At 60.5% G+C, this 111,519-nt stretch carries 106 protein-coding genes, 3 pseudogenes and 1 riboswitch (2 of these 110 running past the window's edge); of the genes and pseudogenes, 55 read left to right on the forward strand and 54 right to left on the reverse strand.

The genetic code is table 11. The features are described 5' to 3' along the window. On the reverse strand, positions 1-1,058 hold the 5' portion of the coding sequence (locus ACM6I5_RS01395; RefSeq protein ID WP_414880148.1) for an L-cystine transporter. Its footprint begins 334 nt before the window's first position; the window shows 1,058 of its 1,392 coding nt (coding positions 1-1,058); its start codon is at positions 1,056-1,058; its stop codon lies off the left edge, out of view. A gap of 240 nt (positions 1,059-1,298) precedes the next feature. On the opposite strand from ACM6I5_RS01395, the gene ACM6I5_RS01400 reads away from it, so the two are divergent. Continuing rightward, a complete protein-coding gene (locus ACM6I5_RS01400) occupies positions 1,299-2,354 on the forward strand; it encodes a phosphorylcholine phosphatase (protein WP_017341309.1) in 1,056 nt (351 codons plus the stop codon). A 135-nt stretch (positions 2,355-2,489) separates the two neighbouring features. On the opposite strand, the gene ilvD is transcribed toward ACM6I5_RS01400, so the two are convergent. The 3 genes from ilvD to ACM6I5_RS01415 all read right to left on the reverse strand — a co-directional run bounded on the left by ilvD (position 2,490) and on the right by ACM6I5_RS01415 (position 7,119). Continuing rightward, entirely contained in the window at positions 2,490-4,331 is a 1,842-nt protein-coding gene (gene ilvD / locus ACM6I5_RS01405; RefSeq protein WP_414883056.1) for a dihydroxy-acid dehydratase, read from the reverse strand. Between the two features lie 258 nt (positions 4,332-4,589). Further along, on the reverse strand, positions 4,590-5,789 hold the full coding sequence (locus tag ACM6I5_RS01410) for an MFS transporter (protein ID WP_414883057.1): 1,200 nt from the start codon (positions 5,787-5,789) through the stop codon (positions 4,590-4,592). Between the two features lie 133 nt (positions 5,790-5,922). Further along, positions 5,923-7,119 carry a class I SAM-dependent rRNA methyltransferase gene (locus ACM6I5_RS01415; RefSeq protein ID WP_017341306.1) on the reverse strand — a complete coding sequence of 399 codons (1,197 nt, stop codon included), beginning with the start codon at positions 7,117-7,119 and terminating at the stop codon, positions 5,923-5,925. A 378-nt stretch (positions 7,120-7,497) separates the two neighbouring features. Here ACM6I5_RS01415 and ACM6I5_RS01420 point away from each other — a divergent pair, with 378 nt between their 5' ends. The 3 genes from ACM6I5_RS01420 to ACM6I5_RS01430 are packed head-to-tail and all read left to right on the forward strand — an operon-like array spanning position 7,498 to position 9,528. Beyond that, on the forward strand, positions 7,498-8,313 hold the full coding sequence (locus tag ACM6I5_RS01420; protein ID WP_162491074.1) for an HDOD domain-containing protein: 816 nt from the start codon (positions 7,498-7,500) through the stop codon (positions 8,311-8,313). A gap of 29 nt (positions 8,314-8,342) precedes the next feature. After that, positions 8,343-9,155 (forward strand): bifunctional DNA-formamidopyrimidine glycosylase/DNA-(apurinic or apyrimidinic site) lyase, encoded by an 813-nt coding sequence (mutM, locus tag ACM6I5_RS01425; RefSeq protein ID WP_017341303.1) that lies wholly within the window; start codon positions 8,343-8,345, stop codon positions 9,153-9,155. Positions 9,156-9,204: 49 nt separating this feature from the next. Further along, positions 9,205-9,528, forward strand: a complete 324-nt coding sequence (locus ACM6I5_RS01430) for a hypothetical protein (RefSeq protein ID WP_017341302.1) — start codon at positions 9,205-9,207, stop codon at positions 9,526-9,528. 97 nt (positions 9,529-9,625) lie between these two features. Here ACM6I5_RS01430 and ACM6I5_RS01435 read toward each other — a convergent pair whose 3' ends face one another. The 5 genes from ACM6I5_RS01435 to ACM6I5_RS01455 all read right to left on the reverse strand — a co-directional run bounded on the left by ACM6I5_RS01435 (position 9,626) and on the right by ACM6I5_RS01455 (position 14,284). After that, entirely contained in the window at positions 9,626-9,877 is a 252-nt protein-coding gene (locus ACM6I5_RS01435; protein ID WP_003195146.1) for a YfhL family 4Fe-4S dicluster ferredoxin, read from the reverse strand. Positions 9,878-10,000: 123 nt separating this feature from the next. Further along, positions 10,001-10,480, reverse strand: coding sequence for a pantetheine-phosphate adenylyltransferase (gene coaD / locus ACM6I5_RS01440; protein ID WP_007945531.1), 480 nt, complete (start codon positions 10,478-10,480; stop codon positions 10,001-10,003). Positions 10,481-10,595: 115 nt separating this feature from the next. Beyond that, the gene (locus ACM6I5_RS01445) at positions 10,596-12,191 is read right to left on the reverse strand and encodes a GMC family oxidoreductase N-terminal domain-containing protein (RefSeq protein WP_414883058.1); all 1,596 of its coding nucleotides are present in this window, start codon (positions 12,189-12,191) and stop codon (positions 10,596-10,598) included. A 70-nt stretch (positions 12,192-12,261) separates the two neighbouring features. Beyond that, positions 12,262-12,807, reverse strand: coding sequence for a twin-arginine translocation pathway signal protein (locus ACM6I5_RS01450; protein ID WP_414883059.1), 546 nt, complete (start codon positions 12,805-12,807; stop codon positions 12,262-12,264). 28 nt (positions 12,808-12,835) lie between these two features. Beyond that, positions 12,836-14,284, reverse strand: coding sequence for a coniferyl aldehyde dehydrogenase (locus ACM6I5_RS01455; RefSeq protein ID WP_414880266.1), 1,449 nt, complete (start codon positions 14,282-14,284; stop codon positions 12,836-12,838). A gap of 128 nt (positions 14,285-14,412) precedes the next feature. Here ACM6I5_RS01455 and ACM6I5_RS01460 point away from each other — a divergent pair, with 128 nt between their 5' ends. Further along, a complete protein-coding gene (locus ACM6I5_RS01460; protein WP_017341298.1) occupies positions 14,413-15,084 on the forward strand; it encodes a TetR/AcrR family transcriptional regulator in 672 nt (223 codons plus the stop codon). Positions 15,085-15,116: 32 nt separating this feature from the next. Then, positions 15,117-15,971, forward strand: coding sequence for a sulfurtransferase (locus tag ACM6I5_RS01465; protein WP_414883060.1), 855 nt, complete (start codon positions 15,117-15,119; stop codon positions 15,969-15,971). 79 nt (positions 15,972-16,050) lie between these two features. Here the strand turns inward: ACM6I5_RS01465 and ACM6I5_RS01470 are convergent, their stop codons facing one another. Continuing rightward, complete coding sequence (locus tag ACM6I5_RS01470) at positions 16,051-16,878, reverse strand: AraC family ligand binding domain-containing protein (RefSeq protein WP_414883061.1); 828 nt, start codon at positions 16,876-16,878, stop codon at positions 16,051-16,053. Between the two features lie 4 nt (positions 16,879-16,882). Next, positions 16,883-17,881 (reverse strand): hydrolase, encoded by a 999-nt coding sequence (locus tag ACM6I5_RS01475; protein ID WP_414880153.1) that lies wholly within the window; start codon positions 17,879-17,881, stop codon positions 16,883-16,885. A gap of 1 nt (position 17,882) precedes the next feature. Here ACM6I5_RS01475 and ACM6I5_RS01480 point away from each other — a divergent pair, with 1 nt between their 5' ends. After that, positions 17,883-18,023 (forward strand): hypothetical protein, encoded by a 141-nt coding sequence (locus ACM6I5_RS01480; RefSeq protein WP_414880154.1) that lies wholly within the window; start codon positions 17,883-17,885, stop codon positions 18,021-18,023. Positions 18,024-18,035: 12 nt separating this feature from the next. Here the strand turns inward: ACM6I5_RS01480 and ACM6I5_RS01485 are convergent. From ACM6I5_RS01485 to ACM6I5_RS01505, 5 genes and pseudogenes are all read right to left on the reverse strand, one after another. Beyond that, positions 18,036-19,391 (reverse strand): annotated as a pseudogene (locus ACM6I5_RS01485) (M16 family metallopeptidase); the annotation flags it as partial. A gap of 24 nt (positions 19,392-19,415) precedes the next feature. Further along, positions 19,416-20,681: pseudogene (locus ACM6I5_RS01490) on the reverse strand (M16 family metallopeptidase); the annotation flags it as partial. Positions 20,682-20,863: 182 nt separating this feature from the next. Continuing rightward, on the reverse strand, positions 20,864-21,475 hold the full coding sequence (gene rsmD, locus ACM6I5_RS01495; RefSeq protein WP_017341294.1) for a 16S rRNA (guanine(966)-N(2))-methyltransferase RsmD: 612 nt from the start codon (positions 21,473-21,475) through the stop codon (positions 20,864-20,866). Beyond that, a complete protein-coding gene (locus ACM6I5_RS01500; RefSeq protein WP_017341293.1) occupies positions 21,475-22,965 on the reverse strand; it encodes a M16 family metallopeptidase in 1,491 nt (496 codons plus the stop codon). Before ACM6I5_RS01500 ends, rsmD begins: the two co-directional genes overlap by 1 nt. Further along, a complete protein-coding gene (locus ACM6I5_RS01505) occupies positions 22,958-24,313 on the reverse strand; it encodes a M16 family metallopeptidase (RefSeq protein WP_017341292.1) in 1,356 nt (451 codons plus the stop codon). Before ACM6I5_RS01505 ends, ACM6I5_RS01500 begins: the two co-directional genes overlap by 8 nt. A 344-nt stretch (positions 24,314-24,657) precedes the next feature. Here ACM6I5_RS01505 and ftsY point away from each other — a divergent pair, with 344 nt between their 5' ends. The 4 genes from ftsY (at position 24,658) to rpoH (ending at position 28,836) form a co-directional block, all read left to right on the forward strand. Continuing rightward, the gene (gene ftsY / locus ACM6I5_RS01510) at positions 24,658-26,175 is read left to right on the forward strand and encodes a signal recognition particle-docking protein FtsY (RefSeq protein ID WP_414880156.1); all 1,518 of its coding nucleotides are present in this window, start codon (positions 24,658-24,660) and stop codon (positions 26,173-26,175) included. Then, entirely contained in the window at positions 26,172-26,843 is a 672-nt protein-coding gene (gene ftsE / locus ACM6I5_RS01515; RefSeq protein WP_017341290.1) for a cell division ATP-binding protein FtsE, read from the forward strand. The genes ftsY and ftsE overlap by 4 nt, the downstream gene beginning before the upstream one ends. Further along, positions 26,840-27,862: a permease-like cell division protein FtsX gene (gene ftsX / locus ACM6I5_RS01520; RefSeq protein WP_017341289.1), complete on the forward strand. Its 1,023-nt coding sequence runs from the start codon at positions 26,840-26,842 to the stop codon at positions 27,860-27,862. The genes ftsE and ftsX overlap by 4 nt, the downstream gene beginning before the upstream one ends. Positions 27,863-27,981: 119 nt before the next feature. Further along, positions 27,982-28,836 (forward strand): RNA polymerase sigma factor RpoH, encoded by an 855-nt coding sequence (gene rpoH, locus ACM6I5_RS01525; RefSeq protein WP_007897890.1) that lies wholly within the window; start codon positions 27,982-27,984, stop codon positions 28,834-28,836. A gap of 186 nt (positions 28,837-29,022) precedes the next feature. Here rpoH and mtgA read toward each other — a convergent pair whose 3' ends face one another. Continuing rightward, positions 29,023-29,745: a monofunctional biosynthetic peptidoglycan transglycosylase gene (gene mtgA, locus ACM6I5_RS01530; protein ID WP_017341288.1), complete on the reverse strand. Its 723-nt coding sequence runs from the start codon at positions 29,743-29,745 to the stop codon at positions 29,023-29,025. 74 nt (positions 29,746-29,819) lie between these two features. Here mtgA and ACM6I5_RS01535 point away from each other — a divergent pair, with 74 nt between their 5' ends. From ACM6I5_RS01535 to trmB, 4 genes are all read left to right on the forward strand, one after another. After that, a complete protein-coding gene (locus tag ACM6I5_RS01535; protein WP_017341287.1) occupies positions 29,820-30,191 on the forward strand; it encodes a DUF423 domain-containing protein in 372 nt (123 codons plus the stop codon). A gap of 90 nt (positions 30,192-30,281) precedes the next feature. Then, complete coding sequence (gene thiS, locus ACM6I5_RS01540) at positions 30,282-30,482, forward strand: sulfur carrier protein ThiS (RefSeq protein ID WP_162491065.1); 201 nt, start codon at positions 30,282-30,284, stop codon at positions 30,480-30,482. A gap of 60 nt (positions 30,483-30,542) precedes the next feature. Continuing rightward, positions 30,543-31,337, forward strand: a complete 795-nt coding sequence (locus ACM6I5_RS01545) for a thiazole synthase (RefSeq protein WP_017341285.1) — start codon at positions 30,543-30,545, stop codon at positions 31,335-31,337. 9 nt (positions 31,338-31,346) lie between these two features. Beyond that, positions 31,347-32,072, forward strand: coding sequence for a tRNA (guanosine(46)-N7)-methyltransferase TrmB (gene trmB, locus ACM6I5_RS01550; RefSeq protein ID WP_017341284.1), 726 nt, complete (start codon positions 31,347-31,349; stop codon positions 32,070-32,072). A gap of 79 nt (positions 32,073-32,151) precedes the next feature. Here trmB and ACM6I5_RS01555 read toward each other — a convergent pair whose 3' ends face one another. The 10 genes from ACM6I5_RS01555 to ACM6I5_RS01600 form a co-directional block, all read right to left on the reverse strand. Continuing rightward, the gene (locus tag ACM6I5_RS01555; RefSeq protein WP_017341283.1) at positions 32,152-32,475 is read right to left on the reverse strand and encodes a DUF3392 domain-containing protein; all 324 of its coding nucleotides are present in this window, start codon (positions 32,473-32,475) and stop codon (positions 32,152-32,154) included. 22 nt (positions 32,476-32,497) lie between these two features. Next, complete coding sequence (gene hemW / locus ACM6I5_RS01560) at positions 32,498-33,703, reverse strand: radical SAM family heme chaperone HemW (RefSeq protein ID WP_414883062.1); 1,206 nt, start codon at positions 33,701-33,703, stop codon at positions 32,498-32,500. After that, positions 33,700-34,296 (reverse strand): RdgB/HAM1 family non-canonical purine NTP pyrophosphatase, encoded by a 597-nt coding sequence (gene rdgB, locus ACM6I5_RS01565; RefSeq protein WP_017341281.1) that lies wholly within the window; start codon positions 34,294-34,296, stop codon positions 33,700-33,702. The genes hemW and rdgB overlap by 4 nt, the downstream gene beginning before the upstream one ends. Continuing rightward, the gene (locus ACM6I5_RS01570) at positions 34,293-34,727 is read right to left on the reverse strand and encodes a DUF4426 domain-containing protein (RefSeq protein WP_017341280.1); all 435 of its coding nucleotides are present in this window, start codon (positions 34,725-34,727) and stop codon (positions 34,293-34,295) included. The genes rdgB and ACM6I5_RS01570 overlap by 4 nt, the downstream gene beginning before the upstream one ends. Before the next feature lie 26 nt (positions 34,728-34,753). Beyond that, on the reverse strand, positions 34,754-35,374 hold the full coding sequence (gene metW, locus ACM6I5_RS01575; RefSeq protein ID WP_017341279.1) for a methionine biosynthesis protein MetW: 621 nt from the start codon (positions 35,372-35,374) through the stop codon (positions 34,754-34,756). A 7-nt stretch (positions 35,375-35,381) separates the two neighbouring features. Beyond that, on the reverse strand, positions 35,382-36,521 hold the full coding sequence (gene metX / locus ACM6I5_RS01580; RefSeq protein WP_017341278.1) for a homoserine O-succinyltransferase MetX: 1,140 nt from the start codon (positions 36,519-36,521) through the stop codon (positions 35,382-35,384). Between the two features lie 127 nt (positions 36,522-36,648). Next, positions 36,649-36,945, reverse strand: coding sequence for a DUF167 domain-containing protein (locus tag ACM6I5_RS01585; protein WP_017341277.1), 297 nt, complete (start codon positions 36,943-36,945; stop codon positions 36,649-36,651). A gap of 4 nt (positions 36,946-36,949) precedes the next feature. Then, a complete protein-coding gene (locus ACM6I5_RS01590) occupies positions 36,950-37,540 on the reverse strand; it encodes a YggT family protein (RefSeq protein WP_017341276.1) in 591 nt (196 codons plus the stop codon). A gap of 10 nt (positions 37,541-37,550) precedes the next feature. After that, entirely contained in the window at positions 37,551-38,369 is an 819-nt protein-coding gene (proC, locus tag ACM6I5_RS01595) for a pyrroline-5-carboxylate reductase (protein WP_414883063.1), read from the reverse strand. Positions 38,370-38,404: 35 nt separating this feature from the next. Further along, on the reverse strand, positions 38,405-39,091 hold the full coding sequence (locus tag ACM6I5_RS01600) for a YggS family pyridoxal phosphate-dependent enzyme (protein ID WP_414883064.1): 687 nt from the start codon (positions 39,089-39,091) through the stop codon (positions 38,405-38,407). A 56-nt stretch (positions 39,092-39,147) separates the two neighbouring features. On the opposite strand from ACM6I5_RS01600, the gene ACM6I5_RS01605 reads away from it, so the two are divergent. Further along, positions 39,148-40,182 carry a type IV pilus twitching motility protein PilT gene (locus tag ACM6I5_RS01605; RefSeq protein WP_017341273.1) on the forward strand — a complete coding sequence of 345 codons (1,035 nt, stop codon included), beginning with the start codon at positions 39,148-39,150 and terminating at the stop codon, positions 40,180-40,182. A gap of 50 nt (positions 40,183-40,232) precedes the next feature. Here ACM6I5_RS01605 and ACM6I5_RS01610 read toward each other — a convergent pair whose 3' ends face one another. Continuing rightward, positions 40,233-40,850 carry a C40 family peptidase gene (locus ACM6I5_RS01610; protein ID WP_017341272.1) on the reverse strand — a complete coding sequence of 206 codons (618 nt, stop codon included), beginning with the start codon at positions 40,848-40,850 and terminating at the stop codon, positions 40,233-40,235. Between the two features lie 249 nt (positions 40,851-41,099). Between ACM6I5_RS01610 and ACM6I5_RS01615 the strand changes: the two genes are divergently transcribed. Beyond that, positions 41,100-41,531 (forward strand): NINE protein, encoded by a 432-nt coding sequence (locus tag ACM6I5_RS01615; protein WP_017341271.1) that lies wholly within the window; start codon positions 41,100-41,102, stop codon positions 41,529-41,531. 94 nt (positions 41,532-41,625) lie between these two features. Here ACM6I5_RS01615 and ACM6I5_RS01620 read toward each other — a convergent pair whose 3' ends face one another. The 7 genes from ACM6I5_RS01620 to gshB all read right to left on the reverse strand — a co-directional run bounded on the left by ACM6I5_RS01620 (position 41,626) and on the right by gshB (position 47,692). Next, positions 41,626-42,897 (reverse strand): dihydroorotase, encoded by a 1,272-nt coding sequence (locus ACM6I5_RS01620; protein ID WP_017341270.1) that lies wholly within the window; start codon positions 42,895-42,897, stop codon positions 41,626-41,628. Further along, positions 42,894-43,898, reverse strand: coding sequence for an aspartate carbamoyltransferase catalytic subunit (locus ACM6I5_RS01625; protein WP_017341269.1), 1,005 nt, complete (start codon positions 43,896-43,898; stop codon positions 42,894-42,896). The genes ACM6I5_RS01620 and ACM6I5_RS01625 overlap by 4 nt, the downstream gene beginning before the upstream one ends. A gap of 27 nt (positions 43,899-43,925) precedes the next feature. Beyond that, the gene (gene pyrR / locus ACM6I5_RS01630; RefSeq protein WP_008026190.1) at positions 43,926-44,429 is read right to left on the reverse strand and encodes a bifunctional pyr operon transcriptional regulator/uracil phosphoribosyltransferase PyrR; all 504 of its coding nucleotides are present in this window, start codon (positions 44,427-44,429) and stop codon (positions 43,926-43,928) included. 83 nt (positions 44,430-44,512) lie between these two features. Then, positions 44,513-44,950, reverse strand: a complete 438-nt coding sequence (gene ruvX / locus ACM6I5_RS01635) for a Holliday junction resolvase RuvX (RefSeq protein ID WP_003195067.1) — start codon at positions 44,948-44,950, stop codon at positions 44,513-44,515. After that, positions 44,950-45,522 (reverse strand): YqgE/AlgH family protein, encoded by a 573-nt coding sequence (locus ACM6I5_RS01640; RefSeq protein WP_017341268.1) that lies wholly within the window; start codon positions 45,520-45,522, stop codon positions 44,950-44,952. Before ACM6I5_RS01640 ends, ruvX begins: the two co-directional genes overlap by 1 nt. A gap of 242 nt (positions 45,523-45,764) precedes the next feature. Beyond that, positions 45,765-46,661, reverse strand: coding sequence for an energy transducer TonB (locus tag ACM6I5_RS01645; protein WP_017341267.1), 897 nt, complete (start codon positions 46,659-46,661; stop codon positions 45,765-45,767). A 77-nt stretch (positions 46,662-46,738) separates the two neighbouring features. Continuing rightward, positions 46,739-47,692 (reverse strand): glutathione synthase, encoded by a 954-nt coding sequence (gene gshB / locus ACM6I5_RS01650; RefSeq protein WP_017341266.1) that lies wholly within the window; start codon positions 47,690-47,692, stop codon positions 46,739-46,741. 235 nt (positions 47,693-47,927) lie between these two features. On the opposite strand from gshB, the gene pilG reads away from it, so the two are divergent. The 15 genes from pilG to madM all read left to right on the forward strand — a co-directional run bounded on the left by pilG (position 47,928) and on the right by madM (position 65,433). Further along, positions 47,928-48,332, forward strand: coding sequence for a twitching motility response regulator PilG (gene pilG / locus ACM6I5_RS01655; RefSeq protein WP_414880162.1), 405 nt, complete (start codon positions 47,928-47,930; stop codon positions 48,330-48,332). Positions 48,333-48,392: 60 nt separating this feature from the next. Further along, entirely contained in the window at positions 48,393-48,758 is a 366-nt protein-coding gene (pilH, locus tag ACM6I5_RS01660) for a twitching motility response regulator PilH (protein WP_008068134.1), read from the forward strand. Between the two features lie 10 nt (positions 48,759-48,768). Continuing rightward, a complete protein-coding gene (locus tag ACM6I5_RS01665; protein ID WP_017341264.1) occupies positions 48,769-49,317 on the forward strand; it encodes a chemotaxis protein CheW in 549 nt (182 codons plus the stop codon). A gap of 102 nt (positions 49,318-49,419) precedes the next feature. Further along, positions 49,420-51,477, forward strand: coding sequence for a methyl-accepting chemotaxis protein (locus tag ACM6I5_RS01670; protein WP_017341263.1), 2,058 nt, complete (start codon positions 49,420-49,422; stop codon positions 51,475-51,477). Positions 51,478-51,514: 37 nt separating this feature from the next. Beyond that, on the forward strand, positions 51,515-57,523 hold the full coding sequence (locus ACM6I5_RS01675) for an Hpt domain-containing protein (protein WP_414883065.1): 6,009 nt from the start codon (positions 51,515-51,517) through the stop codon (positions 57,521-57,523). Further along, positions 57,516-57,971 (forward strand): chemotaxis protein CheW, encoded by a 456-nt coding sequence (locus tag ACM6I5_RS01680; protein ID WP_017341261.1) that lies wholly within the window; start codon positions 57,516-57,518, stop codon positions 57,969-57,971. Before ACM6I5_RS01675 ends, ACM6I5_RS01680 begins: the two co-directional genes overlap by 8 nt. Before the next feature lie 250 nt (positions 57,972-58,221). Continuing rightward, entirely contained in the window at positions 58,222-59,892 is a 1,671-nt protein-coding gene (mdcA, locus tag ACM6I5_RS01685; RefSeq protein WP_017341260.1) for a malonate decarboxylase subunit alpha, read from the forward strand. Further along, positions 59,892-60,749 (forward strand): triphosphoribosyl-dephospho-CoA synthase, encoded by an 858-nt coding sequence (locus tag ACM6I5_RS01690; protein WP_414883067.1) that lies wholly within the window; start codon positions 59,892-59,894, stop codon positions 60,747-60,749. Before mdcA ends, ACM6I5_RS01690 begins: the two co-directional genes overlap by 1 nt. Next, a complete protein-coding gene (locus ACM6I5_RS01695; RefSeq protein ID WP_017341258.1) occupies positions 60,749-61,048 on the forward strand; it encodes a malonate decarboxylase subunit delta in 300 nt (99 codons plus the stop codon). The genes ACM6I5_RS01690 and ACM6I5_RS01695 overlap by 1 nt, the downstream gene beginning before the upstream one ends. Then, the gene (locus tag ACM6I5_RS01700) at positions 61,041-61,892 is read left to right on the forward strand and encodes a biotin-independent malonate decarboxylase subunit beta (RefSeq protein ID WP_017341257.1); all 852 of its coding nucleotides are present in this window, start codon (positions 61,041-61,043) and stop codon (positions 61,890-61,892) included. Before ACM6I5_RS01695 ends, ACM6I5_RS01700 begins: the two co-directional genes overlap by 8 nt. Further along, on the forward strand, positions 61,889-62,692 hold the full coding sequence (gene mdcE, locus ACM6I5_RS01705; protein ID WP_017341256.1) for a biotin-independent malonate decarboxylase subunit gamma: 804 nt from the start codon (positions 61,889-61,891) through the stop codon (positions 62,690-62,692). Before ACM6I5_RS01700 ends, mdcE begins: the two co-directional genes overlap by 4 nt. Further along, positions 62,686-63,297, forward strand: coding sequence for a malonate decarboxylase holo-ACP synthase (locus tag ACM6I5_RS01710; RefSeq protein ID WP_414880167.1), 612 nt, complete (start codon positions 62,686-62,688; stop codon positions 63,295-63,297). The genes mdcE and ACM6I5_RS01710 overlap by 7 nt, the downstream gene beginning before the upstream one ends. After that, entirely contained in the window at positions 63,294-64,205 is a 912-nt protein-coding gene (gene mdcH, locus ACM6I5_RS01715) for a malonate decarboxylase subunit epsilon (RefSeq protein WP_414883068.1), read from the forward strand. The genes ACM6I5_RS01710 and mdcH overlap by 4 nt, the downstream gene beginning before the upstream one ends. Positions 64,206-64,270: 65 nt before the next feature. Next, positions 64,271-64,663: a malonate transporter subunit MadL gene (gene madL, locus ACM6I5_RS01720; protein ID WP_010466888.1), complete on the forward strand. Its 393-nt coding sequence runs from the start codon at positions 64,271-64,273 to the stop codon at positions 64,661-64,663. A gap of 5 nt (positions 64,664-64,668) precedes the next feature. Beyond that, entirely contained in the window at positions 64,669-65,433 is a 765-nt protein-coding gene (gene madM / locus ACM6I5_RS01725) for a malonate transporter subunit MadM (RefSeq protein ID WP_084322497.1), read from the forward strand. Between the two features lie 93 nt (positions 65,434-65,526). On the opposite strand, the gene ACM6I5_RS01730 is transcribed toward madM, so the two are convergent. Next, complete coding sequence (locus ACM6I5_RS01730) at positions 65,527-66,441, reverse strand: LysR substrate-binding domain-containing protein (RefSeq protein ID WP_414883069.1); 915 nt, start codon at positions 66,439-66,441, stop codon at positions 65,527-65,529. Between the two features lie 138 nt (positions 66,442-66,579). On the opposite strand from ACM6I5_RS01730, the gene trhA reads away from it, so the two are divergent. Together trhA and ACM6I5_RS01740 are read left to right on the forward strand one after the other, a co-directional pair. Beyond that, entirely contained in the window at positions 66,580-67,197 is a 618-nt protein-coding gene (gene trhA / locus ACM6I5_RS01735; RefSeq protein WP_414883070.1) for a PAQR family membrane homeostasis protein TrhA, read from the forward strand. After that, a pseudogene (locus ACM6I5_RS01740) lies at positions 67,198-67,314 on the forward strand (metal ABC transporter ATP-binding protein); the annotation flags it as partial. Here ACM6I5_RS01740 and ACM6I5_RS01745 read toward each other — a convergent pair. Beyond that, a complete protein-coding gene (locus ACM6I5_RS01745) occupies positions 67,311-68,219 on the reverse strand; it encodes a LysR family transcriptional regulator (protein ID WP_414883071.1) in 909 nt (302 codons plus the stop codon). The pseudogene ACM6I5_RS01740 and the gene ACM6I5_RS01745 sit on opposite strands and share 4 nt — an antisense overlap. A gap of 107 nt (positions 68,220-68,326) precedes the next feature. Here ACM6I5_RS01745 and ACM6I5_RS01750 point away from each other — a divergent pair, with 107 nt between their 5' ends. The 3 genes from ACM6I5_RS01750 to ACM6I5_RS01760 are packed head-to-tail and all read left to right on the forward strand — an operon-like array spanning position 68,327 to position 70,867. Continuing rightward, positions 68,327-69,568: a D-amino acid dehydrogenase gene (locus ACM6I5_RS01750; RefSeq protein WP_414883072.1), complete on the forward strand. Its 1,242-nt coding sequence runs from the start codon at positions 68,327-68,329 to the stop codon at positions 69,566-69,568. An 18-nt stretch (positions 69,569-69,586) separates the two neighbouring features. Next, positions 69,587-69,937 (forward strand): RidA family protein, encoded by a 351-nt coding sequence (locus tag ACM6I5_RS01755; RefSeq protein ID WP_414883073.1) that lies wholly within the window; start codon positions 69,587-69,589, stop codon positions 69,935-69,937. Between the two features lie 27 nt (positions 69,938-69,964). Beyond that, complete coding sequence (locus ACM6I5_RS01760) at positions 69,965-70,867, forward strand: transporter substrate-binding domain-containing protein (RefSeq protein ID WP_414883074.1); 903 nt, start codon at positions 69,965-69,967, stop codon at positions 70,865-70,867. Positions 70,868-70,912: 45 nt separating this feature from the next. Here the strand turns inward: ACM6I5_RS01760 and ACM6I5_RS01765 are convergent, their stop codons facing one another. Then, positions 70,913-71,632, reverse strand: coding sequence for a 16S rRNA (uracil(1498)-N(3))-methyltransferase (locus ACM6I5_RS01765; protein WP_414883075.1), 720 nt, complete (start codon positions 71,630-71,632; stop codon positions 70,913-70,915). A 178-nt stretch (positions 71,633-71,810) separates the two neighbouring features. Continuing rightward, complete coding sequence (locus tag ACM6I5_RS01770; RefSeq protein ID WP_414883076.1) at positions 71,811-73,217, reverse strand: adenosylmethionine--8-amino-7-oxononanoate transaminase; 1,407 nt, start codon at positions 73,215-73,217, stop codon at positions 71,811-71,813. Between the two features lie 223 nt (positions 73,218-73,440). On the opposite strand from ACM6I5_RS01770, the gene ACM6I5_RS01775 reads away from it, so the two are divergent. From ACM6I5_RS01775 to ACM6I5_RS01785, 3 genes are all read left to right on the forward strand, one after another. After that, complete coding sequence (locus ACM6I5_RS01775; RefSeq protein ID WP_017341245.1) at positions 73,441-75,213, forward strand: flavin monoamine oxidase family protein; 1,773 nt, start codon at positions 73,441-73,443, stop codon at positions 75,211-75,213. A 251-nt stretch (positions 75,214-75,464) separates the two neighbouring features. Then, positions 75,465-76,016: a cytochrome b gene (locus ACM6I5_RS01780; protein ID WP_017341244.1), complete on the forward strand. Its 552-nt coding sequence runs from the start codon at positions 75,465-75,467 to the stop codon at positions 76,014-76,016. A gap of 32 nt (positions 76,017-76,048) precedes the next feature. Then, positions 76,049-76,633, forward strand: coding sequence for a YceI family protein (locus ACM6I5_RS01785; RefSeq protein WP_010466914.1), 585 nt, complete (start codon positions 76,049-76,051; stop codon positions 76,631-76,633). Positions 76,634-76,780: 147 nt separating this feature from the next. Here the strand turns inward: ACM6I5_RS01785 and ACM6I5_RS01790 are convergent, their stop codons facing one another. The 4 genes from ACM6I5_RS01790 to ahcY form a co-directional block, all read right to left on the reverse strand. Further along, the gene (locus ACM6I5_RS01790) at positions 76,781-78,655 is read right to left on the reverse strand and encodes a DEAD/DEAH box helicase (protein WP_017341243.1); all 1,875 of its coding nucleotides are present in this window, start codon (positions 78,653-78,655) and stop codon (positions 76,781-76,783) included. 223 nt (positions 78,656-78,878) lie between these two features. Beyond that, positions 78,879-79,694, reverse strand: a complete 816-nt coding sequence (locus tag ACM6I5_RS01795) for a substrate-binding periplasmic protein (protein ID WP_017341242.1) — start codon at positions 79,692-79,694, stop codon at positions 78,879-78,881. A gap of 208 nt (positions 79,695-79,902) precedes the next feature. After that, a complete protein-coding gene (metF, locus tag ACM6I5_RS01800) occupies positions 79,903-80,748 on the reverse strand; it encodes a methylenetetrahydrofolate reductase [NAD(P)H] (protein WP_017341240.1) in 846 nt (281 codons plus the stop codon). A gap of 128 nt (positions 80,749-80,876) precedes the next feature. Further along, positions 80,877-82,286 carry an adenosylhomocysteinase gene (gene ahcY, locus ACM6I5_RS01805; RefSeq protein ID WP_017341239.1) on the reverse strand — a complete coding sequence of 470 codons (1,410 nt, stop codon included), beginning with the start codon at positions 82,284-82,286 and terminating at the stop codon, positions 80,877-80,879. Between the two features lie 23 nt (positions 82,287-82,309). Continuing rightward, positions 82,310-82,408, reverse strand: a riboswitch (S-adenosyl-L-homocysteine riboswitch). A 198-nt stretch (positions 82,409-82,606) separates the two neighbouring features. On the opposite strand from ahcY, the gene ACM6I5_RS01810 reads away from it, so the two are divergent. Further along, complete coding sequence (locus ACM6I5_RS01810; RefSeq protein ID WP_017341238.1) at positions 82,607-83,008, forward strand: acyl-CoA thioesterase; 402 nt, start codon at positions 82,607-82,609, stop codon at positions 83,006-83,008. 209 nt (positions 83,009-83,217) lie between these two features. Next, a complete protein-coding gene (locus tag ACM6I5_RS01815) occupies positions 83,218-84,105 on the forward strand; it encodes a formate/nitrite transporter family protein (protein WP_017341237.1) in 888 nt (295 codons plus the stop codon). A gap of 45 nt (positions 84,106-84,150) precedes the next feature. Here the strand turns inward: ACM6I5_RS01815 and ACM6I5_RS01820 are convergent, their stop codons facing one another. After that, complete coding sequence (locus ACM6I5_RS01820) at positions 84,151-86,184, reverse strand: patatin-like phospholipase family protein (RefSeq protein ID WP_414883077.1); 2,034 nt, start codon at positions 86,182-86,184, stop codon at positions 84,151-84,153. A 558-nt stretch (positions 86,185-86,742) separates the two neighbouring features. Between ACM6I5_RS01820 and ACM6I5_RS01825 the strand changes: the two genes are divergently transcribed. Together ACM6I5_RS01825 and ACM6I5_RS01830 are read left to right on the forward strand one after the other, a co-directional pair. Further along, positions 86,743-87,576: a DMT family transporter gene (locus ACM6I5_RS01825; protein ID WP_017341235.1), complete on the forward strand. Its 834-nt coding sequence runs from the start codon at positions 86,743-86,745 to the stop codon at positions 87,574-87,576. Between the two features lie 55 nt (positions 87,577-87,631). Continuing rightward, positions 87,632-88,015, forward strand: coding sequence for an MAPEG family protein (locus tag ACM6I5_RS01830; RefSeq protein WP_017341234.1), 384 nt, complete (start codon positions 87,632-87,634; stop codon positions 88,013-88,015). 108 nt (positions 88,016-88,123) lie between these two features. Here ACM6I5_RS01830 and ACM6I5_RS01835 read toward each other — a convergent pair whose 3' ends face one another. Continuing rightward, positions 88,124-89,296, reverse strand: coding sequence for a murein transglycosylase A (locus ACM6I5_RS01835; RefSeq protein WP_017341233.1), 1,173 nt, complete (start codon positions 89,294-89,296; stop codon positions 88,124-88,126). A gap of 128 nt (positions 89,297-89,424) precedes the next feature. Here ACM6I5_RS01835 and ACM6I5_RS01840 point away from each other — a divergent pair, with 128 nt between their 5' ends. Further along, a complete protein-coding gene (locus tag ACM6I5_RS01840) occupies positions 89,425-89,874 on the forward strand; it encodes a c-type cytochrome (protein ID WP_414880177.1) in 450 nt (149 codons plus the stop codon). Between the two features lie 194 nt (positions 89,875-90,068). On the opposite strand, the gene ACM6I5_RS01845 is transcribed toward ACM6I5_RS01840, so the two are convergent. From ACM6I5_RS01845 to ACM6I5_RS01860, 4 genes are all read right to left on the reverse strand, one after another. Further along, the gene (locus ACM6I5_RS01845; RefSeq protein WP_017341231.1) at positions 90,069-90,464 is read right to left on the reverse strand and encodes a DUF1090 domain-containing protein; all 396 of its coding nucleotides are present in this window, start codon (positions 90,462-90,464) and stop codon (positions 90,069-90,071) included. A 100-nt stretch (positions 90,465-90,564) separates the two neighbouring features. Further along, positions 90,565-92,238, reverse strand: a complete 1,674-nt coding sequence (gene ligB, locus ACM6I5_RS01850; RefSeq protein ID WP_414883078.1) for an NAD-dependent DNA ligase LigB — start codon at positions 92,236-92,238, stop codon at positions 90,565-90,567. Between the two features lie 253 nt (positions 92,239-92,491). After that, on the reverse strand, positions 92,492-93,682 hold the full coding sequence (metK, locus tag ACM6I5_RS01855; RefSeq protein WP_008033298.1) for a methionine adenosyltransferase: 1,191 nt from the start codon (positions 93,680-93,682) through the stop codon (positions 92,492-92,494). An 18-nt stretch (positions 93,683-93,700) separates the two neighbouring features. Then, positions 93,701-94,696: an ArsR/SmtB family transcription factor gene (locus tag ACM6I5_RS01860; protein ID WP_017341229.1), complete on the reverse strand. Its 996-nt coding sequence runs from the start codon at positions 94,694-94,696 to the stop codon at positions 93,701-93,703. A 273-nt stretch (positions 94,697-94,969) separates the two neighbouring features. Here ACM6I5_RS01860 and tkt point away from each other — a divergent pair, with 273 nt between their 5' ends. The 6 genes from tkt to fba all read left to right on the forward strand — a co-directional run bounded on the left by tkt (position 94,970) and on the right by fba (position 101,326). Next, positions 94,970-96,967: a transketolase gene (gene tkt / locus ACM6I5_RS01865; protein ID WP_017341228.1), complete on the forward strand. Its 1,998-nt coding sequence runs from the start codon at positions 94,970-94,972 to the stop codon at positions 96,965-96,967. 150 nt (positions 96,968-97,117) lie between these two features. Next, complete coding sequence (gene epd, locus ACM6I5_RS01870) at positions 97,118-98,170, forward strand: erythrose-4-phosphate dehydrogenase (RefSeq protein ID WP_017341227.1); 1,053 nt, start codon at positions 97,118-97,120, stop codon at positions 98,168-98,170. Between the two features lie 12 nt (positions 98,171-98,182). Further along, the gene (locus ACM6I5_RS01875) at positions 98,183-99,346 is read left to right on the forward strand and encodes a phosphoglycerate kinase (protein WP_017341226.1); all 1,164 of its coding nucleotides are present in this window, start codon (positions 98,183-98,185) and stop codon (positions 99,344-99,346) included. Between the two features lie 34 nt (positions 99,347-99,380). Then, complete coding sequence (locus tag ACM6I5_RS01880; protein ID WP_414883079.1) at positions 99,381-99,602, forward strand: hypothetical protein; 222 nt, start codon at positions 99,381-99,383, stop codon at positions 99,600-99,602. A gap of 56 nt (positions 99,603-99,658) precedes the next feature. Next, positions 99,659-99,991 carry an MliC family protein gene (locus tag ACM6I5_RS01885; RefSeq protein ID WP_414883080.1) on the forward strand — a complete coding sequence of 111 codons (333 nt, stop codon included), beginning with the start codon at positions 99,659-99,661 and terminating at the stop codon, positions 99,989-99,991. A gap of 270 nt (positions 99,992-100,261) precedes the next feature. Next, positions 100,262-101,326, forward strand: a complete 1,065-nt coding sequence (gene fba / locus ACM6I5_RS01890; RefSeq protein ID WP_008081027.1) for a class II fructose-bisphosphate aldolase — start codon at positions 100,262-100,264, stop codon at positions 101,324-101,326. Positions 101,327-101,677: 351 nt separating this feature from the next. On the opposite strand, the gene ACM6I5_RS01895 is transcribed toward fba, so the two are convergent. Beyond that, positions 101,678-102,346, reverse strand: coding sequence for a polysaccharide lyase family 7 protein (locus ACM6I5_RS01895; protein ID WP_017341223.1), 669 nt, complete (start codon positions 102,344-102,346; stop codon positions 101,678-101,680). Between the two features lie 320 nt (positions 102,347-102,666). Here ACM6I5_RS01895 and ACM6I5_RS01900 point away from each other — a divergent pair, with 320 nt between their 5' ends. Genes ACM6I5_RS01900 through ACM6I5_RS01910 form a run of 3 tightly spaced genes read left to right on the forward strand, consistent with a single transcriptional unit; the run spans position 102,667 to position 105,639 of the window. Next, a complete protein-coding gene (locus ACM6I5_RS01900; protein ID WP_414883081.1) occupies positions 102,667-104,790 on the forward strand; it encodes a putative bifunctional diguanylate cyclase/phosphodiesterase in 2,124 nt (707 codons plus the stop codon). Positions 104,791-104,835: 45 nt separating this feature from the next. Beyond that, entirely contained in the window at positions 104,836-105,327 is a 492-nt protein-coding gene (locus ACM6I5_RS01905) for a M48 family metallopeptidase (RefSeq protein WP_414883082.1), read from the forward strand. A gap of 15 nt (positions 105,328-105,342) precedes the next feature. Then, complete coding sequence (locus ACM6I5_RS01910; RefSeq protein WP_007894945.1) at positions 105,343-105,639, forward strand: winged helix-turn-helix domain-containing protein; 297 nt, start codon at positions 105,343-105,345, stop codon at positions 105,637-105,639. A 52-nt stretch (positions 105,640-105,691) separates the two neighbouring features. On the opposite strand, the gene ACM6I5_RS01915 is transcribed toward ACM6I5_RS01910, so the two are convergent. Continuing rightward, positions 105,692-106,144: a GNAT family N-acetyltransferase gene (locus ACM6I5_RS01915; protein ID WP_017341220.1), complete on the reverse strand. Its 453-nt coding sequence runs from the start codon at positions 106,142-106,144 to the stop codon at positions 105,692-105,694. Between the two features lie 254 nt (positions 106,145-106,398). Here ACM6I5_RS01915 and ACM6I5_RS01920 point away from each other — a divergent pair, with 254 nt between their 5' ends. Further along, positions 106,399-107,136 carry a substrate-binding periplasmic protein gene (locus ACM6I5_RS01920; RefSeq protein WP_414880181.1) on the forward strand — a complete coding sequence of 246 codons (738 nt, stop codon included), beginning with the start codon at positions 106,399-106,401 and terminating at the stop codon, positions 107,134-107,136. 156 nt (positions 107,137-107,292) lie between these two features. Here the strand turns inward: ACM6I5_RS01920 and yccS are convergent, their stop codons facing one another. The 3 genes from yccS to dbpA all read right to left on the reverse strand — a co-directional run. Next, positions 107,293-109,476: a YccS family putative transporter gene (gene yccS / locus ACM6I5_RS01925; protein WP_414883083.1), complete on the reverse strand. Its 2,184-nt coding sequence runs from the start codon at positions 109,474-109,476 to the stop codon at positions 107,293-107,295. Between the two features lie 269 nt (positions 109,477-109,745). Beyond that, complete coding sequence (locus ACM6I5_RS01930) at positions 109,746-110,924, reverse strand: NAD(P)/FAD-dependent oxidoreductase (RefSeq protein ID WP_017341217.1); 1,179 nt, start codon at positions 110,922-110,924, stop codon at positions 109,746-109,748. An 86-nt stretch (positions 110,925-111,010) separates the two neighbouring features. Then, on the reverse strand, positions 111,011-111,519 hold the end of the coding sequence (gene dbpA, locus ACM6I5_RS01935; RefSeq protein WP_238588330.1) for an ATP-dependent RNA helicase DbpA. The gene runs 829 nt beyond the window's last position; only the last 509 of its 1,338 coding nucleotides appear in the window; the start codon falls outside the window, past its right edge; it ends in the stop codon at positions 111,011-111,013.

The following is a 111,519-nucleotide window of genomic DNA, read 5'->3' on the forward strand; positions in this document are numbered from 1 at the left end:
ATTGCCGGGTACAGACCGGCGCAGCCATTCTGGCCAATAGTCGCGCCGAACGAAGCGGCGAAACTGGCGATGGACTGCGGAATGCCCAGGCGGCTGGTCTGCGCCTCAATGCTCAACGGAATCGTCGCTGCACTCGAACGGCTGGTGAAGGCAAACGTCAGCACCGGCCAGATCTTGCGGAAGAAGCGCAGCGGGTTGATCCCGGCCGCCGACACCAGCACGCCGTGGACCACAAACATCAGGCCCAGGCCGATGTAGGACACCACCACAAAACTGCCGAGCTTGATGATGTCTTGCAAGTTGGAACCGGCGACCACTTTGGTCATCAGGGCCAATACGCCGTACGGAGTCAGCTTCATCACCAGGCGCACCAGGCGCATCACCCAGGCTTGCAGGGTGTCGATGGCGTTGATCACTTTCTGACCTTTCTCGACATCATCCTTCAGCAATTGCAAAGCGGCGACGCCGAGGAACGCGGCGAAAATCACCACGCTGATGATCGACGTCGGCTTGGCCCGCGCCAGGTCAGCGAACGGGTTTTGCGGGATGAACGACAACAGCAACTGCGGCACATTCAGGTCGGCGACCTTGCCCGCGTAGTCGCTCTGAATGGTTTGCAGACGGGCCATTTCCTGCGTGCCGGCCACCAGGCCTTCAGCCGTGAGCCCGAACAGGTTGGTCAGGCCGATACCGATCAGCGCCGCGATGGCAGTGGTGAACAGCAGCGTGCCGATGGTCAGGAAGCTGATCTTGCCCAGCGACGAAGCATTGTGCAGGCGCGCCACGGCGCTGAGGATCGAGGCGAACACCAGCGGGATCACGATCATTTGCAGCAACTGCACGTAACCGTTGCCCACCAGATCGAACCAGCCGATCGACGCTTTGAGCACCGGATTGCCGGCACCGTAAATCGTGTGCAGTGCGACACCGAACACAACGCCCAACACCAAAGCGAGCAGGACTTTTTTAGCCAGGCTCCACGTCGTGTGGCGGGTTTGCGCGAGACCGAAGAGCAGGGCGAGGAACACCAGCAGGTTGAGAATCAGCGGCAGGTTCATTGGAACTCCCATTAGACATGTGCCAACTGCCTTCCGGGGCAGTTGCGAACCGGCAAGCCTAACAGCTTGATTTACAATGATTTAATACCAAAAAAGTCTGATAACTGTCGTTTTTGGAATAAGCGGATGTCGCTGTCAGGGATGCAGCTGACGCGAAAGGGACGCGAGCGGTCGCTGACAGACGAGGACTGTCACACGTATTTGTTAGCGTCGATATCTTTGAATCAGGGAGAACTGTCGATGAAGCTCGCGCCGAAATTTCTGCTCGCTGCACTTTGCCTTGGCCTCGCCGGCCAGGCGTTCGCCACGGACTTGAAGCATTGGCCCGCCGATCAGGCGAAGGCGCTGGACGCCATGATCGCGGCCAACGCCAACAAGGGTAACTACGCGGTGTTCGACATGGACAACACCAGTTACCGCTACGACCTCGAAGAGTCGTTGCTGCCGTACATGGAAAACAAGGGCCTGATCACCCGCGAGAAACTCGACCCCTCCCTGAAACTGATGCCGTTCAAGGACACTGCCGACCACAAGGAAAGCCTGTTCAGCTACTACTACCGCCTCTGTGAAGTCGACGACATGGTTTGCTACCCATGGGTCGCCCAGGTGTTCTCCGGTTTCACACTTAAAGAACTCAAAGGCTATGTCGACGAGTTGATGGCGTCCGGCAAACCGGTGCCCGCGACTTATTACGAAGGCGACGTGGTCAAGAACCTCGACGTCAACCCGCCGAAAATCTTCACCGGCCAGCAAGAGCTCTACAACAAACTGATGGAGAACGGCATCGAGGTCTACGTGATGACCGCCGCCTCCGAAGAGCTGGTGCGCATGGTCGCTGCCGATCCGAAGTACGGCTACAACGTCAAACCGCAGAATGTGATCGGGGTGAGCCTGCTGCTCAAGGATCAAAAGTCCGGCGAGCTGACCACCGCGCGCAAACAGATCACCGCCGGCAAGTATGACGAGAAGGCCAACCTCGGCCTCGAACTGACCCCGTATCTGTGGACTCCAGCGACCTGGATGGCCGGCAAGCACGCGGCGATCCTGACCTACATCGATGAGTGGAAAAAACCGGTACTGGTGGGCGGTGATACCCCAACCAGCGACGGTTACATGCTGTTCCACAGCGTCGACGTGGCTAAGGGCGGCATCCACTTGTGGGTCAACCGCAAGGACAAATACATGACCCAGATTAACGGCATGATGGCCAAAAACGCTGCGGCCCAGGCCAAGGAAGGATTGCCGGTGACGGCGGACAAGAACTGGGTGATCGTGACGCCGGCTGAAATCCAGTAGGACCGAGTCGCTCCAATCGCGGGCAAGCCCGCGATGGCGGTATCACAGTCACTGGTGTGCCTGTTGCCAAACCGGTTTCGAGAGCAAAAAAATGCCCCGCACTTGGCGGGGCATTTTTATTTCTGCGATTGACGCTTACAGCCCGTCAAGCATCGCCTTGTTACGCACAGCACCCTTGTCGGCGCTGGTCGCCAACAGGGCGTAGGCCTTCAGCGCGGTGGTCACCTTGCGTGGACGTTTTTCCACAGGCTTCCAGCCTTTCTGATCCTGTTCGGCACGGCGCCCGGCCATTTCTTCGTCGCTGATCAACAGGTTGATCGAGCGGTTCGGAATGTCGATCAGCACTTTGTCGCCGTCCTGCACCAGGCCAATCGCGCCACCGGCAGCCGCTTCCGGCGAAGCGTGGCCGATGGACAGGCCCGAAGTACCGCCGGAGAAACGACCGTCAGTCAGCAGGGCGCAGGCTTTGCCCAGGCCTTTGGATTTCAGGTAGGACGTCGGGTACAGCATTTCCTGCATGCCCGGGCCGCCTTTCGGGCCTTCGTAACGGATGATCACGATGTCGCCGGCTTTCACTTCGTCCGCGAGGATGCCGCGTACGGCGCTGTCCTGGCTTTCGAAGATCTTCGCGTTGCCTTCGAACACGTGGATCGACTCGTCGACGCCGGCGGTTTTCACCACGCAGCCGTCCAGCGCGATGTTGCCGTAGAGAACGGCCAGGCCGCCTTCTTTCGAGTAAGCGTGTTCGACACTGCGGATGCAGCCGTTTTCACGGTCGTCGTCCAGGGTTTCCCAACGGGTCGACTGGCTGAATGCGGTTTGTGTCGGGATGCCCGCCGGGCCGGCCTTGAAGAAGTGATGCACCGTTTCGTCGTCGGTCTGGGTGATGTCCCACTTGGCGATGCCTTCGGCCAGGGTCTTGCTGTGCACGGTCGGCAGGTCGGTGTGCAGCAGGCCGCCACGGGCCAGCGAGCCGAGGATGCTGAAGATCCCGCCAGCGCGGTGCACGTCTTCCATGTGGTACTTCTGGATGTTCGGCGCGACTTTGCACAGTTGCGGCACGTTGCGCGAGAGACGGTCGATATCGCGCAGGTCGAAAGCGATCTCGGCTTCCTGGGCGGCGGCCAGCAAGTGCAGGATGGTGTTGGTGGAACCGCCCATGGCGATGTCCAGGGTCATGGCGTTTTCGAACGCCTTGAAGTTGGCGATGTTGCGCGGCAATACCGACTCGTCGTTCTCACCGTAGTAACGCTTGCACAGCTCGACGATGGTGCGGCCAGCCTGCAGGAACAGTTGCTCGCGGTCGCTGTGGGTCGCCAGGGTCGAACCGTTGCCCGGCAAGGCCAGGCCCAGGGCTTCAACCAGGCAGTTCATCGAGTTGGCGGTGAACATGCCGGAGCACGAACCGCAGGTCGGGCAGGCGCTACGCTCGTACTCGGCGACTTTCTCGTCAGAAGCGCTGGAGTCGGCGGCGATCACCATGGCGTCGACCAGGTCGAGACCGTGGCTGGCCAGTTTGGTCTTGCCGGCTTCCATCGGGCCGCCGGAGACGAAGATCACCGGGATGTTCAGGCGCAGGGCAGCCATCAGCATGCCAGGGGTGATCTTGTCGCAGTTGGAGATGCAGACGATGGCGTCGGCGCAGTGGGCGTTGACCATGTATTCGACGGAGTCGGCGATGATCTCGCGGCTCGGCAGCGAATACAGCATGCCGTCGTGGCCCATTGCGATGCCGTCATCGACAGCGATGGTGTTGAATTCTTTCGCTACACCGCCGGCGCGTTCGATTTCGCGGGCGACCAGTTGGCCCAGGTCCTTGAGGTGGACGTGGCCCGGTACGAATTGGGTGAACGAGTTGGCAATGGCGATGATCGGCTTTTTGAAGTCGTCATCTTTCATCCCCGTGGCGCGCCACAGTGCGCGGGCACCGGCCATGTTGCGGCCGTGGGTGGATGTTTTCGAGCGGTAATCAGGCATGAAGCACTCCGGGCGGCTAATCAGGTATCAAAAGGGAAGTGAGCTTCTATTGACGTCTGGAACACTCAGAAATGGCCGTGTGTCCGGAAGTTGCCGATAACTTTGCGGGATCGCCGCGCGCTTCAGCTTGAGCTCATAAACCCGCCGGGGGATGACTGGCGATGAATGTCGCGATTCTACACGGCTGGCGTCAGGAGGGAATGCCGGGAAGCATTGATCCGGCAACCGTGGCGTGTGCGGGATGACGACCGGCGTTTATCAACTCGCGTTCAGCGCCAGATTGCGCTGCATGATCAGCGCGTTCAAACCAAGGCCTGCCGCGCTCAGGACCAGGAAACACAAGGCGAGTGCCATGGTGAGATCTGCGGACGCGAGATTGATCACCACACTGATCACCCCGCCGCAGAGGAAGATCATGACGCCGCCGACCGATGAGGACGTACCGGCATCCTGTGGATAAAGGGTCATGGCTTTGGAATTGGCGATAGGCCGGGCAATGGTGGTGCCGGCCGTGCAAATGAGCATGGGGATCAGCACCGCAGCGGCAGTGAGCCCGAACTGATTCGCCAGCCACAGCATGACCAACCCCGACAGTGCGATAAGCCCCAGGCCGATCACGATCTGCGAATTGGCCGGCAGACGCCGATGCAGCGCACTGGCGACTATCCCGCCGAATACATAGGCCACGCCGTACAGCAACAATGTCCAGGCAAATTCGTAGGGCGAGAGTGCCAGGCGTTCCATGAAAATGATCGGTGACATGACAATGAATGAAAAATGGCAGGCGAAGGCCAGGCCGGAAATAAGCCAGTAACCCATGAAGCGCAGGTCGGAACACAGCCGCCAATAGGCACTGAAAAAACGACCGGGCGCCGCATTCCGACTGCGTGGGCTCTCCTTGAGCAAGACGCCAGCCTTTATCCAGACAATCGCTGCCAACGCGATAAAGACATAGAAGCTGCCCTCCCAGCCCAGATGCATTTGCAGCCAGGTTCCGAGCAGCGGCGAGATGGAAATGAACACCCCCGCGGCGGTGGTCATCCAGATCCTGATTCGTTCCTGTTCCTTGCCGACGAACAGATCCTGGATCAGCGCCTGCGACAGCACAAAGGAACCGCAACCCACGGCCTGAATGACTCGAAACACCAGGAACCCGCTGTATTCGCTGGAAAGCAGGCAACCGGTTGCACCGACCACCGAGATGGCGATACCGGTCAGCAACAGGGTCTTGCGCCCCCACAAATCCGACAACGGTCCGACCAGCACCACCGATAGCGCAAGACCGATGGCGAACAGACTGACCGAAAGGGCAATGTCGGAGGCTGAGGTCTGGAAGTAGTCAGAGAGCGCGGGAAAGGACGGGAGTACGACGTCCAGCGGGAATACACCCAGTAGCGTCATCGTCATCAAAAGCAGGATGAGCGACGATTTTTTCGCGGTATGCGTGGAAGGGTTCATCAACAACGCTCTCGATCCGTGAGGGGGGCCGAGAGTTGACCTGATGGATATGGAAGTCAATGCATGAGGGCGCAGGAAACTTCCGAATCAGTTGTAGGAGCGAGCAAGCTCGCTCCTACAGTGTTTCGTGTTGTTAGCTGTTTGGCAGCAACCGGCAAGTAATGCTCTTGATGTAACGGGTTTCAGCAATCGCCGGGTGCACCGGATGGTCCGGACCCTGGCCACCACGCTCCAGCATCTGAATGTTGCGGTCCAGGTGGCGGGCGCTGGTCAGCAGGATGTTCTGCAGGTCGTCTTCCGGCAGGTGCATCGAGCACGAAGCGCTGACCAGGATGCCGTCCTTGCTGAGCAGGCGCATGGCTTGCTCGTTCAGGCGACGGTAGGCGCCTTCGCCGTTTTTCATGTCTTTCTTGCGTTTGATGAACGCCGGAGGGTCGGCCACGATCACGTCGAAACGTTCTTCGCTGGCTTTCAGCTCTTTCAGGGCTTCGAAAACGTCGCCTTCGATGCAGGTCATTTTCTCGGCAAAACCGTTCAGCGCAGCGTTACGTTCCACGCCATCGAGGGCGAAGGCCGACGCGTCGACGCAGAACACTTCACTGGCGCCGAAGGCGGCCGCTTGCACGCCCCAGCCGCCGATGTAGCTGTAGAGGTCGAGGACGCGTTTGCCTTTGGCGTAAGGGGCCAGGCGTGCGCGGTTCATGCGGTGGTCGTAGAACCAGCCGGTTTTCTGGCCCTGGATGACCGGCGCTTCGAATTTCACGCCGTTCTCTTCCAGCGCCACCCACTCCGGCACCAGGCCGAACACGGTTTCGACGTAGCGGTTGAGGCCTTCGGCGTCACGGGCGGCGGAGTCGTTCTTGAACAGAATGCCGCTTGGCTTGAGCACTTGGGTCAGCGCCGCGATCACGTCATCTTTATGCGCTTCCATGGTCGCCGAAGCGATCTGCACCACCAGGATGTCGCCGAAACGGTCGACCACCAGGCCTGGCAACAGGTCGGAGTCGCCGTAGACCAGGCGATAGAACGGCTTGTCGAACAGGCGATCACGCAGGGACAGGGCAACGTTCAGACGATGCACCAGCAACGATTTGTCCAGCGGCAACTTGATGTCGCGCGACAGCAGGCGGGCGCAGATCAGGTTGTTCGGGCTCATGGCGACGATGCCCAGCGGTTTGCCGCCGGCCGCTTCGAGGATCGCCTGGTCGCCGGCCTTGAAACCGTGCAAAGGGGTGGCGGCCACATCGATTTCGTTGCTGTAGACCCACAAGTGACCGTTTCGCAGGCGACGGTCGGCGTTGGCTTTGAGGCGCAGGCTAGGCAGGGACATGACGTCGCTCCGGAAAAAAGAGCGGGAGTATAGCGTGTTGCAGCGCTGCCAGGTTTGGAGGTGGACATGTGGCAAGGGAGCTTGCTCCCGCTGGACGGCGGAGCCGTCCCGAAAACGGCTGTTGCAGTACATCAGGCGGCTGCATTCGCTGGATTTACGTCTGCTTCGCAGCCGAGCGGGAGCAAGCTCCCTCGCCACAGGGAAATGCATTGCGCTCAGGAGACGGATTGGGAATTTTATGAAACTTCAGATGATGAGCCGACCATGGTGTCGGATCCAACTTTATAAAGGTTAGAATCGCCACCTGTCCCAGAGTGTGTACTTATGTCCCAAGAGCTGACCACCGAACAGATCCAACAGTCCCTGCAAGGCATCAGCGTGCCGGCCCAGCCGCAGATCATGGTGGATCTGCAGATGGAGCAGTACATGCCCGACCCGGATCTGGAGGTGATCGCCAAGCTGATCTCCCAGGACCCGGGCCTCTCTGGTTCCCTGCTGAAAATCGTCAACTCGCCGTATTACGGCTTGAGCAACAAGATCGCCTCGATCCAGCGTGCGGTGAATCTGCTGGGTAGCCGTTCGATCATCAACCTGATCAACGCGCAGTCGATCAAGGGCGAAATGAACGATGACACCATCGTCACCCTGAATCGATTCTGGGACACCGCTCAGGACGTGGCGATGACTTGCCTGACCCTGGCCAAGCGCATCGGCGTCCAGGCCGGCGATGAAGCGTACGCCTTGGGGTTGTTCCACGATTGCGGCGTGCCGCTGATGTTGCAGCGCTTCCCCAACTACATGACTGTTCTGGAAGAAGCCTACGCCAACGCCAGTGCTGAATGCCGCATAGTCGACACCGAAAACCGGGTGTTCAATACCAACCATGCGGTGGTCGGTTACTACACGGCCAAATCCTGGCGTCTGCCTGAGCACGTGAGCACGGCGATCGCCAACCACCACAATGCACTGGCGATTTTCAGCGATGAGTCTTCGCGCAACAGCCAGCTGAAAAACCTGCTGGCGATCCTGAAGATGGCCGAGCACATTTGTGCGTCCTACCGGGTACTGGGCAACCAGAACGATGACCACGAATGGAACAGCATTTCGGCGCTGGTGCTCGATTACGTCGGCCTTTCGGACTACGACTTCGAAACCCTCAAACAAACGATTCGCGACCTCGGCGCTCACCGCTGAGTGTGGTGAAAGCCTGATTCGAGAGCACCATGCCTGAACTGCCGGAAGTCGAAACCACCCGCCGCGGTATTGCACCGCACCTGGAAGGCCAGCGCGTCAGCCGGGTGATCGTGCGTGACCGTCGCCTGCGCTGGCCGATCCCTGAAGACCTGGATGTGCGCCTCTCCGGCCAGCGTATCGTGCTGGTGGAACGGCGCGCCAAGTACCTGCTGATCAATGCCGAAGTGGGCACGTTGATCAGTCATTTGGGGATGTCGGGCAATTTGCGTTTGGTGGAAGTCGGCATGCCGGCCGCCAAGCATGAGCATGTGGACATCGAACTGGAATCGGGCCTGGCCCTGCGTTATACCGACCCGCGACGGTTTGGCGCGATGCTCTGGAGCCTCGATCCGCTCAACCACGAACTGTTGATTCGCCTGGGGCCGGAGCCGTTGACCGACCTGTTCGACGGCGAGCGCTTGTTCCAGCAGTCCCGCGGGCGTTCGATGGCGGTCAAGCCGTTCATCATGGACAACGCGGTGGTGGTCGGCGTCGGCAATATCTACGCCACTGAAGCGTTGTTTGCGGCCGGTATCGACCCGCGCCGCGAGGCCAAGAGCATTTCCCGGGCGCGCTATCTGAAGCTGGCCATCGAGATCAAACGCATTCTGGCCGCCGCCATCGAGCGCGGCGGTACGACGTTGCGCGACTTTATCGGCGGCGACGGTCAGCCGGGTTACTTCCAGCAGGAACTGTTCGTGTACGGCCGTGGCAGTCAGCCATGCAAGGTGTGCGGGACAGAGCTGCGGGAAGTCAAGCTCGGGCAGCGTGCCAGCGTCTTTTGCCCGCGCTGTCAGAGCTGATATTTCCTACGGTCTATAGTCAGTGTTCTCACTGTTATAGGACCGCGCCATGAACCTGCTTCGAACCGCTGCCGTCGTTGTGTTGCTGAGCGTTGGTACGCCAGTGCTGGCGGCAAATACCGGCAGCGGTGATCCGCGCTACACCATCCAGAACCCTCCGGCCTACGCCATGCTCGGCGATTTGCTGATTGCCCGACCTTTGCTGGTCGCGGCAACAGTGATCGGCGCGGGGGCATTTGTGGTGTCGTTGCCGTTTACCGCACTGGGCGGCAATGTCGGCGATGCGGGGCAGGCGCTGGTGGTTGATCCGGCGAAGGCGGCGTTCGTGCGGTGCCTGGGGTGTATCGGGGAGGGGTTTGAGCAGCGGGAGTGAGGAAGGAAAAATCAAAAGATCGCAGCCTTCGGCAGCTCCTACAGGCGATCGCAAAGTATCTGTAGGCGCTGCCGAGGGCTGCGATCTTTTCAGGCTCTCAAGCCTTGCCGGTAATCTTCCGGTACTTCTCCATCAACTGCTCTTCAGTCTCCGGATGCGCCTCGTCCAGTGGAATGCAATCCACCGGGCAGACCTGCTGGCACTGAGGTTCGTCATAGTGGCCGACACACTGGGTGCACAGGTTCGGGTCGATCACGTAGATCTCTTCGCCCTGGGAGATGGCGGCGTTCGGGCACTCGGGTTCGCAGACGTCGCAATTGATGCAATCGTCGGTGATGATCAGGGACATGCTAACTCCAGCCGGGGCGCAAGGCCCGGGCGCAATAAACCAATGCGCGCAATTGTGCCGCATTGGCGGGCGCAGTGCACGCGGGCCGCGATAAAGTGAAAAGATCGCAGCCTGCGGCAGCTCCTACTTCTTGAAGCGTTCGGTCAGGGCGTCCGCCACCGCAGGGTGGACGAACTTGGTGATATCGCCGCCCAGGGCCGCGATTTCACGGACCAGCGTCGAGGAGATGAACGAATAACGCTCGGACGGCGTAAGAAACAGGCTTTCCACGTCCGGCGCCAGCTGACGGTTCATGTTGGCCAGCTGGAATTCGTATTCGAAGTCTGACACTGCGCGCAAACCACGCAGGAACACGTTGGCGTTCTTCTCTTTGGCGAAATGCGCCAACAGCGTCGAGAAGCCGACGACTTCAACGTTCGGCAGATGTTTAGTGACCTCGCGGGCCAGCTCCACACGCTGTTCCAGGGGAAACAACGGGTTTTTCTTCGGGCTGGCAGCGACGGCGATGATCACATGATCGAACAGGCGCGCGGCGCGTTCGACCAAGTCGCCATGGCCCTTGGTAATAGGGTCGAAGGTACCTGGGTACAACACTCGGTTCATCGCGTCGTCCTGGCGGGAGTCCGTTGGGGAGTCGGATGGTATCGCAGCCTTCCCGGTCGGCCAAGTCGCCTGTTGGGTAAGAAAGCACTATAGACGATGGGAATATTCGCTCTTTTCACGGGTTTTTCAAACGTTCGGCGAGCGAAGTCGCCAGTTGCGCCGTCAGCCCGTAGACCGACAATTGCGGGTTCGCGCCAATGCTGGTGGGGAACAGCGAGCCGTCGTGGATCGACAGGTTGCTCAGTTGATGGTGCCGGCCAAGGCTGTCGGTCACGGCATTTTTCGGGTCTTCACCCATGGCACAACCGCCCATCACATGGGCACTGCCCAGGCGAGTGCGATACAGCTCAAGGCTCAAACCGTCGATCAGCGTGCGTGCTTCGGCCAGGGTTTTCACGTAGCGCGCGTCGGCGTGCATCGGCATGACGGCGTTGGCGCCACCGGCGAACTGGATCTCGGCCATGCTGTGGAATGCGCGGCGCAAACCGTCCCAGGCGTAGGCTGAAACCTGGTAGTCGAGCACCGGCGTGTTGTCACCGCGCAGCTCGACACTGCCGCCGGGGCTGTCCGGGTGAAAACCATCGCGCAGCAGCGCCAGCATGGCGTGGGTATGGGGCAGGTTTTCCATGTGCCGGGCGTTTTCCTTGCCGAAACCGCCGAGCAGGGTGGCCGCCAGCGCCGGGTGCAGGGGTGGCACTTCGAGTTTGTAAGCCATCTTGCCGGTCGTGCCGTCCTGCCATTGGAAGTGGTCGGAGTAGATCGACTGCGGCGCGCCGTAGAACGGATTGATCACCTCGTCGAACAGCCCGGCGGACATGTTGACCAGATGCAGAAAGGTCCGTTTTCCCAGCCGCTTGTGCGGGTCTGGCGCATCCGAGCGCAACAGCAGCGCGGGGCTGTTGATCCCGCCGCCGGCCAGTACGTAATGCCGCGCCTTCACCGTGATCGTCTTGCCCGTGGGGGTGACGCAACTGTCGTCCATCGCCACGCACTGCAGGCTCGTGACTTTGCCGTCCTTGATCACCAGTTTTTCCGCGCGAGCCAGATAAATAAGTTCACCCCCCTTTTCCAGGGTCGCCGGAATCGTCGTCACCATCATCGATTGTTTGGCGTTGGTCGGGCAGCCCATGCCGCAATAACCGAGGTTCCAGCAACCACGCACGTTGCGCGGGATGACGTGCCAGGTGTAACCGAGTTTCTCGCAGCCCTTACGGATCACGTCATTGTTGGCGTTGGGCGGAACCATCCACGGCGCGACACCGAGACGCTGTTCCATTTTCTCGAACCATGGCGCCATCTCCGTGGGGCTGTGGCCTTTGACGTCGTGCTCCCTGGCCCAATGTTCGAGCGTCGGGTCCGGGGTGCGAAAGCTCGACGTCCAGTTGATCAGCGTAGTGCCGCCCACCGCCCGGCCTTGAAGGATGGTGATCGCCCCGTCCTTGCTCATGCGGCCGATGCCTTCCTGATAGAGGCTGGTATAGGCCTGGTCCTCGAGCAACTTGAAATCGCTGCTGGTCTTGAGCGGGCCTTCTTCGATCAGCAACACCTTGTAGCCGGCGGCGCTGAGGATTTCAGCCGTCGTCCCGCCACCGGCGCCGCTGCCGATGATCGCGACGTCCGCTTCGAGGGCCAGGTCTTCGGTCAGTTGCGAGCCGTCGTGGGTTTTCCAGCCGCGGGCCATGCCTTCGCGGAACGGATCGGGTACGGGCATGTTCGGGTTCTCTTATTGTTTTTGGAGGCTGTGGTGATGCGGCTGACGCCTTCGAGGGCAAGCCTCGGTCTCAAACCGTGGGAGGCCCGGGATACCCGCAATGCGCCCACGATTCCACCCGGCTGTACCACGCCATCATCACCAGTTGCAGCAACGAGCTGTGCCCCATGCGCAACAGGCTCAACGAGCTGTTTTCCCAGCGATCAAGAAAGTGCCTGATCTCGTCGGCGCTGGCGTTTTCCCAACTGCCCCAGATCCCGGTCAGTGGCCCACGAGTCACGGCCATCCCCAGCACATCGAACAACTGCCGGGTCAGCTTGAGCATTTCCGGCGACAGGTGATTCAGGCTGTTATCCAGGCTGTGCAAGGTCTGGTCTACCGCCCTCGGCAGGCTCCCGGCGACCACGGCCCCCTCGAGCATCACCGGAATCAACGCCCGCAAAAACAGCAGATCGCCGCTGCGCAGCATCGCGAAACCGTCAGCCGGAATGCTCGACGAACATCCGCTGAGGCTCGCGCCTAGCCCGGCCGTGGCCAGGAAAGCGCTCGCGCCGAGGCTGAACTTGAGCAGGCCGCGCCGTGACAGCGCGGGTGTATCGGACAGGCTTGGGCTCATTATTGTTATTACCCGAAGAATTTGATCGTTAGCGGATAAACAGCTTCTGGATCAGTTTCTGGATGGTTTTGCCGTACGGTGGGTAGATCAGCTTCGCCGCGTTGAAGCGCTGTTTGATCAGCACACCTTTGGCCTTGCTGAATGTCAGGAAGCCTTCATGGCCGTGGTAATGGCCCATGCCCGAGGCGCCGATGCCGCCGAACGGCATGTCGTCCTGGGCAACATGCAGCAACGTGTCGTTCAGGCACACGCCACCGGAATGGGTCTCGTGCAGGACGCGGTTTTGTTCGCGCTTGTCGTAGCCGAAGTAATACAGCGCCAACGGACGAGGTCGCTGGCTGATGTAGGCAAATGCTTCATCCAGGTCCTTGTACGGAACGATCGGCAGCAGAGGACCGAAGATTTCGTCCTGCATCACCATCATCTCGTCAGTGACGTTGAGCAGCAGGCTATGGCTCATGCGGCGCCCCTGACCCTGGTCGAACAACGGAATCAGCAGCGCGCCTTTGCTGGTGGCATCGCTGATGTAGCCATTGAGCCGGGCCAGTTGTCGGTCATTGATGATCGCGGTGTAGTCCGGGTTGTCAGCCAGGGTCGGGTAAAATCCGCGAACCGCCTGGCGATAGGCTTCGATGAAAGCGCCTACGCGGTCTTCCGGTACCAGCACGTAGTCCGGGGCCACGCAGGTTTGCCCGGCGTTGAGCGTCTTGCCGAAGGCGATGCGTTCGGCGGCATCTTTCAGTGGCACATCCCGGGAAACGATGGCCGGGGATTTTCCGCCCAGTTCCAGCGTCACTGGCGTCAGGTTCTCGGCGGCCGCGCGCATCACATGTTTGCCGATGCTGGTGGCGCCGGTGAACAGCAGGTGGTCGAAACGCAGGCGGGAGAACGCCACGCCGATATCGGCCTCGCCGAGCACCACGCACACCAGGTCTTCGGGAAAGATCCGGCCCAGCAAAGCCTTGAGCAGCAGGCCGGTGGCGGGGGTCGACTCGCTGAGTTTGAGCATCACCCGATTGCCCGCCGACAACGCACCCACCAAAGGGCCGATGGCCAGATACAGCGGGTAGTTCCAGGGCACGATCACTCCGACCACGCCCAGCGGCTGATAAACGACTTTGGCCGAGGCGGGCTGAAAGGCAACACCGACTTTGCGCCGTGACGGCTTCATCCAGCCCTTGAGGTGCTGACTGGCGTAGTGAATGCCGTGCAGGCTCGGCATCAGTTCGGCGAGCAGGGTTTCATCGGCGCTGCGGTGGCTGAAATCCTGGCTGATGGCGTCGATCAGCGCCTGGCGTTCAGTGCTCAACACATCCCGCAAAGCTTTGAGCCATTGCTGGCGCTGCGCCGCGGGGGGCATCGGGTTGGCGGCATAGGCTGCACGCTGGGCCTCGAACAGGGTTTGGAGTTCTTCCAGTGGCTGCTGCAGATTCTGGAGGTAGGCAATTTCAGCAGACATGGTCATCTCCGGATTTATTGTTGTGACGAGCTTTTTAGAGTCTATGCTCTAGAAAGTCAAATGACATCCTGGCGCAGCGATGTTTTATCCACGGGCGGATAGGTCGTAAGATGCCCGGCAACGCCCTCTGAATTAAAGCTCAAGCCATGGCCCCACGGATCAAAACCAGCGAGCGCATCGTGCAGAACAGCCTGGAGCTGTTCAATCAGCAGGGCGAGCGCAGCGTCAGCACCAACCACATTGCTGCCCACATGGAAATTTCCCCGGGCAACCTGTACTACCACTTCCCCAACAAGCAGGCGATCATCGCCGTATTGTTCAGTGAGTATGAAAGCCTGGTGGACAGCTTCCTGCGCCCGCCCCAAGGGCGCGCCGCGACGGTGGAGGACAAGCGTTACTACCTCCAGGAGTTGCTGGCAGCCATGTGGCGCTACCGGTTTTTGCACCGTGACCTCGAGCACTTGCTCGACAGCGATCCGGAACTGGCCGCCCGTTATCGGCGTTTTTCCCAGCGCTGCGTGATCCAGGGCACGGCGATCTACAAAGGGTTCGTCGAGGCCGGCATCTTGAAGATGGATCGGGTACAGATCGAATCCCTGACCCTCAACGCCTGGATCATCCTGACGTCCTGGGTGCGTTTCCTGTGCACCACGCGGGAGAACTCCAATCACCTGAGCGAACAGGCAATCAAGCGTGGGGTGTACCAGGTGCTGGTGCTGGAAGCCGGGTTTGTCACGGATCAGTCCCGCGATGCGGTCAACGCCTTGTTCGAGGAGTTTTACGTGCCGTTGGCGCAAGCCCTGGAAGAAGTACAGTAGGATCAGACATCGCCTAATCACTGGAGCCCGTTATGCCCATTGCGCAATTGATCAGCCCGCAAGCACTGGACCTGAAAAAGGAGCAGCTAGGGCTGGTGATTCTGGATTGTCGTTTTGCCCTCGAAGACCCGGATTACGGCCAGCGCAGCTATGCCGAAGGGCATATCGCCGGGTCGAGTTTTGCCGATCTTGAGCGCGACTTGAGCGGGGCAGTGGTCAAAGGAGTGACCGGGCGCCATCCGTTGCCCGAGCCTGGAGAGTTGATCGAGCGTTTGCAGGCCTGGGGCATCAACGCCGACAGCGAAGTGGTTTTGTATGACGATGGTCCCGGCGCCTATGCGGCGCGGGCCTGGTGGTTGCTGGCCTGGCTGGGCAAGCGCGACGGCGTGTTCATTCTCGATGGCGGGCTCAAGGCCTGGCACGCGGCGGGTTTGCCCCTGAGCCTCGATGCCTCTGGTGTTGAACGTGGCACCTTTAACGGGACGCCGGACAACGGGCTGATCCTGAGCGCCGAACAGCTTCAGCAACGTCTCGGCCAACCCGCGATGACCCTGCTCGATGCCCGGGCCTTGCCGCGTTTCAAGGGCGAAGTGGAACCGATCGACCCGATTGCCGGGCACATTCCCGGCGCGCAATGCGCGGCGTTCACCGGCAACCTTGGCAGCGACGGGCATTTCCTGCCGGCCGATCAGCTCAAGCAGCGGTTTGCCGAGAAACTGGGCAATCGTTCACCGAATGATCTGGTGGCGTACTGCGGCTCTGGCGTGACGGCGTGTCATAACCTGTTTGCGTTGTGCCTCGCGGGATATCCGTTGGGATCGTTGTATGCCGGGTCGTGGAGCGAGTGGATCAACGAACCTGCGCGGGGCGTCGCCACCGGCGAGTAAAGATCAGAAGATCGCAGCCTCCGGCAGCGCCTGCGCATTCCCACTGTAGGCGCTGCCGAAGGCTGCGATCTTTTTGTTTCTAAAGTCGGGCTCTGCGATACGCCCCCGGCCCCACCCCGTAAACCTGCTTGAACTGCCGATTCAGATGACTCTGGTCGGCAAATCCCAATTGCGTGGCCACTTCCAGTGGCAAATATCCACTCTGCAATAACCCTCGTGCCCTGGCGATGCGCTGCTGTATCAGCCAGGTGTGCGGTGGCATGCCAGTGGCGCGGCGGAACACCCGGGCGAAATGGAACGGCGACAGGTTCACCGCTGCCGCGAGTTCTTCCAGCGAAGGCGGCGCCGCCAATTGCGCCTGCAGGAGTTCCTTGGCCAGGGTCACCGCGCGGTGTTCCTTGCCGGGTTTGCCGGCGTCCGGGACAGCGGCGTGACGTTGCAGCAACGACAGCATCAACTCCCGCCAGACGGTCTGCTGTTGCAGGGCGGTTGACGGTGTTTCGAGCAGCCGGTGCAGTTGGCAGAAGCCCTTGACCAGATCCGGATCGCGATACAGCGTGGCGCCAAACGCCGGCAAGGTGTGGGTTGGCAGTTCCAGCTCGGTCAGCAGCGAGAGAATCTGCCCGCTGTCGGGATAAAACGCCCGATACAGCCAACCGTCTTCCGTGCCCTTGTGCCCAGTGTGCAATTCATCCGGATTGATCAACACCAGCGTGCCGCTGCCCGCCAGGTGTTCGGCGCCGCGATAGCGATAACGCTGAGCGCCGGCCATGATCATGCCGATCACGTAACCGTCATGCACATGCGGGGCGAAGCGGTGTTCGATGTAGCGCGCAGACAACAACTCGACCCCGGCCAACGGTGCCGTTTGCCAGAAATGGATCGACTCGCCCTGATCGGTATCCATCGATTTACCCGCGACCCACGGCGGCCAGCCACTGCGGGATGCGCCGTTCCAGGTAGTAACCCGGTTGCCGGAACGTGCCATCGACGAAGCCGACATGCCCGCCCCTGGCTTGCAGCTCGAACTGGGTGCAGGCGGACAATTCCTCGGCTGACGGCAGGCTGTGAGGGAACACGAACGGGTCGTCGGCGGCCTGAATGATCAGCGTCGGCGTGCGAATGTCCCCAAGGAAATAGCGGCTCGAGGCACGGCGATAGTAATCCTGTGCATCGGTGAAGCCATGCAGCGGCGCGGTGACCCGGCCATCGAAATCCCAGAAGGTGCGCATGTTTTCCAGCGAGCCCAGGGCGGCCAGCTTCGCCAGGCCATCCTCGCGCCCGTCATGCTGGAACTGCCGCTGCTTGTTCTTGATGTAGGCGACCATCTCGCGCATGAAGTGCGCCTGATACACCTTCGAGAAACCCTGGCCGATACGGTCGGCGCACTGATCGAGCCGAAACGGCACCGACACTGCCACGGCGCCGACCACGCCGCTGTCGCTGCCGGTCTCGCCCAAGTGTTTGAGCAAAACGTTGCCGCCGAGGGAATAACCGACCGCGTACAGCGGCGCGAGCGGTCGTTTGGCCCGCAGGTGTCTGATGGCTTCGGCGAGGTCTTCACTGGCACCGGAATGGTAGCTGCGTGGCAACAGATTCGGTTCCCCCGAGCAGCCGCGCCAGTTCAGCGCGACGCTGGCCCAGCCCTGGGCGCCCAGTGCTTTCTGCACGCCGGCCACGTAAGGTGAATTGGAGGAACCGGTCAGGCCGTGCAACACCAGCACCAGTGGCGTATCGGCGCGGTGCGGACCGTGCCAGTCCAGGTCAAGAAAATCACCGTCCTCGAGCCACAAGCGTTCGCGCTCGCGTTCGATGTGCGTGGTTTTGCGCCACAGCGGTCCCCACAAGGTTTGCAAGTGCGGGTTGCCAAGGCCGAAGGCGGGGGTGAAGCGTTCTGGCGGAAAAGACACGATGGCTCTCGATGCAGCGGTGCGCAACCTGTGCGCACCTTTTCAGGCCGGTGGGTTAACCGGCGATCTCTGCCATACGTTGCCACAACGAACAGTAGAGTCGCTCGGTTTTCTGCTTGCCGATGCTGCGAAAGTCGCCTGACAGATTGAGCAATTACCTGGCAGGTTTATCTGCAGGCTCCGGCAATGGCTTTTGCGGGACGGTCGGTCCTGCGCTGATGATGACCAATTTGTCCATGCTCAGGTGTTTGTTCAATGCGGTTTTGACCTGCGCTACGGTGAGGCGCTGGGACTGCTGCATGAAGTCGTCCAGATGATTCAACGGCAGGTTGTAAAAGCCGATAGACGCCAGTTTCGCGACGATGTGTGCGTTGCTCGCAGTGGACTGCGGGAAGCTGCCGGCCAACGCGCGTTTGGCATCAGCCAGTTCTTTTTCGGTCGGGCCGGTTTTAAGGTAGTCGGCGAGCACGTCCTGTACCAGTTTCAGCGTGCCTTCGCTTGTTTCGGCGCGGGTCTGCAGTTTGATCATGAACGGACCGCGCGCCTGCATCGGCGTGAAGGCTGAAACAACCCCGTACGTCAGGCCACGTTTTTCGCGGACTTCGCTCATCAGTCGAGTGCCGAAACCGCCGCCAAGGATCTGGTTGCCCATGAACAGTGCCGCGTAGTCTGGATTGTCATGGTCGATGCCCAGTTGTGCGAGCATCAGAATGGTCTGTTGCGATGGGAATTCGATGTGGCTTTTGCTGGCATTGGGTTCCATCGGCTGCGGGACTTTCGCCAGGGCCGGGCCTTCGGGCAGGGTCGCGGAGATCTTCGCGGCAATGGCTTCCGCTTCGGCACGGGACAAGTCACCCACCAACGAGATCACCACGTTGCCGGCCGCGTAGGCTTTTTCGTGGAACGCGCGCAGCTGGGTCGGGGTGATGGACGGAATGGCTTGCGCCGTGCCATCGCTGGCATGCGCGTACGGATGATCGCCATACAAGCGGTTCATCAACTCCAGGCTCGCCCGTTTGCCCGGGTCATGCTTCTGATCTTCGAAAGCGGCGAGGGTCTGATTGCGCAGGCGCGCATGCGCGTCGTCAGGGAAGGTTGGCTTGCCTACGACTTCGGCGAAGAGGGTCAGTGCCGGATCGCGTTTGTCCTTGGCGCTGAGGCTGCGCAGGGAGACTTGCGCCGTATCCAGATCAGTGCCGGGGGCATACTGTGCGCCCAGGCTTTCGAAACCCTGGGCAATAGCGTTGGCATCACTGCCGGCAACACCTTCGTTGAGCATCAAGTTTGTCAGCATGGCCAGGCCTGGAGTGTCTCCATCCCGGCTGCTGCCGGCAGCGAAGGTCAGACGCACGTCGAACATCGGTAACCCTCTGGCCTCGGCGAACAACACGTTGGCGCCTTCGGTGGTATTCCAGGTCTGCATGTCGAGCAGGCGATGACTTGGCGCCTTGCCGTCGAGCTCAGCCAGCGATTGCAGCATTTGGCTGGAGTTCTCCTTGTCTGGCACTTCGCCGTCGCCGGACTCATCCCCATCCTCTTTATTGGTCTCCATTGGCAGGATATGGGCGACGCTAAGCCGCTCGCGGGTGAAATACAGCGTGGCGGCTTTCTGGATGTCTTCTGGCGTTACGCTTTCCAGCTCGGCCAGTTCGGTGTCCATCCATTTCCACGACAGTCCGAACGTTTCCAGTCGGCCGATAGCGCTGGCCTGGCGGGTGATCGAGTCGCGCTCGTAAACCAGCCCGGCGATGACTTGTGCGCGTACGCGTCCCAGTTCTTCAGTGGTCGGCGGCGTGGTTTTCAGCTGGTCCAGCAGCCTCCACAAACCGGCTTCGGCCTGGGCGATGGTTTTGTTTTTATGGCTGTTGGGTGTTGCCGACAGGAGAAACAGGCTGTCGCCCCGGGTGTAGGCGCTATAGCTCGACGTACCGTCGGACACCAGCTCTTCATCGCGTTGCAGTTGCGTCGGGATGCGCGCGCTGTGGCCATCGCCGAGCAAGGCCGAAATCAGGCGCAAGGCATGCACTGAACGCTTGTCTTTGGCGGTCGCGATACTCGGCACGTTGAAGGCCAGCATCAGGCTGGGCAATTGCGTCTTCACGTGCAGAGTCATCTGGCGCTCACCGGGCCTGGCCAGTTCCAGCGGTCTTTTCGCGGCCGGCACATCGCGTTTGGCGATCGGGCCGAAGTAGCGCTGGGCCTGGGCTTTCACTTCGTCCGCGGTCACGTCGCCGACCACCACCAGCGTGGCGTTGTTCGGCGCATACCAGGACTCATACCAGTGACGCAATTCTTCGACCTTCATCCGGTCGAGGTCAGCCATCCAGCCGATGGTCGGCGTGTGGTAACCGCTGGCCGGGTAGGCCATGGCCTTGAAGCGTTCGTAGGCCTTGGCCATTGGTTTGTCGTCGGTGGTCTGACGGCGTTCTTCCTTGATGACTTCGATTTCCCGGGCAAATTCGTCGGCCGGCAGAAGCAGATTGGCCATGCGGTCCGCTTCCAGTTCGAAGGCCACGCCCAGACGATCACGAGCCAGCGTTTGGTAGTACGCGGTGAAGTCGTTACCGGTGACGGCGTTGAATTGGATACCGAGCTCGCGCAGCAGTGGCAGGATTTTGCCCGGGCCGACTTTTTTGCTGCCCTTGAACATCATGTGTTCCAGCGCGTGGGACAGGCCGGTCTGACCCGGAGGTTCGTAGCTGGCGCCGACCTTGTACCAGACCTGGGAGGCGACCACCGGTGCCCGATGATCCTCGCGCACAATGACCTTGAGGCCATTATCGAGTGTGAACTCGGTAGTCGAACTGGAAGTTGTCTCGTTAGTTAATACTTTCATTCCGTTAATAGTCCTTTGCGTCCATGCGAGTTGTTTCGCAAGTTCACAATGAACTAAAGGAAAAGAATCAGGCAAACCGGGTATGTTGCTGTTTGAGAAAGCGGGAGGGCGCCCTGGACGGACGGTTTGCCGTCCAGGTGATTACTTTAAGAAGACACTTCAGTGCTTCGCTGCCACAGCGAGTAGTAGACGCGCCCGGATTTCTGCTCGCGGTGCAGGCGCCAGTTCGCCGGCAAACCAAGCGTCGAAGGGGCGGTTTCGCTCTCGGTGTACACCCAGGCGTCGTTCGCCAGCCATTGGCGCTCTTCCAGCAGAGTGCAGACGGTGGGCAACAGGTTCTGGTTGAACGGCGGATCGAGGAACACCAGGTCGTAAGCCACTGCTGGCTGGGTTTCCAGGTAGCGCAGGGCATCGGCCGTCTGGATCTGGCCGGTGGTGCAGCGCAGGGTGCCCAGATGTTCCTTGATGCTTGAGACGGCGATGTTGCTGGCGTCCAGCGCCTGGCCCATCGCCGCGCCACGGGACAGCGCCTCTAGGAACAGCGCGCCGCTGCCGGCGAACGGGTCAAAGACCTTGGCCCCGGGCACATAAGGTGCAAGCCAGTTGAACAAGGTTTCACGCACTCGGTCTGGCGTGGGGCGCAGGCCGGGTGCATCGGGGAAGCTCAGCTTTCGGCTGCCCCATTCACCGCCGATGATGCGCAGTTGATTCACGCCGTTGTGCACGTTGTGAACAGGTTTTTTAGGACGAGTGGCCATTAATGCTCCGGAACCCCGAGCGGCTGCTCGGCAGGTTTATCAGTAGGGGCCGGTAACGGCTTTTGCGGCACGGTCGGGCCAGCGCTGACGATGACCATTTTGTCCGTGCTCAGGTGTTTGTTCAGTGCCGTTTTGACTTGCTCGACGGTCAGGCTTTGGGACTGCTGCATGAAGTCCTCCAGATAGCTCAACGGCAGGTTGTAGAACCCCATCGCGCCGAGCTGGCCGACGATATCCGCGTTGCTGGCGGTGGACAGCGGGAAGCTGCCGGCCAGTTCACGCTTGGCGTCGTCGAGTTCTTTCTCGGTCGGTCCGGTTTTAAGGTAGTCGGCGAGCACATCCTGCACCAGTTTCAGCGTGCCTTCACTCATCTCGGCACGGGTCTGCAGATTGATCATGAACGGGCCGCGCGCCTGCATCGGGGTAAAGCCCGAATACACGCCGTACGTCAGGCCGCGCTTCTCGCGCACTTCGCTCATCAAACGGGTGCCAAAGCCACCGCCGCCGAGGATCTGGTTGCCCATGGACAGCGCGGCGTAATCCGGGTCGTCACGGTCGATGCCCAGTTGCGCGAGCATCAGGTTGGTCTGCTTGGACGGGAACTCGATGTGGCCGATGCTGGCTTTTGGCTCGTCCGGTTGCGGCAGTTTCGCCAGGGCAGGGCCTTTCGGCAGCGCGCCGGAGACTTGCGCAGCCATCGCCTCGGCTTCGGCGCGGGACAGGTCGCCCACCAGCGCAATCACCACATTGCCGGCGGCGTAGGCTTTCTCATGGAACGCCTTCAACTGAGCCAGGGTAATGGCTGGAACGGTTTTCGCCGTGCCATCGCTGGAATGCGCGTAAGGGTGGTCGCCGTACAGGCGGTTCATCAGCTCGATGCTGGCGAGTTTGCCGGGGTTCTGTTTCTGGTATTCGAAGCCGGCGAGCATCTGGTTCTTGATGCGCGCAAACGAATCGGCGGGGAAGGTCGGTTTGCCGACGACTTCGGAGAACAGTTTCAGTGCGGGCTCGCGTTTGTCCGCGGCGCTGAGGCTGCGCAACGAGGCCAGTGCCATGTCCTTGAACGCGCCGTTGCCGAAGTCGGCACCCAGGCCTTCAAAGCCCTGGGCAATGGCGCCAACATCTTTGCCGGCCACGCCTTCGTTGAGCATTGCGTTGGTCAGCACGGCCAGGCCCGGCGCATCGCCGTCCTGGCTGCTGCCGGCGGCGAAGATCAGGCGCATGTCGAACATCGGCAACTCGCGGGCCTCGACGAACAGCACCTTGGCGCCTTCGGCCGTGTTCCAGGTCTGCACGTCCAGCGTGCGGCGACTCGGCGCCTTGCCGTCGAGTTCGGCCAGCGATTGCAGCTTCTGGCTGGACTTGGCCTTGTCGAGGGCTTCGCTGGCGATGGATTCGTCAGTCTTCGAGAAATAGAAGGCCGCGGAGCCGATCAGGGCAACAGCAATCAGTCCAATCAGGGCCAGACGTGGTTTTTTACGCTCACTCATGAGTCGTCTCCAGTGGCAGGACATGGGCGACGCTGAGACGTTCGCGGGTGAAATACAGCTTGGCGGCTTTCTGGATGTCCTCTGGCGTAACGCTTTCCAGTTCGGCCAGTTCGGTGTCCATCAGCTTCCACGACAGGCCGACCGTTTCCAGTTGGCCGATGGCGGTCGCCTGGCTGGTGATCGAGTCACGTTCGTAAACCAGGCCGGCAATCACCTGGGCCCGCACGCGCTCCAGTTCTTCGGCCGATGGCGCGGTGGTTTTCAGCTGTTCGAGCAGCTTCCACAACCCGGCTTCGGCCTGGGCCATGGTTTTGTTCTTCTGGGTGTTCGGCGTTGCCGAAAGCGTGAACAGGCTGTCGCCGCGGGTGTAGGCGTCGTAGCTCGACGAGCCGCCGGACACCAGCTCTTCGCCGCGTTCCAGTTGTGTCGGGATGCGTCCGCTGTAGCCGCCGTCGAGCAGGGCCGAGATCAGGCGCAAGGCGTTGACTGAACGCTTGTCTTGAGCGGTGGCGATGCTCGGTACGTTGAAGCCCAGCATCAGGCTCGGCAATTGCGTCTGCACATGCAGGGTGATCTGCCGCTCGCCGGGTTCGGCCAGTTCCATCGGGATTTTCGCAGGCGGCACATCACGCTTGGCGATCGGACCGAAATAGCGCTGGGCCAGGGTTTTGACCTCTTCCGGGGTCACGTCGCCGACCACCACCAGCGTGGCGTTGTTCGGCACGTACCAGGATTGGTACCAGTGGCGCAGCTCTTCGACTTTCATGCGGTCGAGGTCCGCCATCCAGCCGATGGTCGGCGTGTGATAGCCGCTGGCCGGGTAGGCCATGGCCTTGAAGCGTTCGTAGGCCTTGGACATCGGCTTGTCGTCAGTGCGCAAGCGGCGTTCTTCTTTGATGACTTCGATTTCGCGGGCGAATTCGTCAGCCGGCAGGCGCAGGCTGGCCATGCGGTCCGCTTCGAGTTCGAAGGCCACGCCCAGGCGGTCGCGGGCCAGCACTTGATAGTAGGCAGTGAAGTCGTCGCTGGTGAACGCGTTCTCTTCCGCGCCGAGGTCGCGCAGGATCAGCGAGGCCTCGCCGGGGCCGACTTTCTCGCTGCCCTTGAACATCATGTGTTCCAGCGCATGGGACAAGCCGGTTTGCCCCGGTGTCTCGTAGCTTGAACCGACCTTGTACCAGACTTGGGAAACCACCACCGGCGCACGATGGTCTTCACGCACGACGACCTTCAGGCCATTGTCGAGGGTGAATTCGTGGGTGGGTTGCGGATCGGCAGCGAGGGCTGAAAGTGGCAGACAAACTGTGCTGAGCAGCAGGCCTGCAGCGCGGCGGGCTAGAGCATTCATTCGTTTTTTAAACCTGTTGAGCTGCCCGCTTGGTCTTAGCGTCGGCGGGCGAGAGGGTGCTAGGATACTGATCCGTTTTACTGGCGGCCACGCCTATCAGGCCATTGCGTTTGATCAGGTTGTATGGGTTTGCGGCAGAAGGCTACGTTTTATCAGCTAAACTCCACCTTTTCGCCGATTTTGCCGCATCAGTCTTTCGTGAAATCGTTTTTGTAAGGCGCCATTTGCACCTCTACAAAATGTTGCGCGTGAACAAGCGGGGTCAATCGCAGTCTGTTCTGCATCGAATATTTACTTGCCGAGGCGCCCTTTGGCGCGTCGCTACCGTGAGATAGCCGTCCTCCATGTTTGGTTCCAACGACGACAAGAAAGCCCCAGCTGCGGCTGGCGAGAAGAAAAGCCTGTTCGGATGGCTGCGCAAAAAGCCGCAGGAAACCGTCGTCGAACAGCCACAGCCACTCCCTGAGCCAGCCCCGGCGCCTGTAATAGAAGAAGAGCTGGCGCCGATTGTCCTGCCGAATGCCGAACCGGTGCTGCAACCGATGGCTGAGGCGCAAGCTGAGGTCGTGGCCGAACAGCCGCTGACACCAGCCGCCGAGCCGTGGCTGACATTGCCGGTGGCGGAAGAGCCGGTGGCTTTGGTCGAAGACGAATTGGCGCCGCACATTACGCCGCCGATTCCAGCGCCGACTGCGTTCGCGCCTGAGCCGATTCAGGCTCCGGTGGTTGAACCGACTCTTGAGCCGGTTGTTGTGGCCGCGCCTGCGCCGGTTGTTCCGGAGCCTGTGATTCCAGCCTTCGTCGCTCCAGCCGCTCCGGTTGTTCCTATTGTTCCAGCGCCAGAGCCCGCACCGGTCGTCGCTCCCGTGGCCGCCGCGCCGGTCGTGCCGGTCGAGACACCCGCCGAGCCAGCGCGCACCGAAGAAACCAAGGCCGGTTTCTTCGCTCGCCTCAAGCAAGGCCTGTCCAAGACCAGCGCCAGCATCGGCGAAGGCATGGCCAGCCTGTTCCTCGGCAAGAAGATCATCGATGACGAGCTGCTCGAAGACATCGAAACCCGTTTGCTGACGGCCGACGTCGGCGTTGAAGCCACTTCGGTCATCATCCAGCGCCTGACCCAAAAGGTTGCGCGTAAAGAGCTGGCGGATGCCGACGCTCTCTACAAGTCCCTGCAGGCTGAACTGGCGGCAATGCTCAAGCCGGTCGAGCAGCCGCTGAAAATCACTTCGCAAAACAAACCGTTCGTGATTCTGGTCGTCGGTGTCAACGGCGCCGGCAAGACCACCACCATCGGCAAACTGGCGAAGAAACTGCAACTCGAAGGCAAGAAAGTCATGCTCGCGGCGGGTGATACCTTCCGTGCCGCGGCGGTCGAGCAATTGCAGGTCTGGGGCGAGCGCAACAAGATTCCGGTGATCGCCCAGCACACTGGCGCCGACTCGGCTTCGGTGATCTTCGACGCCGTGCAGGCGGCCAAGGCTCGTGGCATTGACGTGTTGATCGCCGACACCGCCGGTCGTCTGCACACCAAAGACAATTTGATGGAAGAGTTGAAGAAGGTTCGCCGGGTGATCGGCAAGCTCGACGCCGACGCACCGCACGAGGTGCTGCTGGTGCTCGATGCCGGCACCGGTCAGAACGCGATCAACCAGGCCAAGCAATTCAACCAGACCGTCGAACTGACCGGCCTGGCGCTGACCAAGCTCGACGGCACCGCCAAGGGCGGGGTGATTTTCGCCCTGGCCAAGCAGTTTGGCCTGCCGATTCGCTACATCGGCGTCGGTGAAGGCATCGATGACTTGCGCACTTTTGAAGCAGAACCCTTTGTCCAGGCATTGTTTGCCGAGCGGGAGCGTTCATGATTCGTTTCGAACAGGTCGGTAAACGCTACCCGAACGGTCACGTCGGCTTGCATGAGCTGAGCTTTCGAGTCCGTCGGGGCGAGTTCTTGTTTGTGACCGGCCACTCCGGCGCTGGTAAAAGCACCTTGTTGCGGCTGCTGCTGGCGATGGAGCGTCCGACCACCGGCAAGTTGCTGCTGGCCGGCCAGGACCTCGGCACCATCAGCAATGCGCAAATTCCCTTCCTGCGCCGGCAGATTGGCGTGGTGTTCCAGAATCACCAGTTGCTGTTCGATCGCACCGTGTTCAATAACGTCGCGCTGCCACTGCAGATCCTCGGTCTTTCCAAGGCCGAGATCGCCAAGCGTGTGGATTCGGCCCTGGAGCGGGTGGCGCTGTCGGATAAAACCGATCTGTACCCCGGCGACCTGTCCACCGGCCAGCAGCAACGCGTCGGCATCGCCCGCGCCATCGTCCACCGGCCGGCGCTGCTGTTGGCGGATGAGCCGACCGGTAACCTCGATCCGCGTCTGGCGGCCGAGATCATGGGCGTGTTCGAAGACATCAACCGCTTGGGCACCAGCGTGCTGATCGCCAGTCACGACCTGGCCCTGATCGCTCGCATGCGTCATCGCATGTTGACCCTGCAACGCGGCCGACTGATCGGCGACGGGGAGGCCGGCGTATGAGTGCGACACGCAGCCCTAAGGTTTCCGAGCGCGTGGCGCCGAAAGCCGCCGACCCGCAACCGCAGAAGAAAAAACGCGACGATGACGACGGCCCGGACTTTGCCACGCTGTTCCGCGCCTGGGTCGAAAGCCATCGCGCCAGTCTGCTGGACAGTTTGCGTCGCCTGGGCAAGCAGCCCATCGGTAGTTTCTTCACCTGCATGGTGATGGCGGTGGCCCTGAGTTTGCCGATGGGCCTGTCACTTTTGCTAAGCAACGTCGAGCGTCTCGGCGGTTCCTGGCAGCGTGCGGCGCAGATTTCCCTGTACCTGCAACTTGAGGCCAGCCCGGCTGAAGGCGAGTCGTTGCGCGACCAGATCAAAGGCATTCCCGGCGTCGCCGATGCTGAATATGTCGGCCGTGATCAAGCGCTGGAAGAGTTTCAGCAGCAGTCCGGACTGGGCGAGGCGCTGAAGGAGTTGCCGGAAAACCCCTTGCCAGGCGTGGTACTGGTGACGCCGAACGAAGTCGACAAGCCTGCGCTTGAAGCATTACGACAAAAACTTTCCGAGCTGCCGAAGGTACAACAGGCACAACTTGATCTAGTCTGGGTCGAGCGTCTGGCAGCTATCCTGAAGCTGGGCGACCGTTTTGTCTTCGGTCTGACCGTGCTTCTGGTTTCTGCATTACTTTTGGTGATAGGCAATACCATTCGTCTTCATATTGAAAACCGCCGCACAGAGATAGAAGTGATTAAACTCGTCGGCGGCACTGACAGTTATGTGCGCCGGCCCTTTCTGTATATGGGCGCGCTGTATGGCTTCGGTGCGGGGTTGCTTTCCTGGGGTGTATTGGCGTTCGGCCTGAACTGGCTGAACGACGCGGTAGTCGGGCTGGCGGGTTTGTACGGCAGTGATTTCGCGCTGGCCGGAGTGCCGGTTGCCGACGGTCTGTCGCTCTTGCTTGGCGCGGTGCTGTTAGGGTATATCGGTGCATGGATTGCAGTCGCACGCCACCTGAGGGAGCTTGCGCCTAAGTAGTATCATTTTGCTCGTATTGACCTTTCAGCGTTTATGGGTTCAGGGAACTTGTTCTTCGGTTTCCGGTCAATTTTCGCAGTGCTGAACTGCACGAGTTTGTAAGTCGGAGGTTTTTTCGTATGACCAATTCTTTGCAACCTGCATATGCTCTGGTCCCGGGTGCGAACCTGGAGGCCTACGTGCACACCGTCAACAGCATTCCATTGCTGACGCCGGAGCAGGAGCGTGAACTGGCCGAGAGTCTCTATTATGAGCAGGATTTGGGGGCGGCTCGGCAGATGGTGCTCGCCCACCTGCGTTTTGTCGTACATATCGCCCGTAGCTATTCCGGCTACGGCCTGGCTCAGGCTGACCTGATCCAGGAAGGCAACGTCGGCCTGATGAAGGCCGTGAAGCGCTTCAACCCGGAAATGGGTGTGCGTCTGGTTTCGTTCGCTGTGCACTGGATCAAGGCGGAAATCCACGAGTTCATCCTGCGCAACTGGCGCATCGTGAAAGTCGCGACCACCAAGGCCCAGCGCAAGCTCTTCTTCAACCTGCGCAGCCAGAAGAAACGTCTGGCGTGGCTGAACAACGAGGAAGTCCACCGTGTGGCGGAAAGCCTTGGTGTAGAGCCGCGGGAAGTGCGCGAGATGGAAAGTCGCCTGACCGGCCATGACATGGCTTTCGACCCGGCCGCAGAAGCGGACGACGACAGTGCTTTCCAGTCGCCGGCCAACTATCTGGAAGACCACCGGTACGACCCGGCCCGTCAACTGGAAGATGCCGACTGGAGCGACAACTCCAACCACAACCTGCACGAAGCGCTGGAAGTGCTGGACGACCGCAGCCGTGACATTCTTTATCAGCGCTGGTTGGCTGAAGAGAAAGCCACGCTGCACGACCTGGCGCAGAAGTACAACGTGTCGGCCGAGCGTATTCGTCAGCTTGAGAAGAGCGCGATGAACAAGCTCAAGTTGTCGATCGCTGCGTAACCTGCGAGAAGGCAATAAAAAACGCCTCGATCATTGATCGGGGCGTTTTTTTTTGCCCATTTATCCGGCTGGCGCCGGCCCCTGTGGGAGTGAGCCTGCTCGCGATGGCGTCAGGTCAGTCGGTACAGATGTTGAATAATCTACCGCTATCGCGAGCAGGCTCGCTCACACAGGGGATTTGCGGTGTTATTGGGACCAAGGCGCCCGGCGTGAATCGTTGAGCCCCAGCAGATAGCTATCACCACCTAGCTGACTCATCTGCTGCCGAATCCACCCAGCCCGCCGCGCAACATAATTGGTCGGATGACTCGCGCTCCACACCCTTGGATTGGGTAGAACGGCAGCCAGCAAACTCGCTTGCTGGCGCGACAAAGAACGAGCGCCAACACCAAAGTGATGCCTGGCCGCCGCTTCCGCGCCAAACACGCCGTCATCCCACTCGACGCTGTTCAAGTAAACCTCAAGAATCCGCTGCTTGGGCCAAAACACCTCGATCAACCCGGTAAACCAGGCTTCCAGCCCTTTGCGCAACCAACTGCGCCCGGACCACAAAAACAGGTTTTTCGAGACTTGCTGGCTCAATGTACTGGCGCCGCGCACCGAACCGCCCAGCTCGTTGTGGGCCAGTGCGGCCCGGATCGCACCCAGGTCAAAACCCCAATGCTCCGGGAATTTCTGATCTTCGCCGGCAATCACTGCGACTTTAAGGTCGTCAGATATTTCATCCCAGGGTTTCCAGGTGCGTTGCAGGTCAATCGGCTCCCCGTCGATCCAGGATTCGATCTTGCGCTCGACCATCAGCGCCGTACCCGGTGGCGGCACCACGCGAAAAATCAGAACCAGCAATACGCTGCCACCCGCGAACCAGAGCAGGGCCTTCGTGAATCGTCGTAAAAATAAACGCAGCATAGAGATGGCTTGGCCGAACCCGTTGAGCGGGCCATTATACAGACCCTGTTGATCGAGTCTGACTGGAGTTCTTCATGCTGCGTGGCTTTCTGATGCTGGCCGCTTTTTTCGGCTTCACTGGCGTTGCCCTTGGCGCGTTCGCCGCCCATGGCCTGAAAAACCGGCTGACGCCTGAATACCTGGCGATCTTCCACACTGGCGTCACCTACCAACTGGTGCACACCCTGGCTCTGTTGGGTATAGCGTTGCTGGCCACACAGGTTCAGGGGCGCTTGATCACATGGGCTGGCGCTTCGTTTGCCATCGGTATTCTGCTGTTTTCCGGCAGCCTGTACCTGTTGACCCTGACCGGCATCAGCAAGCTCGGGATCATCACACCCTTCGGCGGCCTGGCATTTCTGGTCGGCTGGCTCTGCCTGGGCCTTGCCGCCTGGCGGTTGAGCTGACCGGGCGGTCCATTTCATGACGAATGGCTTGGGTCGCCAAGACTGATCGGGCTAGAATGCCTGCCCCTAAAAATGATGGCGGCATTCGGCATGCGCATTCAGTTGAACGGCGAATCCCTTGAACTGCCCGACGGTGAAACCGTTGCGGCCCTGCTGACCCGTCTGGATCTGACCGGACGCCGGGTGGCGGTCGAACTCAATCTGGATATCGTCCCGCGCAGCCAGCACGCAGAAACCACGCTGAACGACGGCGATTCCGTCGAAGTGGTGCACGCCATCGGCGGCGGCTAGTCGCCCGGCCCCTAAGGGCACAGAATTCTGCAAGAACCTCACCCCTACAGAGGATTTCCCATGAGCATCGTTCGTAGCGACAAGCCCTTCGTCCTGGCCGGTCGTACTTACCAGTCGCGTTTGCTGGTAGGCACCGGCAAGTACCGCGACATGGAAGAAACCCGCCTGGCCATCGAGGCCTCGGGTGCCGAGATCGTCACCTTCGCCGTGCGCCGTACCAACCTCGGCCAGAATGCGGGCGAACCGAACCTGCTCGAAGTCCTGTCGCCGGATCGTTACACCTTCCTGCCGAACACCGCCGGTTGCTTCGACGCTACCGAGGCAGTGCGCACCTGCCGCCTGGCCCGTGAGCTGCTCGGCGGTCACAACCTGGTGAAGCTGGAAGTGCTGGCGGACCAGAAAACCCTGTTCCCCAACGTCATCGAAACCCTCAAGGCCGCCGAAGTGCTGGTCAAGGAAGGTTTCGACGTGATGGTGTACACCAGTGATGACCCGATCATTGCCCGTCAACTGGCGGAAATCGGCGTTATCGCGGTCATGCCGCTGGCCGGTCTGATCGGCACGGGCCTGGGGATCTGCAACCCGTACAACCTGCAGATCATCCTCGAAGAAGCCAAGATTCCGGTGTTGGTGGATGCCGGTGTCGGTACGGCTTCCGACGCCACCATCGCCATGGAACTGGGGTGTGAAGCGGTGCTGATGAACTCGGCCATCGCCCATGCCCAGCAGCCGATCATGATGGCTGAAGCCATGAAACACGCCATCGTCGCGGGCCGCCTGGCCTACCTCGCCGGCCGCATGCCGAAAAAACTCTATGCCAGCGCCTCCTCGCCGCTGGATGGTCTGATCAAGTAAGAGCCATTGATGACTGAATCAAACGACACGCCAATCCAGACGGAAGAAGGCGACGAGCGCCAACACCGCCGCATCAAGAGTTTCGTGATGCGCGCCGGGCGCATGACCGAAGGCCAGCAAAAAGGCCTGGATCAAGGCACGCCGCTGTTTGTGCTGCCATTGGCCGACGCGCCGGTGGATTACGACCAGGTGTTCGGCCGCTCGGCACCGCGCTCGCTGGAAATCGGTTTCGGCATGGGCCATTCGCTGCTGGAAATGGCCGCGGCCTCGCCGGAACAGGATTTCATTGGCGTGGAAGTGCACCGCCCGGGTGTCGGCGCGCTGCTCAATGGCGTGCTGACTCAGGGCCTGACCAACCTGCGGGTCTACGATTGCGACGCGATCGAAGTGCTCAACCGTTGCATCGCCGACAACAGCCTCGATCGCCTGATGCTGTTTTTCCCCGACCCGTGGCACAAGAGCCGGCACCACAAGCGCCGTATCGTTCAGGCGTCGTTCGCTGAACTGGTGCGCAGCAAGTTGAAGGTCGGCGGTATTCTGCACATGGCCACCGACTGGGAGCCGTACGCCGAATACATGCTGGAAGTGATGAGCGTTGCGCCGGGTTATCGCAACCTGGCGGAAGACGGCAAGTGCGTTCCGCGCCCGGCCGAGCGCCCGATCACCAAGTTCGAACGCCGCGGCGAACGTCTTGGGCATGGCGTGTGGGACCTGAAGTTCGAGAAGCAGTCCTAAGCCCTACGCAATACAAACTGTGGGAGCGAGACCGGCAAGCCGGTCTCGCTCCCACAGTTGTTTTCGGTTGTAGCTGAAGTCAGCGGCGGTCTGCGACGACGCCGATGAGCACCAATACCACCAACAACACCGGCGCCAGGCTGTAGTTGTTGAACTGGCTCAGGCCTTTGATGATCCACGGCGTGGCGTAGATCAGCGCGAGACCGCTGCCGACCATGCATACCAAGGCCATCAGCGGGACGCGCAAGGCGCCGGCGATGCTGCCCAGGCGTTGATCGACCCAGCCTTTGATGTCCGCGCCGAACAGCACCAGCAAACAGCCCACCAGCGCCAGCGAGATTTCCGACAGGTTGCTGCGGCTCCAGCGGGAGACGGTGGCGAGCAGGTCGAGTATCAAATCCATTCGTTTTCCCTTAAGGCTGAAATCAGCTCAGAAATTTCTGCAGCAAGTCATTGAGGAACAGTTGCCCGCGCTCGGTGGCCGCCAGACGTGACGGTTCGACCTGCAACAAGCCGCTTTGTTCGGCCTCGAGGCGGCCTTCGGCGAAGCTTTCCAGACTCAGCCCGGTACGCTCCGGGTACAGTCGCGATTCGACGCCCTCGGTCAGGCGCAAGGCGTTCATCAGGAACTCGAACGGCATTTCATCATTGGTCAGTGCCTTCTCGCCAGCCTTGAAGCTTTTCGCCGGGTTCAGGTAGTCCTTCGGCAGGCGCGTCTTCCAGGTGCGCACAATGCGCCCGTCCGGGTGACTGAGCTTGCCGTGAGCGCCGGCGCCGATGCCGATGAAGTCGCCAAAACTCCAGTAGTTGAGGTTGTGCCGCGCCGGACGACCGGGCTGGGCATAGGCGGAGACTTCGTATTGCACGTAACCGTGTTCGGCGAGCAGCGCCTGACCGGCTTCCTGAATATCCCACAGCATGTCGTCTTCCGGCAGCGTCGGCGGCTGGTTCCAGAACACCGTGTTCGGCTCCAGCGTCAGTTGATACCAGGACAAGTGGGTCGGTTTCAGGGCGATGGCCTGACGAAGGTCGCTCAGGGCGTCGTCCAGCGACTGATCCGGCAAACCGTGCATCAGGTCCAGGTTGAAGTTATCGAACCCGGCCTCGCGGGCCATGCCGGCGGCACGTACCGCTTCATCGCCATTGTGAATCCGCCCCAGTGCCTTGAGTTTCTCTTCCTGAAAGCTCTGGATGCCGATCGACAAGCGATTGATGCCCAATGCGCGGTAGGCGATGAACTTTTCTTGCTCGAACGTCCCCGGATTGGCCTCCAGGGTGATTTCGATGTCGCTGGCAAACGGGATGCGCTGCTCGACGCCCTTGAGCAATCGGCCCAAGGCTTCGGCGCTGAACAGGCTCGGCGTGCCGCCACCAAAGAAGATCGAGCTCAATTCACGGCCGTAAACGGCGTGCAGATCCTGATCGAGGTCAGCGAGTAGCGCGTCGACGTACTCATCCTCCGGCAGCACCGGGCTGGCGGTGTGGGAGTTGAAGTCGCAATAAGGGCATTTGCGCACACACCACGGGATGTGGATGTACAACGCCAGGGGAGGCAACACAGGCAAGGCCGCCCGAGGCGATTGTGCGGCGCCGCCGAAAATCAGCGGCGACGCGGATGATTCATGGGTCATATCAGGCCTAGACGCTGGCGCAGCAGATCCATTGCACGGGCGCGGTGGCTGATGAGGTTCTTTTCGTTCGGGCTTAGCTCGGCGCTGGAGCAATCGCGCGACGGCACCCAGAACAGCGGGTCGTAGCCAAATCCGTGATCACCGCTGGCTTGGGTCAGGATGCGGCCATGCCACAGACCTTCACAAAGGATCGGCAATGGATCGTCGGCGTGACGCACCAGCGCCAGGACGCAGACGAACTGCGCGCCGCGCTCGGCTTCCGGCACGTCTTTCAGGGCATCGAGCAGTTTGGCGTTGTTCGCCGCATCGCCCTGGCCGTCGGCATAACGGGCCGAGTAGATCCCCGGCGCACCGCCGAGGAAATCCACCGCCAGCCCCGAGTCGTCGGCCAGTGCCGGCAGGCCGGAAATGCGCGCGGCATTACGGGCCTTGAGGATGGCGTTCTCGACGAACGACAGGCCGGTTTCTTCAGGCTCGACGCTGCTGAACTCGCCGATCGAGCGCAGTTGCACCGAGCCGCCAAGCATGGCCTGGAGTTCCTTGAGTTTGCCGGCGTTGTGGCTGGCCAGTACGAGTTGCGTGAAGTTGATCATTCGCCGGGGAAAAGCTCTTGGTTGAAATTGATGGTGTTGATTTTGTCACCGTTCTGCACCTTGATCTCGAAGGTGCGGACTTCCTGCTGATCGACCGGGAACTGGGCGATGTAGTAGATCGCGCCTTGTTCGGTGATCTGTTTGAATTTCAGTGGCACGGACTGGCTGGTCAGGTCTTTGACCGTGCCGCTCACTTGAGCCATCTGCGGCTTGCCATCCTTGAGCACCGAAACGTTGATCACGCCTTGATTCTTGCTGCGGGTGAGCTCCGCGGCCTTGGCGATGTCCGGTGTCAGGAAGGTGGAGTTGAAGGTGTTGTAATGCACCGTCAAATCACCGAACTTTTCCTGACGGTCACCTTTGATGGCATCGGCAGCCATGGCGGTGACGCTCAGGCAGGCAGTGAGTACAAACAGCGCTAGACGACCCATTATCGTTCTCCTTGGAATGTCGTGGTTCAGACCGCGACCTTGTGGTCTTGCAGCCCGGGGCTGCTGACGCGGTAGATACCGATCTCACCTAACAGATTAGGCCATAGCTTACTGGCCCACCCGTGCCGATGCTGTTGATCCACGGCAAGCCGATCAATGACCTTCGCGTCACGTTCGCGACACAATGCTTCAAAGTCTTCGAAGGTGCAGAAGTGGATGTTCGGCGTGTTGTACCAGGTGTACGGCAGAAACTCGGACACCGGCATCCGGCCCTTGCTCGCCAGGTACCAGCGGCAGCGCCAGTGACCGAAGTTGGGGAAGGTGATGATGCACTGGCGACCGACGCGCAGCATTTCGTCGAGGATCTTGTCCGGGTAGTGCACGGCTTGCAGCGCCTGGGTCATGACCACGATGTCGAAACTGTTGCTGGCAAAGTTGCCCAGGCCCTTGTCCAGGTCCTGCTCGATCACGTTGATGCCCTTGGCCACGCACTCGGCGATGTTGTCCGGGTCATTTTCCAGGCCGTAGCCGGTGACTTGCTTGTTGTCCCGCAGCCACGTCAGCAGCTCGCCGTCACCGCAACCGAGGTCGAGCACGCGGCTGCCGGCGGGGATCCATTCCTGGATGATTTCCAGATCAGCTCTCATGGCTTTCTCACAACGTAATGCGGTTCATGTAATTGCTGAACGCCTGCAAGTAGCGCGGGATCGGAATCAGGAAGGCGTCGTGGCCTTGCGGAGCGTCGATCTCGAGGTAGCAAACGTCTTTCTTGGCCGCCATCAATGCGTCCACCAGTTCCCGCGAGCGGGCAGGGGAGAAGCGCCAGTCGGTGGTGAAGGACATCACGCAGAACTTGGCCGAGGCGCCGGCGAAGGTTTTCGCCAGGTCATCGTCGAAGTTCGCCGCCGGGTCGAAGTAATCCAGCGCCTTGGTCATCAGCAGGTAAGTGTTGGCATCGAAACGCCCGGAGAACTCCTCGCCCTGATAACGCAGGTAGCTTTCAACCTGGAACTCGACGCTGTGGAAGTCGTAGTTGAGCTTTTCGCTCTTGAGGCCACGGCCGAATTTCTCGCCCATTGAATCGTCGGACAGGTAGGTGATGTGCCCGACCATCCGCGCCAGCATCAAGCCGCGCTTGGGGATCACGCCCGCTTCCTGGAACGAGCCGCCGTGGAAGTCAGGGTCGGTGAGGATCGCCTGGCGTGCGACTTCGTTGAAAGCGATGTTCTGCGCCGACAGCTTCGGTGCCGAGGCGATGGCCAGGCAGTGACGAATGCGATCGGGGTACGTGATGCTCCACTGCATGGCCTGCATGCCGCCGAGGCTGCCGCCAATCACGGCGGCCCATTGGCTGATGCCGAGTCGGTCTGCCAGGCGCGCCTGGCTGTGCACCCAGTCTTCCACGGTCAGCACCGGGAAATCGGCGCCGAACGGCTTGCCGGTTTCCGGGTTGACGCTGCTCGGGCCGGTGGAGCCGTTGCAGCCGCCGAGATTGTTCAGGCTGACCACGAAGAACTTGTTGGTGTCGATCGGCTTGCCGGGACCGATGCAGCTGTCCCACCAACCGGGCTTGCGGTCGTCGGCGCTGTGGAAACCCGCCGCGTGATGGTGGCCCGACAATGCGTGGCAGATCAGCACGGCGTTGCTCGCCGTGGCGTTCAGCGTGCCGTAGGTTTCGTAGATCAGGTCATACGCCGGAAGCGAACGGCCGCAGGCCAGGGCCAGGGGTTCGCTGAAGTGCGCCACTTGCGGCGTCACCAGACCAACAGAATCGGGGGGAAAGGCAGTTGGCATCGACCCTGCTCTCGTTGAAATGAGGCGTAAGTCTAAAGACCGGTGGGGTTAGCGGCAAGCAAAGGCCGGGCCTGATTTTTCCCCCGTAAGACCGAGGCGCGGCCATCGCGGGCAAGCCGCGCCTCGGTCAACCTGTCGGGCGCGCCAGATCCGGCAACTCCGGCAGCTTCTTCGGCGAACAGATCCGCACCCGTTTTTGCCGGTTCAACTCGCCGCTGATCAAGCTCACCTGGCTCTTGGACACTCCGAACGCCTTGGCCAGAAACGCTATCAGGTACGCGTTGGCCTTGCCTTCAACCGGCGGCGCCGTCAGGCGAATCTTCAATCGATCCCCGTGCAACCCGCAGAAATCATCGCTGCGGGCTGCCGGTTGCAGATGACACTCCAGAATCAGGTCGTCACCGTCCCAGCGAAAGTAGCTCACCGGGTCAGATCAGCAGACGCAGGATTTCCGGCATCATCGTCATCGCGGCGAGGTTGTTGATCACCAGCATGTCGATCAGCTTCAGCACCATGAACGCCAGGATCGGCGAGATATCCAGGCCGCCAAGGTTGGGCAGGATCTTGCGGAACGGCGCCAGGGCCGGTTCGCAGATCTGGTTCACCAGCTCGGCACCAGGGTTGTGGCTGCCCGGTGCGACCCACGACAGGATCACGCTGATGATCAGCGCGAAGAAGAAAATTTTCAGGAACAGCGCGGTCACGCCAATCAGCGACCAGATCAGTAGCTGCAGCGGGTTGCCGGTGGTGCCGTAGGTCAGCAGCAGGGTGAGGGCCATCAGCGCCAGTTGCACGAGGATCGCCAGCACCAGCGAGGACATGTCCAGGCCGAACATGCTCGGGATAATCCGGCGCAGCGGCTTGAGCAATGGCTGAGTGGCCTTGACGGCGAACTGGCACAGCGGGTTGTAGAAGTTCGCCCGCACCAGTTGCAGCACAAAGCGCAGCAGCACGATCAGCAGGTACAGGCTGCCGAGGGTTTGCAGCACGTAGACCGCTGCAGTGTTCAATCCAATCATGTAAGGCTCCTTATTGACCCAATTGTTCGGCCATCTCGGCCGAGCGGTGCGCAGCGGCGCCGAGTGCTTTTTCTACCAGGGCTTCGAAGCCACCAGCCTGGAACGATTTGATTGCAGCTTCTGTGGTGCCGGCAGGCGAAGTCACGCGACGGCGCAGTTCTGCAGCGTCGACATCGCTGGCAACTGCCATGTGCGCGGCGCCCAGCGCGGTTTGCAGGGTCAGTTGCGCGGCGATGTCCGCCGGCAGGCCCAGCTTCACGCCGGCAGCGGTCATGGCTTCGATCAGCAGGAAGAAGTACGCGGGGCCCGAGCCGGACACGGCAGTGACGGCGTCCAGTTGCTGTTCTTCGTTCAACCACAAGGCGATACCGACGGCCGACAGCAGCTCTTGCGCCTGCTGACGTTGCTCTGAGGTCACTTCGGCAGTGGCGAACAAACCGCTCACGCCCTGGCGCAGCAGCGCCGGAGTGTTGGGCATGCAGCGCACGATCGGTTGGGCGCCGAGCCAGTTGTTCATGCTGGCGCAGGTGATGCCGGCGGCGATGGACACCACCAGTTGATTCGGTTTCAAGCTTGGGCGAATCGCTTCGCACACGGCTTTCATCGCCTGGGGTTTGACCGCCAGCACGACCACGTCCGCGCCTTGAATGGCCTCGGCGTTGTCAGCGAATACTTCAATGCCTTGTTCGGCGTTCACTTTGGCGCGGGTTTCAGCACCCGGATCGCTGGCGCGGATCTGCGCGGCGTCCAGACCTTTGGCGCGCAGGCCGCCAATCAGGCTGGCGGCCATGTTGCCGGCACCGATAAAGGCAATACGAGTCTTGCTCATGTCAGGTCCTTATAAAGAGTGGTGTCAGCCATTGTTCAAGGCTGGCTGTAGTCGCGGGCACCAAACAGGGCCGTTCCGATGCGGACCCAGGTGGCGCCTTGGGCGATGGCCGACTCGAGGTCGTGGCTCATGCCCATGGAAAGTGTGTCGAGCGGCAGGTTCAGGCTGGCTTGCAGGCTTTGCACGGCAGAAAAAGCAGCGTCCTGGGCGGCGCGATCTTCAGTCGGCTCGGGAATCGCCATCAACCCGCGAAGCTTCAGGCGCGGCAGTTCGCTGATGGCGTGGGCCAGGGCGGGCAGGTCGGTCGGGGTGCAGCCGGATTTGCTGGCTTCACCGCTGACGTTGACCTGGATGCAGATGTTCAATGGTGGCAGATCGGCAGGACGTTGTTCGGACAGGCGTTGTGCAATTTTCAAACGATCCACGGAATGCACCCAGTCGAAATGCTCGGCGATAGCGCGAGTCTTGTTCGATTGAATGGGGCCGATGAAGTGCCAGATCAAGGGCAGGTCGGTCAATTCGAGCTGTTTGCCCAAGGCTTCCTGCAAGTAGTTCTCGCCAAAGTCGCGCAGGCCGGCGGCGTGGGCTTCACGCACGGCGTCAGCGGGCTTGGTCTTGCTCACGGCCAATAGCTGGACGCTGTGCTCGTCACGGTGGGCGGCAAGGGCGGCAGCCCGGATGCGTGAACTAACCAGTGCAATGTTGTCTGCTATCGTGGACATTCAAGAGGCGCCAGCGGTCTGAGGTTGGCGGCATTCTACTGGAATTGAGGAGTGCTATGGATATCACTGAACTGCTGGCGTTCAGCGCCAAACAAGGCGCGTCCGACTTGCACCTGTCGGCAGGCTTGCCCCCGATGATTCGCGTCGACGGCGATGTGCGGCGCATCAACCTGCCGGCTCTGGACCACAAGGAGGTGCACGAGCTGATCTACGACATCATGAACGACCTGCAGCGGGTGGACTTCGAGAAGCATCTGGAAACCGACTTCTCATTCGAAGTCCCCGGCGTGGCGCGTTTTCGGGTCAATGCCTTCAACCAGAATCGTGGTGCAGGCGCCGTATTCCGGACCATTCCGTCCAAGGTCCTGAGCATGGAGGACCTGGGCATGGGGGAAGTGTTTCGCAAGATTACCGAAGCGCCCCGAGGCCTGGTGCTGGTGACCGGACCGACCGGTTCCGGCAAGTCCACCACTTTGGCGGCGATGATCGATCACCTGAACAACCATCGCCATCACCACATTCTGACCATCGAAGACCCGATCGAATTTGTCCACGAATCGCGCAAATGCCTGATCAATCAGCGTGAAGTCCATCGCGATACCCGCAGTTTCGCCACGGCGTTGCGTTCGGCGCTGCGGGAAGACCCGGATGTGATCCTGGTGGGGGAGATGCGGGATCTGGAGACCATTCGTCTGGCGCTGACCGCTGCCGAGACCGGTCACCTGGTGTTCGGCACGCTGCACACCACGTCGGCGGCGAAAACCATCGACCGGGTGGTGGATGTGTTTCCGGGGGACGAGAAGTCGATGGTGCGTTCGATGCTGTCCGAATCATTGCTGGCGGTGGTGTCGCAAACGCTGGTGAAGAAGATCGGCGGGGGCCGCATCGCGGCGCACGAGATCATGCTGGGGACATCGGCGATCCGTAACCTGATCCGCGAGGACAAAGTGGCGCAGATGTACTCGTCGATTCAGACCGGCGGGAATCTGGGGATGCAGACGCTGGATATGTGCTTGAAGGATCTGGTGACCAAAGGCTTTATCAGTCGCGAGCACGCGCGGGAGAAGGCGCGGTCGCCGGATAATTTCTGAGGCTCAAAAGCAAAAGATCGCAGGCTGCGATCTTTTGATCTTGTTTCAAATCAGCGCTGAACAACCTGCAGAGTGTTCTTCTCTTTCGGCAGAACCCGCTTGGCAACCACGTAGTGGCTTTCCCAGTACGGTTTCTTCAAGGTGTCGATGGTCACCGACTTGCCGCGGCGTGGCGCATGGATGAAGCGGTCGTTGCCCAAGTAGATGGCAACATGGTTGACCCGACGGCTCTTGATGTTGAAGAAAATCAGGTCGCCCGGCTTCAGATCCTTGCGATCGACTTTCTCGCCATGACCGCTGGCCATGGCGTTCGAGGTGCGCGGCAGGTCGAACGTGGCGTCGTTGAACGCATATTTCACCAGGCCGCTGCAATCGAACCCTTTGCTTGGGCTGCTGCCGCCCCAACGGTAAGGTGTACCGAGGACGTTCACGGCGCGGCTCAGCACATTGCTGCTTTCCTTGGTCGCCATTGGCGGGACAAGGCTGCTTTTGCTGGCCAGCTGCGGGGCGCGTTTTACGGCTTGTTTGTTTTTGCTCGAAGGAGCAGAAGCATGGGATTTGGGGGTGTAACCATTAACGTTAGGAAGACGTTGCTCACGATTGGTGGCGTGGGCGGCCAGTGGCATCAAAAGGCAAATGGTTAGCCATGTCTTGAAAAATGGACGCATTAGGCAAGGCTCATATTGGTTAGCGCGCAACTTTATAACAGCTTTTTTGGGCCTTCCGAGGCCGTTGGTCGATTCAAACGGCGTGCAACGGAACCAAATAAGCGTTAAATGGACGCAATTGTCGGACAGAACTCAGTTGCTACAGGGGTTTGACGGCAGACAAGGTAGCACCTGCCATACGTCGGCTACTCGTAAAAAAGTCACAAAGATTTAAAGAATATTTATCTATCGTGTGAATTGAGGTCATCCATGAACACCTATCAACACCCCGTTCCGCATCAGGACACCCACAGCAAAGTGATCGGATACCTGCTGTGGATTTTCGGTTTTACCGGGGCGCACCGCTTCTATTACGGCAAGCCGGTGACCGGGACGATCTGGTTTTTCACCTTCGGTTTGCTGGGCATTGGCTGGCTGATCGACATCTTCCTGATCCCGGCGATGGACCGTGAAGCAGACCTGCGTTTCACCGCGGGGCCGATCGAGTACAACGTTGCGTGGATACTGCTGACGTTTCTCGGTGTGTTCGGCGTACACCGCATGTATCAAGGGAAGTGGATCAGCGGGTTGCTGTACCTGGTGACGGGCGGGTTGTTCTTTCTGGGGGTCTTGTATGACTTCTGGACGCTGAATGATCAGGTGTCGGTTCGCAACGCTCAGAATCGCGGCACTTTCCAGTAAGTCATCGCCAGCAGGCTGGCTCCCACGGCGGATTTGTGTTGTTCACAGATCCTGTGTGGGAGCGAGTCCTGCTAGCGATTGGGACAACCGGGTATCAAGCCTGGTGGCTGATCCGTCCGTCCACCAGGGTGTAACGCACCACGCCAGGCAGGCTATGCCCAATGAACGGGCAATTCTCACCCTTGGACAACCAGGTTTCACCGGCCACGGTCGAAGCCGTCGGGTCAAACAGCACGATATCCGCCGCGCCACCCACTGCCAGCTTGCCTGCCGGCAGGCGCAAGGCTTCTGCAGGACCGGCGCTCAAACGTGCCAGTAATGTCGGCAGATCCAGCAAACCATCCTCCACCAGCGTCATCGCCAGCGGCAGCAACAGTTCAACACTGCTGATCCCCGGTTCGGTCGCACCGAACGGCGCCAGTTTGGCGTCCCGCTCATGTGGCTGGTGATGGCTGGAAATGGCCGAGACCACCCCTGACTTCACCGCTTCACGCAGGCCGTCGCGGTCGGCGCGGGTGCGCAGCGGCGGCTGGACGTGATAGAGACTGCTGAAATCGATCAGCGCTTCATCGGTCAGTATCAGCTGATACAGCGCGACATCGGCCGTCACCGGCAACCCTCGGGCCTGAGCCTGAGCGATCAGGGCCACGCCGCGAGCACTGGTCAGCTGGCTGAAGTGCGCACGCACGCCGCTTTGCTCGACCAGCAGCAGATCTCGGGCCAATGCCACGGTTTCGGCGGTTTCCGGAATGCCCGGCAAACCGAGGAAACTGGCGGTCGGGCCTTCATGCGCCAAGCCGCCTTCGGCCAGATCATGGTCCTGGGAGTTGAATATCACCGTCAGGTCGAAGGTCGCCGCGTACTCCAGCGCACGGCACAGCGTGCGGGTGTTGCGGAAGCTTTCCAGGCCGTTGCCGAACGCCACGCATCCTGCATCGCGCAACGCAACCAGCTCTGCCAGTTGCTCACCGTCCAGACCCTTGCTCAGCGCGCCGATCGGGAAGACTTTGGTGTTGCCGGCTTCGCGGGCGCGGTCGAGGATCAGTTCGGCCACGGCCGAGGTGTCCAGTACCGGTTTGGTTTTCGGCGGGCAGCACAGGCTGGTCACACCACCGGCCGCGGCCGCGCGGGTTTCACTGACGATCGAACCTTTGCGGCTGTAACCCGGCTCGCGCAGGGCGACGTTGAGGTCAACCAGGCCAGGAGCGGCCACCAGGCCTTGGGCATCAAGGGTGTCGACGGCGACGAAACCGGCCGGTGCGGCGCCAATGGCGACGATCTTGCAGGCTTCGATGTGGATATCAGTCACTTGATCCAGCCCGCTGACTGGATCGATCACGCGGGCGCCGAGAATGCTGAGCTTCACTGGGCGTTCTCCTGCTCGAATTGGCGCTGGGCAGTCTGCCCGCTCATGGCCATGGACAACACAGCCATACGAATGGCGATACCGTAGGTCACCTGGTTGAGAATCACCGAATGCGGGCCGTCGGCCACCGCCGATTCGATTTCAACGCCGCGGTTGATCGGCCCCGGGTGCATGACGATGCAGTCCGGCTTGGCGCCGGCCAGGCGCGCGGTGGTCAGGCCGAACAGGCGGTAGAACTCGCCTTCGCTCGGCAGCAGGCCGCCGGCCATGCGCTCGCGTTGCAGGCGCAACATGATCACCACATCGACGTCTTTCAGGCCTTCGGCCATGTCGGTGTAGACCTTCACGCCGTACTGCTCGATGCCGATCGGCAGCAGGGTTTTCGGCGCGATCACGCGAATGTCCGGGCAACCGAGGGTTTTCAGCGCCAGCATGTTCGAGCGCGCGACCCGGGAGTGCAGGATGTCGCCGACGATGGCCACCGAAAGGTTTTCGAAACCGCCCTTGTGGCGACGGATCGTCAGCATGTCGAGCATGCCCTGGGTCGGGTGGGCGTGACGGCCGTCGCCGCCGTTGATGATCGCCACTTGCGGGCACACGTGTTCGGCGATGAAGTGCGCGGCACCGGAATCACCGTGACGCACGACGAACATGTCGGCGGCCATGGCTTCCAGGTTGCGCAGGGTGTCGAGCAGGGTTTCGCCCTTGCTCGCCGACGATGTCGACACGTTCAACGTGATCACGTCTGCCGACAACCGTTGGGCCGCCAGTTCGAAGGTCGTGCGGGTGCGTGTGGAGTTCTCGAAGAACACGTTGCACACGGTCTTGCCGCGCAGCAGCGGGACCTTCTTCACGGCCCGGGCGCCGACTTCGAGGAACGAGTCCGCGGTGTCGAGGATCTCCGTCAGCAGTTCGCGGCGCAAACCGTCGAGCGAGAGGAAGTGGCGCAGCTGGCCCTGATCATTGAGCTGCAGCGGGCGCTTGGTTTCTAGAGGCGTCATCGCGAGGGGGACTCTCAATAGGGCGAATTAAAGGGCGAGGTCTTGCAGTTCAAGCTTGAGTTCCGGGCCGGACAGCTTCACGCGCTCGTGGGCCGCCAGCGACAGGGTCGCGCCCACGACGTTCGGGCGGATCGGCAGCTCGCCGGCGTCCAGGTCCAGCAGACACACCAGCGTCACGCTGGCCGGGCGGCCATAGTCGAAGAGTTCGTTCATTGCGGCGCGGATGGTGCGGCCGCTCATCAGCACGTCGTCGATCAGCACCAGGTCCTGGCCTTCGATCTCGAACGGCAGGGCCGAGGGGCGCACTTGCGGGTGCAGGCCGTTCTGGCTGAAATCGTCGCGGTAGAAGGACACGTCCAGCGTACCGAGCGGCGCATCGCTGCCCAGTTCCTCGAGCAACGCCTGGGCGACCCAGACGCCACCGGTACGAATACCGATGTAGCGCGGTTCGCTGATGCCACGGTGTTCCAGATGGGCCTTGAGACGGATCGCCATCTGGCTGATCAGTTCGGCGGGATTGGGCAGGCTCATGGTTGCTCCTTCTTGGGCCCGGGCCGGGCGGTGCTGGAGGTGGCTCCGGGTTGTCGCTATAGAGAGTCGCTTGTTACGGCTCTTCAGGATTCGAACAGTGCAGTGTTTTCGTCGAGCCAGCCTTGCAGCAGCAGGGCGGCGGCGATGGCGTCGACCGGGTTGTCGCGGTAACTGCCTTTTTGCCCGCCACGATCACGTCGTTCGCCCTTGGCTTCAAACGTGGTCAGGCGTTCATCGTGGGTATAGAAGGGCAGGTTGTAGCGGCCGTTGAGGCGGCGGGCGAACTTCTCGGCGCGCAGGCACATGTCGCTCGGCGTGCCGTCCATGTTCAGTGGCAGGCCGACGACGACTGCATCGGGCTTCCACTCTTTAATGAGGGCTTCGACCTGGTTCCAGTCGGGAACACCGTTTTGCGCCTTCAAGGTGCACAGTTCGCGGGCCTGGCCGGTAATCACCTGGCCGACCGCCACGCCGATCTGTTTGGTGCCGTAGTCGAACCCCAGGATCAGGCGCAGGGCCATCAGGCGTGCCCCGCCTGGCTGGTGAGCAGGCTAAGGTTGACGCCGAGGTGTTTGGCCGCCGCTTCGAGGCGCAGTTCGCTGCTGGTGTTGAACAGGATGTCGGCGTCGAACGGGCAGGTGAGCCAGGCGTTCTGCGCCAGTTCGGCTTCAAGCTGCCCGGCTTCCCAGCCGGCATAACCCAGGGTGATCACACTCTTGGCCGGGCCGACACCATCGGCGATGGCGAACAGCACATCCTGGGACGTGGAGAGGGACAGGTCGCCTTCCAGATCAACGGTCGCCTGAAACTTCTTGCCCGACGGGTGCAGGACAAAACCGCGATCGGTCTGCACCGGGCCGCCGATGAAAATCGGCACATGCTGGCAGAGCATCGGCGGTTCGACATCGGGGCGCAATTGCTCGAGGATATCGGCCAGGTTCAGGTCTTGCGGACGGTTGACCACCAACCCCATGGCACCATTGGCCGTGTGCTCGACGATGTAGGTCAAGGTGTGCGCAAAGTTCGGGTCGGCCATGTGAGGCATGGCGATCAGGAAGTGATGCTTGAGGTAGCTGGGGCTGACGTTCTTCATGAGCGCTAGTGTGGCGTTGGAGGGACGAACTGACAAGCTGGGGATGCGTAGGAAATGGTGATTGAAGCCGCCGCAGAACCCTGTGGCGAGGGAGCTTGCTCCCGTTCGGCTGCGCAGCAGTCGTGATCTGATTGTTGCGGTGTGTCAGGAAATACAAGGCCTGCAGGTTTTGGGGCTGCTTCGCTGCCCAGCGGGAGCAAGCTCCCTCGCCACAGGGTCAACACTGGGCAGAAAATCCCCAATCAGTTACTGGACAACCGGTCCCCGCGGGCAAACTTCCACGTCCTGATGATTTCCAGCCGATCGATGTCCGACAAATCCCCGGTAAACGGCGAAAACGGCGCCGCCAGCCTAACGATCCGTTGCGCCGCCTGATCCAGCAGCGGTTGCCCGGACGATTCCAGCACCAGCACTTCGTACAGCGAACCGTCGCGGTTGATCGAAACCATCAACCGCAAATTGCCGTAGATCTGCTTGCGCCGCGCTTCGTCGGGGTAATTGAGGTTGCCGATGCGTTCGACCTTCTTGCGCCATTCGTCCTTGTACCAGGCGCCCTTGTCTTTCATGGTCGAAGCGGCGCTCAGGCGGTGGATGCGCGGGCGCTTGGCGTACAGCTGTTGTTCATTGGCCAGTTCCGCTTCCAGGCTGGCGATGTCGCTGGACAGCTGTTCACTGTCGAACGTCGGCGCTGCGACAGCGGGCTTGGTCACGGGCTTGGGTTCTTCGGTCTTGGCCGCGGCTTTTTTCGGTTTCGGTGCGACGGTGGTCACGGCAGCCTTGGGCGGCGCTTGCACTTCAGGCTTGGCGGCCGGCGGTGGCGTGACTTTCTGCACCTTGTTGTCCTGGAATGGCGCGACCTCGGTGGTCTTGGGGATCGCCTTTTTATCCAGGGTGCCGCTGCCTTCCTGATTTTCCTGGGCGAGGAAATCAGCCTTCGTCGGCTTCTTTTCGCTCTTGAAGGTGGCGAGGGTGATTTCCAGGGTTTTGCTGATTTGCTTGGGTTCGACCATCGTGAAGCCGACGCCCAACAGCAAGGCCAGGTGAATCAGCGCCGCGAGAAACAGGGTAAATCCGAGGCGATCGGCCGGGCGCACACCACGGTGGGCGAGTTCTGCAGGCAGATCGGACGGAAGTGTCATGACAAGAAAACCAACATCGCGTTTTTCACAGGCCGCGCATGATAACGCAATGTTGGTTCGATCTTGGCTGTTCTATATCAACGGGCCTTGAGCTTCTGATCGATGGCATCCATCAGCATCCCGCCGATGTCGGTGCCGAACGCATTATCAATCTCGCGAATGCAGGTCGGGCTGGTGACGTTGATCTCCGTCAGGTGCTCGCCAATCACATCCAGGCCCACGAACAGCAGGCCTTTCTCGCGCAGGGTCGGACCGACTTGCGCGGCGATCCAGCGGTCTTTCTCGGTCAGCGGACGGGCTTCGCCACGACCACCGGCCGCGAGGTTGCCACGGGTTTCGCCGGCCGCCGGAATCCGTGCCAGGCAATAATCCACCGGCTCGCCGTCGATCATCAGGATTCGCTTGTCGCCGTCGACGATCGCCGGCAGGTAACCCTGGATCATGATCTGCTGCTTGCCGTGCAAGGTCAGGGTTTCGAGAATCACCGACAGGTTCGGGTGGCCGGCGGTGTGACGGAAGATCGAAGAACCGCCCATGCCGTCCAACGGCTTGAGGATGACGTCGCCGTGATGATCGGCGAATTCGCGCAGCACGTCCGGGCGACGGCTGACGATGGTCGGCGGCGTGCACTGCGGGAACAGCGTGGCGAACAGTTTTTCATTGCAGTCACGCAGGCTCTGCGGCTTGTTGACCACCAGCACGCCGGCGCGCTCGGCCTGCTCCAGCAGGTAAGTGGAGTAGACGAACTCCATGTCGAACGGCGGATCCTTGCGCATCAGGATCACGTCCAGATCGCTCAGCAACGCGTCGGTCTCGGCTTCCAGTTCGAACCATTTTTCCGGGTTGGCGAAGACTTTCAGCGGCCGCATCCGCGCCCGCGCTTCACCTTCGGCCTGATACAAATCGCCCTGTTCCATATAGAACAGTTCCCAGCCGCGCTTCTGTGCGGCCAGCAGCATGGCCAGCGAGCTATCCTTTTTATAGGAGATGCTGGCGATAGGGTCCATGACAATCCCGACGCGAACGCTCATGGGTTTTTCCTCGAAATGGGGTGGTCCGAAAGGACACGAAAAAGTGGCGTCAGAGTGGCGCCGAGTGTGTTCCCGGTCAAGGAAAAACCACCGCGCCAGTCCCCCGATAGATTGCATTTGGAGACTGTGCTAAAAAGGCTGCCATATCGTTCTGGCCCTTAAACATCAAGGGTTTCGAGCCTCCGGTTATCGGAAACGGACAAATTGATTCGCAAAGGCGACGGTAGAGCATTTTATGGACCAGCATTCCAGCGCCTTGAAGGTCATGGTGATCGACGATTCGAAGACGATTCGCCGCACCGCCGAAACGCTGCTGAAGAACGTGGGGTGTGAGGTCATCACGGCCGTCGACGGTTTCGATGCCCTGGCCAAGATTGCCGACAATCATCCCGGCATCATTTTCGTCGACATCATGATGCCGCGCCTGGATGGCTATCAGACCTGCGCTTTAATCAAGAACAACAGTGCGTTCAAGTCCACGCCAGTGATCATGCTGTCGTCCAAGGACGGGTTGTTCGACAAGGCCAAGGGACGCATCGTCGGTTCCGACCAGTTTTTGACCAAGCCTTTCAGCAAGGAAGAACTGCTGAACGCGATCCAGGCCCATGTACCGGGCTTCGCCGCCGTTTTGCCGCAGTAGGACACGCACAGTGACGCTCGGCCAGCGGGCCCGGCGTCGACAAGAAGAATGGGGACAACCATGGCACGAATTCTGATCGTCGATGATTCGCCGACTGAAATGTACAAACTGACCGGCATGCTGGAAAAGCACGGTCATGAAGTATTGAAAGCCGAAAACGGCGCCGACGGCGTAGCACTTGCCCGTCAGGAAAAACCCGACGCGGTGCTGATGGACATCGTCATGCCCGGCCTCAACGGTTTCCAGGCGACCCGCCAACTGACCAAAGACCCGGAAACCGGGCACATCCCGGTGATCATCATCACCACCAAGGACCAGGAAACCGACAAGGTCTGGGGCACGCGCCAGGGCGCCAAGGACTACCTGACCAAGCCGGTCGACGAAGAAACCCTGATCAAGACCCTGAACAACGTACTGGCCGGTTGATCGTCCGGCCATGACCGAGTCGCTGACGGCTTTCGAATTGCTGCTGCAGATCGACCAGCGCTGTCGTCTGCTGGCGGCGGATCTGCCCTCCCAGCCGACCCGGCAGGACAACTGGAGCGGCATCGGTTTTCGCCTGGGCGAGCACTGGTACGTCGCCCCCATGGGCGAGGTCAGCGAAGTCCTGCACGAACCACGGTTCACGCAACTGCCGGGGGTCAAGCCCTGGGTCAAGGGCGTGGCCAACCTGCGCGGGCGCTTGCTGCCGATGATGGATTTGTGCGCCTTCTTTTCGGATAAAGAGCTCGGCCACGAGTTGTCGGCGGCGCGCAAACAGCGGCGGGTACTGGTGGTGGAGCATCACGACGTGTTTGCCGGGTTGATGGTCGATGAGGTTTTCGGCCTTCAGCACTTTGCCCAGGACAGCCTGGAGCCGGTAGAGGCGTTGAATGGCCCGATTGCACCGTTCATCAAGGGTCGGTTTCGGCGTGAGCAGAATTGGCAGGTGTTCAGCCCGTTTGCGCTGGCGCGATCGCAAAGCTTCATGCATGTAGCGCTGTAAACCCGGACCCTGTGGGCGCCGGGCTATGTGGTGAGCCACAAAAGCTCGCTCCCACAGGGGATTTATGGTGGGTTCTAACGGTGCGATAACAGGCGAGGACCGATGATAAAAGCAAAAACAGGCAAGCCAGAAGGGTCGCGCAGCCGATCGCAGATCATCGCGCTGTTCATCGCGTTGATTGTTTTCATCATGCTGCTGTTCGCCAACTTCGCTTACCTCAACACTCAAGCCACGTACGATAAACAGTACATCGGCCACGCCGGCGAGCTGCGCGTGCTGTCCCAGCGTATTGCCAAGAACGCCACGGAAGCCGCAGCCGGCAAGGCTGCCGCGTTCAAGTTGCTCAGCGATGCGCGCAACGATTTCGCCCAGCGCTGGGGTTATCTGAAGAAAGGCGACCCGTCTACCGGCCTGCCGCCAGCGCCGTCCACCGTGCGCCCGGAAATGCGCGCCGTGCAACTGGACTGGGAGCGTCTGCTGAAAAACACCGACGCCATCCTGTCCAGCGAACAGACGGTGCTGTCGCTGCATCAAGTCGCCGCCACCCTCGCTGAAACCGTGCCGCAATTGCAGGTCGAGTACGAAAAAGTCGTCGAAATCCTTCTGCAACGGGGTGCGCCGGCCGCTCAGGTCGCGATGGCCCAGCGTCAGTCACTGTTGGCCGAGCGGATTCTCGGCGCAGTCAACACCGTGCTGTCTGGCGATGAAAGTTCGCAACAGGCCGCCGACGCTTTCGGTCGCGACGCCGCGCGTTTCGGCCAGGTGCTCACGGGCATGCTTCAGGGCAATCCGGCATTGAAGGTCAGCCAGGTCGAAGACCGAGATGCCCGTGCCCGACTGGTCGAGATTTCCGAGTTGTTCGAATTCGTCTCCGGTTCGGTGGATGAAATCCTCGAAACATCGCCAGAACTGTTCAAGGTTCGCGAATCGGCCACCAACATTTTTTCCTTGTCACAAACCCTGCTAGACGAAGCTTCACACCTGGCCAGCGGTTTCGAAAACCTCGCCGGCGGGCGTAACACCGACGAAATCGGTGGCTACGTGCTGGGCCTGCTGGCGCTGATGTCGATCATCCTCATCGGTCTGGTAATGGTTCGCGAAACCAACCGTCAGCTACGGGAAACCGCCGAGAAGAACGAACGCAACCAGAACGCAATCATGCGGCTGCTGGACGAGATCGAAGACCTGGCCGACGGTGACCTGACCGTGACGGCATCGGTGACCGAGGACTTCACCGGGACCATCGCCGATTCGATCAACTATTCCGTGGATCAGCTACGGGATCTGGTGGCAACCATCAACCTCACCGCCGGCCAGGTCGCCGCCGCCGTGCAGGAAACCCAAGCCACCGCCATGCACCTGGCACAGGCCTCGGAACATCAGGCGCAACAGATCAGCGAAGCCTCCACCGCGATCAACGACATGGCGCAGTCCATCGACCAGGTCTCGGCCAACGCCGCCGAATCTTCGGCAGTTGCCGAGCGCTCCGTGGAAATTGCCAACAAGGGCAATGAAGTGGTGCACAACACCATCCACGGCATGGACAACATCCGCGAGCAGATTCAGGACACCGCCAAACGCATCAAACGCCTGGGCGAGTCTTCGCAGGAAATCGGCGACATTGTCAGCCTGATTGATGACATTGCCGACCAGACCAACATCCTCGCGCTCAACGCGGCCATCCAGGCCTCCATGGCCGGTGACGCCGGGCGCGGTTTTGCGGTGGTTGCCGACGAAGTGCAACGGCTGGCCGAACGCTCGTCCGCCGCGACCCGGCAGATCGAAACCCTGGTGCGGGCGATCCAGGCCGACACCAACGAAGCGGTCATTTCCATGGAGCAGACCACCACCGAGGTCGTGCGTGGCGCGCGTCTGGCGCAGGATGCCGGTGTGGCCCTGGAAGAAATCGAAGGCGTATCGAAAACCCTCGCGGCGCTGATCCAGAGCATCTCCAACGCCGCCCAGCAACAGACGTCTTCGGCCGGACAGATTTCCCTGACGATGAACGTGATCCAGCAGATCACCACGCAAACGTCGTCCGGCTCCACGGCCACGGCCGAAAGCATCGGCAACCTGGCGAAAATGGCCAGCCAGCTGCGGCGCTCGGTGTCGGGTTTCACCTTGCCGGCCGCCAAGGCGCAAACTGTGGATAAAGTGTGAAGTGCCCACGGGCGTTCGAACGATGAACGGAGCAGTTATGGGTGATCGGCACGACTATGTGGCCCTGGAGTGGGTCAAAGGCGAGATTGCCGAAACGCTGAAAGTGGCTCACCAGGCGATTGAAACGTTGCTTGATGACCCTCAGGCGACGCACGCCCTCAGTGAATGTCTGGCGTGTATCCATCAGGTTCACGGCAGTTTGCAGATGGTAGAGTTTTACGGCGCGGCACTGCTCGCCGAAGAAATGGAGCAACTGGCCGCTGCCTTGCAACAGAACCGCGTCAGCCATCGCGACGAGGCCATTCACCTGTTGCTGCAAGCAATCGGTCAGTTGCCGATCTATCTCGACCGCGTACAAGGCGCGCGCCGCGACCTGCCGCTGGTGGTGCTGCCACTGATCAACGATCTGCGCAGCGCCCGCGGCGAAAGCCTGTTGTCGGAAACCAGCCTGTTCACTCCGCAGTTGCCGGAGCTGCCACCGCTGAATGAACAATCACTGGCGCGGCTGGAACCGGCGGACCTGCCAAACGTGTTGCGCAAATTGCGCCAGATGTTGCAGATGGCCCTGGTCGGGTTGCTGCGCGAGCAGGATGACGACACCCACCTCGGTTACCTGGCCAAGGTGTTTTCACGCCTCGAGGGGTTGTGTGGCAACGCGCCCCTCAGCCCGTTGTGGCAAGTCGCTTCGGCGCTGGTCGAAGGCATGCGCGGCGGTTCGATCGCCAACAGCCCGGCCCTGCGCAGCCTGTTCAAGGACGCCGACAAAGAGCTCAAGCGCCTGCTCGAGCAGGGCATGTCCGCGATCAATCAGCCGGCACCGCCGGAGTTGCTCAAGAGTTTGCTGTTCTACATTGCCAAGGCCGAACACCCCACCGGGCAGATGCTGACCATGAAAGATCGCTACGGATTGGACGACGCGTTGCCTGACAGCGCGATGGTCGACGAAGAACGGGCGCGGCTGGCGGGTCCTGACCGCGATGCCATGCGCTCGGTACTGGCGGCGCTGTGTGAAGAACTGGTTCGGGTCAAGGAGCGCCTGGACCTGTTCGTGCGCAGCGACCGTCAGCACACCTCGGACCTCGAAAGCCTGCTCGCACCGCTGCGACAGATCGCGGACACCTTGGCGGTGCTCGGTTTCGGCCAGCCGCGCAAGGTCATCATCGATCAACTGGCGGTGGTGCTGAGCCTTGCTCAAGGCCAACGCGAACCCAACGACGCGATCCTCATGGACGTCGCCGGGGCCTTGCTCTACGTCGAGGCGACGCTGGCCGGCATGGTCGGCACCGTGGAGCCGGAAAGTAGCCAGGAAGACAGCCGTCTGCCGACCACCGACCTGACGCAGATCCACCAGATCGTAATCAAGGAAGCGCGCATCTGCCTGCAGCAGGCCAAGGATATGATTGTCGATTACATCGACGCCGATTGGGACCGCCAGCATTTGCTACCGTTGCCGGACTTGCTGACCCAGGTGCGCGGTGCGCTGGCGATGATTCCGCTGAGCCGGGCCGCGAGCCTGATCGACGCCTGCAATCATTTCATCCGTGAGCATTTGCTGCTGGAACAGGGCCAGCCTGACTGGCAGGAACTGGACAGCCTGGCCGACGTCATCACCAGCCTCGAGTATTACCTTGAGCGCCTCAGCGACGATCCCGAAGCGGCCGGCGAACAGTTGCTCGACGTCGCGGAAAAAAGCCTCGCGTCACTGGGTGTCTTCCCCAGCGAGCAGCATGTACCGGTGCTTGAAGACGTGCTCAGCCCGAGCGAAGCGCAGGTCATGCAGGACTTGCAGGAACTGGATGATCCGGAAGTCGTCCAGACCCTGGCCGATGTGCTGGCCAACCCGGTCTCTGCGGTGAACCCGCCCGCGCTGAACACCCCTGGCAGCCTGTTGCCGCCGCCGGTGGGCGAAGCGCCGGTGGACGACGAGTTGCGCGAAGTCTTCCTTGAAGAAACCGATGAAGTCCTGGACATCCTTCGCGAATACCTGCCGCGCTGGTTGGCCTATCCCGACAACACAGCAGCCTTGAGCGAGTTGCGCCGAGCCTTCCACACGCTCAAGGGCAGTGGCCGGATGGTTCGCGCCTTGGTCCTGGGTGAATTGGCGTGGGCTGTGGAAAACCTGCTCAACCGTGTGCTGGAGCACAGCGTTGAGCCGGGCCAGGCCGTGCAACAACTGCTCGGCGACGTGTTGAACCTGCTGCCGGAACTGGTGGCCGAATTTGCCGACAATGCCCAGCGTCAGCGCAACGATGTCGACCAATTGGCCGCCCGCGCACATGCCCTCGCCAAGGGTGACGAGCCTTTGTCCGATGAAGACGTGCAGGACGTCGCGGCCCTCGATCCGCTGTTGCTGGAGATCTTCCGCAACGAGGCCGAAACCCATCTGGCCACCCTCAATCGCTTCCTCGAACAGGCCGCCGAACACGTGCCGTTGCAGGCCAGCGACGAATTGCAGCGAGCGCTGCACACCCTCAAGGGCAGCGCCTCGATGGCCGGCGTCCTGCCGATCGCCGAGCTGGCGACACCGCTGGATCACCTGGCCCGCGAGTACAAGGCGCACCTCATCGCCCTGGACCTCGACGAAGTCGAACTGCTGCTGGAAGCCGAAGGCGTGTTCCGCCTCGGGCTGCGTCAGCTCAAGGTCGATCCGCTGGCCGAGATTCCCGGTGCCCGTTCATTGATCGAGAGAACCCAGACGCTGCTGGCCGAGCGTCTGGAAGCGCTGTTGAGCACGCCGAGCACGGCGCTTCGAACCAAGCGCGATCCGCAGTTGATCAACAACTTCCTGGCCCAGGGCATGGACATCCTGCTGGATGCCGAAAGCCTGTTGCAGCGCTGGCAGCAACACCCCGGCGAACGTCAGGAACTCAGTGCACTGCTGGATGAATTGACCACCCTTGGCGAAGGGGCACACCTGGCGGATCTGCATCCGGTGGATGAGTTGTGCGAAGCCTTGCTGGATCTCTACGGTGCCGTGGAAGAAAGCAGCCTGGCGGTCAGCGACCGGTTTTTCCACGAGGCGCAAAGTGCTCACGAAGCGCTGATCAACATGCTCGACGAACTGGCAGCCGGCCAGGAAGTCAGCCCGCAACCGGAGCGCATCCGCGCCTTGCGCGGTTTGCTCGACGAGAGCCTCGACCCGTCGGCCATGGGCCTGATTCGCAGTGACGGCAGCCGCACCCTGAGCATTCGCGAACTGGGCAGCGTTACCGCCGAACTTGAAAACACAGTACCCCCTGTGGGAGCGAGCCTGCTCGCGATGGACGTCAACGATGACGCATTATTGCAGGATAAACGCGGCGCCTATGAATCCATCGCGAGCAGGCTCGCTCCCACAAAGGATCATGAGCTAGACGATGAGATTGTTTCGATCTTCCTCGAAGAGGCGGTGGACATCCTCGAAAGCGCCGGCCAGGCCCTGCAGCGCTGGCTGAACGACCCGGAAAACGCCGCGCCGCTGTTGTCCTTGCAGCGGGATATGCACACGCTCAAGGGGGGCGCGCGGATGGCCGAGGTCGAACCGGTCGGTGACCTCGCCCATGAGTTGGAAAACCTTTACGAAGGCCTTGTCGATCGCCGTTACAGCCACAGCGAGGCGTTGGCGCACCTGCTGCAACAAAGCCATGAGCGGCTGGCTCAGTTGCTTGAGCAATTACAGCACCAGAAACCGCTGGGTGATCCGGGCGAGCTGATCGACGCCATCCGCGAGTTCCGCCAAGGCAACGCCAACGCGCCTGAAACCGTCGAGGCTGCGCGAGCCGAGGATTCGCCAGGGCATGATCCTGAACTGTTGGAAATCTTTCTCGAGGAAGGTTTCGACATCATCGAAAACTCCGGCGCGGCGTTGGTGCGCTGGCAGGCAGAACCTTCCAATCGCCAGGAAATGGAAACCCTGCTGCGCGACCTGCACACCCTCAAGGGCGGTGCACGGATGGTGGAAATCGGCCCGATCGGCGACCTCGCCCATGAACTGGAATTTCTCTACGAAGGTTTGTCCGCCGGTACGCTGAAACCGACGGCAGCGCTGTTCGGGTTGTTGCAAAGCAGCCATGACCGACTGGCGCAGATGCTCGACGCCACCCGCGCCGGTCAACCGTTGCCGCCCGCTGATCGACTGATCGATGCGATCCGCAATTTCAGCCATCCGGAGGTGCCGGAAGCACCGGTTGCCGCAACGGTTGCACCCAAGGTCGAGCCACTTGCGCCACAAGTCGATGCCGGTGCCGACATGGTCAAGGTCTCGGCAGAATTGCTCGACGACCTGGTCAACCTGGCCGGGGAAACCTCGATCTTCCGTGGCCGCATCGAACAACAGGTCAACGATGCGCGCGTGGCGTTGAACGAGATGGAAACCACCATCGAGCGCATGCGTGATCAACTGCGCCGGCTCGATACCGAAACCCAGGGGCGGATTCTCAGCCGTCAGCAAGTCGACGCCGAGCGTTCGGATTACGAAGAATTCGACCCGCTGGAGATGGATCGTCACTCGCAGTTGCAGCAACTGTCGCGGGCGCTGTTCGAGTCCGCTTCTGACTTGCTCGACCTCAAGGAAACCCTCGACCGGCGCAACCAGGACGCGGAGAACCTGCTGCAACAGCAGGGCCGCATCAACACCGAATTGCAGGAAGGCCTGATGCGTACGCGCATGGTGCCGTTCGAGCGGATGTTGCCGCGTTTGAAACGCATCGTTCGCCAGGTTTCCAGCGAACTGGGCAAGGACGTGGAATTCATCGTCGGCAACGCCGAAGGCGAGATGGATCGCAACGTCCTCGAACGCATGGCCGCGCCGCTGGAACACATGCTGCGCAACGCCGTCGACCATGGCCTGGAATCCGCGGAGGTGCGCATCGCGGCCGGTAAACCGGCGCAAGGGCGGATCACCCTCGACCTGTCGCGCGAAGGCGGCGACATCATTTTCGACATCCGCGACGACGGCGCCGGTGTGCCATTGGACGCGGTACGGCGCAAGGCAATCAAGCGCGGTTTGCTGGCCCCGGACAGCGATATCAGCGACCGCGACGTGCTGCAATTCATCCTGCAACCGGGGTTCTCCACGGCGGAAAAAATCACCCAGATTTCCGGGCGTGGTGTGGGCATGGACGTGGTCCACGAAGAGGTGCGACAGCTGGGCGGCAGCATGAGCATCGACTCTGTGCCGGGGCAGGGCGTGCATTTCCGCATTCGGCTGCCGTTCACCGTGTCGGTCAACCGGGCGCTGATGGTGCAGTGCGGTGAGGACCAATATGCGATCCCGCTGAACACCATCGACGGTATCGTGCGGGTGCTGCCCAACGAACTCGAAGGGCATTACCGGCTCGATCCGCCGACCTACAAATACGCCGGGCAGCACTATGAACTGTGCTACCTCGGCGAACTGCTGAAAACCAGCACCCGCCCGAAACTGCTGGGCCAAAGCCTGCCGTTGCCGGTGTTGCTGGTGCAATGCAACGAACGGCACATCGCGGTGCAGGTCGATGCCATGGCCGGTACCCGGGAAATCGTGGTGAAAAGCCTCGGCCCGCAGTTTGCGGCGGTGCAGGGGTTGTCCGGGGCGACGATCCTCGGCGATGGCCGGGTGGTGCTGATTCTCGATCTGCTGGCGCCGATCCGCGCGATGCAGGCGCGGGTGCCGCAACAACCGCTGAGGCAGGACGCAGAATCCGAGCCGCACAAGCCGTTGCTGGTGTTGGTGGTCGACGACTCAGTCACCGTGCGCAAGGTCACCAGCCGTTTGCTCGAACGCCACGGCATGAACGTACTGACGGCCAAGGATGGCGTCGATGCCATGTTGCTGCTCGAAGAACACATGCCGGACCTGATGCTGCTGGACATTGAAATGCCGCGCATGGACGGTTTCGAAGTGGCGACCCAAGTGCGTGCGGACGAACGTTTGCAGCACTTGCCGATCATCATGATCACCTCGCGCACCGGCCAGAAACACCGCGACCGCGCCATGGCCATCGGCGTCAACGACTACCTCGGCAAGCCGTACCAGGAATCGGTGCTGCTCGAAAGCATCGCGCTGTGGAGCAAAACCCATGCTTGAACACCGCACCAGCAACCTCACCGGGCTGCTGCTGCCCCTGGCTGACCGCAATCTGATTTTGCCCAACGTGGCGATTGCAGAGCTGATCGACTATCAAGCGGGAGCGTTCGATCTCGATTCGCCGCCGTGGTATCTGGGGCGGGTAACGTGGCGGGACCGGCAGATTCCGTTGCTGAGTTTCGAGTCGGCCTGCGGGCAGAAAATCGTCATCGGCGAACGGGCGCGAATTGTGATTCTCAATGCGCTGGGGGGGCGGCCGGAGCTGAAATTCATGGCGTTGCTGGTGCAGGGGATTCCGCGGTCTTACAAGCTCGATAGCCAATTGAGCTATGTGGATGTGCCGCTGTGTGCGCTGGAGCAGGCGGCAGTGCAAGTGGGTGATCAAGTGGCCAAGGTGCCGGACTTGCTGGCGCTGGAGGAGTTGCTTGTGAGTGCCGGGCTCGCCTGATCGGCCCCTGTGGCGAGGGAGCTTGCTCCCGCTGGGGCGCGAAGCGGCCCCAAGACCTGCGACCGAGGTAAATCAGGTATACCGCGTGCAATGTTTTACGACTGCTTCGCAGCCGAGCGGGAGCAAGCTCCCTCGCCACAAGGGGAGTGTTCGTTACGGTGACCGTAACGATCCGTCTCTCTGCTTGATTGATGCCCCCCACCCAACACTCCTAAGGTGACCCCCACGACAGCGAACCCGTGGAGTGGTCATGACAACAACAATATCCCCCGACTCGCGATGGACGCGGCGGCGCAGCGAAAAGCAGCGGCGCCTCGAGTTGGTCAAGGGCCTGGCCGACGGTGTGGTCCTGCCCACCGACAACATCGTGGCGGCGCTCGAAGCGTTGATCCTGCCTGGCGACCGTGTGGTGCTGGAGGGCAACAACCAGAAGCAGGCGGATTTCCTTTCGCGCTCACTGGCAAAAGCCGATCCGACAAAGCTGCATGACCTGCACATGATCATGCCCAGCGTCGGACGCTCCGAACACCTGGACCTGTTTGAACGCGGCATCGCCCGCAAGCTCGACTTTTCCTTTGCCGGCACCCAGAGTCTGCGCATCAGCCAGTTGCTGGAAGACGGCCTGCTGGAAATCGGCGCGATCCACACCTACATCGAGCTCTACGCACGGTTGGTGGTGGACCTGATTCCCAACGTCGTGCTCTCCGCCGGTTTCATGGCCGACCGCGCCGGCAACATCTACACCGGCCCCAGCACCGAAGACACGCCGGCGCTGATCGAGCCGGCGGCGTTCAGCGACGGCATCGTCATCGTTCAGGTCAATCAGTTGGTGGACGACGTTACTGACTTGCCACGCGTCGACATCCCCGCCTCCTGGGTCGATTTCGTGGTGGTGGCCGACAAGCCGTTCTACATCGAACCGCTGTTCACCCGCGACCCCCGGCATATCAAGCCTGTGCACGTGCTGATGGCGATGATGGCGATCCGCGGGATCTACGAAAAACACAACGTCCAGTCGCTGAACCACGGCATCGGCTTCAACACCGCCGCCATCGAATTGATCCTGCCGACCTACGGCGAATCCCTCGGCCTCAAAGGCAAGATCTGCCGCAACTGGACGCTCAATCCGCATCCAACCCTGATTCCTGCCATCGAAAGCGGCTGGGTCGAAAGCGTGCATTGTTTCGGCACCGAACTGGGCATGGAAAACTACATCGCCGCGCGGCCGGACGTGTTCTTCACCGGTCGCGACGGCTCGCTGCGATCCAACCGAATGTTCAGCCAACTGGCCGGGCAATACGCGGTCGACCTGTTCATCGGTGCGACTCTGCAAGTCGATGGCGACGGCCATTCTTCCACCGTGACTCGTGGTCGCCTCGCCGGTTTCGGTGGTGCGCCAAACATGGGCCACGACCCGCGCGGTCGCCGACATGGCACTCCGGCCTGGCTCGACATGCGCCACGGTGACGCGCCGGAGCCCTTGCTCGAACGCGGCAAAAAACTCGTGGTGCAAATGGTCGAGACCTTCCAGGAAGGTGGCAAACCGACCTTCGTCGAAACCCTCGATGCGATTGAAGTGGCGAAGAAAAGCGGCATGCCGCTGGCGCCGATCATGATCTACGGCGACGACGTCACTCACCTGCTGACCGAAGAGGGCATCGCCTATCTGTACAAGGCGCGTTCGCTGGAAGAGCGTCAGGCGATGATCGCCGCTGTCGCTGGCGTGACCGTGATCGGCTTGCGTCACAACCCGAAAGACACCGCCCGCATGCGCCGTGAAGGCTTGATCGCCTTGCCCGAAGACCTCGGCATCCGTCGCACCGACGCCACCCGCGAATTGCTCGCCGCCAAAAGCGTGGCGGATCTGGTCGAGTGGTCCGGTGGCCTCTACAACCCGCCCGCCAAATTCAGGAGCTGGTAATGCACGCCTTCAACCTGCAACCGAAAACCTTAACCCTGGCCGAGCGGCTGGCGGACCTGGCGGTGGATGCGCTGATCGACGAAGCGGATTTGTCGCCGAAACCGGCGCTGGTCGATCGTCGTGGCAACGGCGCGCATACCGATTTGCACCTTGGGCTGATGCACGCTTCGGCGTTGTCGTTGTGGCCAGCGTTCAAGGAAATGGCGCAAGCGGCTATCGAAATTGGCGAAGTGGGTTTGCCGCTGCGTGAGGCCCTCGGCCGAGTTGGCCGGGAAGGGGAGCAAACGATGCTCGCCACCACCAATGGGGTGAATACCCACCGTGGCGCGATTTGGGCGTTGGGATTGCTGGCCGCGGCGGCGGCGCTTGAACCTGAGTCCAGGGGCCCAGGCTCGGTCACGTTGCGCGCCGCTCGCCTCGCGCTGTTCGACGATCGTTACGCTCCAAGGCCTCTGAGCCACGGTGCCCAAGTCGCCCGACGTTACGGCGCGCGCGGTGCCCGTGAAGAGGCGCAACTGGGCTTTCCTTCAGTGCTGCAACGCGCACTGCCGCAACTCAAAATCAGCCGCGCCGCCGGCCATGGTGAACAGAACGCCCGGCTCGATGCGTTGCTGGCGATCATGACTCAACTGAGCGACACCTGCGTGCTCTACCGCGCCGGCGAACACGGCCTGCACACCATGCAACTCGGCGCCCAGGCGGTACTCGATGCCGGCGGCAGCGCCAGCCTCGCCGGTCGTCGCCGTCTGCACGAACTGGACGAACAATTAATCGCATTGAATGCGTCGCCCGGCGGTGCAGCGGATTTACTCGCCGCCTGCCTGTTTATCGATCGCATCGAGTCCGGAGCTTTCTGATGGAAACCTTATCCTTTGAATTCCCCGCCGGGCAGCCGCCACGTGGCCGCACCCTGGTGGGTTGTGTCGGCTCTGGCGATCTGGAAGTGCTGATCGAACCGGGTCAGGCCGGCAAGCTGACCATCAAGGTGCAGACCTCGGTCAATGGCGCCGAACAACGCTGGCAGCATCTGTTTGCGCGGATGTTCGACGGCCAGGTCCCGCCAGCGATGGCCATCGATATCCACGACTTCGGCGCAACCCCCGGCGTGGTGCGCTTGCGTCTGGAACAAGGCTTTGAGGAGATCGGCCATGACTGACAGCGCAGACCTCCTGCATAAACACAGTTTCGTCGAACTCGGTGCGCGGCAACGGGCGAAAGCCTTGCTCGATGCCGGCACCTTCCGCGAATTGCTCGACCCGTTCCAACGGATCATGTCGCCGTGGTTGTCGCGTCAGGGCGTGGTGCCGCAAGCCGATGACGGCGTGGTGATTGCCAAGGGCAGCATCGGCGGTATGCCGGTGGTTATCGCGGCGATCGAAGGCGCGTTTCAGGGCGGCAGCCTCGGCGAAGTCGGCGGGGCGAAGATTGCCGGCGCGCTGGAACTGGCTGCCGAAGACAACCGCAACGGGATTCCGACCCGCGCCGTGTTGTTGCTGGAAACGGGCGGCGTGCGGTTGCAGGAAGCCAACCTCGGGCTGGCGGCGATTGCCGATATTCATGCGGCGATCGTCGATTTACGCCAGTACCAACCCGTTGTCGGCGTCGTGGCCGGCAGCGTGGGCTGCTTTGGCGGGATGTCGATTGCCGCCGGGTTGTGCAGCTATTTGCTGGTGACCCAGGAAGCGCGTCTTGGCCTGAACGGTCCACAAGTGATCGAACAGGAAGCGGGGCTTGAGGAGTACGACTCCCGCGACCGTCCTTTCATCTGGAGCCTGACCGGCGGCGAGCAACGTTTTGCCAGCGGTCTGGCGGATCGTTTTGTGGCTGACGACGTGGCGCAGATTCAGCAGCAGGTCAGTGAGTTGCTTGAACAAGGCCTGCCAGCGCAACAACGCAGTCGTCAGGCCGATCTGTTCCTGCAACGGCTGGCCCGTCTGGACGCCACGCCGCAAATCGATCCGGCGACGGTTCGCGATCTGTATCAAGGAGAGCGCTCATGAATTCGTATTCCCTGAGAGGTTTGAGCTGGTTCAATGCCTTGAGTGCGGGCGCGACACCAGTCGAAGGTTTGCCTGCTTCGTTGAAGGTGGCCGACGGTGTGTTGGGTGATCAGTCGGTTCGGTTCATTGCGGTGGTGGCGGATCCCGACAACCGCTTTGTCCGCGCTCGCAACGGCGAGGTGGGTTTGCTGGAAGGCTGGGGTTTGGCCAGGGCGGTGGATGAAGTCATCACGGCTGACGTTGATAAACCGCACAAGCGCGCCGTGATCGCGATCATCGATGTGCCGAGTCAGGCCTACGGTCGGCGCGAAGAAGCACTCGGCATTCATCAGGCACTGGCCGCTGCGGCAGACAGTTATGCCCGTGCCCGATTGGCTGGCCACGCGGTGATCGGTTTGCTGGTGGGCAAGGCAATGTCCGGGGCATTCCTGGCCCATGGGTATCAGGCCAATCGGTTGATCGCGCTGCGTGATCCAGGCGTTATGGTGCATGCGATGGGCAAGGCTTCGGCGGCGCGGGTGACCTTGCGCAGCGTCGAAGAGCTGGAAGCGCTGGCTGCCAGCGTGCCACCGATGGCGTATGACATCGACAGCTACGCCAGTCTGGGTTTGCTTTGGGAAACCTTGTCGGTTGAACAGATCGAGCAGCCGACGGCCGCCGATCTGGCGCGTGTGACTGAGTGCCTGGGCCTGGCGATTGGCGATGTCGCCGCAAGCGGTCGCGATTTGAGCGGCCGCTTGGGTGCGAGCAATCGCGCGGCCTCGAGCAACGTTCGCCAACTGCTGAGAGAGCAGTGGTGAATACCTTTCTGGCCCACGACCTGCTCTGGGGCATGACCCCAGAGCAGCTGCCGGTGGACGCGCCTGCGTGGGTGGTCGAGTCGATCAGCGCGGGTCAGCCGGTGGTGGTTCGGCGTGCGTTGAGTGCGCCGGATTTCATCGCGGTCGGGGTGCGTGGGCGGTTACGTGAACAGCGCTTTGCAACAGTGATGTCGATCGATACGATTTCGCGTCGCGTCACACCCGAAGCACTTTGTCATGTCTCGATTGACCGGGATTTGCCGGCAGTCCACGCCCTCACTCAGCTGCGGCCACTGCTGGATGATTATGGTTGGGCGTGGGGCGTCAGCGGCAGCGCCGGGTTTGAATTGGCCAGCGGTTTTCAGGCCTTGCATGAGCGCAGCGATCTCGACTTGATCCTGCGCACGCCGCAACCGCTCGACCGATTGAAAGCGCAGGCGCTGGTGAAGATTCTGGACGCGGCTGTGTGCCAAGTGGACATGCAGTTGCAAACGCCTTTCGGCGCCGTCGCCCTGCGCGAATGGGCCGGTCCTGCCCGTCGGGTTTTGCTGAAAAACGCCCGCGAGGCCTGCCTGGTCATTGATCCGTGGGAGCAAGCAGCGTGAGCAGTTTGCTGGTGTTCCCCGGCCAGGGCGCGCAGCAGCCGGGCATGCTCCATCGTTTGCCTCGCGAAACGGTGAACGAGGCGAGTAACGTGCTCGGTGAAGAGGCGTTGCTGCTGGATTCTGCCGAAGCGTTGAAGTCGACACGGGCGGTTCAGCTTTGCCTGTTGATCGCGGGTGTCGCCGCGTCGCGCCAGTTATCCATGGCGCCGGATTACGTGGCGGGATTGTCCATTGGCGCCTATCCGGCGGCTGTGGTGGCGGGTGCCTTGGGTTTCAGCGATGCGTTGCATCTGGTCAGCCTGCGCGGTGAACTGATGCAGCAGGCTTATCCACAGGGCTACGGCATGACCGCGATCATCGGCCTCGATTTGTCCACAGTGGAAGGCTTGCTGGCGCAGGTTCACAGCGTCGACACGCCGGTTTACCTGGCCAACATCAATGCCGATAACCAGGTGGTGATTGCCGGCAGCGACGGCGCGATGAAAGCCGTCGCCGAGCTGGCAAAAGGTCGCGGTGCAGGCCTGGCCAAACGACTCGCCGTCAGTGTGCCGTCGCATTGCCCACTGTTGGATGCGCCCGCTAAAACGCTGGCGGATGCATTCGCCAAGGTGTCGCTGAAAACGCCGGCTCTGGGTTACCTCAGTGGCAGTCGCGCCCGGCCAATCATCAATGCCGAAGCCTTGCGCGATGACCTCGCTTTTAACATGTGCCGCGTCGTCGATTGGCGTGGCACCGTGCAAAGCGCCTACGAGCGCGGCGTACGTCTGCAGATTGAACTGCCGCCCGGCGCGGTGCTGACCGGGCTGGCGCGCCGGGTGTTCGAGCAGGGCACCGTGATTGCCTTCGACGGTGCTCGCCTCGATACCTTGCAGGCGCTGTTGCGTGAGGAGGGAAGCCGCCAACCCTAGACCATCGACTCAAGCCTTCGAACAACAAAAACAACATTCGACGATGCACTTTGAGGACAACAACAATGATTATTTACGGTGTGGCGTTTCTCGCCTTTTGTACCCTGGTGGGTATTTTTGTCGGTGAACTGCTCGGCAAGCTGATTGGTGTACCGGCCAACGTTGGCGGTGTAGGTATTGCGATGCTGCTGTTGATCGGCCTCGGCAGTTACCTGAATAAAAGTGGTTGGTTCAAAGGCAAGACAGAGCAGGGCGTGGAGTTCTGGAGCGCAATTTATATCCCGATCGTCGTCGCCATGGCGGCACAACAAAACGTCTATGGCGCACTCAAGGGTGGGCCGATGGCGATCCTGGCGGGGACGGCAGCGGTGGTTATCGCCTTTGCCTTGGTGCCGGTGCTGGTACGCATCGGCAACAAGGAACCCGCCTCGGTCATTCCTCCGAAGACGGTAGGGTGATCGCCATGTACGAATCGATGATGAAGGTAATTACCGGTTACGGCCTGATCAGCGGCTTTCTGATTGTCGGCGTGACCATGTGGGTGTCCTACTGGATTTCCAATACATTCACCAAAGGTCGCCTGCACGGCTCGGCCATCGCCATTCTGCTGGGGTTGTTGTTGTCTTATATCGGGGGCGCGCTGACCGGTGGCCAGAAAGGCGTGGTGGACATTCCGTTGTTGTCGGGCATCGGCCTGCTGGGCGGCGCCATGTTGCGTGATTTCGCGATTGTCGCCACGGCGTTCGGTGTCAGTGTCGATGAGCTCAAGCGTGCCGGTTTTGTCGGTGTGCTGGCGTTGTTCGTCGGCGTCGGAACATCGTTCATAGCCGGTGTCGCGGTGGCGATGGCGTTCGGTTACACCGATGCGGTGAGCTTGACTACCATCGGTGCTGGCGCGGTGACGTACATCGTCGGACCGGTGACCGGGGCAGCGATTGGTGCGAGTTCCGAGGTCATGGCGCTGTCGATTGCGGCGGGGCTGATCAAAGCCATCCTGGTGATGGTGATGACGCCGTTCGTGGCCCCGATGATCGGGCTGAACAACCCGCGCAGTGCGGTGATTTTCGGCGGATTGATGGGCACCTCCAGCGGTGTGGCCGGCGGTTTGGCCGCCACGGATCCGAAACTGGTGCCGTATGGTTGCCTGACGGCGGCGTTCTACACCGCCCTAGGCTGTTTACTTGGGCCGTCGCTGTTGTATCTGATCATGCGCGGGTTGATGGGCTGACATTTTCGGACGCCTTCGCGAGCAAGCCTGCTCTCACATTGGAATGCATTCTCCTGTGGGGGCGGGCTTGCTCGCGAAGGCCGCGCCGCGGTTTCAAATCTGGCGATTGGCATACATCCGACACTCCGCCAACAACGCCAGCAGATTCGGATCGCGCTCCTTGGCTTTCAAAAACACTACGCCGATGTGCTGCTGCAACCGATACTTTTCCTGCAACGGAATCAGCTTCACACGGTTCTCATACACCGCCGCAATCCGCCCCGGCAGCAACGCATAACCCACCCCGGAACTGACCATGCTCAGCAGGGTGAAAATGTCGTTGACCTGCATCGCCACCTTCGGCTCGAACCCCGCTTGCTTGAACACCCGATTGCCATCCTGGTGCGTGGCGAAGCCTTGGGTCAGGGTGATGAACGTCTCGTCGCGGACCTCGGCCAGATCCACTTCGGTGCGTTGGGCAAACTTCGAGTCTGCCGGGGTCGCCAGGAAGATGTCATCGGAAAACAACGGAATCTGCTCGCAATCCGGGTCGTTCACGCTGTCGTCCAAAGACACCAGGATCGCATCGACTTCCATGTTCTTGAGTTTGTACAACAGATCGAAATTCGAACCGAGGATCAAGTCGATGTTGAGTTCGCTGCGGCGGATTTTCAAACCCATGATCAGTTGCGGCACGGTCTTTACCGTCAGCGAATACAGCGAGCCCAACTTGAAGCGTTCAGCGGAAAATCCAGCGGCTTCGCGGGTCAGGCGCACGGTTTCGACCACGTCCTGAATCAGCTTCTGCGCTCGCTCTTCCAGCACATAAGCGCTTTCCAGCGGCGTCAGGTTGCGCCCTTCATGTTTGAACAGCGGACAACGCAGGGCGCTTTCCAGGGAATGGATCGCCCGATGCACGCTGACGTTGCTGGTTTGCAACTCGGCGGCGGCGCGAGCCAGATTGCCGGAGCGCATGAAGGCGAGGAACACCTCGAGTTTTTTCAGGGTCAACTCTTCGTCTATCAGCATGGGCCGGACTCTTATTCGAATGGCTCGATTGTGCACGTATGTGGGTTCTTGGGGGATTTGTGTTTTGAAACATTGCGCTTTTAACCTTCAGGCGTGAGCCTTACGCGAAGTTGCAACGAATCTTGAGGTGAGCAACACATGTATCACGGGGAACGATTGAACGCCTGGACGCATTTGGTCGGTGCGGTGGCAGCGATGGTCGGGGTGGTGTGGATGCTGGTGATTGCCAGCATGGACGGCAGCCCGTGGAAGATTGTCAGCGTGGCGATTTACGGATTTACCTTGATGGTGCTTTACAGCGCATCGACCGTTTACCACAGCGTGCGCGGGCGCAAGAAAGCGATCATGCAGAAGGTCGATCACTTTTCGATCTATCTGTTGATCGCCGGCAGTTACACGCCGTTCTGCCTGGTAACCCTGCGCGGGCCGTGGGGCTGGACCTTGTTCGGGATTGTGTGGGGGCTGGCGTTGATCGGCATCCTGCAGGAGATCAAGCCGCGTTCGGAAGCGCGGATTCTGTCGATCGTGATTTACGCGGTGATGGGCTGGATCGTGCTGGTGGCGGTGAAGCCTTTGCTGGCGGCGCTGGGCAGCACAGGTTTTGCCTGGCTGGCATCGGGCGGCGTGTTGTACACCGTGGGCATTATCTTTTTTGCGCTGGACAGTCGTTTGCGCCATGCCCACGGGATCTGGCATCTGTTCGTGATCGCCGGGAGTCTGCTGCACTTCGTGGCGATTATGTTTTATGTCTTGTAGATCGCACCGCAGCTATATGAAAAACCTGTGGGAGCGAGCCTGCTCGCGAAAGCGCCAGGTCAGTCGACATCATCGCTGACTGATCCACCGCATTCGCGAGCAGGCATGCTCCCTCAGTGGCACAGGCGGTCCAGTTGTGCCTGCGCCCGTCGGCTGAACACCTGCAACAGGTCGCTCAAGGTATGGGGCGGCGGTTCGTCGGCGCGAGTCACCGCATACAACGTGATCGGTAACGCGGGTGCCAGAGGTCGAATCGCCGTGGTGGCGGGGGACGCGCCTAGCGCGGTAAACGGATCGATCACCGCCAGCCCGGCACCGGATTCAACCATCGCCCGCGCCAGCGAATAGGTCTGCACGGCGATGCGAACCCGTGGTGGCGGCTCGACCGCCTCAAGGTAGCTGTCGAGCCTGGCCGCCAGCGGGTCGGCGCTGGACAGGCCAATCAGCGGCGCACCGGCCAGTTCGATCAATGGCAACGGTTGGCCCAAGGCGTCGTCGGTCCAATAGCCCAACGGCGCCAGCGCCACCAACACCCCGCAGGCCAGGGGCTGCGCCTTCAGGCCCGGATGATCCGGAGGTTGCAACGTCAGCGCGACATCCACTTCGCGCATCAACAAATTCTGCATCAACTCACGGCTGTGGGCGCTCGACAGCTCGCAGACAATGTCCGGGTAGCGTTGCGTCCACTCGTTGATGGCCGGCGGCAGCAGCGACAAGGCCAGCGCCGGGATCGCGCCGATCCTCACGCTGTGACCCGGCTCGCGACGCAGGCTCTGGGCCAGACGTCGCACGCCTTGCAGGCTTTCGGTGACCTTGTCGACTTCGCGCTCAAGCTCCAGCGCTTCGGGCGTGGCCTGCAATTTACCGCGCACCCGCAGAAATAACGGGAAGCCCAGTTGCTGCTCGGCGTGTTGCAGCACTTTGCTCACCGCCGGCTGCGACACGTGCAGCAACTGCGCGGCGCCACTGACCGAACCGGTCTGGCGAATGGCCTGGAAAATCTCGATGTGTCGCAGTCGCATGGCAAGTCCATAACCTTTGTTTATGGGTCAGGCATCTTTATGCATTGTTCAAGGTCTGTCACCTGGTCCTAACCTGAAGCCTGTTTCAACAACGGTTAAGGACAGACATGGCTCAGCGGGTTTGCATCATCGGTGGCGGCGTCATCGGCCTGACGACGGCTTACGCACTGGTTCGCGACGGCATCGACGTGACGCTGATCGAAGCCCGGGATTCGCTGGGCAGCGAGACCAGTTTCGCCAACGGCGGCCAGTTGTCCTACCGTTACGTCGCGCCTCTGGCCGATGCCGGTGTGCCGTTGCAGGCGCTTGGCTGGATGCTGCGCGGTGACTCGCCGCTGAAGTTGCGTCCGCGCCTGGACCCGGCGCAATGGCGTTGGATGGCGTCCTTCCTGGCGGCGTGCCGTCGTTCTGTGAATCAGCGCAACGGCGCGCACCTGCTGCGTCTGGCGCTGCTGAGCCAGTCCACGCTGCAAGGCTGGCGGGACGAAGACCGTCTCGACGGCTTCGCCTGGCGGCGCAACGGCAAACTGGTGACGTTTCGTGAAGCCGCGAGTTTTGAGCATGCGCGCCATGGCCTGGCCGATCCGCAACAGCAGCACGTGCTGTCGCGTGCCGAATGCGCACAGTTGGAGCCTGCGCTTGCCGAGGCGCCGTTTGTGGGCGCGATTTATACGCCCGACGAAGAAGTCGCCGATTGCCATGCTTTCTGCCAGCAACTGCTGGCTCGGCTCCAGGCGTCGGGGCGTTGCGAGTTTTTGCTGGGACGCAAGGTCACCGGCATTCGCCACGCGGATGGCGCGGTGCAGGCTGTAGAAATGGGTTCGCACGTGCTGCCGGTCGAGCAACTGGTGATCGCCGCCGGTCATCGCAGTCCGGCGCTGGCGCTGCCCGGCATGCACCTGCCGCTGTATCCGCTCAAGGGCTACAGCCTGACCTTGCCCGTGCGCACCGAACATCGCGCGCCGGAGCTGAGCATCACCGATTACAACCGCAAGATCGTTTATGCCCGCATCGGTGATCAACTGCGCGTGGCGGCGATGGTCGACATCGTCGGTTTCGACCCGGCGCTCGACCCCAAACGTCTGGCGCTGATCAAGCGCCAGGCGCAGGAAACCTTACCCAATGCCGGCGATTACACCGCCGCCATCGAATGGGCCGGCATGCGCCCGGCCACCCCCAGCGGCGTACCGTTGATCGGGGCCACGGCGTATCGCAACCTGTGGCTCAACCTGGGCCATGGCGCCCTGGGTTTTACCCTGGCTTGCGGCAGCGCCCGGTTGCTCAGCGAGTTGATCGCCCGGCGCGCACCCTCGATTGAAATGCAGGGCCTCGCCCCCCGCGTCGCCTGACTTGAAAAGGAAAAACCGATGAGCATCAACCGTATCAACAGCAACAGCCGGCTCTCTGGCGCGGTGATCTTTGGCGATCTGGTGTTTCTCTCGGGACAGGTTCCGGGTGACAGCCTCGACGTCACTGGCCAAACCGCCGAGGTGCTGGCGAAGATTGATGCGTTGCTGGCCGAAGCTGACAGCGACAAGGATCATCTGCTCAACGCGACCATTTACCTGAACGACATTGGCCGCGACTTTGCCGCCATGAATGAGGTCTGGTCGCAGTGGCTGTCACCGGGCAAAGCGCCAACCCGCACGACTTTGCAGGCGCAACTGGCCCGTCCCGAGGTCCTGGTAGAAATCACCGTGATCGCAGCGCGCCGCTAATCACTCAACCCACAACGGAGAATAACAATGCAAAAAAACACGTTGATCGGCTGTACCCTCGGTCTGCTGCTCGCCAGTCAGGTCCAGGCCAACGAAACGCCACTGACCGGTACGCTGAACAAGGTTGCCAATGCCAAGAGCATCACGCTGGGCTATCGCGACGCGTCGGTGCCGTTCTCCTACGTGGGTGATCACACGGGGCAGCCGATGGGCTATTCGGTGGACCTGGCGAGCAAGATTGTCGAGCGCATCAAGCAAAAGCTTGAACTGCCGGATCTGCAGGTGAAGTACAACCTGGTGACCTCGCAAACGCGCATTCCGCTGGTGCAGAACGGCACGGTCGACCTTGAGTGCGGCTCCACCGGCGTGACCGCCGAGCGCATGCAGCAAGTGGCGTTTTCCTACGGGTTTATCTACGTGAAGGGTCAGTTGCTCACGGCGAAGGACAGCGGCATCAAGAGTTTCGCTGACCTGCGCGGCAAGAACGTCGTGACCACCGCGGGCACAACGAATGAACGGTTTCTGAAGAGCTACAACGTCGATCACAAGATCGATATGTTCGTGATCAGCGCCAAGGACCATGGCGAGGCTTTCCAGATGCTGCAGTCGGGTCGGGCGGCGGCGTTCTATATGGACGACGCGCTGCTCTATGGTGAACGAGCGAAGGCCCGCGATCCGCATAAGTGGGTGGTGGTGGGTGAGGAGCAGTCGCGGGAAATCTACAGCTGCATGGTGCGCAAGGATGATCCGCAGTTCCTGGCACTGGTCAACTCCACACTGGCCGACCTGTACAGCTCAGGGGAAATCAACGGCATCTACAACCGCTGGTTCCAACAGCCGATCCCGCCCAAAGGCTTGAACCTGGAATTCCCGATGACCAGCGAGCTGAAAGCCATCATCGCCAAACCGGTGAGTGATCCGGTGCAGTAGTTGCGGACAGATCGTTCCCACGTGGAGCGTGGGAACGATCAGAACCTAGAAGTCGCCCCACAGTTGTTGCGCCACCGCTAACGCCACGACGGGTGCGGTTTCGGTGCGCAATACGCGAGGACCGAGGCGGGCGGCGTGAAAACCGCCAGCCTTGGCCTGCTCGACTTCAGCGTCGGACAACCCGCCCTCAGGCCCGATCAGAAACGCCAAGGTTGTCGGTTTGGCATGACTCACCAACGGCTCAGCCACCGGATGCAGCACCAGTTTCAACTCAGCCTCGGTCTGCTTCAACCAGTCCGCCAGCAACAGCGGCGGATGAATCACCGGCACCCGTGAACGCCCGCACTGCTCGCACGCGCTGATCGCCACCTGGCGCCAATGCAGCAGGCGCTTGTCGGCGCGCTCGTCCTTCAGCCGGACTTCGCAGCGGTCGCTGAAGATCGGGGTGATTTCAGTCACGCCCAGTTCAGTGGCTTTCTGAATCGCCCAATCCATCCGCTCGCCACGGGACAAACCCTGGCCGAGATGGATCGCAAGCGGTGATTCGACCTGACCGGTGAAGCTTTCATCGATCTGCACCACCACGCGCTTCTTGCCAACCTCCACCAGCGTGGCGCGAAACTCATGGCCCGAGCCGTCGAACAATTGCAGCACATCGCCCTCGGCCATGCGCAGCACGCGGCTGATGTAATGGGCCTGGGCCTCGGGCAACTCGTGCTCGCCGGTGCTCAGGGGGGCGTCGATAAAGAAGCGGGACAGTCTCATGCTGGGTCTCTACTGAATCAGTAAGTTGGATCAAGTCGCAAATGTGGCTGGTTTTTTGTGGCGAGGGAGCTTGCTCCCGCTGGACTGCGCAGCAGTCCTCTTCTTTCCAGGGATAAGCGGGGCCGCTTCGCGACCCAGCGGGAGCAAGCTCTCTCGCCACAGGGGTTCTCGGTGACTTCTAGCCCGGATCACGGAAGTCGGGATGGAAGTCTTTCGGCACCGAGACGCTCACGCTATTGCGGGTCGCAATGTCGATCCCTTCACTGGCCACTTCCGCGAGGAAGTCGATCTGCTCCGGCGTGATCACGTAAGGCGGCAGGAAATACACCACGCTGCCCAACGGTCGAAGTAAAGCACCTCGTTCCAGTGCATGCTGGAACACCTTCAAGCCACGACGTTCCTGCCACGGGTAAGCTTCCTTGGTTGCCTTGTCCTTGACCATCTCGATGGCCAGCACCATGCCGGTCTGGCGCACTTCCGAGACGTTCGGGTGATCGACCAGGTGCGCAGTGGAGGAGGCCATGCGCTGGGCCAACGCCTTGTTGTTTTCGATGACGTTGTCTTCTTCGAAGATATCCAGCGTCGCCAAGGCCGCCGCGCACGCCAGCGGGTTACCGGTGTAGCTGTGGGAATGCAGGAAGGCGCGCAGGGTCGGGTAGTCGTCGTAGAAAGCGCTGTAGACGTCTTCGGTCGTCACGCAGGCCGCCAGCGGCAGGTAACCGCCGGTCAGGGCCTTGGACAGGCAGAGGAAGTCCGGGCGGATGCCAGCCTGTTCACAGGCAAACATGGTCCCGGTGCGGCCGAAGCCGACGGCGATTTCGTCGTGGATCAGGTGCACGCCATAACGGTCGCACGCTTCACGCAGCAGCTTCAAATAAACCGGGTGATACATGCGCATGCCGCCGGCGCCCTGAATCAGCGGCTCGACGATCACCGCCGCGACGGTGTCGTGGTTCACGGCCAGCGTCTGCTCCATGGCGGCGAACATGTTGCGCGAATGCTCCTCCCAGCTCATGCCCTCAGGGCGCAGGTAGCAATCGGGGCTTGGCACCTTGATGGTGTCCAGCAGCAGCGCCTTGTAGGTCTCGGTGAACAGCGGCACGTCGCCCACCGACATCGCCGCCATGGTCTCGCCGTGATAGCTGTTGGTCAGGGTGACGAAGCGCTTCTTGTTCGGCTGGCCGCGGTTGAGCCAGTAGTGAAAGCTCATTTTCAGCGCGACTTCGATGCAGGACGAACCGTTATCGGCGTAGAAGCATCGGGTCAGGCCTTCGGGCGTCATCTTCACCAGACGCTCGGACAACTCGATGACCGGCTGATGGCTGAAACCGGCGAGGATCACGTGCTCCAGCTGATCGACCTGATCCTTGATGCGCTGGTTGATGCGCGGGTTGGCGTGGCCAAACACGTTGACCCACCAGGAACTGACGGCATCGAGGTAGCGTTTGCCTTCGAAGTCTTCCAGCCACACGCCTTCACCGCGCTTGATCGGGATCAGCGGCAACTGTTCGTGGTCTTTCATCTGGGTGCAGGGATGCCACAACACCGCGAGATCGCGTTGCATCCACTGATTGTTCAGGCCCATGTTCAGTCTCCTCGAGGCGATCCGCCGACAGGCGCGGACATACAATCGCGCAAGCCTATGCAATGCATCGCGCGGGAACAACCCATTGTGTCGATTGAGCTACTTTGTATAGGGCGATAGACGTCGCTGGCGGCCCAATGATGGCTAACGTATTCTTCGCGGTTCTTTGAGTCGTCTGACTCGCAAAACCGTTTTTCCTACGTGTATTTCCGGAGTTCGCTGAATGTCTGCTGGTTGGCTGCGCGCCTGTGCGCTGGTGATGTTGGGGCTGTTCAGCGTGTCTGCGCTGGCCAAGGATAAAACAGCGATCGTGATCGGCGGCGGGCTTTCGGGCCTGACGGCGGCATACGAACTGCAGAACAAAGGCTGGCAAGTCACGCTGCTGGAAGCCAAACCGAGCCTGGGCGGCCGCTCCGGCATGGCCACCAGCGAGTGGATCGGCAACGACAAGACCCAGCCGGTGCTGAACAAATACGTTTCGACATTCAAGCTGAGCACTACGCCGGCACCGGAATTCGTGCGCACGCCGAGCTACCTGATCGACGGCGTGTATTACACCGCCGCTGATCTGGCGACCAAGGAACCGGCCACCAGTGACGCGCTCAAGCGTTACGAAAAGACGCTGGACGATCTGGCGCGCTCGATCGAAGACCCGCAGAACCCGGCCGCGACCAGCACGCTGCATGCCCTGGATCAGATCAACGTCTCCAACTGGCTTGATCGACTGACGTTGCCCGCCACGGCTCGGCAGTTGATCAATCAGCAAATTCGTACCCGTTATGACGAACCTTCGCGCCTGTCGCTGCTGTACTACGCACAACAGAGCCGGGTTTATCGCGGTGTGTCCGATCGTGACCTGCGCGCTTCGCGCCTGCTCGGCGGCAGTCCGGTGCTGGCTCAAGCCTTCGTCAAACAGCTGAAAACCATCAAGACCAGCTCCCCGGTCTCGGCCATTATCCAGGACAAGGATGGCGTGACCGTCAAAGTCGGCAGCGTTGGCTATCAGGCTGACTACGTCGTGGTCGCCGTGCCATTGCGCGCCCTGAACAAGATCCAGATGACCCCGGCGCTGGATGCCCAGCACTTGGGCGCGATCAAAGGCACCAACTACGGTTGGCGCGACCAGATCATGCTGAAGTTCAAGACGCCGGTATGGGAAAGCAAGGCGCGCATGTCCGGCGAGATCTACAGCAACACCGGCCTGGGCATGTTGTGGGTCGAGCCAGCCCTGAAGGGTGGTGCCAACGTGGTGATCAACCTGTCCGGCGACAATGCGCGGGTGATGCAGGCCTTCGGCGACAAGCAGATGGCCGATCAGGTACTGATTCGTCTGCACGCATTTTATCCACAGGCACGCGGTTCGTTCACCGGTTATGAAATCCGCCGCTACAGCACCGATCCGTCGATGGGCGGCGCTTACCTGGCCTTCGGCCCGGGCCAGATCAGCAAGTACTGGCGCCTGTGGGAACGTCCGCTGCAACGCGTAGCGTTCGCTGGCGAACATACCGACACCTTGTACCCAGGCACGCTGGAGGGCGCATTGCGCACCGGTCAGCGCGCAGCCAGTCAGGTTGAAGACCTGGCGGCAGGCAAGTCGTTTGAACCGGCGAAAGTGGTTCCGGCAGCGACAGCTGTTGCGGCCGGTGCAGTGGCGGCGAAGAAGGGCAACTTCTTCAGCAATCTGTTTGGTGGATCCTCCGATGAAGACAAGAAGCCGGAACCGGTCAAGGCTCCCGAGCCGGTAACACCGCCAGCACCGACACTCGCTCCAGTGCCAACCCCGGCGCCTGCGCCAGTGGAAGCGCCGAAGCCTGCCGCACCGGTAAAAGCCGAGCCAGCCAAGAAGGCTCCGGCCAAAGCGCCGGCGAAAAAGCCCGCTGCCAAAACCGACGCCAAAAAAGCCCCGGCCAAGGCGCCTGTGAAGAAAGCTGAACTGGCGAAGAAACCAGCGACCAAGCCCGCTGCGACCGCGGCGACAGATACCAAGGCGCAGTAAGCTTCGGGATTAAAGAAACGCGGCAGAAATGCCGCGTTTTTTTTTGCCTGAAGAAAAGAACGAATAAATCTCATGGCGCAGGTGTTCTTGGTTCGGACGTCATCATTTCTCACTCAGTGGTCTTTAATCTTTCCTTAACTCACCCATTTCAGACTCTTGATCGTATTTCTCGATATTTCAAAGCGAAATTTTCCGCTTTAAATCGATAGATAACTCGATAGTCTTGGTCGCAGTTCTCACAGGATTTGGGCATGCAGCTACGTAACTCTTCTTCCCGCTACGGTTGGGTCAGCATCTTCATGCATTGGTGCGTGGCGCTGGCGGTCTTCGGTCTGTTCGCGTTGGGGTTGTGGATGGTCGGTCTCGACTACTACAGCACCTGGCGCAAAGACGCGCCGGACCTGCACAAGAGCATTGGCCTGGTGCTGTTTGCCGTCATGTTGCTGCGTGTGTTGTGGCGCTTTGTCAGTCCGCCACCGCCGACACTCGACAGCTACAGCCGTCTGACGCGCATTGGCGCGAAGTTCGGCCATTCGTTCCTGTACCTCGGCCTGTTTGCTGTGATGATTGCCGGTTACCTGATTTCCACCGCAGACGGTGTCGGGATTCCGGTGTTTGGCCTGTTTGAAGTTCCTGCACTGGTGTCCGGAATACCGGACCAGGCAGACACCGCCGGTGTGATCCATCTGTATCTGGCGTGGGTACTGGTAATTTTTTCCGGTCTCCATGCGTTGGCAGCATTGAAGCACCACTTTATCGATCGTGATGCGACCCTCATTCGTATGCTGGGCCGCAAAGCCTGAAGTTCAACCTCGACTCCAAAGGAATAGAAAGCATGTTGAAAAAAACACTCGCTGCTGTGGCAATCGGTTCGGCTCTGCTGTCCGCTAACGTGATGGCAGCTGACTACGTCGTCGACAAGGAAGGCCAGCATGCCTTCGTTGACTTCAAGATCAGCCACTTGGGCTACAGCTACATCACCGGTACCTTCAAGGACATCGACGGCAAGTTCAGCTTCGATGCGGCCAAGCCGGAAGCGAGCAAGATCGAGTTCAACGTCAACACCGCCAGCGTGTTCACCAACCATGCCGAGCGCGACAAGCACATCGCCAGCAAAGACTTCCTGGACGGGTCTAAAGCCAAGTTCGTCTCCACCAGCGTTAAATCCACCGGCAAAAACGCCGCTGGCAAAGACACTGCCGACGTGACCGGCGACCTGACCATCCTTGGCGTGACCAAGCCAGTCGTGGTCAAGGCTACCTTCCTGGGCGAAGGCAAGGATCCATGGGGCGGCTACCGTGCCGGCTTCGAGGGCACCACCAGCATCAAGCGTTCCGACTTCGGCAAGCAGAAAGACCTGGGCCCAGCGTCCGATGCAGTCGAGTTGTACGTTTCGTTTGAAGGTGTCAAAGCGAAGTAATGCTCAGTCGTAGGAGCTGCCGCAGGCTGCGATCTTTCAAGATCAAAAGATCGCAGGCTTCGCCAGCGCCTACAAAAAGCAATTTGTGATACATAAAAAAATGCCCCGGATCGCGAGATCCGGGGCATTTTTCATGGCAGTGTCAAATCAGCGATTGCGAGTCAGCAATGCTGGTTTCTCACCACGGGGACGGCCTGGCAGTTGATCAAGTTGTTCGGGAGTCGGGAAACGATCGGTTTTCGACTCCTTGTGAATGATCTTCGGTGCCGGACCACGCGGGTTTTGCACGGCGGGTTCCGAACGCGGCTGGTCGTCACGCGCCGGGCGACGGTTGCGGCCTTCTTCGCGACGGGCCTGGCCGTCACGTGGAGCACCGTTGCGTGGACCGCTGCGCTTGGCCGGCGGCGTGCCGGTGGTGGCGCCGTCGCTGCTGCGCGGACCGCTTTGGCGACCCTGAGGCTTGCCGCCAGTGCGCGGAGCACCTGTGCCAGCGGCCGAACCTTGTGCCGGAGCGCCCGGACGGCGGCCACGACCCTGAGCCGGTTTGGCTTGAGGCACGTAGTCGACGCGGTTACCGAAGTTATCGATATCGTCGTCCAGGAACTCGTCCGGAGCGCGATCAGCGGCAGCGCGTGGCGCCGGGCGCTGTTGCTCGCGAGCCGGGGTGCCTTCGCGTGGTTTCTGCTCACGGGCCGGACGATCGCCACGGCCAGTGGCTGCAGGTTTTTCCTTGCCGCCCTTGTCCTTGCCTTTGTCTTTACGACCGCCGCCACCGCCGCTGCCGTTCGGACCGTCACCGCGCGGGCCACGTGGGTTGCGCGGGTTACGCACATCCGGACGCTCGCGGACTTCCGGTTTCTCGGCTTCTACAGCGCTGGAATCGAAGCCCATCAGGTCGCCGTCGGCGATTTTCTGCTTGGTCATGCGTTCGATGCTTTTCAGCAGCTTTTCTTCGTCCGGAGCCACCAGCGAGATCGCCTCGCCCGAACGACCGGCACGGCCGGTACGGCCGATGCGGTGAACGTAATCTTCGTCGACGTTCGGCAGTTCGAAGTTGACCACGTGTGGCAACTGATCGATGTCGAGGCCGCGAGCGGCGATGTCGGTGGCGACCAGGATGCGCACTTCACCGGCCTTGAAGTCGGCCAGGGCTTTGGTGCGCGCGTTCTGGCTCTTGTTGCCGTGGATCGCGACGGCGGTGAGGCCGTGTTTGTCCAGGTATTCGGCCAGACGGTTGGCGCCGTGCTTGGTGCGGGTGAACACGAGCACCTGTTCCCAGGCGCCTGCGGTGATCAGGTGCGCCAGCAGCGAACGCTTGTGGTTGGCAGGCAGACGGAATACGCGTTGCTCGATGCGCTCGACCGTGGTGTTCGGCGGCGTGACTTCGATGCGTTCCGGGTTGTGCAGCAGCTTGCCGGCAAGGTCGGTGATGTCCTTGGAGAACGTCGCCGAGAACAGCAGGTTCTGACGTTTGCTCGGCAGACGGGCCAGGACCTTTTTCACGTCATGGACAAAGCCCATGTCGAGCATGCGGTCGGCTTCGTCCAGCACGAGGATTTCCACGTGGGACAGATCGACGCTGCCTTGGCCGGCGAGGTCGAGCAGGCGGCCAGGGCAGGCCACCAGCACGTCAACGCCGCGGGACATGGCCTGAACCTGCGGGTTCATGCCGACGCCGCCGAAGATGCAGGCGCTGACGAACTTCAGGTCACGGGCATAGACCTTGAAGCTTTCGTGAACCTGAGCCGCGAGTTCGCGGGTAGGGGTCAGGACCAGCACGCGTGGTTGGCGCGGGCCGTGACGCTGGGATTTGTCCGGGTGACCGTTGGGAAACAACCGCTCCAGAATCGGAAGGGCGAAGCCGCCGGTTTTACCAGTACCTGTCTGAGCCGCAACCATCAGGTCGCGACCTTGCAACACGGCGGGAATGGCCCGCTGTTGCACCGGAGTAGGCTCGGTATAGCCCGCTGCCTCGATGGCGCGGACTAAAGCCTCGGAGAGACCGAGGGAAGCAAAGGACATGAGTAATCCTGTTTTAGTTAGGGCTTGGCCCAATGGGAGTCTTGCCTGGCGCGAATGGCGTTTAAGAGGAACGCAATCCCGTCCGGTCCTGCTGGGCCTTGAAAGCTCGTCTGGAGCGCTCGCGCGGGCTGAAAAGCTGCGCTGTAGCGGGGTCGAGATGCCTTGAACAAGTCCGAGCGTCCGGGCGTGAGCCTGGCGGGAAGGCCGGAGTATAACAGAGCAATCACTGCGCGCCGCTTTCCTGCTGCTCAACGGTTTTTTCGCGGACGGCGGTGGCCCCGGCAGCGTGATTGCTGACGGCCGGATCGGCGCCATAACGGGCACTCAGTTCGGCATAGGCGGGCTCGCGCTTGAACCGCTTGAGTTCGGCGCCGAAGCGTTGCACCAGCAAGTCCATGCCCGCATTGCGGCGAACTGCCAGGAATTGGCTCTGTTGGCTGATGACGGTCGGGTTTTCGCTGATCTGGTCGCGGATGTTCAATTCGTCGAGCAAATGCTGGCCGACCCGGCGATCGGTGATCAGCAGGTCGATTCGCCCGCGCACCAGTTTGCCGAAGTTGGCTTCGTGAGTGGGCGCCGGCTCGCGAGTGAACAGTGTCGATTCGCGAAAGTCCGGGCTGTACAGATAGCCTGGGGACGTGCCAATCGTCAGGCCTTTCAAGTCGTCCAGGGTACGAAACGGATGAGGCCGCTCGTTGGCGTAAAACATCACGAACTGGACTTCCGAGAGCGGTTCGCCGGGGTAGAGCAGGGTGGCGTCGCGCTCTTCACTGTGAAAAATGTCCAGCGCGCCATCGGCCTGGCCGGTTTCGAGCATCGACAGGCAGCGTTTCCACGGCAGGAACTGCCATTCGACTTCGATCCCCAGGCGCTTGAAGACGATGGCCGTGGTTTCGTAGTCCAGCCCCAGTGATTTACCGTTCTCCTCATAGACGTAAGGCGCCCATGGTTCGGTGACAATGCGCAATTTCTCGCCCCGAGCGGCGAAGCTCAGGCAAGTGAAAACCAGCATGGCGATTAACTGCGGGATCAATGGCATGGACTTCAGATTACGACGAGAAACAGGAAAGAGCCAGAAACCGCCTGCGAATGCTCTATCTCCGTGTGTTGCATCACAATAAAAGCGCGTTGAAAGCAAAAGATCGCAGCCTCGTTTCACTCGACAGCTCCTACAAGAGATTGCGCATTCTGTAGGAGCTGTCGAGTGAAACGAGGCTGCGATCTTTTGATCTTGCTTGTAACGATGTTTAGCGCGGCAGCTTCAGGTTGTTCCACACCGCCAGACTCGCTTCAGCCTGGTTCAGTGTGTAGAAGTGCAGCCCTGGAGCGCCACCTTGCAGCAGGCGTTCACACATTTCGGTGATGACTTGTTCACCAAAGCGTTGAATGCTTTGGGTGTCGTCGCCGTAGGCTTCCAGTTGCTTGCGGATCCAGCGCGGGATTTCCGCACCGCAGGCATCGGAGAAGCGCGCGAGCTTGCTGTAGTTGGTGATCGGCATGATGCCCGGCACGATCGGAATGTTCACGCCCATCGCCCGTACACGCTCGACGAAGTAGAAGTAGCTGTCGGCGTTGAAGAAATACTGGGTGATCGCGCTGTCGGCGCCGGCGTTGGCCTTGCGCACGAAGTTGGCGATATCGTCTTCGAAATTGCGCGCTTGCGGATGCATTTCCGGGTAAGCGGCGACTTCGATGTGGAAATGATCGCCGGTCTCTTCACGAATGAACTCGACCAGATCGTTAGCGTGGCGCAGTTCACCGCTGGCCATGCCCATGCCCGAAGGCAGGTCACCGCGCAGGGCAACGATACGTTTGATGCCGGCAGCCTTGTATTGAGTCAGCAGGCCGCGCAGGTCGTCCTTGCTGTCGCCAACGCAAGACAAATGCGGTGCGGCCGGGACTTTGACTTCGCTTTCGAGCTGCAACACGGTGTTGAGCGTGCGATCACGGGTCGAACCGCCAGCGCCGTAGGTGCAGGAGAAGAAATCGGGATTGTACGTGGCCAGCTGACGAGCAGTGGCGAGCAGCTTTTCATGCCCAGCGTCGGTCTTCGTAGGGAAGAACTCGAAGCTGTAGCGGCGGTCTTGGGACATGGGAATACCCTTTAGAACTCGTAAGCCGGATGCTGGCCCCCGTAGGAGCCGCCGCAGGCTGCGATCTTTCAAGGATCAAAAGATCGCAGCTTGCGGCAGCTCCTGGGGGAGCGGTCAGTCAGCGCCTATCAGTAGCGGTAAGCGTGCGGCTTGAACGGACCTTCGACGGTCACGCCGATGTAGTCGGCCTGGGTCTTGGTCAGCTGAGTCACAACACCGCCGAAACCGCGGACCATTTCCAGGGCCACTTCTTCGTCGAGTTTCTTCGGCAGTACTTCAACGGTCAGGCGCTCGGCTTTCTGGGCTGGCGACAGGTCGGCGTACTTCTGGCCGAACAGGAAGATCTGCGCCAGAACCTGGTTGGCGAACGAGCCGTCCATGATGCGGCTTGGGTGACCGGTGGCGTTACCCAGGTTAACCAGACGGCCTTCGGCCAGCAGGATCAGGTAGTCGTCGTTCTGGGCATCGAATGCGCCAGGGCCGGTACGGTGGATCTTGTGAACCTGTGGCTTCACTTCTTCCCATGCCCAGTTCTTGCGCATGAAAGCGGTGTCGATTTCGTTGTCGAAGTGGCCGATGTTGCAGACAACAGCGCGCTTCTTCAGGGCTTTGAGCATGTTTGCATCGCAAACATTGACGTTGCCGGTGGTGGTCACGATCAGGTCGATCTTGCCCAGCAGGGCCTTGTCGATGCTGGCTTCAGTACCGTTGTTGATACCGTCGATGAACGGCGAAACCAGCTCGTAGCCGTCCATGCAGGCTTGCATGGCGCAGATCGGGTCGACTTCGGAAACCTTGACGATCATGCCTTCCTGACGCAGGGACTGGGCCGAACCCTTGCCCACGTCACCGTAACCGATGACCAGCGCTTGCTTGCCGGACAGCAGGTGGTCGGTACCGCGCTTGATCGCGTCGTTCAGGCTGTGACGGCAGCCGTACTTGTTGTCGTTCTTGCTCTTGGTCACCGAGTCGTTGACGTTGATGGCCGGGATTTTCAGCTCGCCCTTGGCCAGCATGTCCAGCAGGCGGTGAACGCCAGTAGTGGTTTCTTCGGTCACGCCGTGGACGCGGTCCAGGATCGCCGGGTATTTCTTGTGCAGCAGCTCGGTCAGGTCGCCGCCGTCGTCGAGGATCATGTTGGCATCCCAAGGCGCGCCATCCTTCAGGATGGTTTGCTCCAGGCACCACTCGTACTCTTCTTCAGTTTCGCCTTTCCAGGCGAAAACCGGGATACCGGCAGCAGCGATGGCAGCAGCGGCCTGGTCCTGGGTCGAGAAAATGTTGCAGGACGACCAACGCACTTCGGCACCCAGGGCAACCAGGGTTTCGATCAGCACGGCAGTCTGAATGGTCATGTGGATGCAGCCGAGGATCTTCGCGCCTTTGAGCGGTTGCTCGGCGGAGTACTTGCGGCGCAGACCCATCAGGGCTGGCATTTCGGATTCAGCGATGATGGTTTCGCGACGGCCCCAGGCAGCCAGGGACATGTCGGCGACTTTGTAATCGTTAAAATCTGCAGGCGTGATAACAGCGCTCATGATGAGCCTCCATTCGTAATGTATGCGAATGGGCGCCGTTGTGCGTTTAGTGTCTGGCCGTGGCCAGGCAACGCCCCATCCGAGCCTGACAGGTCGAACCTGCTGCAGCGCCCCTCGGACAGGTGGCGGGAAAACGGTATCAATTGGAGATGACCGTTTTGAAACGGTGGCGATTATAGCGGGCTATGCTGATCTTCCAAAGCCTTTCTGCAGGTCAATGTCCGAACGGTAATCGAGACCATAGTCGATGCTTGATAGAGCTCTAGTCCGGGCTCTGCCATGATGGACGGCATCAATCGGCAAGACGGTCAGGAGTGAATATGAATTTCCACACCCGCAAATGGGTAAAACCCGAAGACCTCAACCCCAACGGCACGCTGTTCGGCGGCAGTCTGTTGCGCTGGATCGACGAAGAAGCGGCGATCTATGCCATCGTCCAGCTGGGCAATCAGCGCGTGGTCACCAAGTACATTTCCGAAATCAACTTCGTCAGCGCCTCGCGCCAGGGCGACATCATCGAACTGGGCATCACCGCGACCGAGTTCGGCCGGACGTCGATCACCCTGACCTGCGAAGTGCGCAACAAGATCACCCGTAAAAGCATCCTGACGGTGGAGAGAATGGTCTTCGTCAACCTGGGTGAGGACGGCTTGCCTGCGCCACATGGCCGGACCGAGATCAAGTACGTCAAAGATCAGTTTCAGGATGACGTCGTCAGCTAATGGAGTCGGCGGTACGCCCTTCGCTAGCAGGCCAGCTCCCACATTAGATCTTCAGTGAACACAGATTTTATGAACGACGCAGATCCAGTGTGGGAGCTAGCCTGTTAGCGATAGTGGTCGACCCGCCGACGATGATTCAGCGGACCACTGAACAGCGCCGGACCCCACGTGTCGTACCTACATGACACGCCACAGGTTCAGGAGCTTCAATGGACACGCACAAAGACGGCAAGACCCCCGACCTCTCGGCGAAAGAGCAGCACGAAGTCGACAAGAACCAGCCTCCGCGCGCAGCGGTGCTGCACGAAATCATCCGCACCCAGGGCGATCAGGAACTTGAGCGCAGCATCGCCGCGCTCTGGTGGTCGGCGCTGGCCGCCGGCCTGACCATGGGCCTGTCGCTGATGGCCATGGGGTTGCTCAATTCCCGCCTGCCGGACGCCGAAGGTTTCAAGGTCATCGCCAGTTTCGGCTACTGCGCCGGTTTTCTCGCGGTGATCCTCGCCCGCCAGCAGCTGTTCACCGAAAACACCCTGACGGCGGTCCTGCCGATCATGAGCAAGCCCACACTGGCCAACTTCGGCCGCTTGCTGCGGTTGTGGTCGGTGGTGTTGGTGGGCAACCTCTGCGGCACTTTGCTGGTGGCGTATGTGATGCTGCATCTGCCGATCTTCGACAGCAAGACTGACCTGGCCTTCCTCGACATCGGCCGCAAGGTCATGGAAAACGATGCCGGCCAGATGTTCGCCAAGGGCATTGTCTCGGGCTGGATGATCGCCACCATGGTCTGGATGATCCCATCCATGGAAAGCGCCAAGATGTGGATCATCATCCTCATCACCTACTTCATGGCGCTGGGGGACTTCACCCACATCGTGGTCGGTTCAGCCGAGGTTTCATATCTGGTCTTTGCCGGGGAACTGCCGTGGAAGGATTTCTGGCTGGTGTTCGCCGGTCCGACGCTGCTGGGGAATATCATCGGCGGCAGCTTTATTTTTGCACTGATCAGCCATGCGCAGATTCGCAGTGAAAGCGGCGCCCCTAAAGAGAAGAAAAGCGAAGCCCGGCCGACCGCAGACGAGGACGCCAAGCGATGAGGCCGGGCGAGGTATCCACTTGCCCGGCCTGCCGGTGCAGTACGGTTACTTGGCAGGAATCAGCCATGCTCGGGTTTGTTCAACCGTCGTCGAGCTGACAAAACTCGAGAATAGAGAGTTACGCGAGATGTAATTGTCGATTAGCCGTTTGCCTGCTCTCTCCTGATCCTCGGGGGTCTTGGCTTCTCGCAAGTCAATGATTGCCTCTCCTATCAGCTTGATGTTCGAGTCAGGCTGGCCAACACGATACAGGGAGGGAAAGAGCACTTCGCGAATGAAGTTTTCGCTCTTGATTTTGATGTCGCGGATGCTCATTTCCTCGATGGCTTTGGTCATGACAGCAGACTTTTGCCCTGGTGCCCCGGCATCCATGCGTTTAACGGCTTGGAGCAGCTCCATGTAATCCGGGTGGTTTCCATGATTGAGTTTTTTCGCCAGCCAATCGGTTTTTTCCGGTGTGTCGCCAAGCTGATCCAGGGCATTGATCACTGCACGCAGTTCTGGGGTGAGTTCCAGTGTGGCGTTCTTCTTGCCTGGGTCTTCTTTGTCTCTGGCTTTGGAGACGACATCCAGAGCGTGCTTTAAATCAGTCAGCGCCTGTTGAGCTTTCTGCCGGAAACTGATGACCGCTTCACATGATTGATCACTGTTCAGTTCAAGCGCCACCGTATCGAACAATGCATCATCAAGGGCCAGTAGAGCGCTACCAATGGATTTGAAGGTGTACGTTTCGCTGCGGTCATGGCTTTTCAGGTGTTCTTCAACTTTGGAGCGCAGTTTTTCCTGCAGCAGGTTTCTGTGCTCTTTCGGCATGCTGAAGTTGACCGTGCCTCCCAGCAGGGTAGTGAAGTCGCCCTCATCGGTCTTCAGGGGAACGATCACCGTTTGTCCTTTAAACGCGACGATGCCTTTCTCTTCTTGTGCGTCTCGGGCCGAGTGGTCCACGCCGATGGCCTTGTCGATCGTTCTCGAAAGAAGTGTGCCGCTATCGTTTTTTTTACCGCCATTCTCGCTCTCGAATTTGAGAATCAACTGATCTCTTTCGGGAATTGCGCTCATCGGGATTTGAATATCGTATAGATCCAGGACCGGAGTGTTGAGCATGATCCCGCCATCCTGAAAGGAAGTTCGCTCTCCCTCACCCTGGAAGGGCAGACCTTGTTCTGAGGGTGATTGGAAAACGACGGGCAATGAACCTGAAATAAGGGCTGCGTGAGCCACATCCAGATCCGGGGTCAGGCTGGCATTGAACACCACCATTTGCGGGCGCCCGTCGAACATGGCGGTGCCGGTGATGTGCAGTTGCTTGATTTCAGGCATGTCCTTGCTCAGGGTCGCCAGATCACCAAAGGTCACGTAGCGATTGGTTTTTATTTGTTCTACGCAAGCTTTGCTTGCCTCCGAAATTTGCCGCTGATCATCTTTAGGGGCCTGGCTGAAGCGAGACAGGATCGACTCGACCGATTTGTCACGGACCAGTGCCTCCAGTGGCCTGCCTTTGGATTGAAGTCGAGGCAGCAGGTCGAACAGCAGCTGTCCGATTTTGCCAGTCTTGCCCGGGGCCTTTGCGACACCTTTACCAATGGTGGAGCTGAGGTGCTGAATCGGTCCAAGCACCTTGCTTTGGCTGTCGAGCAGCGACACAAGATCGATGTCGTCCAACAGTTTGTCGATTTGCGCGTGTGTCATTCCGCAGGCGAGCACCGCCGCAGTAATGGCGCCTGCCGATGAACCTCGCAGGTTGCTGATTTTGTCCAGATGACCACTTTCTTCCAGTGCTTTTACCGCTCCGGAGAAGGCGACCCCTTTGGCCCCTCCGCCGCTTAGCACAAGGTCTTTGATATCAGGGCGCTTGAGGTCCATTTCGACCACGTCGTTCTCATAACGGCGGATCGAAAGCTCTCGGCCGGTCGACGAGCTCGCCAGCGTTTCGCACAGGCCTTCACCTTTGCACCGGGTGCCTTGCATGAAGTCGCCCCAATCTTCGTCAGAGGGACTTGTCGGTGAGCCTTGAGTCGCGTTGTTCAGGCTGCTTGAGGGAGGTGATGAGGGGGGGCGTACGGGGCTGATAACAGTCATGAGTTTCTCTTCCTTTGAGAGCGGTTTCGGAAGCAGCACTTTAGGAGAGGCGAAGGCAGGCGAGAGCACGGTGTATCAATTGGGAACACAAACACGAAGTCGCTTGGTGTCGCGCTCGATTGTGAGTTGAAAGGCTCTGTTTAGGGGATTTCAGGCAGTTTTGGAGGGCGGATAAAATGCCCTGTAGAAAATTCATACAGAGTGCGTCCTGAATGCGTCGAAGTTCCCGGTCGATTTTCTGACGGATGTCATGAGGTCTGTCCGGTGATTTCATGACTTGCTTGTCAACCCGATACATTGACGACAGCGTTACTGCATTCAATCTGGGAGACCGTTCTCGAGGAGAGCCGGCCGAGGCAGAATTTTTTGGAATTAGTCTGTGCGCAACTGAGTGCGGCGTGGTCGCTTGCAGTATAAACAGCTGCTGACTTATGACGAATCAATTATCTGACCGCTTCCTGCAGGAGCGAGGCTTGCCGGCGATGGCGATTTCAAGAACGCCTTCCACGGCAAACCATGCTCCTGCCAGGTGAGGATGATGAACAAAAGGAGCGTGCCGTGCTTGCGACGGCTTTGGTGTTGGTGGCGGCGTTGCTGCATGCGGCGTGGAATACGCTGATCAAGTTCAGCGCGGAACGGTTGTTGGTCGTGGCTTGCATGGACAGCGTGGCGATGTTGTTTGTCGCCCTGATGCTGCCTTTCGTGGCGTTACCGCCGATTGAAATCTGGCCGTGGATCCTGGCGTCGGCGGCGTTCGAGTTGCTCTATCGCTATTTGCTGATTAAGGCTTATCGGGTCGGTGATCTGGGGCTGGTCTATCCATTGATGCGCGGACTGTCGCCGCTGGTGGTGCTGGCCCTGACGCTGATCTTTGCCGGAGAAGTGCTGACCCATCAGCAGATCTTCGGAATCCTGCTGATCCCGTTCGGCATGCTGTGTTTGCTGTGGCAGGGCGGTGGCGGCGCGCGTTTGCCTTGGTCGATGCTGCCGGTGGTAGCACTGATCGGTCTGTGCATCGGCTGCTACACCTTTATCGATGGCCAGGCGCTGCGGCGTTGGTCGCATCCGCTGGATTACCTGGTCTGGGTGACGTTGCTCAGCGCCTGGCCGTTTCCGTTGCTCGCACTGGTGCGCAAGCGACCGGCGTTCATGCTGTTCTGGCGTGAACAGTGGCAGTTGGGATTGGCGGTCGGGTTTTGCGTGTTGTTCAGCTACGCTCTGGTGCTGTGGGCGATGCAGCTGGGGTCGATAGCCGAAGCAGCGGCATTGCGCGAGATCAGCGTGATCCTGGTGGTGCTGTTTGGCATGCGCTACCTGAAAGAACCTTTCGGCCGGCCTCGGCTCCTGGCCTGTGGGCTGGTGTTGATCGGTATATTGGTGATGAAGTTTTGACTGGCTCACTGTCGACGAGAGCTCGACGCATGAAACTTGAAGAAGGGATGACTTTATGACGGTTGCTTTGTGGTGCATTTTGATCGCGATTTTCCTGCCTTACCTGTGCACGGTCGTGGCCAAGATCAGTGGCGGTTACAGGCTGGACGACAACCATGATCCCCGGGATTTTCTTGATTCACTGGAAGGTTTGGGCAGGCGCGCGAATGCGGCGCAACTGAACAGTTTTGAAATCTTCCCGGCGTTCGCTGCGGCGGTGATCGTGGCGCACCTGGCTGGCAATGCCGAGCTGGTGACCATCAATGTGCTGTCGGTCTTATTTATCACCAGCCGGTTGCTGTACATCATTTGTTACCTGGCGGACTGGCATATCTTGCGGTCGTTGGTGTGGTTTGTGGGGCTGGGGTTGATCATCAGTTTATTTGTGGTTTCTGTCTAAGAGCAAAAGATCGCAGGCTGCCCAGCGCCTACATTGGCCGGGTTCACCGCTACTTGGCGGATGAGCATTGATCCATGCAGGCGCTGGCGCAGCCTGCGATCTTTGACTTTAGAGCTTGTCGGCCACCTGAGGCACTTGCGGCAATGCCGCGCCTTTGGGCCATAACATCCAGATCTGCCCCTGTTGTTTCATGTCGCCGGCCAATTGCCCGGCCGCTTCTCCGGTTCCCCAGAACAGGTCCGCCCGAACTTCACCGGCAATCGCGCCGCCAGTGTCTTGGGCGGCCACCGGGCGAACCAGCGGCGTGCCGTCCGGCCGCGTCGTGGATAACCACATCAGACTGCCCAGTGGAATCACTTTGCGGTCCACGGCGGCGCTATAGCCTGCGGTCAACGGAACATTCAGCGAGCCGCGAGGGCCTTCGTTGCTGTCGGGGTTGCGGGTAAAGAACACATAGCTGGGATTGCTGCCGAGCAGTTCCGGAATGCGCGTCGGATTGGCCTTGGCCCAGTTGCTGATCGCACCCATGGTCACGTCTTCTTTTTTCAGTTCACCTTGTTCCACCAGCCAGCGGCCGATCGGCCGATAGGGATGGCCGTTCTGGTCGGCGTACGCGATGCGCAGCTGGCGGCCGTCACTGAGCTGGATGCGACCCGAGCCCTGGATTTGCAGGAACTGCAGGTTCATCGGGTCGGTCAGCCATGCCACCACCGGCGCCTTGACTCCTTTGTTTTCGATCGTTGCCGCATCGTCGTACGGCTTGAGCACGCGGCCTTCGAGCCGTCCGCGCAGGCGTTTGCCTTTGAGCTCCGGGTAGATGCTGTCCAGGGAGACGATGATCATGTCCTCTGGAACCCCATACACCGGAATGTTCGCCACGGCGGTTTGGGTCAGGCTGCCGGGGTAGACCGGCTCGTAGTAACCGGTGATCAAGCCATCGGGATTGTCGTTGGCGGCGCGCAGGCCGTAGACATCGAGGTTCTGTTTGAGGAAGCCGCGGATGTCGGTGGCGGTTTGCGGCACATTGGCGGCTGCGGCGCAGGTTGGGCCCCACACCGGATCGGCCTTGAGTCGGGTACAGGCGCTGCGCCACGAACCGAAACCGGCGATCAGATCGTTATCGGACACTGCAGGCAGCGCTTCCCAGGTGGCGCTGGAATAAGTCGCCAGTGCGTGGGTTTTCGGTTTGTTGTTGTCACCACCGGTGCAGCCTGCGAGCACGGCCACTATCGGGAGAGTCCAGGCGAGGCGATGACGCCAGGCCTTGAAACGGCTGTTCATGGAGTAATTCCTTTGCCGGTTGCGCGAGTGCTCACTGCGCTCGAACAACCCGTATTGATATTAGGGCTATTGGTGTTTGTCGATGACGCGAGGATACTGGCCGCCGTTTCCCGTGACCTGAAGCCACCATGACATTTAAAAGACTTTCCGTTGTATTGCTGGCCTGCCTGACGTTGTCTGCGTGTGGCGGTGTCGACCCGAACTCGCCACTGGGCCAGCGCAAGGCGATCTTCAAGCAAATGCTCAAGACCGGCGAAGACCTGGGCGGCATGTTGCGCGGCCGCATTCCATTCGACGGTCCGAAGTTCGCTGAGGGCGCCATCAAGCTCGATGCGCTGTCCCATGAACCGTGGAAGCATTTTCCACAGGTGCGCGAAGAAGATCACACCAGTGCCAAGAGCGATGTCTGGCAGAAACAGGCACGCTTTCAGGAAATGGCCCGCACCCTTGAAGCCAGCACCGGTGAATTGGTGATTGCCAGCAAGGTCCAGCCTTACAAGGCCAGTAACCTCGGGCCGGCGGTGCAGAAAGTCGAAGATGCCTGCAGTGCGTGCCATAAAGAGTTTCGGGATCATTGATTCTCGGATGTGACTGGGTGGTGCTTGCTGCGCAACGGTGGCGAGGGAGCTTGCTCCCGCTGGGCGGCGAAGCGGCCCCAAAACCATTCGACCGAGTTTCGTCAGCTGTATTCTGCGTGCCGGATTGCGACGGCTTCGCCGCCGAACGGGAGCAAGCTCCCTCGCCACAACAGTTCGCTCGCTAATCCGGTGGATTACTTGTCCAGCTCGTCGAGCGCGTCCTGCAATGCCTTGCGGGACTCGGCGAGTTTGTCTTTGCGCTTGTTGATCTTCTCTGGGTCGCCTTTCTTCATGGCTTTGTCCAGGTCGGCCTGACGCTGACTGACTTCATGCTTGGCGTCGAGGACCTTGTTCTCCCGTTCCTTTTTCAGCGAGGCGTCAGTGCAATGAGCGGTGACTTCGCTCAGGGCGGTTTCCAGGCCAGCCTGCTGATCGGCGTTGCCGTGGGACTTGGCCAGCTCGATCTGATTGATGATGCCCTGTTTCTTGGCGGCGCAACCGGTCAGGCCCGGGGCCTCTTCGGCGGCCATCAGTGGAGCGGCCATCACACCGCATAGAGTCAGCAGGACGAGCGGTGAAAGAAATTTCATAAAAGCTCCATGTACAAAGTGCAAATCGGATCGATAGGGCGGTGGGCGTTTGAGCCCATTGGCACCTTTGGGTTCCCGGGTGGGCGAGCATCGGCGGTCGCTAAAACCCGTCGATTCCCGCCGCACGTAATGTGTCACTCAAGGCCAGGACCTGCGGGTCGCGGAAAAATGCGCTCAGTTGCGCCGCACGTCCCGGGCCGATACCGGCCTCTGCCTGCCATTGTCCGGTGTTTCGTTGTGCCAGTGCCTGCCATGAATCAGCCAACGGCGCCTGGCCGGTCGGTGGTAATCCCAGGGCTTTGAGCCAGCGAATGAAAGGGCGTTGGCGGGCGCTGTTGAAACTGTTTAAAAGACGAGTCGTGCTGCGCTCGCCGAAGCCGTCAATGTTAGCAAGCTCTTGAGCATCGAGGGTCAACCAATCCAGCAGGCCGTTCAGGCGGCCTGTTTCGAGAAGTTTCTCCCAGGTGCCGGGGCCGACATGAGGCAAGGCCAGCCCTTGCTTGCCACTGAGCCAGGCCAGTCGCGCGAGGAATTGGCTTTCGCAGCCAGGCGTCGGCTGCCAGCAACTCAACGGATGAAAGTCTGCCGCTAACGGTATGTTTAATTCGGCGCGTTCGGCGGCGCGCAGAACCACGCCGTCGAGCCTGGGAATGGTCAGTCCCGCCAGGCTGACGGACACCTGATCGCCGGGGCGGATATCCAGTTCCTCCCAGCGTCGCAGGGAGCTGACGCTCACGCGTTTGATCTGCCGGTCATCGAGTGTCACCGGTTTCAGCTCCAGCACCGGTGTGATCCGTCCGGTGCGACCGACCTTGAAATCGACTTTTCGCACCTCGGCCAGCGCCTGGGCAAAGGGGTATTTCCAGGCGATGGCCCAGTACGGTGTTTTCGCCTGCCAGCGCGCGGCTGAGGGGCGCTGGCTCTGGCGCAGGACGACACCGTCGCTGGCAAAGGGTAATGGCGAGCGGTACCAGTGGTCGCGCCAGTGTTCGGCGTCGGCGAATGTCTGGATCGGCTGACTGTAAGGCACCGTGCCCGGCAGCCCCAGTTCATCCAGCAGCGCGACACGGGCGGGCAGGCTGGCGGGCCCTTGCGGCCAATCCCAGATAAACAGCCCGATACCAGCGGCTTGCTCGGGGGCGAGTTCCTTGCGGGCCATCAGGCCGGCCACCGTCGAACGGGCATTGAGACTGCCGACCTTGGCTTGTACATGGCCGGTCAGGCGCCAGAAGAGTTCGCCTTGCACGAGCAAATCCACGGGTTGCGCCAGTTGTCGTGGGATAACGGGGATCAGTCGCGCCGGGGCCGTCCAGTCCTGACCGTTCACGCCGTCACCGCGACTGATCGCCTGATGCAGTACGCCGTTGCGATAGATCAGTGTCACGGCTACGCCGTCGACCTTGGGTTGAATCCAGATGTCCTTGCGATCGCGCAGCCAAGCCTCGACCGCGCGACCATCGCGAAGTTTTTCCAGGCCCGTGTGAGCAATGGGGTGGGCGATCTTGCCGCCTGCCGTGCGCAAAGGTTCGGGCGCCGGACCCGCGTTAAAGCACTCACGCCAATCGGCCAGCCGTGCACGGGACTGGTCGTAGAGTTCGTCGGCGATCAATGAGCGTCCGTTGTGGTGGTAGCTGTGGTCCCAAAGGTCGATCTGTTTTTGCAGGGTAGTGATTTCGTCCAGAGCCCTGGCGGGTGGCCAGTCGGGGCAATCGGCAGCGTTTGAGATTGAGCAGACCAGGGTCAGGAGGAAAATGGAAAACAGGCGCAGAAGCATGGTGAGCGTCCTTGCTCAAGTGGAATGCTTGAAGGCTAGTCACTTATTGTCAGGCGGGAAGGGCGGGTGTTTTGCCTTGTATTTCCGGGTGACTGGGCTGGCCTCATCGCGAGCAGGCTCGCTCCCACATTGGAATGCATTTCCCTGTGGGAGCGAGCCTGCTCGCGATGGCGGCGACACGGCGCAAAGCGAAAGGCAATAAAAAGCCCCGCACGGCGAACCGTGCAGGGCTTTTGGTACCGCCTGGGAAGTCTTACAGGCCGGCAGCCGAACGCAGGTCGTCGGCGCGGTCGGTTTTTTCCCAGGTGAACGTGGTGAAGGTGTCTTCGCCGACGGTCTTGGTGGCCGGGGTGCGACCGAAGTGGCCGTACGCAGCGGTTTCCTGGTACATCGGGTGCAGCAGGTCGAGCATGGTGGTGATTGCGTATGGACGCAGGTCGAACACTTCGCGAACCAGTTTGACGATTTTGTCGTCGCTGATTTTGCCGGTGCCGAAGGTGTTCAACGAGATCGAAGTCGGTTGAGCAACACCGATCGCGTAGGAAACCTGAATCTCGCAACGCTCGGCCAGGCCGGCAGCGACGATGTTCTTGGCTACGTAACGACCGGCGTAGGCAGCCGAACGGTCAACCTTCGATGGATCTTTACCGGAGAACGCGCCGCCGCCGTGACGGGCCATGCCGCCGTAGCTGTCGACGATGATCTTGCGACCGGTCAGACCGCAGTCACCTACCGGGCCACCGATGATGAACTGGCCGGTCGGGTTGATGTGGAACTGGGTGTCCTTGGTCAGCAGTTCGGCAGGCAGCACGTGCTTGACGATCAGCTCCATCACGCCTTCGCGCAGGTCTTTGTACGACACTTCAGGGTTGTGCTGGGTCGACAGTACAACGGCGTCGATACCGACAACCTTGCCGCCTTCGTAACGGCAAGTCACTTGCGACTTGGCGTCCGGGCGCAGCCAAGGCAGCAGGCCGGATTTACGGGCTTCGGCCTGGCGCTGCACAAGCTGGTGCGAGAAGGTGATCGGTGCTGGCATCAGCACGTCGGTTTCGTTGCTGGCGTAGCCGAACATCAGGCCCTGGTCGCCAGCGCCCTGATCTTCAGGCTTGGCACGGTCGACACCCTGGTTAATGTCAGGGGACTGCTTGCCGATGATGTTCATCACGCCGCAAGTGGCGCCGTCGAAGCCGACATCGGAGCTGTTATAGCCGATGTCCAGAATGACGTTACGCACGATTTCTTCCAGGTCGACCCAGGCCGACGTGGTGACTTCACCGGCGATGATTGCCACGCCGGTTTTCACCAGTGTCTCGCACGCCACACGGGCGAACTTGTCTTCAGCAATGATGGCGTCCAGCACCGCATCGGAAATCTGGTCGGCGATTTTGTCCGGATGCCCTTCGGACACGGACTCGGAGGTGAAGAGGGAGTATTCGCTCATCTCGATTTTTTCCTGAATTTACCGATGGTGAGTGTCGCCAGTCGGCCGCTGAAAGTGGCGGACCTGAATCTGGAAACCATTACGTAAGCCTACATAGAGGCTTTCCCCGGGAACGAGTCCCGCAGCGGTGGCCCAACGGGCCAGATCGTCCTGTTCAAACCCCAACCAGAGATCACCGCAGGCCTCCCTGGCCCAACTCTGGTTGTGGCTACATAACTCTGTCACGAGCAGGCTACCGCCCGGTTGCAGCAAGTCGGCCATGTGCTTGAGCGCATCGGCCGGCGCGGCAAAGTGGTGCAGCACCATGTTCAGTACAACGCAATCAGCCTTGAGGCTGACGCCATTCAATGCATCGGCCAGTTGCAGGCTGACGTTAGCCAGCGCTTCACGTTCGCAGACCTGGCGCGCCAGTTCGAGCATCGCCGCGCTGTTGTCCAGTGCCGTGACGTGAGTGAAGCGGCGTGCCAGTTCAGGCAGAAAAGCGCCGTCACCTGGGCCGACTTCAATGGCCGTGGCCCCTTCACTGAAGCTCAGTTTGTCGAGCAACGCCACCACGCTTTCGCGGTACTGCGGCAAGCCGGCAATCAAGTCTTGCTGGGCGCGAAACTTCTCCGCGACCCGTGAGAAAAAGTCCTGGCTGGCCGCCGCCCGTTGCCCGTGGACCTGACCGATCCGCGACTGCACATCGGCCGGCAGGGTCAGGTTGTCCACTTCTTCGAGCAGCGCGGCGTGCAACTTGCCGCCCAGCAGATCGGTGTGGGGCAGGGCGCGACGGTAAAAAATCGCATTGCCTTCACGGCGCGTTGCCACCAGGTCGGCCTGGGCCAGCACCTTGAGGTGATGACTCATGCCCGACTGGCCGATGCCGAAGATCTGCGCCAGTTCCAGTACGCCAAACGAATCGTTGGCCAGCGCGCGCAATACATTCAGCCGCAGAGGATCGCCGCCGGCCTTGCACAGGGCCGCCAGCTCATCGCACTCGTCATGTTGAATGGAAGGCACGCGTAAATTCATAGGGCCAGCAGTCTAGTGATGGTCAGAAATCCCCGCAAGAGCAATATCAAAAAGTTTTGATATTGCTCGATAGATGGCACTTCTCGTGGAAAGGGTCACTCTACAAATCGTCAGCGGAAAGGTTTCACCAGGCGAATGCGACTTTATCCACCGGAAAAACGCCTTCAGATGATTATCTGTCATTGCCCCGAGGCGGGTCGGTGAGGGAAAATGCTCGCCTTTTTTCCGTTTCGTTTTATTCACTCTCGATTCAATATCCGCAGGAGAACAGCGATGCCCAGCCGTCGTGAGCGTGCCAACGCCATTCGTGCCCTCAGCATGGATGCCGTGCAAAAAGCCAACAGCGGCCATCCCGGTGCCCCTATGGGTATGGCAGATATCGCCGAAGTACTTTGGCGTGACTACCTGAAGCACAACCCGAGCAATCCATCGTTCGCCGACCGTGACCGCTTCGTGCTGTCCAACGGTCACGGTTCGATGCTGATCTACTCGCTGCTGCACCTGACCGGCTACGACCTGTCGATCGATGACCTGAAAAACTTCCGCCAGCTGCACAGCCGCACCCCGGGCCACCCGGAATTCGGCTACACCCCTGGCGTGGAAACCACCACCGGTCCACTGGGCCAGGGCCTGGCCAACGCCGTGGGTTTCGCCCTGGCAGAAAAAGTCCTGGCGGCGCAGTTCAACCGTCCGGGCCACAATGTCGTCGATCACCACACCTACGTGTTCCTCGGTGATGGCTGCATGATGGAAGGCATTTCCCACGAAGTCGGCTCCCTGGCCGGTACCTTGGGCCTGGGTAAACTGATCGCCTTCTACGATGACAACGGCATCTCCATCGACGGTGAAGTCGAAGGCTGGTTCACCGACGACACCCCTAAGCGTTTCGAAGCCTATAACTGGCAGGTGATCCGCAACGTCGACGGTCATGATCCGGAAGAGATCAAGATTGCCATCGAGACTGCTCGCAAAAGCGCGCAGCCAACCCTGATCTGCTGCAAGACCACCATCGGTTTCGGTTCGCCGAACAAGCAAGGTAAAGAAGATTGCCACGGCGCCCCATTGGGTGACGCGGAGATCGCTCTGACCCGCGCGGCGTTGAAGTGGAACCACGGTCCGTTCGAAATCCCGGCCGACATCTATGCCGAGTGGGACGCCAAGGAAGCCGGCCGCGCCGTTGAAGCCGAGTGGGATCAGCGTTTCGCTGCCTATTCCGCGGCTTTCCCTGAGCTGGCCAACGAGCTGATCCGTCGCCTGAGCGGCGAACTGCCGGCCGACTTCGCTGAAAAAGCGTCTGCCTATATTGCTGAAGTCGCGGCCAAGGGCGAAACCATCGCCAGCCGTAAAGCCAGCCAGAACGCCCTGAACGCCTACGGCCCGATGCTGCCGGAATTCCTCGGCGGTTCCGCTGACCTGGCCGGTTCCAACCTGACCCTGTGGAAAGGTTGCAAAGGTGTCACCGCCGAAGACGCCAGCGGCAACTACGTGTACTACGGCGTCCGCGAGTTCGGCATGAGCGCGATCATGAACGGCGTGGCCTTGCACGGCGGTCTGGTGCCTTACGGCGCGACCTTCCTGATGTTCATGGAATACGCCCGCAACGCCGTGCGCATGGCCTCGCTGATGAAGAAGCGCGTGCTGTTCGTCTACACCCACGACTCCATCGGTCTGGGCGAAGACGGCCCGACTCACCAGCCGATCGAGCAACTGACCAGCCTGCGCAGCACGCCGAACCTCGACACCTGGCGTCCAGCCGATGCCGTTGAATCGGCAGTGGCCTGGAAGTTCGCCCTGGAACGTAACGACGGTCCTTCGGCCTTGATCTTCTCGCGTCAGAACCTGCAGCACCAAACCCGCAACGCGATCCAGATCGAAGAGATCTCCCGTGGCGGTTACGTGCTGAAGGACTGCGCAGGCGAGCCTGAGCTGATCCTGATCGCCACCGGTTCGGAAGTGGGTCTGGCGGTTCAGGCTTACGACAAGCTGACCGAGCAAGGTCGCAAGGTGCGCGTTGTCTCGATGCCTTGCACCAGCGTGTTCGATGCGCAAGACGCCGACTACAAGCAATCGGTTCTGCCGTTGCAGGTCAGCGCCCGTATCGCCATCGAAGCCGCTCATGCGGACTACTGGTACAAATACGTGGGCCTGGAAGGCCGCGTCATCGGCATGACCACCTACGGCGAGTCGGCGCCTGCGCCTGCCTTGTTCGAAGAGTTCGGCTTCACCCTGGAAAACATCCTGGGTCAGGCTGAAGAGCTGCTGGAAGACTGATCCAGAAGTTGCGTCGTCCGGACTGCCGCCTTCGCGAGCAAACCAGCTCCCACATTGGAATGCATTCCCCTGTGGGAGCGGGCTTGCTCGCGAGGACGGTGGTTCGGTCCACGTTGCAATAACGGATTCACCACGGTAATCGAGAACCCCATGCCTCAACCGCGTCCCTACAAAGTTGCACTCAACGGCTACGGCCGGATTGGTCGTTGCGTCTTGCGTGCGTTGTTCGAGCGAGGCGAGAAGGCCGGGTTTGAGATTGTCGCGATCAACGATCTGGCGGACATGGCCAGCATCGAATACCTGACACGCTTCGACTCCACGCACGGGCGTTTCCCCGGCGAGGTGAAGGTCGAGGGCGATTGTCTGCATATTAATGGCGACTGCGTGAAGGTCCTGCGCAGTGCCACCCCCGAAGGCATCGATTGGGCATCGCTCGGCGTCGATCTGGTGCTGGAGTGCTCCGGCGCTTACCACACTCGCGAAGACGGTCAGCGTTTCCTCGACGCCGGCGCCCCGCGCGTGTTGTTTTCCCAGCCGATGGCCAGCGAGGCGGATGTCGACGCCACCATCGTCTACGGCGTGAACCAGGATTGCCTCACCGGCGATGAGCTGCTGGTGTCCAACGCGTCCTGCACCACCAACTGCGGCGTGCCGCTGTTGCGCCTGCTGGATCAGGCCATTGGTCTGGAATACGTGTCGATCACCACCATCCACTCGGCGATGAACGATCAGCCCGTCATTGACGCCTATCATCACGAAGACCTGCGCCGCACCCGTTCGGCGTTTCAGTCGGTGATTCCGGTGTCCACTGGTCTGGCGCGCGGCATCGAACGCCTGTTGCCGGAACTTGCCGGGCGAATTCAGGCCAAAGCCGTGCGTGTGCCGACGGTGAACGTGTCTTGCCTCGACATTACGATGCAGACCGTGAGCGACACCGACGCTACCGAGGTCAACCGGATTCTGCGCGAGGCTGCCAGCAGCGGCCCGCTCAAAGGCCTGCTGGCCTACACCGAGCTGCCCCACGCAAGCTGTGATTTCAACCATGACCCACATTCGGCGATCGTCGATGCCAGTCAGACTCGAGTTTCCGGCCCACGGCTGGTGAACATCCTGGCCTGGTTCGACAACGAATGGGGTTTTGCCAACCGAATGCTGGACGTTGCAGAACACTATCTGCAAACAGCGACTTCAAAAAAACCGTAGGAAGTGCGACCCATGACCGTGTTGAAGATGTCCGACCTCGATCTGCAAGGTAAGCGCGTATTGATCCGCGAAGACCTCAACGTCCCAGTCAAGGACGGTGTAGTCACCAGCGATGCGCGTATCCTGGCTTCGCTGCCGACCATCAAGCTGGCCCTGGAAAAAGGCGCGGCCGTCATGGTCTGCTCGCACCTTGGCCGTCCGACCGAAGGCGAATTCTCGGCCGAGAACAGTCTCAAGCCAGTCGCCGACTACCTGAGCAAGGCCCTGGGCCGCGAAGTGCCGCTGGTTGCCGATTACCTGGGCGGCGTTGACGTGAAGGCCGGCGACATCGTCCTGTTCGAAAACGTGCGCTTCAACAAAGGCGAGAAAAAGAACGCTGACGAACTGGCCCAGCAATATGCCGCCCTGTGCGACGTGTTCGTGATGGACGCCTTCGGCACCGCTCACCGCGCCGAGGGTTCGACCCATGGCGTGGCCAAGTTCGCCAAAGTCGCTGCCGCTGGCCCGCTGCTGGCCGCTGAACTCGACGCACTGGGTAAAGCCCTCGGCGCCCCGGCCCAGCCAATGGCGGCCATCGTTGCCGGCTCCAAGGTCTCGACCAAACTCGACGTGCTGAACAGCCTGAGCCAGATCTGCAACCAGCTGATCGTCGGCGGTGGCATTGCCAACACGTTCCTGGCCGCTGCCGGTCATCCGGTCGGCAAATCCCTGTACGAGCCGGACCTGCTGGACACTGCCCGCGAAATCGCCGCCAAGGTCAGCGTGCCGCTGCCGGTGGACGTTGTCGTCGCCAAGGAATTCGCTGAAAGCGCCACCGCGACCGTCAAGCTGATCGACGACGTTGCGGCAGACGACATGATCCTGGACATCGGCCCACAGACCGCGGCGAATTTCGCCGAGCTGTTGAAGTCGTCCAAGACCATTCTGTGGAACGGCCCGGTCGGCGTGTTCGAATTCGACCAGTTCGGTAACGGCACCAAAGTGCTGGCCCAGGCCATCGCGGAAAGCTCGGCGTTCTCCATCGCGGGCGGCGGCGACACCCTGGCGGCCATCGACAAATATGGCGTCGCCGATCAGATCTCCTACATTTCTACCGGTGGCGGCGCATTCCTCGAATTCGTCGAAGGTAAGGTGTTGCCGGCGGTTGAAGTCCTGGAAAGTCGGGCCAAGGGCTGAGGTCGCTGATTTGACCAGGAAAGGGAGTGTTCAGATGGTCAAGACGCTAGCGTTGTTGATCGTTGCGGGTTCGCTGGCGGCTTGCGGGAATAACCCGAAAGCCAAGCCGGAACCTGCTCCGCAATCGGTGGAAAAGGGCTGCTACCAGGCTGACTGGCAAGCGGAAACAAACCCGGTGATCAACAAGCGTTCCGGGCCTGATGGCCTGGAAAAATACGAAACGCAGACACCCGCCAAGGAACATGGTTGCCCTTGACGGGTCTGACTCCTTACTCAGGGCTGGCGGCGTGCGCCGTCAGTCGAGGAACACGGATGAAAGGTTTTATCGCCATTACGGCGCTCGCACTGCTGGCAGGTTGCTCGAATTTCAACCTGTTCAAGCCTGCCGAATCGACGGAAAACTGGACCACCTGGACCTGCGATAGCCAGGCCAAAGTGCTCTGGCGCTATACCGACGACAGTCGCAAGGCCGTCGATGTACGCCTCGGGGGCGCCGATCAGGTCTATCGCCTCAAGCTTGAACCGGGTGCGGAAGGTTCGCTGTACAGCGACGACATGCTGGCGTTTCACGTAAAAGGTGAGGAAGGCCTGGTGTACTGGGTCGCCACCAATGATTTGATCGGCCGCGGTTGTAAAGCGCAGTAATTGACACACCACAGATCCAATGTGGGAGCAGATCCAAATGTGGGAGCGAGCCTGCTCGCGAAAGCGGTGGATCAGCTTGCATCAAGATTGAATGTGAAACCGCATTCGCGAGCAGGCTCGCTCCCACAGTGGATCTGTGCAGGTTCTCAAGATTTGAGCAACACCGAATTCGCAGCCCGGGCCAACCCCCGATCTGCAAAAACTTGAATAGCCGCCGCCGCTCCGGCAGGCTGGCACGATTAACGACCCAAACCGGGAGAGACATACACAATGGCACTTATCAGCATGCGCCAGATGCTGGACCACGCAGCCGAGTTCGGCTACGGCGTTCCAGCCTTCAACGTCAACAACCTTGAGCAGATGCGCGCCATCATGGAAGCCGCTGACAAGACTGACTCCCCGGTGATCGTCCAGGCTTCGGCCGGTGCTCGCAAATACGCTGGTGCACCGTTCCTGCGTCACCTGATCCTGGCGGCAATCGAAGAATTCCCGCACATCCCGGTGTGCATGCACCAGGACCACGGCACCAGCCCCGACGTCTGCCAGCGCTCGATCCAACTGGGCTTCAGCTCGGTGATGATGGACGGTTCCCTCGGCGAAGACGGCAAGACCCCGACCGACTACGACTACAATGTGCGCGTCACCCAACAAACCGTGGCCATGGCTCACGCCTGTGGCGTATCGGTAGAAGGCGAGCTGGGTTGCCTGGGTTCGCTGGAAACCGGCATGGCCGGTGAAGAAGACGGCATCGGCGCCGAAGGCGTTCTGGATCACAGCCAGATGCTGACCGACCCGGAAGAAGCCGCTGACTTCGTCAAGCGCACCCAGGTCGATGCCTTGGCCATCGCCATCGGCACCAGCCACGGCGCCTACAAGTTCACCAAGCCGCCTACCGGTGACGTGCTGGCCATCGACCGCATCAAGGAAATCCACAAGCGCATTCCGAACACCCACCTGGTGATGCACGGTTCGTCTTCGGTTCCGCAAGAGTGGCTGGCGATCATCAACCAGTACGGCGGCGACATCAAAGAAACCTACGGCGTGCCGGTTGAAGAGATTGTTGAAGGCATCAAGCACGGCGTGCGCAAGGTCAACATCGACACCGACCTGCGCCTGGCGTCCACTGGCGCAATGCGTCGCCTGATGGCCACCAACCCGAGCGAGTTTGACCCTCGCAAGTTCTTTGGCGCGACGGTTACTGCGATGCGTGACGTGTGTATCGCTCGTTACGAAGCTTTCGGTACTGCGGGCAACGCTTCGAAGATCAAGCCGATCTCGTTGGAAGCAATGTATCAGCGTTACCTGAAAGGTGAGTTGAACGCCAAGGTTAACTAAAACTTCAGCGTTTTGTTTGCACAAAAAACCCGCAGAAATGCGGGTTTTTTTATGAGCGCTCGTCAATCGAGCCCGTACTTTTGCTGAACTAAACGTTATCGCGAAAAAGTATTAAAAACTGTCAATTGTTACAGGTGGTTTAGCCTTGTCATCTGGATAGAGTTGTCCAGGTAGTCGAAACCGCCAACTGGGGGGAAGCTGGTGCAGGCCGCCAGATGCAGGGGCGCGGTCATTGCGGCGAGGGTGTCAGGGAGAAGTGGTGGCAGGGGTGGGGCTGCTTCGCAGCCCAGCGGGAGCAAGCTCCCTCGTCACAGGGAGTGTCATCGTTGCGGGTGTGTGCCTGGGTTCTCGTTACTTATCGTGATCAATATCCAGCTTGCTGAATGTCACTTTCCCGCCTTCACTGGTGTACCCGGTGTTGTCCTGCACATACACCCCGGCCTTGAAGTACAGCGGTTTGACGCGCCACGTCGCGCTGATGTTGGTGTCCCATTGATAGCCCGCGGCGCTGATGCCCAGCGCCCCGCCAGGACTGAGGTGGATGAGGTAGGAAAACTCCTGATCCAGCTTCACGCCGGTAGCGACGGTGATCACCCGGCCTTCGCCATCATCAGGGTGCATGCGCACTTTGGCGACGATGTTGCCGCTCTTGCTGCTGGTCTTGTACTGATACTCGACCTTGACCATGGGCTTCTGGCTTTCATAGGCGTGGATCTGGCCAATGACGATTTTGCCCGAGCTCGGTACCTGGTTGACTGCCAGGGTGGCACGCAGGGAATTGTCGGCGTCCGGGTAGTACCAGTTTTTCAGCGTGCCGTTACTGTAGGTTTCCCGCAGTTCGGTGCGCGGATATTTCGCGTTTTCGGTTTTCGTGCCAGTCACCGGGGACCAGAAAAACAGGGTGCCGGTGTCGGAATGGAAGTATTGATCCTTGAAACCCTTCACCAGTTTGGCTGTTTCAACGGTGTACGGCGGGTTGCCGACGGGAACGCTGAGGTTCCAGGATGCGAGATCGATCATAGGAAAAGCTTCCAGAAATTTTGCAGCACGGACGTACCAGAAGCTCTAGCACGCGCCTTGGAGGGCGGTCTTTATAAGCGTAGAAGGCCCTTTTGTTAACGCCTGTCTGACAGATGGATGACGTCAAAATCCTGTTAAAAGGCCATCTTTCCCGGTTTTAGCGGCCTGTAGCGGTGACCGTTAGTCGGTAAATGAACCCTTTAGTTAAATGATGGCGTACTGATATCTTCTGCTTTAGCGAATCCCGGTCTAGAGTGAAGGCTTGTTATTTGTCCGGTTTTCACGAGAAACCAGCCTGACGCCCCAACAAGAGAAGCAGCATGGAATGCGCGCAACCCACGCCAGCCGAAGGCAGCTCAACACTTTTAATCGTCGATGATTACCCTGAAAACCTGATCAGCATGCGCGCGTTGCTGCAGCGCCAGGATTGGCAGGTCTTGACGGCTGCGTCCGGTTTTGAAGCCCTCAGTCTTTTACTCGAGCACGATATCGACCTGGTACTGCTGGATGTGCAGATGCCGGGCATGGACGGCTTTGAAGTCGCGCGCCTGATGCGGGGCAGCCAACGCACCCGCCTGACACCGATCATCTTCCTCACCGCCAATGAACAGTCCCAGGACGCCGTGATCAAGGGCTATGCCAGCGGTGCGGTGGATTACCTGTTCAAACCGTTCGATCCGCAAATTCTCAAGCCCAAAGTCCAGGCCCTGCTCGAGCATCAGCGCAATCGCCGGGCGTTGCAGCGCCTGAGCCACGATCTGGAGGTCGCGCGCGCTTTTAATGCGTCGGTGCTGGACAACGCCGCCGAAGGCATCCTGGTGGTCGGCGAGGACGGTCTGATTCGCTTTGCCAACCCGGCGATGTCGCGTCTGCTCAATGCCACGCTGCAAGACCTGCAGGGCAAAGAGTTTCTGGATTACCTGCAAAAGCCGCATATACCGATCTGGGCCGATTCCGAGTTGCTGGCCGGTTACAAGCGCGGCGAAACCTTGCGCCTGCATGACGCGCTGTTGCGTACGGCCCCCGGCCAGCAGGTGCCCGTGGCGCTGTCTTGCGCGCCGCTGCCCACCGAACAACATGCGATGGTGGTGACGGTGCTGGACATGTCGGTGGTGCGCCACCTGCATCAGCAATTGGAGTTCCAGGCAGTGACCGACCCGTTGACCGGGCTGCTCAACCGCCGGGGTTTTTATCAGACGGTGGAAAACCTGTTGCTGCGCGGCGAGCGCTCTGACAGCGCGTGGGTGTTGCTTTACCTCGATCTCGACGGGTTCAAGCGGGTCAACGATTCCCTCGGCCACGATGCCGGCGACCGCGTGTTGCGCTGGGTCTCCGAGCAGTTGAAGGCGTGCTTGCGGCCGTTCGACATTCTGGCGCGCATGGGCGGCGATGAGTTCACGGCGCTGCTGGATCTGGAGTTCCCCGAACAGGCGGCGAAGATTGCCGAAAAACTCATCGAGCGGGTGTCGATCTGTCAGCAGATCGATGGTCTGGATATCGCGCTGGGCGCCAGCATCGGCATTGCTACGTACCCGGATTGCGGGGCCAATCTCGATGGTTTGTTGAGGGCGTCGGACATTGCCATGTACGAGGCCAAGCGCGCCGGCCGTCAGCAGTATCGTTTCTATGACCATGACATGAATGGTCGGGCGCGCTCACGGCTGATGCTCGAAGAAAGTGTGCGCACCGCCATTGAAAACCGTGATTTCAATCTGGTGTACCAGCCGCAGGTGGCCATCGCCGGTGGACAGATTCGCGGGTTCGAAGCGCTGTTGCGCTGGCAGCACCCGAGTGTCGGCGACGTGCCCCCCGGGCTGTTTTTGCCGTTGCTGGAAGAAGCGCGGCTGATCAGTCGCCTGGGCAGCTGGATTTATCAACGCGGCGCTGGCCAACGTAAAGCCTGGGAAACCCTGTTTGCCGAGGACCTGGTGCTGAGCGTCAGTTTGAGCAGCACGCAGTTCTGCATGCCCAACCTGGCCACCGAGTTGCGCCAGGTGCTGGAACGTCATGGGTTGCAGGCGCGTCATCTGGAAGTCGAGGTCACTGAAGAGGCCTTGATGCACAACCCCGAGGAAACCCGCAAACAGCTGCGTCTGCTGCGTAACCTGGGCGTGCGGGTGGCGCTGGATGACTTCGGTTCGGGGCCGTGCTCGCTGTCCCATCTGCGTGACCTGGATCTGGACACGCTCAAGCTCGACCGACATCTGATCGCTCGCTTGCCAGCGTCGTCACGGGATGCGGCGCTGGTGCGCAATGTGATCGACCTGTGCAAACAATACGGAATGCTGGTGATCGCCGAAGGGGTGGAAACCGTTGCGCAATATGAGTGGTTGCAAGCCAATGGTTGCGAGTACGTACAAGGCTTCCTGGTTGCCCGCCCGATGGTGGCCGAAGAGGTCAGTGACTTCGTACAGCCATTCGACTGGAGCGCGCTGACGGACTGAATTCGCTACACTGGCGACCTTTCCGTAATCGATGTTGCCGCCCCGATGACTGCCTTGAAATTCCTCCAGGCCTATCCCGCTGTTTTGCAGGACCAGGTGCGTCGGTTGATCACCGAAGGCCGGCTGGGCGATTACCTGAGCCAGCGTTACCCGCAAACGCACGACGTGCAGAGCGACAAGGCGTTGTACGCCTATGCGCTGGACCTGAAGCAGGAATACCTGCGCAATGCCCCGGCCATCGACAAGGTGTTGTTCGACAACCGTCTGGACCTGACCCACCGCGCCCTCGGCCTGCACACCACGATCTCCCGGGTGCAGGGCGGCAAGCTCAAGGCCAAGAAAGAAATCCGCGTGGCCTCGCTGTTCAAGGAAGCCCCCGCCGAATTTCTGAAGATGATCGTGGTGCATGAGCTGGCGCACTTCAAGGAGTCGGATCACAACAAAGCGTTCTACAAGCTGTGCGAACACATGTTGCCGGGGTACCACCAGATCGAGTTCGATTTGCGGGTGTACCTGACGTGGCGGGAAATGCAGTAGCCAAGGAGTGTGTGGATGGACGTGAGCAAGACCAAGAGCAGCTTCTATCGCCGCTTGTACGTGGCGTACCTGATCGACAGCGGGCTGGCCAGCAGCGTCCCGGCACTGACCGAGGTGACCGGCATGCCCCGGCGCACGGCCCAGGACACCATTGCGGCGTTGGCGGATCTGGACATCGTTTGTGAATTCGAGCAGGAAGAGGGCGCGCGCAATCATGCCGGGCGTTATCGGATTCGCGAGTGGGGAGCGATTGACCGGGGGTGGATCGAGCGTAATCTGCGGCAGATCAAGGCGGTGTTGGAGTATCCCTGAGTTCTGCGGCGTCAGTTATGACGCCATCGCGGGCAAGCCCGCGATAGGGCCCTCAAGAACGACGCATCCCGATATGCGGAATGCCATCCTCCAGGTATTCCTCACCCGCCACGACAAACCCGTACCGCCCGTAATACCCCTGCAAATGCGCCTGGGCCGATAGATAAACCGGCACTTCAGGCCAGCGCTTTTGCGCCTGCTTCAACGCCTGGGCGATCAGCTCATGACCCAGGCCCTTGCCGCGATAATCCGGCGCGGTAAGCACCCGCCCGATCACCACGTCTCCGCCCTGTAATTCAGGATCGAGCAAACGCAGGTACGCCACCAGTCGATCCCCGTCCCAGGCCATCAGATGGCAGGTGTCACCTTCCAGATCCTGGCCATCGACGTCTTGATAAATACATTTCTGCTCCACAACGAACACCTCGGCGCGTAGCTGCAGAACGGCGTAAAGCTGCTCCTTGCCCAGATCACTGTGGTGTTTGCAGATCCAATCGATTGTCATCTTCACATTCCTTGAGCATCGTCCCTCCGATACTAAGCGTCTGCACGAAAGATGTCTCGATGGCGAAGAAATCTGTGACAAAGGCCAAAATGCCATCATTCATTTCGCGCGGCGTTGTCTTCTTTGTGTAATCTGGGATGAAGCGCTGTGCAGTGGCTTCGATGAGCTAATGTTAGTACCTGGGTTTTGCCGGTACGGGGCCTTGGAGTTTTGGCTGAAAACGTCGGGCAACCGCCCGCTAAGGATTTTCGAGCATGCCGCGATTGCATCGAGCTTTGGCCTTGATCGGATTGCTGTTGCTGACTCAGAGTGCTGCAGCGGAAAAGCTGCGGTTGGTCGCCGATTCATGGCCGCCCTTTACCGACGCCACGTTGGTCAACGGCGGGTTGGCCACCGACATTGTCAGCACCGCGCTGGCCCGCGCCGGCTATGCCAGCGATTTTGAGCAAGTGCCGTGGGCGCGTGCGTTGCTGGGTATAGGCGAGGGGCGTTACGACGTGCTGGTGAACGCCTGGTACACCGATGAGCGCACCAAACTTGGCCAATTCTCCGGTGAGTACCTGCTCAACCGCGTGCGCTTTCTCAAGCGCAAGGACGCGCCGATCGAATTCAATAATCTGCAGCAATTGCACATGTACCCGATTGCGGTGGTGCGCGGTTATGCCTATTCACCCGCGTTCGATGAAGACGCCTCGCTGCAGAAGATCCCGGTGCACAGCTTCGCCATGGCCGTGCGCATGGTCGCCGCCGACCGGGTCAAGCTGACCCTGGAGGATGAATACGTCGCGCGTTACTACCTGGCACGGGAATCAGCCAAGGTGCGCAATTCCGTGGAATTCCTGCCCAAGCCTTTGAGCGAGAACAGCCTGCATATTCTGGTCAGCCTGAAAAATCCGCAGCATGAACAGATCGTGGCGGGTTTTGATCGGGAGATCGCCGAGATGAAGGCGGATGGGAGTTATGAGCGGTTGATGAAGGCGCATGGGATGTGAGTGGGCTGATCCGGATTTTGCGCTGTCGCTGATGGCCTCATCGCGGGCAAGCTCGCTGCCACAATGGATTCATGGCGTGCATGCAATTCCGGACACCGCACATGTCCCCCAGTGGTGGGCTTGCCTGCGATGAGACCCGCCCAGCCACCACCGATTTCAATCCTCGCTGGTGTCCTTGATGAGATGCGCCGCCAACGTCCGCAACGGCCCCAACTGGCGACAGATCAGCGCCAACTGCGTCTGCACCAGGCGCTGGCCTTCATCGATCTCGTCAGGCATCTGTTCCAGCTCATTGGCCAGTGCCTCTTCCTCATCACTTTGAATCGCAATCGGCTGTTTGCTCGCCAGGCCTTGAGCGATCTCGTCAATGCTCGCCGCCAGTTTCACGCCGGCACCTTCGATCAAATGCTCGCGCACGTCCGCCGGCAGCAGGGTTTCACGGTGTGCGCCCAGTCCTGACAAATAGCTGAGCAACGTGTGCGACAACACCAGGAAGCGGAACCCGACATCCGCTTCTTTACGGAAATGCCCAGGCTCCATCAGCATGTTGGCCAGCGTCGTCGACAATGCCGCATCGGCGTTGTGCGCGTTGCGCCGGGCCAGGCGATAAGCCAGGTCGTCGCGCTTGCCGGCGGCGTATTGCTGCATGATCTGGCGCAGGTAAATGCTGTTGCAGGTCAGGGTGTTGGCCAGCACCTTGTTCAGGCGTCGACCCTGCCAGTCCGGCAGGAACAGGAACACCGCGAGCCCGGCGATCAGGCTGCCGAGCAGGGTATCGAACAGTCGCGGCAGAAACAGACCATAACCGTCGCCGACCTGGTTGAAGCAGAACAGCACCATCAAGGTGATCGCCGCCGTCGCCAGGGTGTAGCGCGTGGTGCGGTTGGTGAAGAACACCACCCCGGCGGCAATTGCGAAGCACGACTGGATCAGCGGGTTCGGGAACAGATCAAACAGCGCCCAGGCCAGGGTCAGGCCTATGGCGGTGCCGATGATTCGCTGACCCAGCTTGCGGCGTGTGGCGCCGTAGTTCGGTTGGCAGACGAAGAGCGTGGTGAGGATGATCCAGTAACCTTGCGACGGGTGAATCAGATGCACCATGCCGTAGCCGATGCTCAGCGCGAGGGGCAATCGCAGGGCGTGGCGGAACAGCAGCGAGGTCGGTGTCAGCTGCGTGCGCAAGCGCATCCACACATCCTTGAGGCTGCGGGGCGAGCGGTCGAGCAGGCTGCTGTCGGTGGCGTCGGCGAGGGCGTCGGGGTTGCTCGCATCGCTGAGCAAACGGTCGAGAGTGCCGAGGTTGGCGGCCAGCGCGCGCAGGGATCGCAGCAGTCCGCGCCAGGCCGGGTTGCTCTGGATGCGCAGGTGTTCGAGGGAAGCGTGCAGGTCGCTCAGGGCTTCGGCGAAGCTGGCGTCATAAATGAAGGGTTGGCGCATCTGGATCGATTCCGCCAGCGCTCGGCACGCCTTGCCCTGCTGGCGCAGCAGGCGCTGACAGCGGAACAGCACGTCACTGTGGAAAAAGGCGTCAGCCAGCGCGTTATACGGATAGTGGGAGGAGCTGGCGCGCTCGTGGATGTCCTGGGCGAGGAAGTAGAGTTTCAGGTAGCGGCTGACTTTCGAGCCCGGTCGACCGTCCCCGACCCGGTGCAGAATGATTTCCTTGGCGGCGTTCAGTGCCGCGACGACCCGGCCGTTCTGCTGGGCCAGTTCCAGTCGACGCGCTTCCACGTCCATCTGCCGGATCGGCTCGAACAGCGACGACTTCAGCTTCAGGTAAAACCCCAGCTCACGGAACAATCGCGCGAGGCTCTGCTGCACCGGCTGGTTGGAAAACATCGCTTGCCACAACACCGAGAGCACGCCGTACCACGCCGCGCCGGCGACCAGCAGCAACGGCTCGTGCCAGAAATCGGTCACCTCGCCGCCGCGCTGGTCCACGCCGATCATGGTGTAGACCGACAGAATCAACGTTGCCGAGGCAATCGCGCCATAGCGTTCGCCCAGCGCACCGAGCATGGTCAGGCCGAAACTGGCTAGCGCGAGGGCGATGACGAAGACGATGGGGTAGGGGAAGAGCAGTTCGACGGAGAGGGCCGCGATGCTGAAGCACACCAGCGTCACGGCCAGAGCGTTGAGGCGGCCCTGCCAACTGTCGTCGGTCTCGGCCAGGGCGCTGGCGATGATCCCCAGGAACAGCGGGATCAGCAGCCCCATTTCATCCTGATACCAACACAGCGCCATGCTGCCCGTCAGGGCGATGAACACCCGCACGCTGTAACTGAATTTATCCAGCGCCCAGAGACGGCGCAGAGACTGACGAAATGGGGTCGATGGCATGAAGTGCGAGGGCCTTCCGAGGCAATGACGCTAAATTGAGCCAGTAATGACGTCGACGCAATGGCGCCGATCACATCTGACAGCAAAATCTGTTCCTTCCCTGGCGACGATGTCAGGTCAGTATTGAGCCTGTGGCGAGGGAGCTTGCTGCCGTTCGGCGGCGCAGCCGTCGTAAATACTGTGGCGTCAGATGTCGGGGCCTGCTGCGCAGGCCAGCGGGAGCAAGCTCCCTCGCCACAAAAGCTCGTACACTTTTTGATTCGTGTGGATCAGACGAATTGCGCCGCCGCGTAACCCGAGGCCCAGGCCCACTGGAAGTTGAAGCCGCCCAGATGCCCGGTTACGTCCAGTACTTCGCCGATGAAATACAAACCAGGGCTTTTCAGCGATTCCATGGTCTTGGACGACACCTCGTTGGTATCGACGCCGCCCAGTGTCACTTCGGCGGTGCGGTAGCCTTCGGTGCCTGCGGGAACGACTTTCCAGCTCGCCAGTTTTTCGGCGATGTCGGCGATTTCCGCGTGGGTGTACTGCTTCATCGGTTTGGAGACGAACCAGTTGTCCGCCAGCAGGTTGGCCATCTTCTTGGTGAAGATCTCGCCCAGCAGGGTTTTCAGTTCGCTGTTCGGGCGTTCGGCTTGCTGCTGTTGCAGCCAGCCCGGTACGTCGTGATCCGGCATCAGGTTGATCTCTACCGTATCGCCGGATTCCCAGAACGAGGAAATCTGCAAAATCGCCGGACCGCTGAGACCGCGGTGGGTGAACAGGATGTTCTCGCGGAAGCTCTGGTCGTTGCAGCTCACCAGGCAATCCACCGACGTACCGGACAGCTCGGTGCAAAGCTCCTTGAGCTGATCGGTGATGGTGAACGGCACCAGGCCGGCACGGGTTGGCAACAGTTCGTGGCCAAACTGCTTCGCGACCTGATATCCGAAACCGGTGGCGCCCAGGGTCGGAATCGACAGGCCGCCGGTGGCGATTACCAAGGATTCACAGGTGATCTGCCCCAGCGTGGTGTCCAGCAAATAACCGTTTTCCAGCTTCTCGATGGTCTGGATCGAGGTGTCCAGGTGCAGGCTGACGCCGACCTGATCGCACTCGCTGAGGAGCATCTCGAGGATGTCGCTGGATTTGTTATCGCAGAACAACTGGCCGAGTTTTTTCTCGTGGTACGGCACGCCATGTTTGGCGACCATCCCGATGAAATCCCACTGGGTGTAGCGCGCCAGGGCGGATTTGCAGAAGTGTTCGTTTTGCGAGAGGAAATTGCCCGGTTCGGTGTACATGTTGGTGAAATTGCAGCGGCCACCGCCCGACATCAGGATTTTCTTGCCGGCCTTGTTCGCATGGTCGAGCAACATCACCTTGCGCCCGCGCCCGGCGGCGGTCAGCGCACACATCAACCCTGCGGCGCCAGCGCCAATGATCACGACTTCGGTAGAGCGCAAAACGGTGTCCTCACACAGGAGCTGATCTGAAATGCAATCAAATGTGGGCGCTGGCAGGCCAGCTCCCACAGGGGGGCGCGGCGTTTTTAGAGGATGCGCACGCGCAGCGAACGGCCTTTGATCTTGCCGTCATTCAGGCGCTGCAAGGCTTGCTTGGCGATCCCGCGTTCCACGGCCACGTAGGCCTGGAAGTCAAAAATCGCAATCTTGCCAACCTGCGCACCCGGAATCCCGGCATCGCCGGTCAGTGCGCCGAGGATGTCACCTGGACGCACCTTGTCTTTACGGCCGGCGCCGATGACCAGCGTGCTCATTTGCGGCAGCAACGGACCGCCGCCCTGGGATTTGAGGTTGTCGAGCTGATCCCAGCTCAATGGCGACTTTTGCAGCTGCTCGATGGCCTGGGCGCGATGCGCTTCGGACGGGGCGACCAGGCTGATTGCGATGCCTTTCTCGCCTGCACGACCGGTACGGCCGACACGGTGAATGTGGATTTCCGAGTCACGGGCCAGTTCGACGTTGATCACCATGTCCAGCGCATCGATGTCCAGACCGCGCGCGGCGACGTCAGTGGCAACCAGCACCGAAGTGCTGC

Origin of the sequence: Pseudomonas sp. IT-P171 (assembly GCF_949767765.1) — a bacterium.
Lineage (GTDB): Bacteria > Pseudomonadota > Gammaproteobacteria > Pseudomonadales > Pseudomonadaceae > Aquipseudomonas > Aquipseudomonas fluorescens_B.

What these genes read in the sequence shown, in the direction of transcription:
- ACM6I5_RS01895 (WP_017341223.1), bottom strand. Translation starts at nt 102,346, where the DNA reads ATGATCGATCTCGCATCCTGGAACCTCAGCGTTCCCGTCGGCAACCCG.
- ACM6I5_RS01795 (WP_017341242.1), bottom strand. Translation starts at nt 79,694, where the DNA reads ATGCCATTGATCCCGCAGTTAATCGCCATGCTGGTTTTCACTTGCCTG.
- pyrR (WP_008026190.1), bottom strand. Translation starts at nt 44,429, where the DNA reads ATGAGCCTGCCCAATCCCGCCGAACTGATCAGCCAGATGGCGATCCGT.
- ACM6I5_RS01915 (WP_017341220.1), bottom strand. Translation starts at nt 106,144, where the DNA reads ATGACAATCGATTGGATCTGCAAACACCACAGTGATCTGGGCAAGGAG.
- ACM6I5_RS01640 (WP_017341268.1), bottom strand. Translation starts at nt 45,522, where the DNA reads ATGAAGAACGTCAGCCCCAGCTACCTCAAGCATCACTTCCTGATCGCC.
- ACM6I5_RS01775 (WP_017341245.1), top strand. Translation starts at nt 73,441, where the DNA reads ATGTCTGCTGGTTGGCTGCGCGCCTGTGCGCTGGTGATGTTGGGGCTG.
- ftsY (WP_414880156.1), top strand. Translation starts at nt 24,658, where the DNA reads ATGTTTGGTTCCAACGACGACAAGAAAGCCCCAGCTGCGGCTGGCGAG.
- ACM6I5_RS01675 (WP_414883065.1), top strand. Translation starts at nt 51,515, where the DNA reads ATGGGTGATCGGCACGACTATGTGGCCCTGGAGTGGGTCAAAGGCGAG.
- ACM6I5_RS01755 (WP_414883073.1), top strand. Translation starts at nt 69,587, where the DNA reads ATGAGCATCAACCGTATCAACAGCAACAGCCGGCTCTCTGGCGCGGTG.
- ACM6I5_RS01860 (WP_017341229.1), bottom strand. Translation starts at nt 94,696, where the DNA reads ATGAATTTACGCGTGCCTTCCATTCAACATGACGAGTGCGATGAGCTG.
- ACM6I5_RS01400 (WP_017341309.1), top strand. Translation starts at nt 1,299, where the DNA reads ATGAAGCTCGCGCCGAAATTTCTGCTCGCTGCACTTTGCCTTGGCCTC.
- ACM6I5_RS01745 (WP_414883071.1), bottom strand. Translation starts at nt 68,219, where the DNA reads ATGCGACTGCGACACATCGAGATTTTCCAGGCCATTCGCCAGACCGGT.
- rdgB (WP_017341281.1), bottom strand. Translation starts at nt 34,296, where the DNA reads ATGATCAACTTCACGCAACTCGTACTGGCCAGCCACAACGCCGGCAAA.
- mdcE (WP_017341256.1), top strand. Translation starts at nt 61,889, where the DNA reads ATGAATTCGTATTCCCTGAGAGGTTTGAGCTGGTTCAATGCCTTGAGT.
- ACM6I5_RS01835 (WP_017341233.1), bottom strand. Translation starts at nt 89,296, where the DNA reads ATGAACAGCCGTTTCAAGGCCTGGCGTCATCGCCTCGCCTGGACTCTC.
- trmB (WP_017341284.1), top strand. Translation starts at nt 31,347, where the DNA reads ATGACTGAATCAAACGACACGCCAATCCAGACGGAAGAAGGCGACGAG.
- ACM6I5_RS01470 (WP_414883061.1), bottom strand. Translation starts at nt 16,878, where the DNA reads ATGGATACCGATCAGGGCGAGTCGATCCATTTCTGGCAAACGGCACCG.
- mtgA (WP_017341288.1), bottom strand. Translation starts at nt 29,745, where the DNA reads ATGCTGCGTTTATTTTTACGACGATTCACGAAGGCCCTGCTCTGGTTC.
- ACM6I5_RS01905 (WP_414883082.1), top strand. Translation starts at nt 104,836, where the DNA reads ATGACTGCCTTGAAATTCCTCCAGGCCTATCCCGCTGTTTTGCAGGAC.
- gshB (WP_017341266.1), bottom strand. Translation starts at nt 47,692, where the DNA reads ATGAGCGTTCGCGTCGGGATTGTCATGGACCCTATCGCCAGCATCTCC.
- ACM6I5_RS01750 (WP_414883072.1), top strand. Translation starts at nt 68,327, where the DNA reads ATGGCTCAGCGGGTTTGCATCATCGGTGGCGGCGTCATCGGCCTGACG.
- ACM6I5_RS01680 (WP_017341261.1), top strand. Translation starts at nt 57,516, where the DNA reads ATGCTTGAACACCGCACCAGCAACCTCACCGGGCTGCTGCTGCCCCTG.
- ACM6I5_RS01410 (WP_414883057.1), bottom strand. Translation starts at nt 5,789, where the DNA reads ATGAACCCTTCCACGCATACCGCGAAAAAATCGTCGCTCATCCTGCTT.
- ACM6I5_RS01500 (WP_017341293.1), bottom strand. Translation starts at nt 22,965, where the DNA reads ATGAGTGAGCGTAAAAAACCACGTCTGGCCCTGATTGGACTGATTGCT.
- ACM6I5_RS01430 (WP_017341302.1), top strand. Translation starts at nt 9,205, where the DNA reads ATGAACCTGCTTCGAACCGCTGCCGTCGTTGTGTTGCTGAGCGTTGGT.
- ACM6I5_RS01820 (WP_414883077.1), bottom strand. Translation starts at nt 86,184, where the DNA reads ATGACTGTTATCAGCCCCGTACGCCCCCCCTCATCACCTCCCTCAAGC.
- metX (WP_017341278.1), bottom strand. Translation starts at nt 36,521, where the DNA reads ATGCCAACTGCCTTTCCCCCCGATTCTGTTGGTCTGGTGACGCCGCAA.
- madL (WP_010466888.1), top strand. Translation starts at nt 64,271, where the DNA reads ATGATTATTTACGGTGTGGCGTTTCTCGCCTTTTGTACCCTGGTGGGT.
- ftsE (WP_017341290.1), top strand. Translation starts at nt 26,172, where the DNA reads ATGATTCGTTTCGAACAGGTCGGTAAACGCTACCCGAACGGTCACGTC.
- ACM6I5_RS01815 (WP_017341237.1), top strand. Translation starts at nt 83,218, where the DNA reads ATGGACACGCACAAAGACGGCAAGACCCCCGACCTCTCGGCGAAAGAG.
- epd (WP_017341227.1), top strand. Translation starts at nt 97,118, where the DNA reads ATGCCTCAACCGCGTCCCTACAAAGTTGCACTCAACGGCTACGGCCGG.
- ACM6I5_RS01785 (WP_010466914.1), top strand. Translation starts at nt 76,049, where the DNA reads ATGTTGAAAAAAACACTCGCTGCTGTGGCAATCGGTTCGGCTCTGCTG.
- ACM6I5_RS01880 (WP_414883079.1), top strand. Translation starts at nt 99,381, where the DNA reads ATGGTCAAGACGCTAGCGTTGTTGATCGTTGCGGGTTCGCTGGCGGCT.
- ACM6I5_RS01700 (WP_017341257.1), top strand. Translation starts at nt 61,041, where the DNA reads ATGACTGACAGCGCAGACCTCCTGCATAAACACAGTTTCGTCGAACTC.
- rpoH (WP_007897890.1), top strand. Translation starts at nt 27,982, where the DNA reads ATGACCAATTCTTTGCAACCTGCATATGCTCTGGTCCCGGGTGCGAAC.
- ACM6I5_RS01810 (WP_017341238.1), top strand. Translation starts at nt 82,607, where the DNA reads ATGAATTTCCACACCCGCAAATGGGTAAAACCCGAAGACCTCAACCCC.
- hemW (WP_414883062.1), bottom strand. Translation starts at nt 33,703, where the DNA reads ATGACCCATGAATCATCCGCGTCGCCGCTGATTTTCGGCGGCGCCGCA.
- madM (WP_084322497.1), top strand. Translation starts at nt 64,669, where the DNA reads ATGTACGAATCGATGATGAAGGTAATTACCGGTTACGGCCTGATCAGC.
- pilG (WP_414880162.1), top strand. Translation starts at nt 47,928, where the DNA reads ATGGACCAGCATTCCAGCGCCTTGAAGGTCATGGTGATCGACGATTCG.
- proC (WP_414883063.1), bottom strand. Translation starts at nt 38,369, where the DNA reads ATGAGCAAGACTCGTATTGCCTTTATCGGTGCCGGCAACATGGCCGCC.
- ACM6I5_RS01445 (WP_414883058.1), bottom strand. Translation starts at nt 12,191, where the DNA reads ATGCCCGTACCCGATCCGTTCCGCGAAGGCATGGCCCGCGGCTGGAAA.
- metK (WP_008033298.1), bottom strand. Translation starts at nt 93,682, where the DNA reads ATGAGCGAATACTCCCTCTTCACCTCCGAGTCCGTGTCCGAAGGGCAT.
- ACM6I5_RS01505 (WP_017341292.1), bottom strand. Translation starts at nt 24,313, where the DNA reads ATGAATGCTCTAGCCCGCCGCGCTGCAGGCCTGCTGCTCAGCACAGTT.
- ACM6I5_RS01670 (WP_017341263.1), top strand. Translation starts at nt 49,420, where the DNA reads ATGATAAAAGCAAAAACAGGCAAGCCAGAAGGGTCGCGCAGCCGATCG.
- ACM6I5_RS01605 (WP_017341273.1), top strand. Translation starts at nt 39,148, where the DNA reads ATGGATATCACTGAACTGCTGGCGTTCAGCGCCAAACAAGGCGCGTCC.
- ACM6I5_RS01450 (WP_414883059.1), bottom strand. Translation starts at nt 12,807, where the DNA reads ATGAGCCCAAGCCTGTCCGATACACCCGCGCTGTCACGGCGCGGCCTG.
- pilH (WP_008068134.1), top strand. Translation starts at nt 48,393, where the DNA reads ATGGCACGAATTCTGATCGTCGATGATTCGCCGACTGAAATGTACAAA.
- ACM6I5_RS01415 (WP_017341306.1), bottom strand. Translation starts at nt 7,119, where the DNA reads ATGTCCCTGCCTAGCCTGCGCCTCAAAGCCAACGCCGACCGTCGCCTG.
- ACM6I5_RS01545 (WP_017341285.1), top strand. Translation starts at nt 30,543, where the DNA reads ATGAGCATCGTTCGTAGCGACAAGCCCTTCGTCCTGGCCGGTCGTACT.
- ACM6I5_RS01695 (WP_017341258.1), top strand. Translation starts at nt 60,749, where the DNA reads ATGGAAACCTTATCCTTTGAATTCCCCGCCGGGCAGCCGCCACGTGGC.
- ACM6I5_RS01460 (WP_017341298.1), top strand. Translation starts at nt 14,413, where the DNA reads ATGGCCCCACGGATCAAAACCAGCGAGCGCATCGTGCAGAACAGCCTG.
- mutM (WP_017341303.1), top strand. Translation starts at nt 8,343, where the DNA reads ATGCCTGAACTGCCGGAAGTCGAAACCACCCGCCGCGGTATTGCACCG.
- ACM6I5_RS01845 (WP_017341231.1), bottom strand. Translation starts at nt 90,464, where the DNA reads ATGAAATTTCTTTCACCGCTCGTCCTGCTGACTCTATGCGGTGTGATG.
- rsmD (WP_017341294.1), bottom strand. Translation starts at nt 21,475, where the DNA reads ATGGCCACTCGTCCTAAAAAACCTGTTCACAACGTGCACAACGGCGTG.
- ACM6I5_RS01690 (WP_414883067.1), top strand. Translation starts at nt 59,892, where the DNA reads ATGCACGCCTTCAACCTGCAACCGAAAACCTTAACCCTGGCCGAGCGG.
- ACM6I5_RS01645 (WP_017341267.1), bottom strand. Translation starts at nt 46,661, where the DNA reads ATGACACTTCCGTCCGATCTGCCTGCAGAACTCGCCCACCGTGGTGTG.
- ACM6I5_RS01535 (WP_017341287.1), top strand. Translation starts at nt 29,820, where the DNA reads ATGCTGCGTGGCTTTCTGATGCTGGCCGCTTTTTTCGGCTTCACTGGC.
- ACM6I5_RS01830 (WP_017341234.1), top strand. Translation starts at nt 87,632, where the DNA reads ATGACGGTTGCTTTGTGGTGCATTTTGATCGCGATTTTCCTGCCTTAC.
- ACM6I5_RS01910 (WP_007894945.1), top strand. Translation starts at nt 105,343, where the DNA reads ATGGACGTGAGCAAGACCAAGAGCAGCTTCTATCGCCGCTTGTACGTG.
- ACM6I5_RS01780 (WP_017341244.1), top strand. Translation starts at nt 75,465, where the DNA reads ATGCAGCTACGTAACTCTTCTTCCCGCTACGGTTGGGTCAGCATCTTC.
- mdcA (WP_017341260.1), top strand. Translation starts at nt 58,222, where the DNA reads ATGACAACAACAATATCCCCCGACTCGCGATGGACGCGGCGGCGCAGC.
- ACM6I5_RS01435 (WP_003195146.1), bottom strand. Translation starts at nt 9,877, where the DNA reads ATGTCCCTGATCATCACCGACGATTGCATCAATTGCGACGTCTGCGAA.
- tkt (WP_017341228.1), top strand. Translation starts at nt 94,970, where the DNA reads ATGCCCAGCCGTCGTGAGCGTGCCAACGCCATTCGTGCCCTCAGCATG.
- ruvX (WP_003195067.1), bottom strand. Translation starts at nt 44,950, where the DNA reads ATGGCCCTGCGCCTGATCCTGGGGTTCGACTACGGCACCAAACAGATC.
- ACM6I5_RS01570 (WP_017341280.1), bottom strand. Translation starts at nt 34,727, where the DNA reads ATGGGTCGTCTAGCGCTGTTTGTACTCACTGCCTGCCTGAGCGTCACC.
- ACM6I5_RS01610 (WP_017341272.1), bottom strand. Translation starts at nt 40,850, where the DNA reads ATGCGTCCATTTTTCAAGACATGGCTAACCATTTGCCTTTTGATGCCA.
- ACM6I5_RS01625 (WP_017341269.1), bottom strand. Translation starts at nt 43,898, where the DNA reads ATGACGCCTCTAGAAACCAAGCGCCCGCTGCAGCTCAATGATCAGGGC.
- fba (WP_008081027.1), top strand. Translation starts at nt 100,262, where the DNA reads ATGGCACTTATCAGCATGCGCCAGATGCTGGACCACGCAGCCGAGTTC.
- ilvD (WP_414883056.1), bottom strand. Translation starts at nt 4,331, where the DNA reads ATGCCTGATTACCGCTCGAAAACATCCACCCACGGCCGCAACATGGCC.
- ahcY (WP_017341239.1), bottom strand. Translation starts at nt 82,286, where the DNA reads ATGAGCGCTGTTATCACGCCTGCAGATTTTAACGATTACAAAGTCGCC.
- yccS (WP_414883083.1), bottom strand. Translation starts at nt 109,476, where the DNA reads ATGCCATCGACCCCATTTCGTCAGTCTCTGCGCCGTCTCTGGGCGCTG.
- ACM6I5_RS01760 (WP_414883074.1), top strand. Translation starts at nt 69,965, where the DNA reads ATGCAAAAAAACACGTTGATCGGCTGTACCCTCGGTCTGCTGCTCGCC.
- ACM6I5_RS01590 (WP_017341276.1), bottom strand. Translation starts at nt 37,540, where the DNA reads ATGATTGGATTGAACACTGCAGCGGTCTACGTGCTGCAAACCCTCGGC.
- ACM6I5_RS01615 (WP_017341271.1), top strand. Translation starts at nt 41,100, where the DNA reads ATGAACACCTATCAACACCCCGTTCCGCATCAGGACACCCACAGCAAA.
- ACM6I5_RS01840 (WP_414880177.1), top strand. Translation starts at nt 89,425, where the DNA reads ATGACATTTAAAAGACTTTCCGTTGTATTGCTGGCCTGCCTGACGTTG.
- ACM6I5_RS01790 (WP_017341243.1), bottom strand. Translation starts at nt 78,655, where the DNA reads ATGTCCTTTGCTTCCCTCGGTCTCTCCGAGGCTTTAGTCCGCGCCATC.
- ACM6I5_RS01765 (WP_414883075.1), bottom strand. Translation starts at nt 71,632, where the DNA reads ATGAGACTGTCCCGCTTCTTTATCGACGCCCCCCTGAGCACCGGCGAG.
- ftsX (WP_017341289.1), top strand. Translation starts at nt 26,840, where the DNA reads ATGAGTGCGACACGCAGCCCTAAGGTTTCCGAGCGCGTGGCGCCGAAA.
- thiS (WP_162491065.1), top strand. Translation starts at nt 30,282, where the DNA reads ATGCGCATTCAGTTGAACGGCGAATCCCTTGAACTGCCCGACGGTGAA.
- ACM6I5_RS01730 (WP_414883069.1), bottom strand. Translation starts at nt 66,441, where the DNA reads ATGCTGATAGACGAAGAGTTGACCCTGAAAAAACTCGAGGTGTTCCTC.
- ACM6I5_RS01900 (WP_414883081.1), top strand. Translation starts at nt 102,667, where the DNA reads ATGGAATGCGCGCAACCCACGCCAGCCGAAGGCAGCTCAACACTTTTA.
- ACM6I5_RS01770 (WP_414883076.1), bottom strand. Translation starts at nt 73,217, where the DNA reads ATGGGCCTGAACAATCAGTGGATGCAACGCGATCTCGCGGTGTTGTGG.
- ACM6I5_RS01600 (WP_414883064.1), bottom strand. Translation starts at nt 39,091, where the DNA reads ATGTCCACGATAGCAGACAACATTGCACTGGTTAGTTCACGCATCCGG.
- ACM6I5_RS01885 (WP_414883080.1), top strand. Translation starts at nt 99,659, where the DNA reads ATGAAAGGTTTTATCGCCATTACGGCGCTCGCACTGCTGGCAGGTTGC.
- trhA (WP_414883070.1), top strand. Translation starts at nt 66,580, where the DNA reads ATGTATCACGGGGAACGATTGAACGCCTGGACGCATTTGGTCGGTGCG.
- ACM6I5_RS01920 (WP_414880181.1), top strand. Translation starts at nt 106,399, where the DNA reads ATGCCGCGATTGCATCGAGCTTTGGCCTTGATCGGATTGCTGTTGCTG.
- metW (WP_017341279.1), bottom strand. Translation starts at nt 35,374, where the DNA reads ATGAGAGCTGATCTGGAAATCATCCAGGAATGGATCCCCGCCGGCAGC.
- ligB (WP_414883078.1), bottom strand. Translation starts at nt 92,238, where the DNA reads ATGCTTCTGCGCCTGTTTTCCATTTTCCTCCTGACCCTGGTCTGCTCA.
- ACM6I5_RS01555 (WP_017341283.1), bottom strand. Translation starts at nt 32,475, where the DNA reads ATGGATTTGATACTCGACCTGCTCGCCACCGTCTCCCGCTGGAGCCGC.
- ACM6I5_RS01465 (WP_414883060.1), top strand. Translation starts at nt 15,117, where the DNA reads ATGCCCATTGCGCAATTGATCAGCCCGCAAGCACTGGACCTGAAAAAG.
- ACM6I5_RS01665 (WP_017341264.1), top strand. Translation starts at nt 48,769, where the DNA reads ATGACCGAGTCGCTGACGGCTTTCGAATTGCTGCTGCAGATCGACCAG.
- coaD (WP_007945531.1), bottom strand. Translation starts at nt 10,480, where the DNA reads ATGAACCGAGTGTTGTACCCAGGTACCTTCGACCCTATTACCAAGGGC.
- metF (WP_017341240.1), bottom strand. Translation starts at nt 80,748, where the DNA reads ATGTCCCAAGACCGCCGCTACAGCTTCGAGTTCTTCCCTACGAAGACC.
- ACM6I5_RS01875 (WP_017341226.1), top strand. Translation starts at nt 98,183, where the DNA reads ATGACCGTGTTGAAGATGTCCGACCTCGATCTGCAAGGTAAGCGCGTA.
- ACM6I5_RS01480 (WP_414880154.1), top strand. Translation starts at nt 17,883, where the DNA reads ATGGCTCTCGATGCAGCGGTGCGCAACCTGTGCGCACCTTTTCAGGCC.